Origin of the sequence: Pseudomonas sp. IPO3749 (genome assembly GCF_013386605.1) — a bacterium.
GTDB lineage: Bacteria > Pseudomonadota > Gammaproteobacteria > Pseudomonadales > Pseudomonadaceae > Aquipseudomonas > Aquipseudomonas azotoformans_A.
Map to the genome: position 1 here is coordinate 1 of NZ_JACARN010000020.1, position 112,051 is coordinate 112,051.

Below are 112,051 nucleotides of genomic sequence, written 5' to 3' on the forward strand. Positions count from 1 at the left end.
ACCTTGAAAAACGCCGGTTGGATGGGCTAGTAATACGCACCATGACATCCCTGTATCGCGAGAAATTTCCAGAAATGGGCGCCCGTTTGATCAGCCTAGGTGACAAATACGGAGCCTGCTAATAGCGTAAAGCTACCACTAATAGCAAATAGCCCGCTATTGGCAATATTAAGCAATCCGACGATCGTCCACACCGATTCAGCGGGTACCCACCACGCTAGCAAAGTCCGCCAGGTGGAGCGGGGCGGGAGGCAAATTCGGTGAGTGCCGGCACCCAATTTTGGACGCGAATCGAGTCTGATGAGCTTGACCTGTAAACCCAGAAAATGACTTGTTAAGCTAGATGGTTTACACGTCATTTTTTTGGTTTACACCCTCCTCAGGCTGGTGTGTGCACGCCCTGAATCAAGCCGTCGTGATCAGCGAGTAACGCGCGAAAAGTGTGCGATAGAATCCGATGAGCACCTCCTCGACATTGGGCTGCTGAAGCTCATGAACACCAAAGCGGTACACCTCATAACCTACCAGTCTCAGAGCCCTGTCAGCGGCCATCATTTCGGCGTAGAGGCGGGGGCTTGAGCGTCCATCAGGGTCAGAATAATGGTGTTTGCCATCAACCTCGACGACAACCCGCACCCCGCCCGGAAGCAGCAGAAGGAAGTCCATGCGTGACCTCAGCAAGGCCTCCTTGCCGCGCCGTGAGACCGTCTGCGGATCCCAGTGAAACCAGACCTCGGGCAGCAAGACCGGAAGCTCAGGAGTAGCTGTAGTGAAGGCTTTGAAGAAGCATTCAAAAGCGAGCCGCTGAGGGGGAGATGATTTCGGCAGGCAAGCTTTCAGGCGGTGATACAGGCGATTTTTGGCCTGGCCTTCATCGATGCCATAGGTCTGGGAATACCAAGTCTGCAGATCGCGCCATAGGAGCCCGGAGCTCCCGATAGGGCGGTCATAAATCAGGACATCCTCGATGCCGGTGACGACTTCGATATCATTGTCCAGCGCATTGCCCAGGCGCAGGTCGGGCTTCGTGGTAGAAGCGAAGATGAGGTTCTTGGGAGATGACTGCTTGCCCGATCCCACGTAGGCCAAGGAGGCCGTCAGGAACGCATCCTCTCCCATTCCTACGACAAAGTGGACTCCACATGCTTTGAGGATATCGTTGACGATCCCGATAAATTTTCGCTGAGCGGGTTCGCTGGGCAGCACTCGTGACGAAGCCAGGGCTTCGACGAATCGGCCTAACCGGGCGTGCGATGATTGAAATGCACCGAGCTTGTCGAAGAGCATCACCGCATCCCAATCGGGATTTTCGATGTAGTGACGCACAATTTCCTGACGGAGGGTTGGGGCTGGTCGGAGCAAGTCTGCGAACGAAATTGTGTCGATTCGCCAGAACTCGCTGAGTACCTGTTCGAACGCAGCCCTGTCCATGTACAGGTCGATGGTATTGAGCTTTTCTGCCAGCTCTCGACGGTAGCGACCAGGGATCAAAGGTGCTGTCCCATCGTCCCATACCAGCTCTTGCAGTTGATCCCGTTCATGAACATCAAAGCCAATCAGCTCCAAGGCTTTCTGAGCAGCAGCCACCCGTTGAGCATCACTGGAAGCGTCAACTGCTTTCTGAAGATGCTCTCTTTTGGAGCTGTAGTCAGTGCAATCTTCGAGCCCCAAAGAAGATAGCAACTCAGGGATCCGCGCATCCGTATAGTGCGGCTTCTGATTCCCTAGGATCTCCCTGAAGGTTTCTCGCAGACTATCGAGGTTTTGTTGGGTGCGAGGCATGCGTTAAGCTTCGTAATGTTGGCGTCCTGGTAATGCTAACACTCGCAGACGACGCGTTGAGCCAGGCTTGCTTGCCATGTACCCCTCTACATCGGTAGCAGGCACGGAGTGTTCGGACGAATTTATTTGCAACCCCTGGAATGGTTTTTTTCCGCATGGTTGTGCTGCTGGTCGTCAGACTTTGGCGATCTGGGATTTCAAGGCCAGCGTCAGGGTGAGGCGCCGATTAGTGAATGTCTTAAAAAAACCCTCCTTGGTGGCCTTTGTCTGGGTCGGGGTAGGGGCTTTCCACAGACCGAAGATAATGACCTCGTCGTTCTCGCTTAGCCCATCAAACCAGCTTGCCTTGGCCGCCCACACACCCACTTCGAGGCTTATACCGTTTGTGGGTTCGTTGGGATCCTGGGTGACCTTTAGTCGTTCGAGGTTCATGACATTGAGCGTTGGATCGTCCTTGACGCCCCGCTTGATTTTACCGACGCGCCCTTGGATGGCGATTGGGTACTGTGTCGAACTCTTGGAGACGGCGTAGTGGGCCTCCATTTGCCGGGCGTGGTCGAAGTAGAACTGGTTCCAGCCAACGGTATTGCCTGCAAACACTAGTTCCAGGTGCTCCTCGATGTCAGCGTCTTCGTCGCACATCGCGCGCAATCTGAGGACGCGCTGTGCGGTATTGATATAGGAAGACAGCCGGTTGGATGATGGTGTGTAGGTTCTGGAGGCAGTAGGGGGTCTCTCGCCACCGTCATCTTCCTTGAGCCGCCTAGCAGTTGCTTTCAATTCTTCTGTCACCGCGACCAGGCGCATGCGGAAGCGGTTTTTCTGGACGCTTTCGACCAGGCCGTCGGAGATGCTGGCGAGCTCAACAATTTGCTTATCAACGCCGAAGCGACAGTTAGGGCCATGCACTCCATTCGCTTGCAGGCGGAAGAAGGCACGAACCTTAGAGGGGTTGTCGTAGCAGTCCCGAGTGAAGGAATTGACATGAATTACTGTGGCGTCGCACCGTTCACAGTTCAGAGGAGCTGTACCCATGCCCTTGGCATAGGTGTCTGCAGCCCATTTGACGCCTTTTTTGTCAAAGGCATGGGTCATCTTGATACCGGCCATACAAATCCTTATGCGCATACCGCTGCCTGGCTGCGGCAGCGTAGTGAGTCGGTTATAGCAATAAGTCGAGATTCATCTCTACATTTTCGAGGCTAACTGTCCGTGCTTTTTACTGATCGGCACCGCTGAGTGTACGAGTTTCGTCACTCAAAGCCTTTTGGATCCCTCAGGAACTCTTCGGCGATGTGCAGTGCGCTGATGTGCTGTGCATGGACGATGGTATTGCCGCATGAGCAATCTGTGGACTTCTCTTCCCGTGTCCATACTCCGTTTGCCTGCCTCCGATATGTCCAGCCCGTGATGAAGCCAGCGCCGGTTAGACGGAGTCCTGGGTGTTTGACGGTGAGTTCACAAACCTCGAATAGGTCGGGCCCGCGAGGTATGACACCGACGCCCTTCTGGTAGAGCGTCAGGTGATCGAGGGTTGGGTGCTTGATCAGCGTGTCTGCTTCGAAAGCTACCGTGCCATTTTCGTTGATTAGCTTCTCGATCTTAGGGAAGCGAAGGGGCTTATTCGGGTCGGCTGAGCCATATAGCACCATGTCCGGAGTTTCGACGAAAATTCCGCTGTGAGGATTACCATCAATTGAGTCTTGGGTATCCAGAATCTTCGCACCACGATAGAACGCCGTTTGGGCTCCTGCGATTTTTACAACGCTTGGATGGTATTCCGGGAGCTCTAGTGTTCGCTTGAACGCAGGCAGATTTTTGAGGCTTGCTTCAGATTTGATCTCCTCCCACGGCAAGCCTAGCAGTGATCTCAAGATCGGATCTTCGGCGGGGGAGGGAAAGAGCGTGTTTGTGTCGGTTAAACCACGGGCAGTGGCATATGCCTGCAAAACATCGCTCGGGACAGTGATTTGTGCGAGAAAGCAATTCTGTGGGATCGGATTGTGCAGAGGGCCGAGAAGCCAAGCTGACTGAGCCACAGTTCGGGGCCTATAGCCCTCAACGGTCAACATAGCCAAGTTGACCAGGCCTACATTATTAGCGGCGTGCTTATCGAGTACATACAGATGGCCAGTGCCGATCATAGGTGCATACCGGGCCATGCGCTTTCTGACCATCACCGCCCGCTCGTCACAGTCCTCGCAGAGCTCCAGAGTAATCGCTTCAGTGTATTTGTGGCTGGCAAACCAGGCAGCTACAGCTGGGCTAGAGGTGCAGTCCACGTAAAACGAACGCCATCCGTAGTGCTGAAGGAGGGCCTGTTGAAAGCCAAAGTCTGCTCGATGTTGAGCGATATATGCATCCAACACGCTTTGGGAGTAGCGGCACCATTTGAGCATTTCGCTCGGTATACAACCCTTTCTATCGAAGGACGTCCCGATTGAGGGGGCTCCTGCCTCACCGTAATGAGAGGTCTGGCCACGAAACAAAACATCCTCACCGAAGCTCACGATGATCTGGTTTAACTCGTCGACGTTATTTGCTTCATATTGCCTCATGCTGCCTCCCCGCGATCGCATACGCTTTCGTGACTTCCTGTGTTCCACAGATTCGCTGCAACGAGCAGCGCAAGCTGAGACGCATTCTTGCATAGCCATGGTGTTGCTGAGGAGCTACTCCAGGCCGTGCGGATTGAGGCCGGTAATATCAGGTTATGCCTTGGGATGCTCTCTCAGTTGCCGGTTTGATATCGTGCCGAGGTTCGATCCCAGGTAGCCTGTCCAGAAGGAATCAGTCATGTTGATGTTTAGGAAATATAGCCCGAGGTTCGCCAGTGAGGGAGAAATTGCTGCGCAGCGCTATGCCGACAAGCTGGTGTGGCCGGGTCGTGTGATTTCCTTGCTACTCGCGTTTCCTCTAACGCAGTGGCTTGCAGCGATCCTCGGAATCGTTATGGGGCTGATCGTGTACGCGGTAGGGGGAGACTTTCGGAAGCATGAGAAAACCCTTGCCGGGCAAACCGCTTTCTGGCGTCGGCTCTGGCTGATGAAAGGTGGTGCAACGTTCTTGGGTTGTACCGTCGTTGCTGCCGGCGTGGCGCTGGGACAGACAGATTGGCTGGGCAAGGCCCATGCGTTTCATGAGGTCGCCCAATCAGCAATAACATTCGTGACCCTTACCGAAGCGTTGTTTAAGTAAGCAACCAGCGAGAGGTCAGTCACTACGACCTCTCATGCCAGCTCCAGGGAAGCGCTTTTTTCCTGACGATCATATTCAGATTGGCACGATGATTCGGCTACGGGCAACGCACACGTTGTCTTTCACCGCATAGCATTCCACGTAATGGTCGCCTTGGAAGGTTGAGTGCTCGGTGATTTGATGGTGGCCGCTGTCAATCCGAATTTCCCCGCGAATCATGTCCCGCTCAATGGCCTGTGGGCCGAGATTCTTCACCTTCCAGTAGATCTTATAAGGTGGCGGCACATCGATCTCGGCGACCCAGAATGTCAGCTCACGCTGCTTCGGAATCCGGTAGGTCATGACGCGAGACATGAGGTTGCGAAGCCGGTCGCCCTCGTTCTTGACCGAGCAATCGATACGAAGGGTGTACTGGATGTCCAGGCTGAATTTCCGGCCAATGAACTCTTCGCCATTTTTGACGCGGTTTTCCGCTAATGCCTGCTGCTTTTCCTGCTCTACGTACTCTGGGAAATGCTCGCCAAAGACCGTACTCCATCGCTCATGGGCTACCCCAGCATCGTCCAGAGCCTCCTGCAAGCGTCTCAGCGCCTTCTTGGCTTTAGGGTGGAAGCTACCAGACTTCACGACGATCGAGCCGCTTCCGGGAGCACGCCATTGCTCCTTGTCCTCGTCGATATCCACCAGGTATGCGAAGAAGTCCCGAGTCATTTCGCCGTAGGCAGAATAGGACTTGGCGTCGTAGTCCGTGGTGCTCTTGAGGAATTGGTAGCACAGGGTGTCGATCATCATCCCTTTTAGGGGCACGCCATGGTCATTCTTCCAGGCCCGCAACATTTTGCAGAGGCGCTTCAGGTTATGGTTTTTGGCCTGGTTTAGCTCATTGATCTCATCAATTTCAGCGACCGGGTTGCAGCTTTTCCAGCTACTTCCATCATTCGCATCCGGATAGGTGTAACTGCCATCTTCATGCTCGAACGCAGGTAGCACTTCAACTACGTAGTCCGTGAAGTTTATCGACACCACCTGCTGCTGAGCCCTGACCTCATGGTTCGGGAAGCGCTCCTTCAGGGCTAGACGTATCTCACCGAGCAGTGACGATTGCTTGTTGTTCTCGTAGCGCTGGAAGCGATCGTACACCGACCACGGCAGCACGAACGCCATGTCCAGATCACTCACTCCATGAACTGCGGTATGTCGACCATACGATCCGACCTGGCGGCAGTGCAGGGTCTCTGAGGTGCTGTCGTAGTATTTTCCGTTGAGCTTCTCAGTGATCTGCCGGTAGCTTTTGGAGATCTCGTCAGCATTTTTAACTGCCAGGTTTCTGCGTAACTGCTCGAAAAGCTCTTTACTCATGGGCGCAGACTTCCTTCAGCGAGAGGAGAAGCTCCGGATGCGTGACAAGCCATGACCAGCCGGCAAGAGCGATCAGCATCACTACAATGAGGGCATATACGGAAAACGGGATCTTGTCCCTGAAGAGCCTAAATTCACGGTGCTCAGCGATCCAGTCGATCTGGTGATCCCAGAAGAACTTTTTGTGAGCTAGCCAGCCCGAAAACAGAATGTGCTTCCTCTGACAGGCCGACCGGAACTCAGTGGTGATTTGATCTAGTTCGGCTTGATCGACGGCAGTGAACTGCAGGTTGGCTTTGCAGCGAGCCGACATGCCCTTCAGCTGATCAAGCAATTGAGTCAGCTTGTTTCCAGTCTGAAAATATTGCTCTTTGGTATCGGCGTAATAGGTGACGTAGAGGCTACAGATGCCGATAACCGTGATTAGGGCAGAGACATGCTTTGCTGCCAAGAGATCGATGTAGAGCGCTAGCACGCCGATCACCAAGGAGATCAGACCAATCCACCCTGGAGCTTTTTCAACGATGTCGTAGGTGGAGAAGTGAAGTTTGGCAGAGTAGCCGACATCATAGGCCTTCTCGGCGATCATTTTTAGCGCAACCTGCTGATCCATGTAGCTTACCTGCAGTAAGTATCCTGTGAACGACTGCCTACCGCAGATGAACGATAGGCCGACGGCCCTGACGCCCTCAGATTGAGCTGGGCAGCATGGAGACACACTCCAGCGCCAGGCGATCCACCAGGTAGCGGGGTAGATTTTAGCCACTTTATGCCACGTAATAGCCACCACTATAAACATCGACTTTGAGAACGGGCTTGCTTCGGGAGACGCTACGGTATTCAGCGCATTGTAGATTGATGCCTTTTGCCTGTTGGGCTTGACCCGCGCTCCGCATCCACCTCAGTCAAAAGCATTTCGTCCGACATTCCTACTCGTAAAGCCCGAGCCGTTAAGGTCTACAAAAATCCTAATACGGGCGAATTAATCGAAACAAAGGGTGGAAACCACAAAGGTCTGAAGGCTTGGAAAGAGCAGTATGGTGCGGAGACCGTTGACTCCTGGCTGCGCTGAATCTGCTTTCAAATACTGGTGAAGTGAACACCATGGCGAGATGATCAGACAAAGGGAGGGTTAGCCTTCCCTTTGAATTTATCTATATGCAGGAAGCTCCATAAACGCCGAGCAGCCTCCTGCTTTAACTATGCTGGCACTGTTTTAACGATTACCCGTCAATGGAATACCAAACGACCGAGACGCTGAGCAAGCTCACCTCAGGAGTCTGAGTGCCAGTATTGACTCACCGTCGATCGCGAGAGCCCCAGCAGTCGTCGGATCTCGGCTTGAGTCTTGCCCTCCGCCTTCATTCGCAATACTGCCGCTTTGTTTTCCGTATTCGCCGGCTTGCCCTTTGATCTAGAAACCAGCTCACCGTCCTTTATCTGCTGATGAAGAAGCGCCACACCGCCAGCGGCTTTGAACCGATCCAGTTCGCCTTGGGCGACAGCAATGGCATCATCGGGTGACTGGCCGCGCTCAAGCGAAATACACAAGGCCAAGAAAGCGATGAGGTCGAAATCCAGCGCTTCGGCGAGGGAGGAAAGCTTTTCTACCGTGAGCTTGGATTTACCACGCTCGATCGAGCTGAGCGTAGTTCGAAAGGTCGACTCGTTGAGCTCTTCGTAGCTCAGCCCGCGCTGCTGTCGCACTGCCCTAAGCGCAGCACCTATCTCGTTTTTCAGCGTCATGGTCGTCCGAAAAGTCAGGATAGAGCCACACGCTGTTGGTTCTGATAAATAGCGCAGGTTGTGCTTATACGAACTGCTCGGCTATGATGCCTTCGTTCAAGGCATGCTCCGGTGAAATTTTTTGGACGTGCGAGAGACATCGCCGCGTCTCCGGTTGAGAGGAGTGGGGAGATCAATTTACGCTTAAATCGACTTAAGAGAGGCCTATGCGGTTGTACATCCTGTCCGACCTGCACTTGGAGTTTACTGGCTTCCAACCCCCTACATTCGCCCCAGGCAGCCTGGATCTGGTGGTGCTTGCCGGTGACATACATAAGTTGGACAAGGGCGTCCGTTGGGCCAATGAGACATTCAGCTGCGATGTCCTCTATGTGCTAGGCAATCACGAGTTTTACTCAGGCCACTTCGACCGGACAATTGTGAAAGCGCGCGCCGCCGCGCAGAGCCATGTGCATGTGCTCGAAAACGAGACATTCGTAGCGGGTGGGATTCGATTCTTGGGAACAACGGGCTGGACGGATTTCAGTTCCACCGGCGACGTGATTGCTGCGATGTCAGTAGCGCGATCGACGATGACCGACTATCGCACCATACGCACTGGTCAAAACTATCGTCGGCTGCGCCCGGACGATGTGGCCCACAGAAATCACGAGGCGAAGCAATGGCTATCTGCCGAGTTGGACAAGCCGTTCACCGGCAAGACTGTCGTGATCAGCCATCATGCGCCCATTCCTGAAGTCTGCGACAGCGAGCATGAGGGTCATCTGAACGCCTCGTACTGCAACGCATGGCATGCCATGGTCGACCGAGTTGACGCATGGATTTTCGGCCATACGCACCATTCGGTTGATGTTGAGCTCTCCGGGTGCAGGTTGATCAGCAATCAGAGAGGTTATCCGAAGGAAGAGTGCGGTTTCGATCCTCGGAAAATAGTGGATTTTTAATGATGATGGAGCGTGCTGTGGTAACAGCCCAATGAACACAACACTTATATCCGATGTTCCTCTGGAGGTTGAGGCTGCGAAGTCCTACGACTGGGGGGTGATCATCGACGCGTTTCTGATGCACGCTGCCCCCGTGGGCTCTCAGTACACAGGCTCAGTGTACTGTGATCGCTCAGGGGCATCATTAGACGGCATGACCGTGGTAACCCCACGGGTCATTCAAGTCGTGCAGAAACATGGCATGACCCTTCTTCGCAGCATTTCAGGTGCTGACCATTATGTCGTAGTTACGCCGTTCTCAGTGACAGCAATGGAATTCCTGGACGCCTGAAGGATAGGACTGGGTTGAGGGGTAAGGTTGAGCGCAATCTAGAGAGTGACGTTATGAACGAGCCAGTGCCTATGACGGTGCAGTGCCATGGTACTGAAGATGAAACGGGTGATCTTATCGTCGAGCTACCTACAACGGTTCTGAATGCGATGGGGGTCACCCTGGACGACCTACTCAGAATAGAACTCATCGATGGTGAAACTGTGAATCGGTATGCGAGGTTGACCCGTGCTAGAGCCCAGAGCTAGATAAGGCGTAATCATGAATGCCCCAAGAATTGTTGCGACATGCACGTGCTCGCAAACAGGCTGCTGGAGTGCCAGGCATCGTTGCTTCCTGGGCCGATGTGAGCAAATTCTTTCGGTCGCGCAGGGCGTATTTAAGGATCGGAACAAATCGCAACGTTGGCTTAGAAGGCCGGTGTCTGGACTTGGCCATCAGGCACCTTGCACACTGCTCCACACGCCCGCTGGTTACTCAGATGCTCACAATATGCTCATGCGAATTGATCACGGGATCTGCATTTAACGCCGCAGACTTCTCGGAGGGGGGCCATCGGCCTGCGTTGATCCAAGTCGATCACTGTGTTGATCCATAGCGGGCTTCGGCCTTTTTGATGCCCATTTCAGCAAGGCACTCGCTGTATTCAATCAGCGATTGCTGCTTGACCTTGTGATTGAAGTAGTCGACTAGAAAAAACACGGGAAACGGCAGGTCAGGCTCTGGGACATCTCGCGCTAAGCAAATAATGTGAGCCACGCCGTACAGCTTTGCCACCAAGATAATCGCTGCTCGCCCTCCGGGTTGACTAACTATGCTGAGAAAGATCACGTGGTGATGGTCAGGAGCTGCGTCGAGCATCGCTTTCACCGCAACATCCTCGAAGATTTGGCCGTCTACAGGCGGTGTCCCGGTCAGTATTCCGTCCTTAATCTTCCGAAATCCGAAATCGGCTACGTAATCCCGCCCTAGATAATAGGCCAGCAAGTTGATGCCTATTTTCGCAATCACTCGTTCTATCACGCCGACAGTCACTGTCATCCTGACTGATACGATGGGGCCCTCTATGTCCTTCGTAACCTGGGTATCGAATGAAAACTGGTCGACGGCACGGGTAAAAAAATTGAGGGCGCCCTCGACTGTGGCGCTTGAGGTCTTGAGCACGATGCTCCCGTTCAGGTTACGAAAGATCGTAGCAGCAGGGATCAGACTTTTCGTGCGGGTGTCGTCGTAACGTTCCAACCATAAGCATTCCCGAGGAGGCTTACCCTCAAACCTTGACCCACCCTCTTGAGTGTATGTCTCACCTGAGCGAAGCAAGGTGATCGCTTCGTACCGCAGCTCGTGCTCAGGCCCCCGCTTGCGAATGCAGGTAACTTGATCGTTTTGAAGCAGGGTGGAGAGTGACGTGACGAAGCTGCGCAGTTCGCCCGGGCCTGCGGCGGTGGAATCAAATGTCTTGTCACCGGTTATCTTCAGTTGCGGGAGGACTATCGGTTTCGCGTGCTGGCCGAAGTCAATTTCATCCGGATATCCTGATCCATTAGCCATCTGCTTATGTTGGGCCTGTATGCCTGGCGCCGTGGTGTGCTTGCCCCGGTCGCGGCCTTGCGGCTGCATGAAGGCGCGAGCGAAGCCAATGGGGGAGCTGCGCAGTACCTCCCGCTCCAAGTTGCCAAAGACGTCCGTGTTGCAACGCCGGCACACCATATCAACAAGCATGAAGCGACTGTCGTCAGCTCCAAGCCCCGCGCTGATGACATGCTCGTCAGAGAAGGGCCCAGGGCCATCGCAGTAGATGCACAGGGATGAAGAGTCTGTCGATTGAGTGATCAAGGCGGGGCTCCTGCAAGCTGCAAAGGTGAGGGGCTCGATACGTATAGAATCCCAGAACTGCCCAATTTACGTTTAGTCCCGGTGTGCCCCCGCCACCCCTGACGAGGGAGGTCGATCAGGGAGAAGTTATTGTGGCAGCGCTCTGAACTCCGGCGAGCTTTGCGAGGTACCACGTGGGCAGTGGGTGGCGGTGCAGCCTCGCCGAAATCGCTATGAGCACTTCCCAAGGCGTGTTGTGCCACGCGAAATCCTCTGGGACAGCGGCGTGGCTCGGCACTTTCAGCGAGGCTTCGACTTCTTCTGCCGGCGTCTGTCTGAAGTCAGTCACGCTGCGCGACACACCAATGGCGTTCACATAGGCCCCGGAGCTCGTCAGCGTCTGCAGTGCCTTTTGAGGGAACCACCGCTCCTTGGTCACTCGCTCCAGCTTCGGAACAATCATCGTAGATAGTTGATCAAGACCTTCTTGATCCCTCAACAGGGCGGCCATGGTTCCCAGCAGTGGCACCAAGGTCGAGGTTTTGAAGAATTCTTCTCTCCGGGGTTCCTTCCCATAGTGCAACGCCATGGCATCTTCGAGATCATCGGTATCCACCGGCATGACCCTGTTCTGCTCCAGTCCCGTTTCAAAACGATCAATGCACTCTCGTACGATGAGTTGGGTGCTGGTGACATCCCCTGCGGCCATGATTGCGGCCATGGCGAGCGAAAGGTCGATGGCCTGGCCGTCGTACACCGGCAAAAGGCAGCCGTTGTGAGCATTGATGAAAGACACGAGTTTTCCGTGCAGCGCTACGACAGCTGCCTGATCTGCTTTCATTGCCAGGAGCAGCAGAAGGGCGGTGCCCAATCGGCCAAGCTCGTCGCATACCAAGTCCATATAGAGCACATGATCTGGGCGGTACCGCAGGACATTCCGACGGTTGAGAAGCGACGGCATTACTCGTTCGTAGTACCGCTGCAGGGTATCGGCATGAAGTTTGGCAAGCGTTTCGAATCGCTTCAGGAAGTGAGCGTCGGTCTGTAGGCCCAGGGTGATCGATTCGCCCCACAGTCGCAGCAAGAGGTATTCACCCGCGAGGACGCCAGGCTTCTGGTTCCCCTCGCTTTCGCCCCACACGAGCAGCACGGCCCACCCCACCGCAGCCGCAGCCGCGCGTTTATGGAAGCGGTTCCGGCGCGAATTTTCGGACACGTCCGAGTCATCTGCCAGGGGGGGCATGCAGTCATCCACGAACCGCACGAACCGAGTGAATGACGCCTGCGTGTCTTCCAGGCCGGCCAGCGCAGCCCTCAGGTCAGACTTTCCATTGTCTAGTAACAGCGCATCGTCGAAAAGATACTGCTCAATGAACGGGCTCAATTGATCCATGCCCCAGAATTCCAGCGAGCACAGCGGTGAGAATTCCGTCACCTCTTTCGACAGCGCAGAAAAATCCGACTGCGCGTCTTGCTTCAGGATACCGTTGGAAACCAGGACGACGCGCTTTTTCAGCGCCTGCAAGGGTTCTGGCACTCGGTTCCGGACGTACTCGGTCGACGCCTGGCGGATGGAGGGCAGGATGGCCTGCTGAGAGCCGTAGAAGTCGTTCCGGCTTACATTTCCGAACTTGATCACGAACAGAAAGACCTCGGGCTCACCTTGGGCATTCTCTTTGGTCGACATCACGTCGACGCCCCCCTGATTCACACCCACCTGGGCACGGCTCAGCACCGAATGGCCCATGGCCCGGAGAAGATCCGGAAGGAGGGCATCCAGTTCGTCGCGTTCGCGAAGCCCAGACAGATAATGCGAAAGAACCAACTGGATACTCATTGGCTAGGTTCCTCCCATAATTGATGCACCAAATGGCTGTAGAAGAGCGGATCGGCAGTCCAAGTCTGAGGCAGTTCCACGCTCATTTCGTGTGTGAACATTGGGATCATCGTCTCTACGGTTCCCTGATCATTCTGGTACTCCACGGCCACTTGGTGGGAGTACTTGAAGTGTTCAGACAGCATGAACATATCGGCCAGGAAGGAATCACCTCGGGCCTGCTCGGTCACCGCTCGACTTTCGTTTCGGCGCATGTACCGGAAGCTTCGGCGCATCTCTGATGGCATTTGAAGTTCAGCGAGGTGTGGCAGGGCCTCCAGCTCACGGAGTTCGGAGGTCAGCCTTTCGGCGAAGTGCAGGGCGAGCGGCGAATCGACAAGCGGAGAGGACTCTACCTCCAGCAGGCGCTTACAGGTGGCCGGGTGCTCGACCGCTAGAAATCCTAAGACCGTGGCCGTGGTGCTCGAAATCAGAGGGCTATGGGCGAGGTCTTCGTTCATGCTCAAAACCCAACCCAGAGTGACGACTACCGGCGCATCCAGCGCGCACAATCGACGAGCTACTATGGCGGAGCATTTTTCTGAATAACCGGACAGCGTGAACCTCAGCAACTTGGGGTGCTGGAAGTATTGGACGGCGACCTCATGGGTCAATGCCTTGCTAAGCCTGTAATGCCCCTTGCTGCCGATCCAATCGCAGGCTGCCCGCACAAACCATTCGGGGGTGGCCATCTTGCGAAGGCATCCTTTTGCCTCCTCCAGAAGTGTCTCAGCGTCCACGCCCGACTGTTCCGCTTCTCGCCACAGCGCATAGAACTCATCCAGCAATGCCTGGCCATCCTGCTCAGGCTCGGCTCGATACAGGCGAAGGTAAAAATCGTTGAACCGCATCATGTCCATCTACATGGGCTCCTAAACGAGAGTAAGCGCTTGTTGCAAAGAACTGCGTTGTGGCTGAGGTTGGTCACGCGCTTTGAGGCGGGCAACATCCGCTATCCAACCATCACATTCCGCTACCGCACGACCTCTAGACGGCAGCGAAGGCTCGGGCGGCTCCCAGTCGGATGCCAGCCCGAGATTACCCGGAAAAGCGCAGATAATTCTGGATATCTGTGATGTGTGTCACAAGTCTGAAAAGGGGTACCCTTGAAATTTTTTTGCGCGACGGAGTTTTATTATTTGAGAGCAAAAATTTTTTAGGGTGCCTGCACCACCGCCGATGCAGGATCTAGGCGCGACGTGATGGCCTGGCTTACCGGATTTTGCTTTTCGGTTTGTCGCCTTTAGGTTGCCTTGCCGCCAGGCAGGGCTGGGGTGCTCAGGGGGATCGGTTCTTAGGGCCGTAGGCCCTGCTTACGCTTTGAAAACAAATGACCGAGATATCCACATTTTTTAAGTGAATCGCTCCGCCTGGAATTGCCCCGTCTCATCCAACGCCGGCTATGTTGGTAAGCTCACCCTGCCTTTTCAGCCAGTGGGGTTGGCAGCGTTAGCCCTGGTTATCGATAAATTGATCTGCTGTGTCAGCCCCGAGAATCATCGTGATGCGTTAGCCTCCCGCAGGGCTTCCTCCAGAGCCTCTAGCGCGTCTGCCAAGCGCTGATCCTCGCGAGGGTCGCCGCTTTCAGGCATGAACGCTTCACAGTGTCGTAGAAGGGCTTCTAGATCGTTTCGGTTGAGATCGAATTCCACATGCATGATTGATCGTCCAGGGACTGGGTAAATGGTTGGGCTCGGTTGAAAGCCGCGCGATGGGGGTGACGAAGTAGGCGTGAGGTTTTGAGTTGGATGGTGATGTAGAGAAACTGATGTGGGAGATGGCTTGGAAGGTCTACGGGGATTCTCTGGGCGAGATTCTGAGTCAGGCATTGGCGGGCTACAAGCGCAGTTCTGGCTTCGACGATTTGACCCGCTTGTATTACAGCACTGACGGGCATCAAGCCCTTCCGGTTTTGCGGGAGGCGTTGCTGGGATGCTGGCCTGATGGCGACTTCGGACTGTTAGAACTGTGCGTCGAAATGCGTTCTCGACTTCGTTGGCACCTGAGTCAGTGCTTGCTGCGCCGGCTCGTCACTGAACATGCAGCGCCGCCGACTCTGCGTGATGCCCTCTTAGGGGCAGATGTGGGAGCGTGAGCGGGGCAGTGAATTAGCTGACCCGATCTACCCAGGCCACCGGGGAGGTGCCATGAAGCAAGACCGCATATCCATGGTTCTGAGTGATGATGAGTTCGCTGCCATGATGAGAGAATTCGATTCTGCAGGTGAGTGGATGCGTAAGGCATTGGCGGCGAAACGTGCAGCTTCGAGCCAAGACGCTTTGACGCAGTCCAGCGCGGATGCGGCAGGGCGGAGGGCAGCTCAGAATTGAAACGCCATTGATGACTACGGCAGTCAAGTTCAAGCAGATGCTGTGCACGGTGATAACGTGAAGCGCTTCTGACTTCTAGCCGGCGTCCAAAGTCGTCAGAGGCATTTTCTGAACTGTTCGGTGACACGCCGAGCATGATCTTTTAGGGAAGCAGAAATGACATCAGACGTGCACGAAAGTAACGATGCACCGCTGCCAGTGGGACGTAGTGGGAACAGAGGCGAGCCTCTTCGGTTTGCTCAGGTAGAGGATCACATTGGGTTTGCAGCCGAAACTGCAGGCAAAGGCCAGCAGGCCAAGATCTTCACGCGCCTGGCCATTACCTCCGATGAACCTGGTTTCCACCGTATAGCTGAGTCGGTTGCCGGCATGATCCGGGCTTGCGGCGACAACTCGCTAGCAGCCATTGATATCGGTAGTTTCAAGGTTGTCCTGCTGATTCTCAAACCTGATCAAACTACCGAGCTTTGGCTGGATACCGCAGCGGTAGCCATGCAGTGCGTCGTAACGCGCAACGTGATCGAGGGGGCAGCCGTCTTTCAGCATGAAATCGCGGACATGCTCACCATGGAGTTCCCATGCGTTGAGTTTGGCAGACAGGACAAGGTGATTTGTCTAATGCGGGAGGGTTGGGGGTTCGGGCTGGCCTTCGATATGAACCTCTCGGGTGAGTTAGATGTGGACGCCTTTAGCCGAGAATTGGCGCGGCTCTACAGGCAGCTCAGTTTCCGGCACCTCTACGAAGCTGTTGGCAATCCTGAGAGCTTGGATCGGCTGATGGCCCAAGGGTGGTTTCCATTTACTGAGATTCTCCACCGAGAATTCACCGACATCCTTGCTCATCACGCGGGCGGTCTTGCCATGGACGAAGTCGAGTCATCGATTGTCGCCCAGTTTGACCGCGCGCGGCTTGATCACATGCTCTCCCGTTGGTTGGCCAAACCGCATTTCGCAGTCAAAGAAGCGTTGCTGAAGGAAGGCGTCGAGGCATTTCTTCAGGGCAGACCGATCGCGGCCATCAAAGTCCTGGTGACTGAGATCGAAGGCATTTTGAACCTGGCGTATCGTGCTCACACCGGCAAGGCCGGCAAGACCAAGGCGCTTCTTGCTTTTGCAATTGAGAGCGCAGAAAAACGCACCGGAGGCCCCGGAACCCTGTTCCTCACCACAGAATTTAACCGTTATCTGCTCAACTACATGTTCGCCAGCTACGACCCGGACAACCTCACTGAAGGTACTGTCTCCAGGCACCTAGTGGGCCATGGTGATGCAGGCAGTGAGAGCTACACGCTCGTCAAGGCGCTCCAGGTCATCCTTACCTTGGATCAACTGGCGTTCTACACGTGATGCAGGAGGCCTGGATCTTCAGTGCCAGTGCCGCTGAACCGTAGTTTTTGGAATTCCCAATTCTTCAGCGACATCGACTTGCCTCAGACCCTGACTCTTCAGTGCCTGGACTTGAGCGCGAGTCGCCGCAGCTCGAACGCTGGTCGGATGTTGAGTGTCCATCGCCTGTGCGGCAGACGGGATCTGATCAGCCAGCCCAAGGATTTCGAGTTCGCTGATTGCCCTAAGCAACACGTCCTTGGGGGTGGCCTTCGAGTCAGCGGCCACGGCAACAGCCAATAAGGCAGAGGATGAGAGGTCGAGCGCCTGGGCCAGCTCTCCCGCTGCTTTGACTGTCGGACTGGTTTTGCCACTTTCCAGCTGACTGACGTGCGACCCAGTCACCGGGCCCGCCAGATCTTTTTGGGTCAGCCCCTTAGTGGCACGAATCAGACGCAGCGCTGTGGCGAAGCCATCTTGAATCGACATTGCAGCATCTCAAAATGAGACGGTATGCCGTGTTTGCTTGAGTCCGAGCAAATCTATATATTGAATCGTATGGGTTTTTTGCCGTTATTGGTGCAGGAGAGCTCACCCCTCCTCGGAAGGTTTTGCCTAGATTGCCAGTGAAGCCTGACGTCGGCGAAGCCTCATGGACGCCCCCTGCGGACGACCAGGTCGAGAAACATTGTGGCTGTAGAGGATAGGTACTAAGGGAAGTCAGGATGTCAGAGATGAAGAAAGTCACTGTCACTGTTAAGAATTTTGAGTCCAGCTCAGGTGATGAATATGCACGCCTCTACAAAAAAGTTCGTATGGTAGATGAGGCTGGTAAGATTATTTATTATAAGAACCTGATCATTCCCAAATACCTTGAGCGTCACGGTGCGTTTGCCCGAGACATTCCAAGAACTTGGTTTGTAAAAAGCGTTCATAGGTCGGCAGTGTTAGTTGTAGCGTTTGAAACCCCGAACGGTACAGTTGAGTATGATTTTGATGAAATTCGCAATGTATCGCGAGGGGGCTTTTGGGGTGGGGTTCTCATCGGTATTGCCGCAATTCCTGCCGGAGTCATTGTGGCAATTGCAACGTATGGGATCGGACTGGCCTTGATTCCCTTTATGTTGTATCAAGCGTATTCGCAAGTATTCAGGATTCCGGCTCGGTTGAGCCGGAAGCAACTGCTGCACGACTTTTCCTACCACGGGATCAGCGTTGGAGAGGGCTGGTCACGATAGCTGTGAGGCTCCATTATCTGCATCGGCATACATTGCCTGGGCAGGGCTACCCTAGCGATCTTGACGCGGCCTGTCTGCTCGAAGAAAAGGGTTCAAACAGGAGTTTCGTCGCATGCCGATCGTAGCCACGATTTTCGATGCTTTTGGAACGGTCGTTCAAATTGGACGGAAGCGCCATCCGTATAGGCAGCTCCTTCGTCTCGGCGCTCTTCAAGGCCGTAGGCCAAGTGCTGCTGACCTTCATCGTTTGATGACTGCCAACCTCAGCCTGGACGCTGCTGCCGAAACGTTTGGTATTGGCTTGAGCCCCGAGCAGATGAATTCCTTGCAGCATGACCTTGAGGAGGAGCTGGACTCCATCACTGTGTATCCCGATGCAATCGATGCGCTTCGGTTGCTCAAGGCCGAGGGGATGGCCACGGGTATCTGCTCAAACTTGGCCGCTCCCTACGGCCCGGTTCTGCGCCAACGTCTCAGCCATGTCGATGGGTTTGCCTTGAGTTATGACGTCGGAGTGATGAAGCCACATCCAGGTATTTATCGCGAGATCTGTCACCAGCTAGGAGTTACTCCACGCCTGGACATGCCACATTCAGGTGAGCGTGTCGCGATGATTGGGGATTCCGTGCAGTGCGATCAGGATGGCCCAAGAGCTGTCGGGATCTCCGGCTTCCATCTGGACAGGAAGGGGAGTGGTTCTATCTCCAGCTTGATGCAGTTCGCAGAGCTCGCATTGAAGACAGCCTGATGTTTCTCGGCTCGCAGCGCGAATCTATAGGACGCTGAAGCCTTGATTGGATGCGATCGTTCGCGTGCGTGGCCGTCAACTACCTGAGAGGCATTCTTGGTAAGTACGACTGAGGCTGAAAGGGGGGCGTACCATCAGGCTATCGGTTGACATCTGCCCGGTTGTTTGGCGTACCGTAGTGGCCATTAACCACCAATCGGTAACTGGGCACTGGGTTGACTGCTAAGCCTGCTGCCGAGCTTTGATCTAGGACGACCATCAGCCATGGATGATCTCGGTTTTGACTTTGCCAACGCGGTGCCGTGGTTTGCTCATGAGCAGGAGCTGCCCTATGTGCTGGTGAGGATGACTGCCCAGAACGTAGCACTCCTGGAGGCAGCCATGGCCGAACCGCTGCGCCGTTGCTACATCACTGACGGCGCTCTTGCGGCAGCGGTAGCACGCCATGGAGTAACGCCTGCTGATGTTCTAGCTGCCAAGCTTCCCGATGCCGGGGCAACCATGGCGGGGGATTTCGGAGAAGTGCTTGGCTACTTCTACCAGTCCACCAAGGAGCATCCTGATCCAGCCATTGGCCCCAAGAAATGGCGGCTCAAGCAGGACAGAACGAAGCCAGCGCCCAAGTCAGACGTCGTTCACTTCATCATGCCCAACCGACCTGCTGCGAGCGCGGATGATCAGGTTCTTTGCTCTGAGGTGAAGGTCAAATCTACCAGCGCTGCCTCAAATCCAATCGGCTCGGCTATCGCTGACTGCGCTAAAGATCGCACCAGTAGGCTTGCGAGCACATTGGTGTGGTTGCGCGAGCGTGCGCTGTTTGAGGATCTGGGAGATGTCGATATCCCGCTCCTTAACCGCTTCATCAATGCCGTTGATCATCCACCAACGACTCAGCGCTTCCGGGCAGTCGCTGTCATCTGTGAAAGCCTGCTCACTGCAGAGCTCCCCAATGCCCCGGTGACGGCCAGCAGTGAGTACACCCTTGTGGTGATCTCCGTGCCGAATCTTTATACCACTTACAACGCGGCCTTCGAGGCTGCGCGGGCGACGGTGCGTTGATATGAGAGCTTCCCTGCAGACCTGGATCAACGATGCAGACAAGGCCCGGCATTTGGGCCAGTTTTCCGTAGCTGCGTTGCCCATTGAACTGGCTCAAATCAGCAACCGATCTACGGATTATTACATTTCGCTTGTCGGAGAGCTGTTCGACGGCCTTCACTCCACGACGGTCTCAGGCGATGACTGGGCGCAGTTGGGAAACGCTTTCCTCCAGTTCTCGAAAGACATGCCGGCTGAGCAAATTGAAGCGATGGGTATCTCAAAGAATGAGGCGGCATTGTTTTCTGCTGCCGCGTTCTATTTTGGGGATTTCCCAGCGTCAGCCTGCTTGGCCATGAGGCAGTCGTCGCCGCCCGCCGATCCGTTGAGTCCATGGGCTGCATGCTATGACTTCCTGGCGCGGCCAGAAACGCTGGTATCTCAAACGGCACACCAGGTGCAGGAGCACCTGCGAACAGGTGATCTTCCTGGTCTGCGACGCATTGTGGAGGCGAGCGCTAGCGAGGCGGACAACGCCTTGCAGGTTGGGCCAGATCAGTGGGTGGCGGCGGCTTTACTCAGCCGCCTTCTGGCCCGCTTCGATGCATCGAATACCCGAGCTGTGCTGCCGGATGGCGCAGATGCATTCTGGACGCCGCTGATCAACGCCTTCATAGATCGCAAGCCATCAACGTGGGAGTTCTTCCCCTCTCAGATTCAGGCCATCGATGAAGGGCTGCTGAGCACCTCCGAAAGCTATGCGCTACAGATGCCAACTGGGGCTGGCAAAACCACGCTCTGCGAGACGCTGCTGTACTGGCACCTGAAGCGAAATCCTACGCACGTCGCGATCATGATCGTGCCGTACCGCTCGTTGGCTTCGGAGCTTCGACACTCACTGGTTCGTCAGCTGAATGCTCTCGGCATCGCGGCGCGGTGCGCGTATGGCGGCACGATTCCGTCGGGAGACGAGGTACATGGGCTTGATCATATCAACGCGCTGATCGCGACACCTGAGTCGCTGTCCGGAGTCCTCAGTGCCGATCCAGCCTTCGCTCAGCGAATATCGCTGGTCATTTGCGACGAAGGGCATTTGCTCGACAGCGCCGGCAGGGGAATTGGCCTTGAGCTGCTGTTGGCTCGGATGAAGGCCCGCCTGGTCAACCCGATCCGCTTCGTGTTCATGTCGGCGATCATCCCCAATATCGAGGAAATCAACGCCTGGCTCGGAGGGGACGATGACACGGTCATCAGAAGCACCTATCGGCCAGCCATCGCGGAGTTCTCCGTGCTGCGATCATCCGGCGCCGGGGTCAACAAGTCTGTACGTCTGGACATGCACCCGCACGCACAGCAGCGGCAGTACTCGATCCATGGTTTTCTGGATAGAACCAACTTCCAGTACCGGAATCCCCAAACCCGCCGAACCAACACCTATACCTTCACTTCTACCAAGACCCTGGCCGTCGGTGCAGCCCGCAAGGTGTTGTCGATGGGGACGACGGCAATTTTTGCCGCCAATAAACGAGGACATCAGGGTGCGATTGGCTTGGCAGAAGAGCTCATCAAACAGCTAGAGTGCCCACTGCCATTACCGAAGCCCGTGGATTTCGCCGATCTCGATGTAATTAGGTCGCGCATCGAGTATCTCGAAACCGAGTTCGGTGACAGCTGGATCGGCGCGAAGGCGCTGCGTAATGGCGCGGTGTTGCACCACGGAGACATCCCTCAGGAGACGCGGGAGGTCTTGGAAGAGTTATTGCGGGATCGGAAGATCCAATTGGTGATCTGTACCAGCACGCTCGCGGAGGGGGTCAACCTGCCGATCCGCTCACTTGTTCTGTATTCGGTGCAACGTCGCGTTGGCAGCGGGCAACCCGAGAACATGCTTGCCCGCGACATCAAGAACTTGGTGGGTCGAGCCGGTCGCGCCGGTGCCAATACCAAGGGCCTGGTGATGTGCGCTAATCCTGACCAATGGTGGATCGTTCAACCTGTAGCCACCGCAGGTGCAGGAGAGTTAGTCAGGGGGTCTCTGCGGAAGTTGATCGTTGCGCTTGAAGAGCATCTGAGAACCACCGGCATCGTGCTCAGCAATGAGTTCTTGGAAGCCCAGTCAGCCAGTCATTCGCTCATCGACGGGGTGGATGCGACGCTAATTGAGTTAATGGCAGAGGAGATTGGAGACGCCGATTTTGTGAGACTGGCTGCTGACCTGTCTGACCATACCTTTGCTGCCCAGCAATTACCTGCCGCTGCCGTCGTCACGCTCCGGACTGTTTTTGAGCTGAGAGCGCAGCGTCTGATCGGGCTGAGGGTGGATGGCAAGATCGCCTGGCTGCAAGATACGGGTGCCAAGGTGCGCCTGCTGGATTTCGTCGAACAAACCCTGCTACCCAGCAGAGTTAATTGGACTGCTGCAGTCGATCCCGTAGCTGACGAGCTGCTGACTGCCATCCTGGAGTGGGCATGGCAGGACAGGGAGCTGAAGTCGGACGTACGTGTGGCTTTCCGACTGGAAGATAGCCAAAACACTGAGCATGCGAAGTCCAGGTTCTTCGAGATCGTTCGCAAATGGGTACACGGCGCAACGTTCGCAGAAATTGCCGGATCCACCCGGATGGAGGTGGACGATGTCCTGGGAATTCACACTCGCGCCGTTACCTACTCGTTGCAAACATTGGTTGAGCAGGGCATCTCGCTGCTTGCCCGGCTGTTGCTCGAACGCGGTATCGAAGTGAACGAAGGAGTGACGGCTCTCGTCGAACATCTCAAATTCGGCACACCTTCGCGCATTGGGGTATTGCTGGCGAATGGCGGAGTGAGGCATCGCAAGGCGTTTGTCGAATTGGGGAACGCGATGCAGGCGCTCACCACTCCGATTACTGCAGCAAACGCCAGGACATTCGCACGACGTTCGCTTGAGGCCCATTCAGGAGCATGGCGTGACGCCCTGGGTGAGTTTGTGTTCTCTAACACGCTGACGGATGTGGGCAGAGTAGGGTAGGTCGTCTAACTTAAATTAGAGACTGATGTTGGTCTAAATTGCTTTAGGAAACTGAGGCCACAAAAAAGCCCCGTTGCACAGGCGGGGCTTGCTCATTGCTTAAACTTTACTCGGCTCAGTCAGAAGTAACCAACGCTGGCTTTCATCTCGGGGGACTCGCTGGCAAACTGGGCGCGGCCATTGGTGCATGCCGTACAGCGGTGGATTCCGAGTACGCCCCGAACGACCGGCAAGCCTCCTCGACCAGTGAGAAAGAATATCCATCACCTCTTATCTTGCGAATACGTCTACCCACGCTGGATACGCATCTAGCTGAGCCAGGTTTAGGGCGGAATTGGTATCTAGCGCAACAATAATCTGGGTGTCGACAATGATAAGGCGAGGCGGCGTCGATCGATGCATTTAATATCTGTCTAGTTAGCTAATTAACGAGGGTGCGTCTTGAAGTAGTGAGCGATCGAGTCGACCGGTTAGCGAGATCAGCGATCCTCTTCCTCTTGGGCACTAGGGTGCCAGAGCCATTCAATGCCCCAAAGCGGGCGGCCTGCTTGGATATCTTTTATTACACTGAGGTGCGCGTCATATGCTGGCTTTTTAAAGGTTGTCCAACTTTTTCCTAGTTTTAGGGCGGTTTTAAATTTCTTCTGAAGATCAGATCCTTTGTGCTTCGGGTGGGCAAGATAGCTGTCGATCGCATTTAGGAGTTGTCGGTCTAAAGGCGGGTGAAGTGCTGAGATCTTACTTTGGTCGGCGTCCGATGAGGCACACACCAGTTTTGACTTGAGATAAACATTCACAAGCTTTTGGGCTCGACCGTAACTGCATATGAGGTCATGCTGGCTTGAATATTCATCTTTAGTAATCTCATCTTTCCAGGTTCGTGTGTAGGTCAACTTACACGCTATTTTTATGACATTGCGGAATTGTAGGTCTAAAAAGGCGTCAATTTCTTTTGGTGGAGGCAGGTCGTCGGGCGTCGAAATTCGTCCCACCCCTGACTCATTAATCAACTGAGTGGCCACTGCCATCGTGTGGCCAGGGCCTTGCCTGGAGTACGCTCGGCCCGCTGCCCAAATCGCGAATCGATGGCGGTGTTCAGCAATACTGTAGCTATCCTGCATTCTGTGCCTCGCTTGGATCTGCTTTTGCATTTCGATATCAATAGCTCTTGGTGGCATTATAGTGCCAGCATTGCCAGGCCGCCACGTGTTACCGGCTGATCAGATGGATCATGGTGATAGACGATTTAACGAAGCTATCTTGTCGCTGAATTGAAATTCTACAAGGGTATTTATGAAGGTTACGCCAGCTAATACGAGTCTGTTTGGGGAAGATGCGGGGGTGGTAAAAGCCTATTTTGAATCTTTTTCCCAGTGTTTGGCGGAGAGGTTCGAGGTTCAGGCTGAATTTTTTGCCACCTATTTAGGTACTTTTGAGCTGTTTTTGATGACGAGGGAGGGGGATGGGGATTTATCTCCCCTAGAGGTAGCCGTCAATACATTGGTGGAATGGTTTGATAAGCTCGAAAAATCGGCTGCACAAGCTATTTTTACTAAGGCAGAAGAAGGCTGTAGAGAGGGTAATGACTCTTTCTGGTCGATGCTTAATTCTGATCCTAGAATTCACAAGGGTTACAGTTTCAAAGAGAGTGTTGATAAGCAGTTTGAGGTAATTGGTAAGGTTTTGGAATTTATGGTGGCGAGGGAGGGTTGGTTGATTGCCGCTTTCCAAAGAAACCATGTTGATGTGGATAAAGATATACCCTTGCATTTTCTGTGGGACGGCTGCAGGTCTTTCTTTGGGGAGGACGGTAACCTCGCTGTTGTTGGTGAGAGTTTATTCGGTGTTCCACTTAATCAATGGCGAAATATTGCGGTGCATAAGAGTTACAAGTGCTTGGGTGGAAAGATTGAAGTAAGCTATGGCAGGGATGTATTAAAAGTTGTAACGCTTTCTGGGGAAGAGCTTGGGCGTGTATGCATGGAGATATACAAGTTTAGGGTTGGGGTTAAACTTGTTACAGGGCTGGCGTTGATAATTTTGGCTGCAAGGGGGCAAGACCTTGTTGAGGCTGTTCAGCTTTCTCCTCGGTCGTTTTTACATGATCTAAATTATTTGCTCGGTCGGTACGGTACTCAGGTGGAAAGCTTTGAGCTTCTGGATGAGTTGGTGATGGATGGGGGGAAGTTTGAGGTGCCCGATGGTTTTTCGATCTTCGATGTAAAGATTGCCTGTGATGACGCTAAAGATAGTGATGATGCCCGTCTCCCAGATATGGCAGTGCGGATCGCAAAAGTGCTTTCATATGTGTTTGGTGATCACAATAGTCTTCCTGAAAAAGAAAAGATTTTACTGCATTTCTCGCGGTCGCCCGATAATGGGTTTCATATGATTTATACATATGATTAATATGATCGTGTAGCTTGATTTGGGCGTTGTGCCTGGGGCGGAGCGAGGGGCGAGCACTATTGTTTAGATGGGGAGCAAGCGTCGAGATGCAATTTTCTGCGAATTGGTAAGAAGACCCTGGTCTGGGGTACCTGAACAAGGGCACCCATGATGAGGCTGATCGGGAAGACATTGATGCGGATGTAGCCGAGCAGGCGGTTGAACTGTTGGAGGGCATCAAAGCTCTGCGCCTGCGTGGGCCATGATTGTCTTGGAGCAACGGGGCTTAACGGAAAAATCCGGATAACTGAGTGGAACTCGGGTTTCTCTTTTCTATTGTTCATCGGGGTTAACAGCGACCCACGCTTTCGCGCCGTTGTAGTCGTCGCCGCCTTGAGCCTGGAAGACAAGACCAGCCTTGTCCACGGCGTAGACGCCTGGGCGCTCGCTTTCTGGATCGCGCAGTTCGTTCTTCCAGCCGTACACCTCGCCTCCCCACACCAGCACAACGCCTCCAGCTTGTTCCTGGTTACCTGCCCGCCACTTGGTGGCGGTTGCGCGTAGCGCATCTATCAGCTGTGTCATGAGTGAGGTTTGCTCCTTCACTTCATCGAAGTATCACGGTACCAACTGGACGTCGACGATGATGGTGAGGGCAAGCTGCTGCGGCCTACCCTCACCATCAGCGCTCAATCGGGTCAGGGGCGGCTCGGCGGATGAAGGGGGACAACATTGTCAAGCTGGCGCAAACGGCGCTCCGACTTCTCCCAGGCTCGCAGTAGCATGAGCTCCCGGCCCAGCGCCGCTTTGTACTTGTCCTCAAAAGATCCTGCTTCAGCTTTGGCTTTTGCTGTCTTGGCCTTGGCCTCTTGTATCTTCAACGCACCAGGAAGACTCTGCTCCTCCTGCTCCTTTGCACGCTGCTTGATCTCGCGAATCAACGCTGCATAAACGGAGCGCTGTTTCTTGATGCTACCCGCGCTCTTACCTGCCTCCATGGCCACCGCGTTGAGTGTGATCTTCGTACCGGCTGGAACCACTTCGCTCTTGCCTGCCACGAGGCGATTGAGGGCAGCGTAATAGGGCTTCAGGGTACTCGACTCTTCAGGGCTGTCCGGCATCGGTGATTCCTTTGAAAATCAGTGATGGCTGTGGTGATGGGGGGGCATTGCCGCCCTTGCGAGCACAGCTTGGTTGAGGGCATCAGGGGATCCGCATGGGAGGCGGGTCGCACCTGTTGCCCGTCATATCGCAGATAACATGGCATGGGTCGATATGCAGCTCTACCCCTTCGCGATGATCCGGTCTCGTATCTCTATGAAGTCGGCAAGGTTTTGCTCCTCTGCTCGGTACTCTATGCTTTTGGGATCAAGCTGCTCAAGGTCGAACCTCATGATGTTGATGGTCTCATTCATAACTGACTCCTTGGCTACAAGCGCTGAGCACCCTGGACATGTCTCGTAATTGCCGTGAGCACGCTTGTCACAAGGTTCTGCAGATGTACAAATTCCGAGCGGGCTTTCCATGTATGACCTAAGCCCCAGCTTTGCCTGGCGCTGCATTTCCTCCTCAGTCTCACTCAGCCAGACAGAGTCATTACGTTCCTTCATGAGTTGCCGTCCCCGAGCGCCATATAGACGCTCCACAGATTTGTAGACATCCCGAATGAACATGGCCCCATCGGCTTCCTGCTTGGCCTTCCTGAGCTCTTGGGTGAGCTCCGGGTTAATGAGCGCAAAGTAGTAGTTTTTCGCCGAGCAACCTTTGGAGTAGTACTGGGACATGACTCTGGTGAGGTGGGTTAAGAGGCGCTTCAGCGAGGGCAGTGTGATCAACCCACTCTGAGCCGCAAATACCGCCATTGAACGTCGGAATTGATGGCTCGAAGCATGCCACGGTTTCCCAATCTGATATTTCTTGTCGCCCCGCCAGTTTCGTAGCGGGTCGATGGTCTCCAGCTCAAGGATGTCCTCGTTTGTTATGAGAACAGGATCAAGGCGGTATTCCAAGTTCCGCTTTTTGAAGTGCCCGGCTTTGGCATCTTTTCTGCCATTGCTTATGGGGTGTACGGAGGTGCTCAGAAAGAGTGAATCCTTGTGGCTGGAGAAGGGGGCAAGAATAGAGTTGATCTTGGTAAGTGCGTCGATAGGCTTTAAAATGGCATCAGTTGTGATCCACTTTGTTGGTTTGGCCTTGCTATGCTGCTTAGTACTGATTCCGATTACATAAAGCGCTTTTTTGTTCCATCCTTCCACCGGTTCCAAGCAATCTTTGCCAAGCCCCGTCACTTCATGATCACGCATCAGGGTGAAAAGGTGAATAAGGTTCTTTGCGCAATGTGCCGCTAGCGAAAGGAAGCTCAGAAGCGAAGGAGCGCTGACCAATTTGTAACGCTGGCATAAGTCAACCAAATTTAAATCTGTTATGGCCTCCTCGAATGTGATCGGGTTCCGCATGTGCGCGATTTTTTGAGCCTCTGTACCTGGGCGGCTAAGCTCTCTGTAATGGGTGTTTTCCTCTTTGGCAAAATAGGGATTTTCTAATGACCGCCGTAAGAAAATATCGATCTTGTAGTGGTTCTGAATATAGTCGTCCAGGCAGATAGAATATTGATTGTACTTTTTCAGCAGGATTCGACTAGGAATGATTGGGGTCTGCTGTCCCTCGTTCCGCGAAGAGCGTGCGATTTTCTGCATGTAGGGAAATATTTTGCCATCCAGCGTCAGGCCCCTCTGGCTGCTATCAAGCTGGTTTAGCGTTCGGACTAATGCTACAAGGTCTCGATTCAAGGTTTGGGGTATGGACTGCTGGAACGCCTTGAATGTTTCGAATGATGAAAAGACACTTTCAGCGGTAATGTTTGCACTTGCGCAATAACGGCACACTTTCTCCAGTAATTGTCTCAATTTGTGCATCGTGGAGATGCGAAGGGGAAGTCCTGTTTTGTTGTTCGGAGCAAACATCTTGATGATGAAGAGTTTTTTACACAGCAACGTATTGGCGAGGGAGTGCGTGTTAGGGGTATAGAACGGCAAGAAACTGAAATATGGATTGTCGCCCACGTGGAATGCAAAATCAGCCAATTTCCACTCATCGTCCCCGAGCAGGGTGATACCAGTCTCATCGCTAGAAATAACTGTTTGCTCGCTAAGTCGGCGAAAATCCATACCGTAGTAAATACGGGCGTGGAGGTCTTTCGCGTGGCGCATGCTATGGCGTTGGGTATCATTAGTGGATTTGCTCATTGGATCACCTTGGTTCGGATGAGTCGGCTGTAGAGTCGTTCCCAGTAATCGGTAAGATGAAAGTTTTCTGTGATCTCAAGTTTGATTCGTTCAACTAACGTTCTGGCCTCCGGCCGGAATTGGATAAGTTCGGCCATTAATGCATCGATGCGGAGAATCGCATTGCCATGAACGGTGTGGAACTGATGTGCGTCGGTGCAGGCATTCAAAAACTCTGAAGTGACCCAGCGCATACTCAATACCTTTCGGATAGAGTTCTCGTCAGCATGCATGCGGAATTTGCTGCAAAAAATACATCCCACGAAGTTTCGGCAATTTGGCTGGTAGGCTTCCGGGGGCTCTACGGTCTCCTCGGGTTCCCCGCCTCCGCATCCTGATGCAGGCGTAGGGAGGGTGTAGTGGCTTTCGAAGATCGTTCGCGCGAGTGTCATGACCTCGGTGATCTCGTCGATGGCGGTTTTTTCTTCTGCGCTAGCATAATGCTTTAGGACAGTTTTACCGCTTGTTTGCATGAGGGCCGAGACTACTTCTACAGGATGGCCGGTACTCAGTAAGTAAACAGACTTGTACTTACGCAGCTTCTGATATCCCAGGCCAGAAAATTTTGGTTCGAGAAAACTCCTGATTTTACCGTTAGCAAAATGTATGCAGGAGGATTTGATTGGGATTGGTTTGGCCACATCCAGGGTGATGTTTATGAAGAGGTAGGGGTGTGGCAGGCCATTGGTGAGGTACTCGCGAAGTTTCAAGAATTTCTTGAAGTCCTTGAGGAATGGCTTCTGGATCTCAAAATACTGCTCCATGCCGCCAGCGCGCTGCTTGATAACGACAAAGCCGGCATTTTCACTGTTTTCTACTGTGTAGTCATTCGACCACACGAGCTTGCGCATTGGGGCTTCATTCATCCCAGTATTGGCTACAAAATGAGAGATGAATGCATCTTGGGCCAAGGCGGCTAACCAAATCCGCTTTCGGTGGCGGAGGTTGAAGTTCGCATCATTCAGCTCGCGTAACGCTTCGTGCCTCTGCCTGATTAAGTGACGTTCTGTCTGTGATGACCTGGCCTTGCATTCTTCCAGGGAATTGACCTTTCCGTCGCGGTAATTCCAAAAGTTATGATTCCCGACTTTCGCCGTCTGATGTACTGCTGGAGTGGTAATCGCATACTCTGCTGGAAGCAAAGTGGCTTCGGTGTCCATGTAGGGAATGCGGCACGGAAATGCCAAGCCTTTAAGCACAAAGTCTGTTAGGCCGTCAAATAAATAGCGATAGCGAGTGAGGTGGGCAGTCATCTCCTCCATTGAGGGTGTTTCAGTTGTCTCCTTATTGAGGCTGCTGTGAGAGATGATAGGCAGGTCAGTGAGGAAATTAAGAGGAGAACCTGGGAAAATAATGTAGGCACTTTTGATCGCCTGACTCTGAAGGCGATTGGCAGTGAAGGTGCCGATACCTTCAGCACTCTGAACTTGCCATTGCAAGTGAATAGAGAACTCATCCAAGGCAGTTTTGTACGCTTCTGCGTTGGCTAGGAAGCCGCAGTGTTGATTGGCATCACACCAGTCGCTGAAACTTACGAACTCGGTCGCGTTGGTATAAAAGGTATACCCACTGCCGATATGTCGGTTTCCCGTTTCTGCGCACCATGCACGAATAGCGCGTGCACGCGCAGGGCAGAGAGATGACTCATCTACCGGCTTGGGGATCTTTCGGCTGTCGGCGTCACGGGCGCCATAGCAGAGTGAACCGATACTGATTTTTCGGTCACTGGTGCAGCGAATTACAAGACGCTCAATCGCGCAATTGGAGATGACAGTTTGGTATTGGTCATTCGTCAGTGTCTCCAGGTTGAGGAGGTGGACGGTTTGCTCGGCGCTTTTCATTCTTCACCATTTCCGTTCGGACGAGGCTTTCGAGATGAATTTCGAAGCCTGATTGTGCTTGGGCCAGGCGCGGGTGATCCTGGTAGTATTTGAGGTAGCGCATCGTCACGTTTATATCCTCTTGGTTTAATCTATTTTTCAAAGTGTCTAAAAGTTCGAGTTGGTTCATCTTTCCGTTCTCCATGTCGCCGTTGTTATCTTCGATAAGGTTCATGCCAAAAGTGGCCCTTAGATCATGAAGCTGGTAGTTGAATCTTTTGTTATCTCGCTTCACTACATCTATGACCTTCTTGCAGAAGTGGCGTAGGGCTGAGCCTTTTTCGGTGCTGAAGTCGAATAAGTGCTCGTCTGCCTTCGCCACGTAATACGGTTTTCCTGTGCGAGTCAGGAAAATGTACTGCTGAGAATCTTCCGTGATTGGGGACTTGGCCGCGCGTTGTTTGTGTCTGTCGGAATTTATATAAACGTGCAGCATGTGGTGAACCCATGCGGGCATCATGATCACTTGTTCCTTGCTGTTCTTTGCCTCCACCGGGCTATCTTCGAAGGCTACGTTAATTCCGTACAACGCATACTTATTGGGGTCGTCCTCGTCCCCCACCCCTTGCGTGATGGAGTCGTGACGTAGTGTAAGGTTGGTCTGCACCCGCATTCCGGTTGTCAGCCCAACAATGTGCACTAACAGCATTTCTGGGTTTCCCAATTCAAACAGTGCATGCATAACGCGATCTTGGTTTTCGCGAGATATTGGGCAGAGCTTTCCTCCGTCAATAATGTATTTGCCTACCGGTATGGACTTGCTTTTTTTGAAGGTCAAGTCAGTTGAGATAACTTCCTTTATGTGGGTATTTCCATGCCGGTCAGTGTATGGGATTTGCCGAGTCGTACTTACCCACATTGGCTGCTTCGGCTTGAAGTTTCGGGTGGTGGTAAGCCATCGATACAGTCCTTGAACACTGTAGATCTTACGGTTGCAATAACCTTTGCTACGAGCACCGCTCATGATTTCGCTTTTGAGTGTCGCCCTGTATCGGTATGTGGGGCGAAGGGATTGGGGGCCGTCAAAGTTCAGAAAGTCCAAGCCGCTGTCATCCATCTTGTTCATGAAGTCAGCAAGATCACCCGCAGCGTTCGCTGCAGAGGATTCGCTCATGCCCTGTTCCGTAATTGACTCGAATAGATAGAGACTCCCTTCCTGCCACAACGCGCCATCGGGGCGCAGGATTACGTATAGGTGAGGGGCGTACTCGTCGGAGAGATGGATTGGCCTGGTGGGATAGGGATCGGCCTGGCTTTCATCAGCATCGGAAGCAGCAATCCAGTCAAAAGCCTCTTCGGGCTTACAGGGCTCCCAAAGCCTCACGTTCTTGAGGGATACCTTGCGGTAGCGGGGGGGCGTTTGGGGTTTCTGAGGATTCTGGGCTGGCATGGCAGGCTCTTACAGAAGAGGTGTCTGTCCATTGAAGTCCAGCTCCGGGGTAACGTCAAATGACCGGAGTTCACGCGTAGTTCTGCACCTTGACCGTGTGCAAGGTGATGTCCACCACGTCGCCATCGGCGCCGACCTGGGGCATTTCGATCCAGTCGCCGACCCGCAGCATGTCGTTGCTGGTCAACTGCACGCTGGCGACGAACGACAGCAGCGTGTCCTTGTACACTAACATGATCACTGCCGACATGGCGCCAAGCCCTGACAGCAGCAACAGTGGCGAGCGGTCGATCAGGGTGGCGACAATGATGATTGCGCCAAACACGAACAGCACCATCTTCGCCAACTGCACGTAGCCCTTGATCGAGCGGGTGCGCGCGTGTTCGGTGCGGGCGTAGATGTCCAGCAGGGCGCTGAGCAGGGCGCTCATGGCCAGCACCAGGAACAGAATGGTCAGTGCCAGGGCCACGTTGCCGATGAACAGGATGGCGGTCTTGCTCAGGTCCGGCACCAGGTACAGGCCGAACTGGATCACCAAGGACGGCGTCATCTGTGCCAGGCGATGGAAGACCTTGTTGTGCCGCAGGTCGTTGAGCCAGTGCAGGGCCGGTTGCCGGCCGAGCAGCTTGACGGCGTGGAGGATGAGGTAACGTGCCACTCGTCCGAGCAACAGCGCCACCACCAGCAACACCAGCAAGCCGAGGCTGGCATGCAGCAGCGGGTGTTCGTCGAGGGCGCCCCAGAGGTCTTGGACGTTGAGCCAGAGCTGTTTGATATCCATGGGTGAAACCGATTCTTCTATAAGACAACACGGGGCGATTAGAGCATTTAAGTGCAACAAAGTTGATGTCATGGACAAATGCACTGACAAAAAAGCAGCCGATTAGCACCGTTCGCGTAAAGAAACTCGGTTTGGACGCGCGAAACCGGTAACCTATGCAGCTGATTTTTTGTATTTCTTCGAGGTAGCACCCGTGTTTTCCCAATTCGCCCTGCACGAACGCCTGCTCAAAGCCGTGGCCGAGCTTAAATTTGTCGAGCCTACGCCTGTGCAAGCAGCGGCCATCCCGCTCGCGCTCGAAGGGCGTGACCTGCGGGTGACAGCTCAAACCGGTAGCGGCAAGACCGCCGCTTTCGTCCTGCCTGTGCTGAACCGCCTGATCGGCCCGGCCAAGGTTCGCGTCAGCATCAAGACCCTGATCCTGCTGCCGACCCGCGAGCTGGCCCAGCAGACCTTGAAAGAAGTCGAACGCTTCTCGCAGTTCACCTTCATCAAGTCCGGCATCATCACCGGCGGTGAAGATTTCAAGGTCCAGGCCGCGATGCTGCGCAAGGTGCCGGACATCCTGATCGGCACCCCAGGCCGCATGATCGAGCAGCTCAACGCCGGCAACCTCGACCTCAAGGAAGTCGAAGTGCTGGTGCTGGACGAAGCCGACCGCATGCTCGACATGGGCTTTGCCGACGACGTGCAGCGTCTGGTAGCCGAGTGCGTCAACCGCCAGCAGACCATGCTGTTCTCCGCCACCACTGGCGGCTCGACCCTGCGCGACATGGTCGCCAAGGTGCTGAACAACCCAGAGCACCTGCAGGTCAACAACGTCAGCGACCTGAACGCGACCACGCGCCAGCAGATCGTCACCGCCGATCACAATGTGCACAAAGAGCAGATCCTCAACTGGCTGCTGGCCAACGAGACCTATCAGAAAGCCATCGTGTTCACCAACACCCGCGCCGCCGCCGACCGCATCTACGGCCGCCTGGTGGCCCAGGAATACAAGGCGTTCGTGCTGCACGGCGAGAAAGACCAGAAGGACCGCAAGCTGGCCATCGATCGCCTCAAGGCTGGCGGCGTGAAGATCCTGGTGGCCACCGACGTCGCCGCCCGTGGCCTGGACGTGGACGGCCTGGACCTGGTGATCAACTTCGACATGCCGCGCAGTGGCGACGAATACGTGCACCGCATCGGCCGTACCGGGCGTGCCGGCAATGATGGCCTGGCCATCTCGCTGATCTGCCACGGCGACTGGAACCTGATGTCGAGCATCGAGCGCTACCTCAAGCAGTCGTTCGAGCGCCGCACCATCAAGGAAGTCAAAGGCACCTACACCGGGCCGAAGAAGGTCAAGGCGTCGGGCAAGGCCGTTGGCGTGAAGAAGAAAAAGACCGACGCCAAGGGCGACAAGAAGAAAACCGGTGCCAAGTCGCCGACCAAGCGCAAGATCGCCAACCGGCCGAAGACCGACAACCTGTCGCTCGTCAGCAAGGACGGCATGGCGCCGCTCAAGCGCCGCAAGCCTGAAGCCCCGGCTGCCGAATAAGGCGCAGGTGATGTGAAAAAACCGGACGATTGTCCGGTTTTTTTATGCCGTCAGTTCTTGGCCTTGGCAGAAGCTTCCTTGAGTTCCTTAAGCCGGGCGTCGATCAGCTGGCACTTGTCAGGGAACTCCGCGCTTTCGGTGTCCAGGTCCATCTTCTGCAGCTCGTCGTTCATCTCCTTGGCCTTGGTCGGGTTCTGTTCGGTCAGCTTGGCCACTTCCTGGGCCAGTTGCTCGCGCTTGGCCGTGGCCTCGTCGGGGGTACAGGCCCAGGCGGGCAGGGCGGTCAACAAGGTGGCGGCAATGGCCAGGTTCATCAGGGTTTTCATGGGTGGACCTCCTTGGCAGGGATACTCAGTGGAGGTCGCGGGCATTGGGAAAGTTCACACTAATGACGCTCGTCTGCTGAGCTGAACGGCCAGTGACGTGGCCGGTCACACCTTTAACGGGCTACTTTCCACCCGCCCGCAGGAGGAATCAGGATGACGACTTACAACTGGGATCTGATCGAACGTCTGCTGCATGAAGTGCAGAACGGCGAGGGCAGCTTCGCCCCGCGCAAATACGCCGAGCAGGAAGCGGCCGAGAAGGCCACGGCGGGCGAGTCCACCGGCAACCTGGACCCGCTAAAGAAGACCGCTGCGGACTACGAAGCGCTGCTGTTCAAGCGCGGTTTTATCGAGTCGCGCCCCGAAGATGAGGGCGGCAATGGCGAGAATTTCATCCTGACCCCGTTGGGAGCACAGTTGTTGGCGTTGATCGACAGCTCGATCCCTGGCAATGATCACCCGCGTCAGGTGCTGGATGAACAGCCTGACGCGCTGGACCCGGCGACCTTCGCCGAGGTGGCCTCCAAGGCCCAGATCGCCTGACCCCCTCACGCCCCGGCGCTGCCGCAATGCCGGGGCGAAACTGTCAGATCGGTAATCTGCCGCTAAGCTGGCTGACAGCCGGCCCTGCCTACTCTGCTGCCATTCAACTCATGGATTTGAATCGGCATGCACTCCAACACTACCCGACGTACCTTCGTCAAAGGCCTGGCTGCCGGCAGCTTGCTGGGCGGGCTCGGCCTCTGGCGCAGTCCGGTGTGGGCCTTGACCAGTCCCGGCCAACCCACGGTGCTGGCCGGCACCGAATTTGATCTGTTCATCGACCAGAGCCCGGTCAACCTCACTGGCCGTAAACGCACGGCACTGACTATCAATGGCAGCCTGCCCGGCCCGCTGCTGCGCTGGCGTGAAGGCGACACCGTGACCTTGCGCGTGAACAACCGCCTGGCCGAACCGACGTCGATCCATTGGCACGGCATTCTCCTGCCGTCGAACATGGACGGCGTACCGGGATTGAGCTTCAAGGGCATCGAGCCGGGTGGCGTGTTTGTCTACCAATTCACGGTCAAGCAGCACGGCACGTACTGGTACCACAGCCATTCCGGGTTCCAGGAGCAGCAGGGCGTGTATGGCCCGCTGGTGATCGACCCGAGGGAGCCCGAGCCCTACACCTACCAGCGCGACTACGTGGTGATGCTGTCGGACTGGACCGACGAAGACCCGGTCGCCTTGATGAAAACCCTCAAGAAACAGTCCGACTACTACAACCTGCACAAGCCGACCGTGGGCGACTTCGTGCGGGATGTGGGCAAGCAAGGCGGGTCGGCCACGGTGGCTGACCGCCTGATGTGGGCGCAAATGAAGATGAACCCCACGGACTTGGCCGACGTCAGCGGCGAAACCTACACCTACCTGCTCAACGGCCAACCGCCGGAGCGCAACTGGACCGGCGTATTCAAGGCGGGCGAGACGATCCGGTTGCGCTTTATCAACGGCTCGGCAATGAGCTATTTCGATGTGCGCATTCCGGGGCTGAAGATGACCGTGATTGCCGCCGATGGCCAGCCAGTGCAGCCGGTGAGCGTCGACGAGTTCCGTATCGCCGTGGCGGAGACCTTCGATGTAATGGTCGAGCCGACGGCCGAGGCTTACACGCTGTTCGCCCAGTCAATGGACCGCAGTGGTTATGCCCGCGGCACGCTTGCCCGACAAACCGGGGCGATGGCCACCGTACCGGCACTGGACCCGCGCCCCTGGATCACCATGGAGGATATGGGCATGGGTGGGATGGACCACGGCGCCATGGCGGACATGCCGGATATGGCGGGCATGGATCACAGTGCCATGTCGATGCAGGCCCATCCGGCCAGCGAGCAAGACAACCCGCTGGTGGATATGCAAGCCATGAGCCCGGTGCCCAAGCTCGACGATCCCGGCATCGGCCTGCGCAACAACGGCCGGCGTGTCCTGACTTACGCCGACCTGCGCAGCGCCTTCGAAGACCCTGACGGACGAGATCCCGGTCGCACCATCGAACTGCACCTCACTGGGCATATGGAGAAATTCGCCTGGTCATTCAATGGCGTGAAGTTCTCCGATGCCGAACCCTTGCAGCTGACCTACGGCGAGCGCGTCCGACTGGTGCTGGTCAACGACACCATGATGAGTCACCCCATTCACCTGCACGGCCTGTGGAGTGACCTGGAGGACGAAAACGGCCAGTTCCAGGTGCGCAAGCACACCATCGACATGCCGCCGGGCTCACGGCGCAGCTACCGGGTGACCGCCGACGCCCTGGGGCGCTGGGCCTACCACTGCCACCTGCTGTACCACATGGAAATGGGCATGTTTCGCGAGGTGCGCGTGCATGAATAAGGAAACGAGCATGAGCCGTCGTGTCTTATCCGTCTTGATCGCACTGGCGTTTGCTCCAATGGCGGCGCAGGCCGACGAATTCCAGGGCATGAGCCCGGCGACACCGGCGCTCACTGAGAGCCGCACACCGATCCCCGTATTGACGGACGCCGATCGCGCTTCGGTCTATAACGCGCCTGGTGGGCACGTGGTTCACGACAGTGGCATCAATTCCCTGCTGCTGATCAACCAGTTGGAATGGCAAGGCGGCGAGGGTGATGGCGCGCTGAACTGGGATATCAAGGGCTGGATCGGTGGCGATATCGATCGCCTGTGGCTGCGCAGCGAAGGCGAGCGCAGCGCCGGTCGCACCGAAAGCGCTGAAGTCCAGGCGTTGTGGGGGCATGCCATCAGTCCTTGGTGGGACCTGGTCGGCGGTGTGCGGCAGGACTTCAAACCCGGTGACGGCCAGACCTGGGCGGCCTTCGGCGCGCAGGGCATGGCGCTGTACAACTTTGAAGCCGAAGCCACGTTGTTTGTCGGTGAAGCCGGGCGCACTGCTGCGCGGCTGGAGGGCGACTACGACATCCTGCTGACCAACCGGCTGATCCTGCAGCCCACCGCCGAACTCAACTTTTATGGGCGCAACGATCCGCAGCGCGGCGTCGGTTCGGGTCTGTCGGACAGTGAGTTGGGCCTGAGGCTGCGTTACGAAGTGCGCCGCGAATTTGCGCCCTATGTGGGCGTGACCTGGAATCGCAGCTACGGCCAGACCGCGCAATACGCCAGGGATGAAGGCGAAGACACGCGGCAACTGCGCTGGGCCGTGGGTGTGCGCTTGTGGTTCTGACGTTTTTACTCTTCCTATAACTCGCCGCCATGAGCGGCCTGGAGCCTTGCATGTCGATGTTGAAAACCGCCCTGGCGGGCCTTGTGTTGTGCACCAGCGTGGCGGCTTCAGCCCATCCCACGCTGCTGTCTTCCAGCCCGGCATCCGGTGCCCAGGGTGCTGCACCCGCAGTGATTGAACTGCGCTTCTCGGAAAACCTGCTGACGCAGTTTTCCGGCGCCAAGCTGACCATGACCGATATGCCCGGCATGCCCAATTCGCCAATGCCGGTAAAGGCCAGTGTCGCCGCCAGTGCTGATCCCAAAGTGATGCTGATCAAGCCGGCCTCCACGCTGACGGCGGGCACCTATCGGGTGGACTGGCGTGCGGTGTCGTCCGATACCCACCCGATCCTTGGCAATGTGGTGTTCAGCGTCCAGCCATGAGTGAACTGGTCCCGGTGTTACTGCGCTTCGCCCTGTATCTGGACTTGATGCTGCTGTTTGGACTGGGGCTGTTCGGCCTGTATGCAGACAGCCGGTTGCTGAGTCTGAGGCCGCGGCTACGGACATTGGCGGGGCTGGGTTTGCTGCTGTCGGTGGCGTCGTTGCTGTCCATGACCCAGGCCATGAGCGGCGCCGAGGATTGGCCAACACTGTGGACGCACCTGCAGATGATGCTCTGGCACACCGAATTGGGCTGGACGTGGTGGCTACGCATTGCAGCGCTGGTTCTGGTTGCACTCAATACCCGGTTGGCCACCGGGTTCGGCGGTATCGCGTTGGTGACGCTGGCCTGGACCGGGCATGGGGTGATGCATGAAGGCTCGTTGGGGCTGTGGCATCTTCTCAGCGACAGTGCGCATCTGCTGGCAGCGGCGGGCTGGGTCGGGGCATTGGCGGCGTTCGGGCTGATGTTGAGGCGTACATCTGAGCAGGCGGTGCCAGTGTTGGCACATGCCTTGGCAGGCTTCGAGCGTGTCGGCGCAGTCTTCGTCGTGGTGCTGATTGGCACGGGCGTGGCGAATTATCTGTTTGTGATTGGACCGAACCTGGATGGCATTACGGGCGGCGTCTACGCGATCCTGTTGTGCTTGAAGTTGGGCTTGTTTGGATTGATGTTGGGGCTGGCGGCGCTTAATCGCTCACACCTGACGCCGTTGTTGCAGCGCTCCCTGGCGGCGGGTGACCACCGAGCAGCGCGTGAGGCCTTGCGTCGTAGCATCACCCTGGAGTTTGCGGCGGTGGTGCTGATCCTGGGGCTGGTGGCCTGGTTGGGAACCTTGGCCCCCCGCTAGGACTGCGCACTTTTCAGGCATTTGAGCGCCTGGAAGTCGCTACGCACCTTGTCGATTTTCTGGGTGAGCTTCTGCCGTTGCTGCACGGTGCTTTCGGCCATCACGTCGACAATCAGGCTGCGGGCCGCGGCTTCCGTCTGTGCGTAGGCGCTGCGGTATTGCGGGGTCCACAGGCTTTCGCGGTCTACCAGCAACTGCTGCATTTTCTGTGGGAAGTCGGCGTTTTTGCGCTGTTGCACGGCGTCGATAAACTGCGCCTGCCAGCGGGCGCGGTTGCCGATCCATTCCTCGTTCTGCTCGCCCAGTGCAATGGACCAGGCGGTCACGCGGTTCTGCTGGCTGGCGCTGAGCGGGCCGATCCAGGCGTCCAGTCGCTTGTTCATGCGCTCGGCGCGTTCCTTGATCTGCTGGGCCAGGGGCGGCTTGAGGTATTCGTCCTGGCGTTTGCGCAGGTCCTTGGCCAGGGCATCGCTCATTTCCTTGACCTGCTGATCGTCCAGGCCTTGGAGCAGTTCGATGGCGGAGGGCGTGATCTCACGGGCGACGTCGTCGATGGCCTGTTTGGCCTCGGTGGTGCGGGCCTGGAGCGCGGCGTCGGTGACCTGGTTGTTGTCGGCCATCTGTTGCAGGCGGTCCAGCCAATCCAGGTAACCCGGCAGTTGGGTGGTGCAGTGCCAGGCCAGGTGTTCCTTGAGCGTGTCGTTGAACCAACTCTTCTGCCCGGCATTCATGTCCAGGTAGTCGTTGAGGGTCCAAGGGATGATCACGTCGAGGTTGCGATAGGCCAGGCCCACGCGATTGCAACCGGTGAGCACCAGGCTCAGGGTCAGCAGTACCACCAGTAGTTTGAGCCGACGCAGCATGGGCGGGTCCTTCGCAGAGTGGGTTATCACATGTGAACCCGCGCCGGGTGCGACAGTTCAGCCCCTCAATAAAACGGCCGTGCGGCCTTCAGCGTCAACAGGCCATCGCATTGCGAGTTGTGTCCGGAATAGGCCGAGCAATCCCCGCCGCTAAGGCTGGAGTCGCTGTAGATCAGGTTCAAGTCCACGCCCATCCACTGCCGGGAGAATTGCACCGACCAGTCGCTGAAGGTGCGGATGGAGCCGCCCTCCACTGAAACCGGCGTGCCCAACTGATGAGTGGTGTACTTCATGCTGACGCCAATGCCGAACGGCTGGGTGCCGCCAAGGTCGGCAAACAGGGTGCTGTCCTGGCGATCCGGGTCGTTGCTGAAAGAGGCGCCGAAGCGATTGCCCAATAGGTTCAGGCCACCGTAGAACTCCTGGCTGTCGAGGGGGCTGAGCTTGGGGTAGCTGTAGTGGATCAGGCCCACTTCGTAGCCCAGGGTCTGGTCGAAGGGGTGCTTGAAGCCCATGTAGGAATCGACTTCGAGGTTGCTGGACGAGGACAGGCCCATGTTCGGGGAAAACTGGCCGAAGTACAGGCCGCTGTCGTGGCTAAGGTCCAGCCCGCCATGGAACGAATCGCTGCCGGGAGACGTTGGCTTGACCAGGCCCTGGGCCATGCTGCGGCTGGGCGTCGTGCCCAATTTCAAGTCGAAGTCACCCAATTCACGCTGGAAGATCTGCGCTTCGGCGAGAGGGCTGGCAATCAGGGCACCGACCAGGAACATGCAGGGTTTGAACATGCTTCACTCCATGAAAAGCGAGGAGCAGTGACGGAGAAAATCGGGCAGATGCCCGTGCTAGACGTGTGCAAGCATACCGGCGAATGCCAGGCGGTGAGGCCCGTTCGTCGATTAGCGCGTGATTGAAGGTATTGCAGAGGGTCTTTCGGGCTCTAGTCCTAGCGCCTTGAAGGCAAGACGCTTAGGGACCAGTGTGTTGCGCGGTATTACTTCTTACCCAGGCTGATCTGCTTGGATGGGCCGAAAGTCTGGCCGCTCACGCCCTTGGCAATCTGCTGGATTTCGCCGCCGGACTTGAGGAAGGCAGCAATCTGGCTGTTGATCGATTCGCTGGTTTCAACGGCGGGAGCTGGCTTTGCTTTGCTGTTGGATGCTTTTACGCGCATGGCGGCCACTAACCTGTAGAAAATTAACTTGGCCAGGCATCGTACAGGAAATACTTGACAATTGCTTGGCAAATATCCCCCGGGAATAAGTGGGACGGTGGGAAATAGCCGAAGTTGATCGCTGAAATAATCCCCTAACTTACTGTTTTAACTCGAAACCGTGGAGCTGTCCGCGTCCGACTGCGTGGAAAATTTGGGCCGATTGATCAGACGAGCGGGGCAGCGCCATGGCAACCCGCGATTTTTCAGGCACGCGCGCGTGGCGAGCGCAACTCGGGTAGAATGCCGCCCACGTAATGAGGGTATTGAAAATGGCTTTGGTCGGGCGCTACAACAGCTTGCAAGTGGTTAAACACACTAACTTTGGTTTGTACCTGGACGGTGCGCAAGATGGCGAAATCCTCTTGCCTAATCGGTATATCCCCAAAGATATTCCCAGTGAAGATGAAGACTGGCTTAACGTTTTCATTTACCTGGACAGCGATGACAAACTTATCGCCACCACTGAAAAGCCCAAAGTTCAAGTGGGTGAGTTCGCCAGTTTGAAAGTGGTAGAAGTCAACAGCATTGGCGTGTTCCTCGATTGGGGCCTGCCCAAGGACCTGTTGCTGCCGTATTCGGAAGAAAAACGCCAGATGACCGCAGGCGAATATTGCGTGGTGCACGTCTACCTCGACAAGCACACCAAGCGCATCACCGCCACTGCGCGCCTGGATCGCTACCTGGACAAGACGCCGGCCAACTACCAGGTGGGCCAGGAAGTCGACCTGCTGGTGGCCGAAGCCACTGACATGGGCTTCAAGGCGATCATCAACAACAAGCATTGGGGCCTGATCCACAAGAACGAAGTGTTCAAGTTCCTGCGCCCAGGTAAAGAAGAAAAAGGCTTTATCAAAGAGATCCGCGCCGATGGCAACATCAGCCTGAGCTTGCAGCCGGTTGGCCAGGAAGCGGCCTCCAGCCTCAACTCGAAGATCCTCGCCAAGTTGCGTGAAAACAACGGCAGCTTGCCGGTCAGCGACAAGAGCGATCCGGCGGTGATCAGCAACTTGTTCGGTGTGAGCAAGGGCAACTTCAAGAAGGCCATTGGTGCGTTGTACAAGCAGGGCCAGATCGTGATTCATGCGGATCGCATTGAACTAAGCTGATCACGCTTTGCTCTTCTGTAGACGCCCGTCGGCGTCTACAGAGGTTGCATCAATGAGCAAGAAATCGCTGTTCGCCTACCTCGGCACGTTGCTTGCCTTCCTGGTGCTGGATGGTCTCTGGCTCGGTGTCCTCATGGGACCCACCTATAAATCCCTGCTGGGTCCACTGATGCTGGACCAACCCCGCCTGTTGCCCGCCACACTCTTCTATCTCCTGTACGTGCTTGGTTGCGTGGTGTTCGTGGTCTTGCCCAGCGCAAGCTGGCAACGCGCTGCACGCCTGGGTGCCTTGCTGGGCCTGGTCGCCTATGGCACCTATGACTTGAGCAACTGGGCCACGCTGCAAGGTTGGTCTGCGCAGTTGGCGGTCATGGACATGGCGTGGGGCACCTTCCTGACTGCAGCCTGCTGCACGGCAGGTTATCTGTGTGCACATCGAGTGCAGCGCTGATTGTGTACAGGATTTTTGTGCACCTTTGCTGAGCGTAGGCCCTGTGTCCAAGCCTGTTCCCCTCCCTTTGGAACGCCGTTCCAGAGGGATTGGGCTCAATTGGCACGCATTCTGCTGAATACCTCGTATACAAACCATGCCGCCTCCCGTATGCACACCCGTGACGGAAGCGCAGGCCGGTATTTCGAGGAGCCCCGCGATGACCGAACAATTGCCCAAAGGCTACAGCCCACGCCTGTATAACCAGGACCTGGGCCCGCTGCCGCAAAAGTGGAACTGGTACAACATTTTCGCCTTCTGGATGAGCGACGTGCACAGCGTCGGCGGTTATGTGTTCGCTGCCAGCCTCTTCGCCTTGGGCCTCGCCAGTTGGCAGGTGCTGATCGCCTTGCTCGCCGGGATCTGCATCGTGCAAGTGATCGCCAATCTGGTAGCCAAACCGAGCCAGCAAGCCGCTGTGCCTTATCCGGTGATCTGTCGCCTGGCATTTGGTGTGTTTGGCGCGAACATTCCTGCGGTGATTCGCGGCTTGATCGCGGTGGCCTGGTATGGGATTCAGACATACCTGGCGTCGAGCGCCTTGATCATCGTGGTGCTGCGCTTCTTCCCACAGATGGCGGTGTACGCAGAGCCGCATTTCGCAGGTTTGTCCTACCTTGGTTGGTTTGGTTTCCTCAGCCTGTGGCTGTTGCAAGCGGCGGTGTTCTGGGCCGGCATGGAATCCATCCGGCGTTTTATCGATTGGGCGGGGCCTGTGGTCTACGCGGTGATGTTCGCCCTGGCGGGCTGGATCGTGTGGAAGGCGGGCTGGTCGAACATCAGCTTCACCCTGGCGGAAAAATCGCTGTCGGGCTGGCAGGCCTTCGGCCAGGTGATCGTGGCGACGGCGTTGGTGGTGTCGTACTTCTCCGGGCCGACCCTGAACTTCGGTGACTTCAGCCGCTACTGCCGCAGCATGCAGGACGTACGGCGCGGCAACTTCTGGGGGCTGCCGGTGAATTTCCTGGCGTTTTCCCTGGTCACCGTGGTGATCGTCTCGGGCACTTTGCCGGTGTTCGGTGAAATGCTGCATGACCCGATCGCCACGGTTTCGCGCATCGATAACAGCATGGCGGTGTTGCTGGGGGCGTTTGCTTTTGTCACCGCGACCATCGGTATCAATATCGTCGCCAACTTCGTGTCCCCAGCCTTTGACTTCGCCAACGTTGCGCCGAGCAAGATCAGCTGGCGCGCGGGTGGGATGATCGCTGCGGTGGCGTCGATCTTCATCACACCGTGGAACCTGTTCAATAACCCGCTGATGATCCATTACACCCTGGATATTCTCGCGGCTTTTATCGGGCCACTGTTCGGCATCCTGCTGGTGGATTTCTACCTGATCAAAAAACAGCAGATCGACGTGGACGCGTTGTTCGATGACAGCCCGAGCGGACGTTACTACTTCGACGGTGGTGTGAACTGGACGGCGGTCAAGGCGCTGGTGCCTGCGACGCTGGTGGGCGTCGCGATCACCTTTACCCCGGCGTTGCAGGGCATGGCCAACTTTGCCTGGTTTACCGGCTGCTTCCTGGGTGGGCTGTTTTTCCTGGTGTTGGCGCGGCGTGAACAGGGGCGTGTGCCTGCACCGCTGGTTGCCGGCTGACCAGGATCGAGCCCGCCAACAGCAAGCCAGCGCCGGCCACCACCAGTGCCGGTTGCAGCCCACCACTCAGGTGGCTGCTGATCGAGGCCAGCAACGGCCCGCTCAATTGGCCGATGGCGAAGCTGGCGGTCAGCAGTCCGGTGCTGCGCTGGTAGCCGTGGGGCGCGACCTCGCGCAGGCGTGCCATCACCAACTGCATGCAGGCCAGGAACGGCCCGCCGCACAGCAGCACCCCCAATGCCAGGCCCCAGCCATTGCCCAGCAAGCAGGCAAACACTCCGGCCGCTTGCAGCCACAATGTGGTCATCAGCCAGCGGCGAGTGGTGTCTGGGTCCTTGCGGCGCAGGGTCGCCACCACCACGCCAATCGCGGCGGCCAGGCCGAAGCATGGCCAGAACAGGTCGGCTTGCCAGGCACCTTTGAATTGCGCGCTGGCCATCTGCGATAGGAACGTCGCCGGGATGATGTAGCCAAGACCATACAACACATAAATCCAGCACAAATGCGCGATGCTGCCGTTGCTTCCAGCATCGGTCTGGCCGACAACGGGCGTGCCGCTGGCGGAGGGCTTCGGCAGGAAAGGCAGGATGGCCAGCAACATCACCAGCGCCACCCCGCCATACACCAGCCACAATGTGCCCGAATTTTGCCCCATCAGATTCGAGCCCAACGCCAGTAAGCCAGTCAACAAAATCCCCAGCCCCGGCCCGGCGAAGACCAAGGCACCCAGGCGCGGACGTCCGGCGGCAATCGCCAGTGGCTGGCTCAGGCTAGTGATCATCACCAGCGCCCAGGCGCTCGCGACCCCGGTCCCAAAGCGCAGCAACAGGTGCGGCCAGAACCCGTGGGCCCAGTACGAGGCGAGCGTCAGCAGCACGCACAACCACAACCCGCCATATAAGCGCCCACGGACATGGTGGTGGCTGCGTGCGAAGATCGAATCCACCGCGCCGACGAAGTAGCCCAGGTAGTTGGCGGCGGCAATCAGGCCGGCGCCGGTCAGGTCGATCTGCCCTTCACTGAGCAGATGGGGCATTTGGGGAGTGAGGGCGAAGCGGCCAATGCCCATCGCCATCATCAGGGCGACAAAGCTGGCGAGTAAGCGGACTAAAGGAGACATGTTCAGTATTCCTGCGGGTAAACGAATACCCTCAGGCTAAAGTGGATTGACTTTCTGCAAAAATGAATAATAGTGAGTAACTTGTTCAGTTTTGGAGAAAGGTATGGAGTTCAGTCAATTGCGCATTTTCCAGGCGGTGGCGGAAGAGGGCTCCATCACGCGTGCGGCTGAGCGCTTGCATCGGGTGCCGTCGAACCTGTCGACGCGCCTCAAACAAATGGAGGAGCAGCTCGGCGTAGAGCTGTTCGTGCGTGAGCGCCAGCGCTTGCAGCTGTCACCGGCCGGCAAGGTGTTGCTGGACTACAGCACTCGACTGCTGGCCCTGCACGACGAAGCCCACGGCGCGGTGCAAGGCGGGCAACCGGCCGGCGATTTTGTGGTGGGTAGCATGTACAGCACAGCGGCGGTGCATCTGCCGAAGCTGCTGGCGGGCTATCACAAGGCTTATCCAATGGTGAATCTTCAGGTGCAATCGGCACCCAGCGGAGAACTGCTCGAAGGGTTGATCACCGGCCGGCTGGATGCGGCATTTGTGGATGGCCCCATCACCATCGCTTCCCTGGACGGTGTGCCTTTGTGCGAAGAACGCCTGGTGCTGATCTGCGAGGCCGACCATCCGCCAGTACAGGGTCCGCAGGATGTGGCGGGGCGTTCGGTGTTCACCTTCCGTCGCAGCTGTGCCTATCGCACCCGGCTGGAAACCTGGTTTTCCCATGAGCGGGTGGCCATGGGCCGGGCGATTGAGATCGAGTCTTATCAGGGCATGCTGGCGTGCGTGATCGCCGGATCCGGGGTGGCATTGATGTCCGAATCCATGCTGGAGAGCCTGCCCGGCAAGGACAGCGTGTCCGTTCATCCGCTGAAAGGGCCTTTTGCCACTGCGACCACTTGGCTGATGTGGCGAAAGGGTATGCTCGGCGCTAACCTCAACGCATGGATCGACCTGCAGCAAGCTGGCAAGGCTGAGGTCCTGCACGACACGCGCGCCATTGCTTGAGCGATCCGTCAGGATTTTGATGAATTCAGTAATAGTTCGTTGTGGTTTCGTTCAAGCATTACGTAGGACTTAGGGCTACTATCACTGTAGGAAAAGGCGACAGAACTTGCGCCTACCAGCATTACCCTCAAAGGGGGCAACCATGAAAGAGAAAATTCAAAACTGGCTCCATGATCTGGGTGTTGCACTGGGCTTGATCGAGCCTCCGCTGCAACCCGTGCCGATTCGCACCGATGACGAGCAACGTCGCCCACGTCGCAGGTAAGTCCTGGAAGCGCTCACGCGATCCAATCGCGCGGGCGCTGACACTTCGGGTCGTTCTTCAGGGCGTGTTCGGTTCCCTGTAATCAGGCTGTATTCGCTGTACATTTCGTAGTGTCCGCAACTGTCTGACGAGGCATGCCTCATTGTCAGAGCCTTCTTCTTATTTTGTCATCCGTGCCCTTTTCCCGGTTCGTCCTTCTATATTTTTGCCTTCACATGGATGAATGGGCATTGGAATGTCGAGCATTGATAGCGAAGGCATGTTGATTTCCGAAAGAGTCGAACTCCGTCGGTTTCCAACGATCGAGCATGGGGATTTGCGTAGCGTGAGCGCTTTGGTAGTCCACCAGACGGACGCTCCGACGGCGCAACACACCTTTAATGCTTACCTTGCCAAGGGCAATGGAGCGCACTTTCTCATCGAGAAAAATGGCGTGATCTATCAGACGGCGAGCCTCAAAAAACGCTGTTACCACGTTGGGCGCTATCTGCGCTCCAAGTGCCTGGCAAAGGATAAGGCGACGTGCGATACCGCTCAAATCCAACCTATCCAGGCACTCACCTGGGCCTTGCAGATTCGAGCGCTGGACCGCTATGAGCGCACCAAGGACTACCCTGAGCGATACCCGATGAACGCGGACTCTTTGGGAATTGAATTGGTCGGCAAGCATCTGGATGCTGCCCGTTACGAGGACGTGACCGCTATGCAGAATCAATCCCTGCGGTGGTTGGTGGCTGAGTTGTATGGCCATTTCCGCCTGACGCCGGAGGACGTCTACACGCATCCGCAAATCTCCTACAAACATCCGGGTGAAGCCAGTAGCGCGGTGTGGCAATGAACCTGCGGCGAGGGTTGTTGGGCGTATGGGTGATACTTGCCGGGCGCGCGGCCTGCGCTGCGGATATCGACGGCATTGCCATCTCGGGCTTCCACTCCGAAGAACCGGAGCGCTGTCGACCCAGCGACGTTATGTTGGATGAGCGACAAGTCGCGTCCTTCTTCAAGCGCGCTGAACTTATTAACGCACGCACGCTGCATGACGAATACGACTGGGCACCTTGTTACCTCGAAGGCACACTGAAGTATCGCGGCAAGGCGTGTACTTGGCGGGTGAGGGCGGGGGCCACAGGGGAGATCGAATGCCCTGCAACCGAGCAGTATTTTGGCTGTAAGTCTTGCGGTGATTTGTTCGAACAGGTCCGCCTGGATGCTGAGTAAAAAAACGGGCACGACATCCGACGTCGCACCCGCTGAAGAAACCGCTCTAAACCTCTTTGTATCTCAAACCGCGTTGGCCGCCATACCCTCTGGCCGGCGCGATAGCAAACTCACCACTACAAAACTCACCAGCCCAATCGCCAGACTGTAGTAGATCGGCGTGTTTGCATCCAATCCGTCCTTGATCATGAACACCAGCGCCGTCACGAAGCCCAGGGTCATGGAGGTGATGGCGCCTGAGGTGGTGGCGCGCTTCCAGAAGATCGCGCCGATCAGCGGGATCAACATGCCGCCCACCAACAGGTTGTAGGCCAGGGTCAAGGCGCTGATCACATCGCTCACCACCAGGGCGATACCCAGCACGGCAATGCCGGTCAGCATCGTGAACAGGCGGTTGATGGCCAGGCTCGACTGTTTGCCGCCCCGCAGGCGTGGCAGCAGGTCTTCGGTCAGGACGGTGGAGGCGGCGAGCAGGCCGGCACTGGCGGTGGACATCATTGCCGCCAGTGCTGCGGCAATCACCAGGCCACGGATGCCGTCCGGCAGCGAGGCTTTGACGATGGCGGCAAAGGCGTTGTTGACGTTATCCAGGTCCGGGATCAGTACATGGGCGGCCATGCCGATCAGCGCACAGGCCAGGCCGTAGAGGATGCAATAGAAACCGGCGAACGTGCCTGCGTACTTGGCGACCTTTTCGTCACGGGCGGTGAACACCCGCTGCCAGATGTCCTGGCCGATCAGGATGCCGAAGAAGTAGATCATGAAGTAGGTGATGATCGTGTCCCAACCGATCGCGGTGAAGCTGAAACTCGACGCGGGCAGCTTGGCCACCAGTTCGTCCCAGCCGCCGACGCGGTACAGGCAGATCGGCAAGAGGATGAACATCAGGCCGACGGTCTTGATCACGAATTGCACGATGTCAGTGAGCGTCAGCGACCACATGCCGCCGATGGTCGAGTACACCACCACCACGCCACCGCCGAGCAGCACCGAGATCCAGAACGGCAGGCCGAACAGCACTTGCAGCACGGTGCCGATGGCCAGGATCGAGGTCACGCCGATCATCAGCGCGTAGGCCAGCATGATCACCGCGCTGGCCTGGCGGGCCATGGGGTTGTAGCGTTTTTCCAGCACCTGGGTCACGGTGAAGATCTTCAGCTTCAGCAGCGGCTTGGCCAGGAACAGGTTCAGCGCAATGATGCCCATGCCCAGCGCGGCACACAGCCAGAAGCCGGAGATGCCATGCACGTAGCCCAGGCGCACGGTGCCGACGGTGGACGCCCCGCCCAACACCGTTGCGGCCATGGTGCCCATGTACAGCGACGGGCCCAGGTTGCGCCCGGCCACCAAGTAGTCTTCATGGGTCTTGGCGCGGCGCATGCCGTAGTAGCCGAGCACGAGCATGCCGGCGGCGTAGATGAGTACGACGAATAAATCCAAAGCCATGACGGCGGTTCTCCGATTATCTTTTTATTGTGATGAAGAGGCTTGCTGTGGTGAGGACGCTTGTTGTGGCGAGGGAGCTTGCTCCCGTTCGACAGCGAAGCTGGAGCCAGCTTTTTTGGGGCCGCTACGCAGCCCAGCGGGAGCAAGCTCCCTCGCCACAACGGCCGGCCCATAAACAGCCGCCGGTTCCGGGAACACACGAAGCAAGGTCAGGTACACCACCGAGGCCAGCCCCAGCGTCACCGGCAAACTGATATCAATGCCATCGGCCAGATTGCCCAGCGGCCCGACAAACTGCCCCGGCAGGTTGACGAAGCACAGGCCCACCAGCGCACTCGGGATCCAGGCCCCCAGCCCGCGCCAGTTCCAGCCATGGCTGAACCAGTAGCGGCCGCCGGTTTCACCGCGCGTGAACACCTGCAGGTCATCCGGGCAGTAGAAGCCGCGACGCACGATCAGGCCGATGATCATCATCACCATCCACGGCGTGGTGCAGGTGATGATCAACACGGCGAAGGTCGACACGCTCTGCACCAGGTTGGCGGCGAAACGTCCGATAAAGATGAAGGCAATCGACATCACCCCGATCAGCAATGTGGCCTTGACCCGCGACAGCAGGCGCGGGAATACGCTGGACATGTCCAACCCGGTGCCATACAGCGACGTGGTGCCGGTGGACATGCCGCCGATCACCGCGATCAGGCACACCGGCAGGAAGAACCAGCTCGGCGCCACGGCCAGCAAACCGCCGACATAGTTGTTGGCCGCAATATAGTCCGGTGCCTTGATCGCGACGATGGTCGCGGTGGCCAGGCCGAACAGGAAGGGGATCAAGGTGGCGATTTGCGCCAGGACCACTGCCAGCATGATGCGTATTTTCGGCGTCTCACGCGGGATGTAGCGCGACCAGTCACCCAGGAACGCGCCGAACGAAATCGGATTGCTCATGGCCACCAGTGCGGCGCCGATAAAGGCGGCCCAGAAGCCGGTCTGGCCCAGCGCTACGGTGCCGGCGAAGTGGCTGTCGAAGGCCGGCGCAAACGCGAAAATCCCCAGCAGGAACAGCAGGCTCGCCGCCCACACGGCAATGCGATTGACCCACAGCATGAAGCGAAAGCCGTAGATACACACGGTCAGCACCAGAATCGCGAACACGCCGTAGGCCAGGCCCAGGCTCAGGTCGGTTTCCGGCAAGCCAATCAGACGTTTCGCACCGCCCACCAGCGCATCACCTGAACTCCACACCGACAGTGAGAAGAAGGCAATCGCCGTCAGCAGCGAGAGAAATGAGCCGACAATCCGCCCGTGTACGCCAAAGTGCGCACCGGAAGACACCGCGTTGTTGGTGCCATTGATCGGCCCGAACAGGCCCATCGGCGCCAGGATCAGCGCGCCCACCAGCACGCCCAGCACAATCGCCCAGACACCGGCCTGGAACGACAGGCCGAACAGCACGGGAAAAGAACCCAGCACGGCGGTGGCAAAGGTGTTCGCACCGCCGAAGATCAGTCGGAACAGATCCTTGGGGCCGGCGGTACGCTCATGGTCCGGGATCTGCTCGACCCCGTTGGTTTCTATCTTGCGAATACTTTTATCGTTGTTTTTATTATTCATGATCTGCTCCGATCACATTGGCTAAGGGGGCGGCAGCCCTTCCGGCATAGCGGACAAATGTTCGTGACAGGCCAGCCACAGGCCTTGTTTTTGTTCTGTGCGAGACTCTTGCCGTTTGAAGACAATGGTCTCGCGTTCCTGGCTAAAAAATTGCTCCCCGTTCATGCGCAGCTCAGTGGCCACGTCATGCATGAAAATCGCCACGTCACCTTGCAGGCTGACAAAGGCGTTGCTCGAGGTGCAGGACAGCACCTCGAACCCCTCGTCCCGACGCCAGCGGTCCCACAACGCCTGGTAGGCGTCGCGACTGAGCAGCGGCTGGGGCAGGGTGTAGAACACGAAGCTGGCGTCCGCCGTGAACGCGCCGAAGTAGGCGGCGCGGTCATTGCGGGCGAAGGCCGCCACCAGGTCGGCGGCGGCTTGTAGTACTTCTTGGGCGCTCATCAGCGATGGGCCACGCCAGGCAGTACGCAGAGCATCTCGTACAGCAGGTTGGCGCCCAGCAGCGAAGTGTTGCCGGTGGTGTCGTAGGGCGGCGAAACTTCTACCAGGTCGCAACCAATCAGGTCGAGACCCTGGCAGCCACGGATGATCTCGATGGCCTGGATGGTGGTCAGCCCGCCGATTTCCGGGGTGCCGGTGCCCGGTGCCCAGGCCGGGTCGATGCCATCGATGTCAAAGCTCAGGTACACCGGACCGCCGCCGACTTTTTCACGCACTTCGGCCATCAAGGGCGCGAGGGAGTGGTGCCAGCATTCTTCGGCCTGGACCACACGGAAGCCCTGTTTGCGGCTCCAGTTGAAGTCTTCGGCGGTGTAGCCCTGGGCGCGCAGGCCGATTTGCACTACACGGTCGCAATCGAGCAAGCCTTCTTCTACCGCGCGGCGGAAGGTGGTGCCGTGGGCGATTTTCTCACCGAACATATGGTCGTTGACGTCAGCGTGGGCATCGATGTGCACCAGCCCGACCTTGCCGTGTTTCTTGTGGATCGCCCGCAGGATCGGCAGGGTGATGGTGTGGTCGCCGCCCAGGGTCATCGGGATCACGTCGTGTTCGAGGATCTCGTCGTAGGCTTCTTCGATGATGCGCACGGCGTCGAGCAGGTTGAAGGTGTTGATCGCCACGTCGCCGATGTCGGCCACCGACAGCGAGTCGAACGGTGCGGCGCCGGTGGCCATGTTGTACGGGCGGATCATCACGGATTCGGCGCGGATTTCACGCGGCCCGAAGCGGGTACCGGCGCGCAGCGAGGTGCCGATGTCCAGCGGCACGCCGACAAAGGCGGCATCCAGGCCCTTGGCCGTTTGCAGGTGGGGAAGACGCATCATGGTGGCGATGCCGGCAAAGCGCGGCATTTCGTTGCCGCCCAGTGGTTGGTGGAAAATCTTGTCCACGGGAGTGCCTCATCGTTGTTTTGTTTGTTAGGGGCCGATTCTGCGAAATACGTGGAAACGAAAGAATCGGCAGGGGCAAATACTTAGTTCAGATTTTTCTAAACTAATGCGCACAGGTAGACTGCAACGACCCACACCCGGAGCCGACCATGGCCAACGCCTTGCCCGACCTGAAACTCCTGCGCATCTTCGTCAGCGTCGTGCGGCACCAGGGGTTCGCCAATGCCCAGCACGAACTCAACCTGTCCACCTCGGCCATCAGCACCTACATGAGTCAGCTGGAAGCGGCGCTGGGCCTGGTGTTGTGCCATCGCGGGCGGGGTGGTTTCAGTCTCACCAGCAAGGGCGAGTTGTTCCATCAGGAAACCTTGCGCCTGTTGGGCGAGCTGGAAGGTTTCGAGCAGTACGCCGCCGCGTTGAAGGGCGAGTTGCGCGGCACGCTGAAGCTGGGTGTACTGGACTCCACGGTCAGCGACAAAGCGTTACCCTTCGCCGAAGTGATCGGCGCCTACAGCCTGGAACACCCGGCGGTGCACTTGCATCTGTCGGTGATGAGCCCTTACGAACTGCAACTGGGCGTGCAGGACAACCGTCTCGACCTGGCCATCGGCGCGTTTTCCAACCGCATGAGCGGACTGATCTACATGCCGCTGTACCGCGAGCAGCACTGGTTGTATTGCAGCACGCGGCATCCTTTGTTCAATGAACGGCGTATTCCCGAGCAGGTGATCACGCAGCAACGCATGGTCGGTCGCGGCTACTGGAGCCAGGCCGAATTGGCAAGGCACGGCTTCAAACACAGTGCCGCCACCGTGGAAAGTATGGAGGCGCAGTTGATCCTGGTGCTGTCCGGCGCCTACATCGGTTATTTGCCCGAACACTACGCCCAGGCCTGGGCCGACAAAGGCGATTTGCGCGTCTTGCTGCCGGCGACCTTCGGCTACCAGGCACCCTTCTCGATGATCATGCGTCGAGGTCGCAGCCGTGAACCGCTGATCCAGACGTTCCGCGACTTGCTCAAAGCCCAGCTCAACCAGGCCTGATAAACCATGTCCAGACCCCAATGTTCCCGTTGCCTCAGGCCTGTCGCCCACTGCCTGTGCGCGCTGATCCCCAGCCTCGATAGCCGCACCCGCGTGTTGCTGTTGCAGCACCCGAGCGAGGTCAACCATGCGCTGAATACCGCACGGCTGGCGGCGTTGGGGTTGAAAAATGCGCAGTTGGTAGTAGGGGAGGTGTTTGAAGACTTGCCGACGTTGTTGAACGTGCCCGGTTACCAGGCACGGCTGCTGTTTCCGGCTGACGACGCCCAGCCACTTAAAGCCTATGCGCCAGAAGATCAGCCGCTGCTGCTGGTGGTCCCCGACGGCACTTGGCGCAAGGCGCGCAAACTCTTGCACCTCAACCCGCTATTGGCGGCGTTGCCAAGGGTGGCGTTGGCCGACAGTGCAGTGTCCCGCTATCGGCTGCGCAAGGCGCCTGGCCCCGGCGCGCTGTCGACAGTGGAAGCGATTGTGCAGGCGCTGGAGGTCCTGGAGTCGCCAGCTTCGTTTGCACCCTTGCTCAAACCCTTCGATGCGTTGATCGACGGCCAGATTGCGGCGATGGGGCCTGATGTGTTCAAACGCAACCATGGCGAGCAGTGAACATTCGGTGCCTTATTCCTTTAAGCCATAAGCACCGCACTTTGCGTGATATGGCCCGCCGGCCTTTCCCGGTATGATGTTCGCCCCCGCAGTCTGGATTGCGAATACGCCATGACCTTGCAGTACCCTACAATCGCCGATTGCGTCGGCAACACGCCCCTGGTCCGCTTGCAACGCATGGCGGGTGAAACCAGCAATACCCTGTTGCTCAAGCTCGAAGGGAACAACCCGGCCGGCTCCGTCAAGGACCGCCCGGCGTTGTCGATGATCACCCGCGCCGAACTGCGCGGGCAGATCAAGCCCGGCGACACCCTGATCGAAGCCACTTCGGGTAACACCGGGATCGCCCTGGCCATGGCCGCCGCGATCAAGGGTTACAAGATGATCCTGATCATGCCCGACAACGGCAGCGCCGAACGCAAGGCGGCAATGACCGCCTACGGCGCCCAGCTGATCCTGGTCACCCAGGAAGAAGGCATGGAAGGCGCACGGGACCTGGCCGAGCGCATGGCCGCCGAAGGCCGTGGCCTGGTGCTTGACCAGTTCGCCAACGGCGACAACCCCGAGGCGCACTACACCACCACTGGCCCGGAAATCTGGCGCCAGACGGGGGGCACCATCACCCATTTCGTCAGCTCCATGGGCACCACTGGCACCATCATGGGCAACTCGCGCTACCTCAAGGAGCAGAACCCGGCGATCCAGATCGTCGGCCTGCAACCGATGGAAGGCTCGGCCATTCCCGGTATCCGCCGCTGGCCCGAGGAGTATCTGCCGAAGATCTACAACGCGACCCGCGTAGACCGCATCATCGACATGGCACAGCGCGAAGCCGAAGACACCACCCGCCGCCTGGCCCGTGAAGAGGGCATCTTCTGCGGTGTGTCCTCCGGTGGCGCGGTGGCCGGCATGTTGCGTTTGTCCAAGGAAGTGGAAAACGCGGTGATCGTCGCGATCATCTGTGACCGAGGCGACCGCTACCTGTCGACCGGCATCTTCGACGAACCCAACTGATGGCCAAGCACGAGAGAGGCCTGCGCTTCCAACCGACGGGCGGCAGCCGGGCCCCGCAGATTCCTGTAGGCAAGAAACAGCGCCTGACCATCGAGCGCCTGGCCAACGACGGCCGTGGCATCGTGTTCTTTGAAGGTCGTACCTGGTTTGTGAACGGCGCGCTGGCCGGCGAAGAAGTCGAAGCGCGGGTGTTGGGCGCCCACGGCAAGATTGTCGAGGCGCGCACCGAGCGGGTGTTCAAGGCCAGCGAATTGCGCCGCCCGGCGCCGTGCGCCCATGTCGGCCGCTGCGGCGGTTGCAGCGTGCAGCACTTGCCCCATACCGAACAGCTTGCCCTGAAACAGCGCATGCTCGCCGAGCAACTGTCCCGTGTGGCCGGTGTCGAACCGCAAGAGTGGGCCCAGCCTTTGAGCGGTCCGGAATTCGGTTACCGTCGCCGCGCCCGCGTGGCCGTGCGCTGGGATGCCAAGGCCAAACAGCTGGAAGTAGGGTTCCGCGCCGTGGCCAGCCAGGACATTGTTGCCATCGACGATTGCCCAGTGCTGGTACAGGCCTTGCAACCGATCATGCAGCGTCTGCCGAACATGCTGCGTCGCCTGAGCAAGCCGCAGGCCCTGGGGCATGTTGAATTGTTCAGCGGTACCTCCATCGCCGTTTTGCTGCGGCACATGGCGCCGCTGTCGGAAGCGGACCTGCAGGTGTTGAAAGAGTTTTGTGCCTTCCATGAAGCCCAATTGTGGCTGCATGGCGAGGGTCAACCTGAGCCGGTCGAAGTCGATTCGGTCTTGGGTTTTCGATTGGAACAATGGGATCTGGAGTTGGCCTACCGACCTGGCGACTTCGTGCAGGTCAACGCCGGGGTCAACGAAGCAATGGTGGCCCAAGCCCTTGAATGGCTGGCGCCAAAACCCGACGAACGGGTGCTAGACCTGTTTTGCGGCTTGGGCAACTTCGCTCTGCCACTGGCGCGCCAGGTGCGTGAAGTGGTGGCGGTGGAAGGCGTGCAGACCATGGTAGACCGCGCGGCCGTCAACGCCGTCAGCAACGATTTGCATAATGCGCAGTTTTTTCAGGCCGATTTGTCCCAGCCTTTGACTGACGCGGAATGGGCCAAACAGGGCTTTTCTGCGGTACTCTTGGACCCACCCCGTGATGGTGCCCTGGAGGTTGTGCGCAAGCTCGCGACCCTGGGAGCCAAGCGTCTGGTGTATGTGTCCTGCAACCCGGCCACGCTGGCGCGGGACACGGTTGAGTTGGTCAAGCAAGGCTACCGGCTAAAACGTGCCGGGATCCTCGACATGTTTCCGCAAACCGCGCATGTCGAGGCCATGGCGTTATTTGAAGCGGGCTAGGATGCCCGTTTAATCCGACCGGCCTGTCGTCTCCAGGGCCTGTGATCTGCCAGGGAGCAGTAGAAGGTCGGCGATGAATTCTGGCGCATCGAAGGTGCGTCGTAGGGAAGGTAAGCAAGATGGTACAGGTGAGAGCACACCAGCCGATCAACACCGACGGCAGTATCAATCTCGAGGCATGGCTGGATCATGCCATCAGTGTCGACCCGGCACTGGACCGTGAAGCCTTGAAAGCAGCCTGCGAGTTCGCTCGCGAGTCTGAGCAGCAAGACAATGCGGCCAAGAACCTTTGGGCCGAAGGCACTTCAAGCTTTCGCACCGGGTTGGAAATTGCCGAGATCCTCGCCGATCTCAAGTTGGACCAGGATTCGCTGATCGCCGCCGTGCTCTATCGCGGCGTGCGCGAAGGGCATATTGCGTTGCCGCTGGTCAGCCAGCGCTTCGGCGCCGTGGTCGCCAAGCTGATTGATGGCGTGCTGCGCATGGCCGCCATCAGCGCGAGCCTCAGCCCACGTCAGTCCATGGTGCTGGGCACCCAGGGCCAGGTCGAGAACCTGCGCAAGATGCTGGTGGCGATGGTCGACGATGTGCGTGTCGCCCTGATCAAGCTGGCCGAGCGCACCTGCGCGATCCGTGCGGTGAAGACCGCCGACGACGAGAAACGTAACCGCGTCGCCCGCGAAGTTTTCGATATCTACGCGCCGCTGGCGCACCGCCTGGGCATCGGCCATATCAAGTGGGAACTGGAGGACTTGTCCTTCCGCTACCTCGAACCCGATCAATACAAACAAATCGCCACCTTGCTGCACGAGCGGCGGCTCGACCGTGAGCGCTTCATCAGCGACGTCATGGGCCAGTTGCGTTCCGAGTTGCAGGCCACCGGCGTGGATGCCGACATCAGTGGCCGCGCCAAACACATCTATTCCATCTGGCGCAAAATGCAGCGCAAGGGCCTGGCCTTCAGCCAGATCTATGACGTGCGTGCGGTGCGCGTGCTGGTGCCGGAAATGCGCGACTGCTACACCGCGCTCGGCATCGTCCACACGCTGTGGCGGCACATTCCCAAGGAGTTTGACGACTACATCGCCAACCCCAAGGAGAACGGCTATCGCTCGCTGCACACCGCGGTAATCGGCCCCGAAGGCAAGGTGCTGGAAGTGCAGATCCGCACCCACGCCATGCACGAAGAGGCCGAGCTGGGCGTGTGCGCGCACTGGCGTTACAAGGGCACCGACGTCAAGGCCGGGTCCAACCAGTACGAAGAGAAAATCTCCTGGCTGCGCCAAGTGCTGGAATGGCACGAAGAACTCGGCGACATCGGCGGCCTGGCCGAACAGCTGCGCGTGGATATCGAGCCGGACCGGGTCTACATCTTCACCCCGGACGGTCACGCCATCGACTTGCCCAAGGGCGCGACGCCGCTGGACTTCGCCTACCGCGTGCACACCGAGATCGGCCACAACTGCCGGGGCGCCAAGATCAATGGGCGCATCGTGCCGCTCAATTACAGCCTGCAGACCGGTGAACAGGTCGAGATCATCACCAGCAAGCACGGCACGCCGAGCCGCGACTGGCTGAACCCGAACCTGGGCTACATCACCACGTCGCGGGCGCGGGCGAAGATCGTCCACTGGTTCAAATTGCAGGCGCGCGACCAGAACGTCGCCGCCGGTAAAACCTTGCTTGAGCGCGAACTGGGGCGCCTCGGTCTGCCTCAGGTGGACTTCGACAAGTTGGCCGAAAAAGCCAACATGAAGATCGCCGAAGACATGTTTGCCGCCCTCGGTGCCGGCGATTTGCGCCTGGCCCAACTGGTCAACCTGGCGCAACAACTGGTCGAGCCGGAACGCGGCAGCGAACAGCTGGAACTGATCCCACGCAAGGCCACCGGCTACAAGCCCGGCAAACGTGGCGATATCCAGATCCAGGGCGTGGGCAACCTGATGACCCAAATCGCCGGCTGCTGCCAGCCGTTGCCGGGTGACGCCATCGTCGGCTACATCACCCAGGGCCGTGGCGTGAGCATTCACCGCCAGGACTGCGCCTCGGTGCTGCAACTGGGCGGGCGTGAGCCGGAGCGGATCATCCAGGTCAGCTGGGGCCCGGTGCCGGTGCTCACCTATCCGGTGGACATCATTATTCGTGCTTACGACCGTTCCGGCTTGCTGCGGGATGTGTCGCAAGTATTGCTCAATGAGCGGATCAACGTGCTGGCGGTCAACACCCGCTCGAACAAAGAGGACAACACTGCGTTGATGTCCCTGACCATCGAGATTCCGGGGCTGGACGCACTGGGGCGGTTGCTGGGGCGGATTTCCCAGCTGCCGAATATCATCGAGACGCGGCGTAACCGAACCCCATGATGTATTCGCTTGAAGACCTGCTGCACTTGATGAGCCGCCTGCGGGACCCGCAATACGGGTGCCCGTGGGACATCAAGCAAACCTACGCCACCATCGTCCCGCACACCCTGGAAGAAGCCTACGAAGTGGCCGATGCCATTGAGCGCGGCGACTTCGATCACCTGCAAGGCGAGTTGGGCGACCTGTTGTTCCAGGTGGTGTATTACAGCCAGTTGGCACGGGAAGAAGGGCGCTTCGAATTCGCCGGGGTGATCGACAGCATCACGCGCAAGCTGATCCGTCGTCATCCCCACGTGTTCCCCACGGGCGATCTGTATGCACCGCTGGACATCCCGCAGCTGAGTGAAGAACAGGTCAAGGAGCGCTGGGAGCAGATCAAGGCTGAGGAGCGTGCGGAAAAGTCCGACGCGCCGGAGCAACTTTCCCTGCTGGATGACGTGCCCACGGCGCTGCCGTCCCTGTCCCGCGCCGCCAAATTGCAGAAGCGCGCCAGCCAGGTCGGCTTCGATTGGCCGTCGGCCCTGCCGGTGGTGGATAACGTGCGCGAAGAGCTCGATGAAGTGCTCGAAGCCATGGCCGACAACGATTCTGCGGCGATTGCCGATGAGGTCGGTGACCTGCTGTTCGCGGCGGTCAACCTGGCCCGTCACCTCAAGGTCGACCCGGAAACCGCGCTGCGTGGCGCCAATGCCAAGTTCGAACGACGCTTCCGATTTATCGAACAGGCATTGCGTGATACGCACCAATCCATAGAAGATTGCACCCTCGAAACGATGGACGCCCTGTGGGGCGAAGCCAAACGTCAGGAAAAGAATGTGTCCAGCTGCGGTTGAGCAGTTGCCTAAGTGAGTAAGCACCATGAGCCTTTCCCTTCGCGACCAGTTGCTCAAAGCAGGTCTGGTCAACCAAAAGCAGGCCAAGCAGGTCGGCAAAGAGAAACAGAAGCAGCAGCGCCTGGTCCATAAAGGCCAGATCGAGGCGGATGACACCCAGGCCCGCCTGGCGGCCGAAGCGCACGCCGAGAAGGTGAAGCGCGACCAGGAGCTGAACCGTCAGCAGCAGGAAAAAGCCGAAGCCAAGGCGCGCACCGCCCAGGTCAAGCAGCTGATCGAGACGTCGCGCCTGCCCAAGCTGACCACCGAGGACTACTACAACTTCGTGGATGACAAGAAGGTCAAGCGCCTGTCGGTCAACACTTTGATGCGCAACAAGCTGAGCAACGGCTCCCTGGCTATCGTGCATCACGGCGGCAGCTACGAGGTAATCCCGCGCGAAGCCGCGCTGAAGATCCAGGAGCGCGCACCGGAGCGTATCGTGCAGCTCAATATCCTGACGGAAAGCCAGGTGCCGGACGAGGATGACCCGTACGCGGCCTATCAGATTCCGGATGATCTGATGTGGTAAGGCTGTAGAAACAACATTGTGGCGAGCGAGCTTGCTCGCGTTGGGCTGCGAAGCGGCCCCATAAATGCAAAACCCGCTCAAGAGGCGGGTTTTGTGTTTTCAGGTATCCAGGCTGCGTGGGCCTTGTACCTGAGCCTTGCGAATACTCAGGAGCTTTCTGCCTGACGTTTCATCTCAAGCGACTCAAGCTCTTTTTTATAATTATGAGCGTCGCTCTCGTTGTGAAACATGCCGACCAACAGGTCTTGTTGGTGTACATCCCAGATGTGAATCCCATGGCCCAGTGCTTCGTGGGACATATGTTCGTCGTCGCGTTCAGTTACTTTTACAGTCATCTGCTTGCTCCAATCTCTGGTGGATCTGCGGCAAGTCGTCGCAGGCCTTCGTTATATGATTTGTTAGCTTGCTAAGTAAACCGACTTTTCGCGCAACAATTCATTGCAGCCAATGCAACAGTCCTGCAGGCCTTGTAAACCGCGGCATTGCGCCGCAGGGCGCTGAGTTTTATGACAAAAGTTTCATGTTCGCATCAGGGGCGGCTCAATCGACGGGCGAAAAAAAGCCCCGCATTCGCGAGGCTCTTTGTTCCAGCTACCGATCAGCTACCTTTAACAGCCTTACCGTCAACAGTACCGTCCTGCAGCATGATGTTGTATTCCTTGCCGTCGGTTTCCACCTGACGCAAGGCAACCAGGATGCCGCCCTGGTCCTTGGCAAACCACATCTGGGTGATGCGCTTGCTCTGAGTCGGGTCACGCACGCGCTCAACCTTGATCGCGTCGATGGAGCCGACCTTGGTCTGGACCTTTTCCGGGCCGATCACGCGGAAGTCGTAGGTGTCGACGTCAGTGCCTTCCACCACGTTGTAGCTCATGCTCTTCTTGCCGGCCGCCACATCGCGCTGCAGGGCCAACTGGTAGGTCGACTTGTCGAGCATGCCGCTTTGCAGGGGCACGTTGACCGCGTCCTTGTTTTCAAAGCCGGTGACTTTCTTGGCGGTCTGGTCGAAGTCCAAGTTGATCTTCTTCGCCTTGCCCAGGCCACCGCGCTCGAAGGTGTAGCTCTTCGGTTGCAGGGTGTCCTTGTCGAATTGGATCACGCTGGTTTCGGTGAGGCTGGCGATCATCATGGAGGCCTTGAAATTCAAGGTCCAAGTGCCGTCGCCATTCTTGGCCAGGCTGCGTTCAGCCGAACCACTCATGGGCAGCTGTTTCCAGTCGGCGGTGTAGCTTACGGAGAAAGGGTGAAGGTCTGCTGCTTGCACGGCTGGCAAGGCGAACAGCGCAAAAGCGAAGAGCAAGGCGCGACGCATAAAATCTCCTAGGTTCGAATCAAGTGGCCGCTGGCCGCAAGTAACTGACCGTCCAATAATGCACCCTGGTCACCAAGAATCAACCGCCCCTCGGCAAACCAGCGAACTGCCAGCGGGTAAATCCTGTGTTCCTGGGTGTGAACCCGTTGCGCAAGCGTCTGCGCCGAGTCGTCAGACTCTACCGGAACCACTGCCTGTACGACCAGAGGCCCGCCATCGAGTTCCTCGGTGACAAAGTGCACGCTGCAGCCGTGTTCGCTGTCGCCGGCATCGAGCGCGCGCTGGTGCGTGTGCATGCCTTTGTATTTGGGCAGCAGGGAAGGGTGGATATTGAGTAGGCGCCCTTCGTAATGCCGCACGAAATCAGCACTGAGGATGCGCATGAAGCCGGCGAGTACCACGAGTTTGGGGTTGAAGGCGTCGATCAGTTCGATCAAGGCGCTGTCGAAGGCCTCGCGACCTTCGAAAGCCTTGTGATCCAGCGAGCGGGTATCGATACCCGCGTCCCTGGCGCGTTGCAGGCCGTAGGCGTCGCTGCGGTTGGAGATCACCGCAGCGATGCGCACCGGGCTGTCGCCGGTGCGCATGCTGTCGATCAGGGCCTGCAAGTTACTGCCGGTGCCGGAAAGCAGCACCACGACATCACAGGTCTCAGGCATCAGTGAGCCTTGAGGTTCTTCAGTTCAACCTGGGCCGCGCCTTCGGCGGCAGTGGCGATCTGACCGATGACCCAAGGCTGCTCGCCGGCTTCACGCAGTACGTTCAGCGCGGTTTCAACGTGCTCTTGCGCCACGCAGATGACCATGCCCACGCCGCAGTTCAGCACGCGGTGCATTTCGGTTTCATCGACGTTGCCTTTCTCTTGCAGCCAGTCGAATACCGCAGGACGCTGCCAGCTGGCCACGTCGACGATCGCCTGGGCGCCTTTTGGCAGGACGCGCGGGATGTTGTCCAGCAGGCCGCCACCGGTGATGTGGGCCATGGCCTTGACGGCGCCAGTGTCCTTGATCAGCTTGAGCAGAGGCTTGACGTAGATGCGGGTCGGGGCCATCAGCAGGTCGGTCAGCGGCTTGCCATCGAGTTGGGTGTTCTCGATCTCGGCGCCGGACACTTCGATGATCTTGCGGATCAGCGAGTAACCGTTGGAGTGCGGGCCGGAAGATGGCAGGGCCAGCAGGGCGTCACCGGCGGCAACCTTGGAGCCGTCGATGATCTCGGCTTTTTCCACGACGCCGACGCAGAAGCCGGCCAGGTCGTAGTCTTCGCCTTCGTACATGCCTGGCATTTCAGCGGTTTCGCCGCCGACCAGGGAGCAACCCGACAGTTCGCAGCCAGCGCCGATACCGGTGACCACTTGTGCAGCGGTGTCCACGTTCAGCTTGCCGGTAGCGTAGTAGTCCAGGAAGAACAACGGCTCGGCGCCGCACACCACCAGGTCGTTGACGCACATGGCAACCAGGTCGATACCGATGGTGTCGTGCTTGTTCAGGTTCAGTGCCAGGCGCAGCTTGGTGCCCACACCGTCAGTGCCGGAAACCAGTACAGGCTGCTTGTAGCCGGCCGGGATTTCGCAGAGGGCGCCAAAACCGCCCAGGCCGCCCATGACTTCGGGGCGCGCAGTGCGCTTGGCGACGCTCTTGATGCGTTCGACCAATGCTTCACCGGCGTCGATGTCTACACCGGCGTCCTTGTAGCTCAGGGAGGGTTGCTTGCTCATGATCCAGGCCTTTAGGGGGGATTCAGGGGTAACGACCGAGCTGGCGGGGGCTTTTATAAAGGCCACGCCGTTGACGGTCTGCGAAGGCGCGCGATTTTATCAGGCTTGAGGGGCAGCGGCCATCCTCGGGCCGACGGGCAGGGGCATATGGTGTTAAAAAAATGCTAATCGGGTCTGCTTTGGCGCGTATTAAGGTATAGCCTTTACGGCGCTAGCGTTGTGACAGTACGAAAACTTACCAAGACCCTGTGAATGTTTTACCGGTCGCCGTGGTCACAGCCTTGGCAAACCGAGTTCACGCGGTCTGTTCCAGCCGCTAAATTTGTCGTTCGGGAATCTTCCATGCGTCTGTGTAAATTCTTCTTTGTAGGCTGCTTGTCGTTGGTCAGCCTGGCGAGTCATGCCGAAACCCTCAATGGCCTCTATCAAGTACTCGAACCCGTCAGCAGCCAGTCGCCCCAAGAGCGTGACCAGGCGACCCAGCGCGCCGTGCAGACCCTGGTGATCCGCCTGACCGGCGACGCCAAGGCCGCCGACGGCCCGGGCCTGGCGGCCGTTCGTAAAGATCCGCAACAAATCATCAGCCAATATGGCTACGACGCCGGCCCGCCGGAAAGCCTGCAAGTGGATTTCGACCCGGTGAGCACTGATCGCGTCTTGCGTGAAGCTGGCTTGTCGATCTGGGGCAGCAATCGGCCGTCGATCCTCGGCTGGTGGCTGAACGACTCCACCGAAGGCAGCAGCCTGGTGGGTGATGGTCAGTCTGTCGCCCAAGCGCTGCGCCGTGCCGCGCAACACCGGGGCTTGCCGTTGCGCTTGCCCCTGGGCGACCTGGATGAGCAAGTGGTCGCCACCGCACCGAACCTGGAAAGTGCTGACGCCACACCGCTGCGCGACGCCTCCGAGCGTTATGGCGCCGACGCCTTGCTGGCCGTGCATGCGCGCCAGGAAGGCAGCCAATGGCAAGCCAAATGGCGTCTGTGGCTGGGTGACAAGAGCGAGCAGGGCACCGCGCAAGGGGCCGACACCGGCGCTTTGGCCGACGCGGTGATGCTGGCGGTCAGCCAGAAATTGGCGCCGCGCTTTGCGGTCAAGCCTGGCGTGAGCACCGAACAATTACTGGAAGTGCAGGGCATGACCCTGGAGCGTTATGCCGCGCTGGGTCATCTGCTTGAGCCTTTTGGCGGTCAGCCACAGCTCGTGGACGGCAATCGCATCGTGTACCGCGTCAATGGCAGTGCCGATCAATTACGTACCCAGTTGAGCCTGGCCAAGTTGCAGGAAATTCCAGCAGGTGAAGTGCCGGTCCAGCAACCCGCAGTGGACGGGACTCAGCCGGCGGTCGCGCCCGAACCTCAGGCGCAACTGCGTTTTCGTTGGTAGCAGTTTTCTTCTTTATATAGATGGAGTGGTTTATGGCGGATACGCGTCGTTGGGTGTGGCTTGGCGGGATTGTCCTGCTGTGCGTTTTTGTGTTCCTGCTGCATTCGATCCTGACGCCGTTCCTGGTCGCGTTGCTGCTGGCCTATCTGTTCGATCCGGTGGTGGATCGCCTGGAGAAGGCCGGGTTGTCGCGGACTTGGGGCGTGGTGGCGGTATTCGCCCTGTTTACCCTGATCATCACGGCGTTGGTGCTGGTGCTGGTGCCGATGCTCGCCAAGCAACTGTTCCGCCTGTATGAGCTGGCGCCGCAGATGCTCGACTGGCTGCAACACACGGCGATGCCGTGGGCCCAGGCCAAATTGGGGTTGTCGGATGGTTTCTGGAAGTTCGACAAGGTCAAGGCGGCGATCAGCGAGCATATGGGCCAGACCACCGATATCGTCGGTGTGGTCCTCAGCCAGGCGACGGCCTCCAGCCTGGCGTTGATCGGCTGGTTGACCAACCTGGTGCTGATCCCGGTGGTGGCGTTCTACCTGCTGCGCGACTGGGACATCATGATGGCCAAGATTCGCAGCCTGCTGCCGCGCAATCGCGAAGAGCGCATTGTCTCTCTGGCCGAGGAGTGTCATGAAGTGCTTGGCGCCTTTGTGCGCGGCCAATTGCTGGTGATGTTGGCACTGGGGATTATCTACGCCGCTGGCTTGATGGCCATTGGCCTGGAGCTGGGCCTGTTGATTGGCCTGATCGCCGGCCTTGCCGCAATCGTGCCTTATATGGGCTTTGTGATTGGTATCGGTGCGGCGTTGGTGGCGGGGTTGTTCCAGTTTGGCGGTGACCTGTACCCGATGCTTGGGATCGTGGCGGTGTTTATGGTCGGCCAGGCCTTGGAAGGCATGGTGCTGACGCCGTTGCTGGTGGGTGATCGGATCGGCTTGCACCCGGTGGCGGTGATCTTTGCGATCCTGGCGGGCGGTGAGTTGTTCGGCTTCACTGGCATTCTGCTCGCGCTGCCGGTGGCGGCGGTGATCATGGTGCTGGTGCGCCATGTACACGATTTGTATAAGGATTCGGATGTTTATACGGGGGTTGAAGACCCCGATCTGTAATCCCTCTGCCACAAACCCGGCCCAGGCCGGGTTTGTTGTTTCTGGAGTCGGGGCGTCAATCAATCTGCGTAAATCCAACAAGTTAACGCAAACCTTTGATTTTGCTTGGGGTCTGTTGCATTGTGCGCCCGGCGTCACGGGTATAAACTTTGCAAACTTTACACAGAGGCCACTAACGGTTCGTTTGGAGCCGTTCAGTCAGCATGAAACCGATTCAGCTGCCCTTGGGTGTGCGTCTGCGTGACGACGCCACCTTTATCAACTACTACCCAGGCGCCAATGCCGCTGCACTCGGCTATGTCGAGCGGCTCTGCGAAGCCGACGCCGGGTGGACCGAAAGCCTGATCTATCTGTGGGGCAAGCACGGCGTAGGGCGTACCCACCTGTTGCAGGCCGCGTGCCTGCGTTTCGAGCAGATGGGTGAACCGGCGGTTTACCTGCCCCTGGCGGAGTTGATGGATCGCGGTATCGGCATCTTCGACCATCTTGAGCAGTACGAGTTGGTGTGCCTGGACGATCTGCAAGCCATCGCTGGCAAGGCAGAGTGGGAAGAGGCGCTTTTTCACTTATTCAACCGCTTGCGTGACAGTGGTCGGCGCCTGCTGATTGCCGCGTCCACCTCGCCGCGCGAGTTGCCGATCAAGCTGGCCGACCTCAAGTCGCGCATGACTCTGGCGCTGATCTTCCAGATGCGCCCGCTGTCCGACGAAGACAAATTGCGTGCCTTGCAACTGCGCGCATCCCGTCGCGGCCTGCACCTCACCGACGAAGTCGGGCATTTTATTCTCACCCGCGGTACGCGCAGCATGAGCGCGTTGTTCGACCTGCTCGAACAGCTCGATCAGGCTTCCTTGCAGGCCCAGCGCAAGCTGACGATTCCCTTCTTGAAAGAAACCTTGGGTTGGTAGCCAGCCAGCTGTTTTCACGGCTTTCGGCAAATTCCAGGCGCCAGAAAACCTGCGTTTGAGCCGGTTTGGCTACGCAAAAGGCAGATATAGGGTGTTAAGGGCTTAGATGTCATAGTCCAAACAAGAAGTCACATAGATCACGATTGAATTTGCAAATCGATGTGATAGAGGGCATAGTCTCGTCTTCTTTACATATCAGCCACGGTCGTGCCCATGCTAAATCGCTTCGCACCCCTCGTGCCCCTCGCACTCGTTACCCTGTTGTTTGGTTGCGCCTCCCACCCTCAACAGGTGGCAGAACAGCAAAAACCACAGGTTCAAAATCAGGCAAAATTCGTTGCTGCACAGTCTGCTTCTGTTTATGAAGAAGAGCTGGCAACGGAAAAAGAACTGGCCAATTTCTCCGGTAGCAAGCCTTACCAGCTTCCAGTTCTTGCCGACAGCATCCTCGAACGCGGCATGTCCCTGATCGGTACCCGTTACCGTTTCGGCGGCACCTCTGAAGCCGGTTTCGACTGCAGCGGTTTTATCGGCTACCTGTTTCGCGAAGAAGCGGGCATGAATCTGCCGCGCTCCACCCGCGAAATGATCAACGTGGATGCACCGTTGGTCGCGCGCAACAACCTCAAGCCGGGTGATCTGCTTTTCTTCAGTACAGCGGGTCGTGGTCGTGTAAGCCATGCCGGTATTTACCTGGGCGATAACCAGTTTATCCACTCCAGCAGCCGTCGCAGTGGCGGTGTCCGAGTCGACAACCTGGGTGACAGCTACTGGAGCAAAACCTTCATCGAAGCCAAGCGCGCACTCGCCATGGCCCCGACGACGGTTACCGCTAGCAAGTAAACTTAAAGTGATACTTGAAGTTTGACGTGTAAGCGCTAGAATCCCTGGACATTGTTGTAATCCGTTCGCGCGAGCTTTGCTTGCGCGTTCTGGTTTTCAGCGTTCGGCAGCGAAAGCCGCATCCAGACCAGGATTGTTCTGCCCATGTCGACCTCGGCCCGCCTGATCCTTATTCTTTGTGCCGCGCTGCTCAGCGCCTGCGCAAGCCGCCCGCCGCCCGCGCCTGTGGCCGTCAAGCCCAAGCCGGTATTCAACTACTCCACCCAGAATTTCTCGCCTGCAGCCGAAGATGTGCTCTTCCGCGCGCTGGGCCTGGTCGGCACGCCTTATCGTTGGGGCGGCAACACACCGGACTCCGGGTTTGATTGCAGTGGCCTGATCGGTTTTGTCTTCCGCGACGCTGCCGGCATCTCCCTGCCGCGTACCACCCGTGAACTGATCGTGATGCGCGCGCAGGATGTCAGTGAGCAAAATCTGCAGACTGGCGACTTGCTGTTCTTCGCCACAGGCGGCGGTTCACAGGTCAGTCACGCCGGCATCTACGTCGGTGAAGGCCGCTTTGTACACGCGCCGCAAACCGGCGGTACGGTGAAGCTCGACACCTTGTCCAAGGCGTATTGGCAGAATGCCTACCTGAGCGCCAAACGTGTATTGCCAGGAAATCTGGCGCGTAATCCCTGAATTGGCAGAGATCCAAGTGTGGGAGCGGGCTTGCTCGCGAATGCGGTCTGTCAGTTTGCTAATGTGCTGACTGACACACCGCATTCGCGAGCAAGCCCGCTCCCACATTGGTTTTGTGGTGGGTTTAATTGACGCTCCACCCCCAACCTACTACCCTTCGCCGCTTGTTCCAGGTGCTCTGTGACCCATGGGTCGACCGAGTGAAACAGGGAAGCCGGTGAGTGAGCGCACTTGTACACAGTGCCGCCGCGATTCCGGCGCTGCCCCCGCAACGGTAAATGAGTCAAGACGCTGCCTTTTGCCACTGTATCGCTCGCGATATGGGAAGGCGCAGCGTCGGTCTGCGCGTCTATAAGGCGCGCGCCACTCATGAGCCCGGAGACCGGCCTGCAACATCCAACAGCATCACGGTGGGCGATGCTTGGCTGTCTGTTTTTTCTTTTTCCTGCCCGCCGTTTTTGTCCAGCCCCAACGGAGAGCTGCCATGACCGATTCCCCCGACCGCGACGAACGCCACCTGGCGCGCATGCTGCGCAAAAAAGCCGTGATCGATGAACGCATCGCCAATTCCCCCAACGAGTGCGGCCTGCTGCTGGTGCTGACCGGCAACGGCAAAGGCAAGAGCAGCTCCGCGTTTGGCATGCTGGCCCGGGCCATGGGCCACGGCATGCAGTGCGGTGTGGTGCAGTTCATCAAGGGGCGTAACAGTACCGGTGAAGAATTGTTCTTCCGCCGTTTCCCCGAGCAAGTGCGTTTCCACGTCATGGGCGAAGGCTTCACCTGGGAAACCCAGGACCGCCAGCGCGACATCGCCGCCGCCGAAGCCGCCTGGGCGGTTTCCCGCGAGCTGCTGCAAGACCCGTCCATCGGCCTGGTCGTACTGGATGAGCTGAACATCGCCCTCAAGCACGGCTACCTCGACCTGGACCAGGTACTCAGCGACCTGCAAGCCCGCCCGCCGATGCAACACGTGGTGGTCACCGGCCGTGGCGCCAAGCCTGAACTGATCGAAATGGGCGATACCGTCACCGAAATGGGCATGCTCAAGCACGCGTTCCAGGCCGGTATCAAGGCACAGAAGGGCGTCGAACTTTGAATCAGCCCCGTCATTGCCCGGCCGTCTTGATCGCCGCACCGGCGTCCGGCCAGGGCAAAACCACCGTCACCGCCGCACTGGCCCGCTTGCACCGCAACCTGGGGCGCAAGGTGCGCGTGTTCAAATGCGGCCCGGACTTCCTCGACCCGATGATCCACGAGCGCGCCAGTGGTGCGCCGGTGTATCAATTGGACATGTGGATGGTGGGCGAGCAGGAAAGTCGCCGCTTGCTGTGGGAAGCGGCGGGGGAGGCGGACCTGATCCTGATCGAAGGCGTGATGGGTCTGTTCGACGGCACGCCGTCCAGCGCCGACCTGGCGCGACACTTTGGTGTGCCGGTACTTGGTGTGATCGACGGCACCGCCATGGCCCAGACCTTTGGCGCGTTGGCCCTGGGCCTGGCGCGTTATCAGCCGGACTTGCCGTTCGCTGGCGTGCTGGCTAACCGCGTCGGGACCCTGCGCCATGCGCAATTGCTTGAAGGCAGCCTCACCGAAGGCCTGCGTTGGTACGGCGCGCTGTCTCGCGAGACCGGTATCGAGCTGCCTAGCCGTCACTTGGGTTTGGTGCAGGCGAGCGAACTGAATGACCTCGATGTACGCCTGGATGCCGCCGCTCAAGCACTGGGCAGCAGTTGCGAAGTCGCCTTGCCGCCGCCGGTCACCTTTGCCGCGCCTGAAGTGATCGAAGCCAAGCCACTGCTTAACGGCGTGCGCATCGCCGTGGCCCGCGACGAAGCCTTCGCGTTCACCTATGGCGCCAGCCTTGACCTGTTGCGGGCAATGGGCGCCGAGCTGAAGTTCTTCTCGCCGATCCATGATCGCCAATTGCCGGCCGCCGACAGCCTCTACCTGCCCGGTGGTTACCCGGAGCTGCACCACCAGGCGCTGTCGCAAAATACCCCGATGCTCGACGCCATCCGCGCTCATCATGCCGCCGGCAAACCGCTGCTCGCCGAATGCGGCGGCATGCTCTACCTGCTGGACTCGCTGACCGATGTCGACGGCACTCGCGCCGAACTGGTCGGCCTGCTGCAAGGCGATGCGGTGATGCAGAAGAAGCTCGCGGCCTTGGCGCTGCAAAATGTCGAATTGCCCGAAGGCACACTGCGCGGCCATACCTATCACCACTCGCTGACCACCACCGAATGGCAGCCGATTGCCCGTGGCCTGAGCCCCAATGGCGGGCGCGGTGCCGAGGCGGTTTATCGGCAGGGGCGGATGACGGCGTCCTACGTACACTTCTATTTCCCCTCGAATCCCCAGGCGGTGGCTGCATTGTTCGCGCCCGATCCAGCACTATGAGCGACAACGCCTTCCCCCAGGCCGACCGCGACGCCGTCTACCGTGCCATCGCCGAACGCCGCGACATGCGCCATTTCAGCGGCGGCACCGTCGCCCCCGAATTGCTGCACCGCCTGCTCCAGGCCGCGCACCAGGCACCCAGCGTGGGCCTGATGCAGCCCTGGCGTTTTATCCGTATCAGCGACCGCCAACTGCGTAGTCAGATTCAACAGTTGGTGGAAGAAGAACGCGTACGCACCGCCGAAGCCCTGGGCGAGCGTTCCGACGAGTTCATGAAGCTCAAGGTCGAAGGCATTCACGACTGCGCCGAAGTACTGGTGGCGGCGTTGATGGATGATCGTGAGCGGCACATCTTTGGGCGGCGCACCTTGCCGGAAATGGACATGGCGTCATTGTCCTGTGCTATCCAGAATCTGTGGCTGGCGGCCCGTGTCGAAGGGCTGGGCATGGGCTGGGTCTCGCTGTTCGAGCCCCAGGCCCTGGCCGATCTGCTGGGCTTGCCGCCCGGCGCGAAACCGTTGGCCGTGCTGTGCCTGGGGCCGGTGGCCGAGTTCTACCCGGCACCGATGTTGCAACTCGAGGGCTGGACCGAGCCCCGGCCGCTGAGTGACATGTTGTATGAGAATGGGTGGGGAGTGAGTCAATGAGTGTGGCCTTGCTGTGTGTCGCTGCAGTCGCGCTGGATGCGCTGCTGGGCGAACCCAGGCGCTGGCATCCGCTGGTGGCGTTCGGCAATTTCGCCGGGCGCATCGAGCAACGTTTCAATACCGGTGGTCGCGGCTGGCGCAGCCATGGCGTGACCGCGTGGTTTATCGCCGTGGTGCCGCTGACCCTGCTGGCCACGGCGTTATCCTGGGCACCTTACATCGGCTGGGTATTGGAGATCCTGGCGCTGTATTGCGCCCTTGGCATGCGCAGTCTCGGTGAGCATGTGATCCCGGTGGCCCAGGCCTTGCGCAGTGATGACCTCGAGGAAGCACGCAAGCGCGTGAGCTACCTGGTGAGCCGTCAGACCAGTGAACTGGACCGCACCGAAGTCGCCCGCGCCGCTACCGAGTCGGTGCTGGAAAACGGCAGCGATGCGGTGTTTGCTGCGATTTTCTGGTTTGTCGTCGCGGGTGTGCCAGGCGTGGTGCTTTACCGCCTGAGCAACACCCTCGACGCCATGTGGGGCTATCGCAACGAACGTTTCGAGCGCTTCGGCTGGGCGGCGGCAAAGATCGACGATGTGCTGAACTATATTCCTGCACGCCTGGTGGCGTTGACCTACGCCGCACTGGGCAAGACGCGCCTGGCGTTTAAATGCTGGCGCAGCCAGGGCCCGACCTGGGACAGCCCCAACGCGGGCCCGGTCATGGCGGCCGGTGCCGGTGCGCTTGGCGTGGAGTTGGGCGGTGCCGCGATCTATCACGGCGAAGTGCATCAGCGTCCGCAACTGGGCGAAGGCCCTCCGGCGGATGCCGATTCCATCGACCGAGGCTGGCAACTGGTGCAGCGCGGCGTATGGTTGTGGCTGCTGATCCTATGCGCGGGGGCGCAATTCTATGCTTGAGCACGGTGGCCGGCTGCGTAAGGCGGCGATTCAGTACGGGATTGCCGAGGCCGATTGGCTCGACCTGTCCAGCGGCCTCGCGCCCTGGCCCTGGCCGATCCCCGAGATTCCATTGCGGGCCTGGGCGCGCCTGCCAGAAACCGACGATGGTCTGGAGCAGGCCGCCAGCGAATACTACGGCGCTGCGCACCTGTTGCCGGTGCCCGGTTCCCAGGCGGCCATCCAGTTGCTGCCACGCCTGCGCCGCGCGGGCAAAGTCGGCGTGCTGTCGCCGTGTTATGCCGAACACGCCGAAGCCTGGCGTCGTGCCGGCTACGTGGTGCGCGAAGTGCAGGAGCAGGAAGTCGACTTCTTTCTTGAGGGTCTCGACGTGCTGGTGGTGGTCAACCCCAACAATCCCACCGGCCTGAGCCTGACCCCGCAACGCTTGCTGGACTGGCACTCGCGGCTGGCCCAGCGCGGCGGCTGGCTGGTGGTGGACGAAGCGTTCATGGACGTCACCCCTCAACTGAGCCTGGCGGGTCAGGCCCACCAGGTCGGCCTGATCGTGTTGCGCTCGTTCGGCAAATTCTTCGGCCTGGCCGGGGTGCGGCTGGGCTTTGTGTTGGCCGAGCGCAAGCTGCTCAAGTTACTGGCCGAACAGGTCGGCCCCTGGGCGGTCAGCGGACCGACGCGGGTGTTGGGCCAGGTGTGCCTGCGCGACACGGCCGGGCATGTGCGGCAACGCACGCGGTGCATCGAGGCCGGCCAGCGGTTGTTCGCCTTGCTGGAGCGCCACGGCTTCCAGCCCCAGGGCGGCTGCGCGTTGTTTCAATGGCTGATCACGCCCCACGCCGAACGCATGCACGAATTCATGGCCCAGCGCGGCATCCTGCTGCGGCTGTTTGTCCACGACAGCAGCCTGCGCTTTGGCCTGCCCGATACCGAAGCCGACTGGCTGCGCCTGGACCAAGCCTTGGTCGCCTATAAGGACGCCACATGAGTACGCTGATGGTGCAAGGCACCACCTCCGACGCCGGCAAAAGTACCTTGGTGACCGCGCTGTGCCGCTGGTTGGTCCGCCAGGGCGTGGCGGTGGCGCCGTTCAAGCCGCAGAACATGGCGCTCAACAGCGCCGTGACCGCCGAAGGCGGCGAGATCGGCCGCGCCCAGGCCGTGCAGGCCCAGGCCGCCCACCTGGCGCCGCACACCGACATGAACCCGGTGTTGCTCAAGCCCAACAGTGACACCGGCTCCCAAGTCATCATCCACGGCCGCGCCGTCACCAGCATGAACGCGGTGGCCTATCACGACTACAAAGCCATCGCGATGCAGGCGGTGCTGGCCTCCCACGCCCGGTTGAGCCAGGCCTACCCAGTGGTGATGGTCGAAGGCGCGGGCTCTCCGGCGGAGATCAACCTGCGCGCCAATGACATCGCCAACATGGGCTTCGCCGAGGCAGTGGATTGCCCGGTGTTGCTGATCGCCGATATCAATCGTGGCGGCGTGTTTGCCCATCTGGTCGGCACCCTGGAATTGCTGTCGCCCACGGAACAGGCGCGGGTCAAAGGCTTTATCATCAATCGTTTTCGCGGTGATATTGCGCTGTTGCAGCCCGGCCTGGACTGGCTGGAAGCGCGTACCGGCAAACCGGTGGTCGGCGTGTTGCCCTATGTGATGGACCTGCACCTGGAAGCCGAAGACGGTATCGACAGGCGCCAGATCGACAAGGCGGCCCAGGTACTCAAGGTGGTGGTGCCGGTGTTGCCGCGCATCAGCAACCACACGGATTTCGACCCACTGCGCCTGCATCCCCAAGTGGATCTGCAATTCATCGGGCCTGGCCAGTCGATCCCTGGCGCCGACCTGATCATCCTCCCTGGCTCGAAAAGCGTGCGCAGTGACTTGGCGTACTTGCGCGCCAACGGCTGGGATACCGCCGTCGCGCGGCACTTGCGCTATGGCGGCAAGGTGCTGGGTATTTGCGGTGGCCTGCAGATGCTCGGTGAGCAGGTGCATGACCCGTTGGGCCTGGAAGGGGTTGCCGGTTCCAGCGATGGCCTTGGGCTGCTGGCGTTCAGCACTACGCTGGAAGAAGAGAAGCAGTTGCGTAATGTGCGTGGGCGTTTGGTGCTGGAGGATGCCGAAGTCAGCGGTTATGAGATTCATGCGGGCGTGACGACGGGGTATGCGTTGTCGAATGCTGCTGTGATCCTGGAAGACGGTCGCCTTGATGGCGCGCAAAGTGCTGATGGGCAAATTCTTGGGACCTATCTGCATGGTTTGTTTGAAAGCCCGGCGGCGTGTAGCGCTTTGCTGCGTTGGGCTGGCTTGCAGGACGTGCAGGCCGTGGATTACCACGGGTTGCGTGAGCGCGATATCGAGCGTTTGGCGGACCTGGTGGAGAACCACCTGGACACTGATTTATTACGCGAGCTGTGTGGGGTTTGACGGTGAGTACGCGGTCCCAATGTGGGAGCGGGCTTGCTCGCGAAGGCGGTGTGTCGGTGTACATATCCATTCCTGCGGTAACGGCCACCTATCGTTCCGCTCTTACAGCGGCTCACTTTTGGAAAGACCGGAAGCCTGCGTTCGGCCAGCGTGGTTTTACGGGGCGCATGAGATCAACATCAAAAGCCAGATCAACAGCAGATTGGCTTTTCTGTAGGAGCGGGCTTGCCCGCGATGGCGGCCTGATGGCCGATACATTTCAGCCAGATCAAGGTGCCATCCCATGCTCCAACTAATACTCGGCGGCGCCCGTTCCGGCAAAAGTCGCCTCGCCGAAAAGCTCGCCAGCGACAGTGGTTTGCCCGTCACTTACATCGCCACCAGCCAACCGTTGGATGGTGAGATGAATCAGCGCGTCGCGCTGCATCGCCAGCGTCGCCCTGACCATTGGGGCCTCATCGAAGAACCCGTCGAACTGGCTCGTGTACTACGCGAAAACGCGGCTGCCGGGCAATGCCTGCTAGTGGATTGCCTGACCCTTTGGCTGACCAATCTGCTGATGCTGGAGGACCCGGATCGCCTGGCGTCCGAACGCGATCAACTGTTGGAAACCCTGGCCACGCTGCCGGGTGAAATCATTTTTGTCAGCAACGAGACCGGTCTGGGTGTCGTGCCGCTGGGCGAATTGACTCGCCGCTATGTGGATGAAGCCGGTTGGCTGCATCAAGCTTTGGCCGAGCGTTGTCAGCGTGTTGTCCTGACGGTCGCCGGCCTGCCCCTGACTTTGAAAGGTACTGCGTTATGACTGACACCTGGTGGCTCAACCCTTGTAAGGCGATTGACGCTCAAGCGTACGAACACGCCCTGACTCGCCAGCAGCAATTGACCAAGCCGGCCGGCTCCCTCGGGCAGTTGGAGGCGCTGGCGGTGCAATTGGCGGGCTTGCAGGGGCAGGTCAAACCGTTGGTGGATCACGTGTGGATCGCCATTTTTGCCGGTGACCATGGCGTGGTTGCCGAGGGCGTGTCGGCGTTTCCCCAGGAAGTCACCGGGCAGATGCTGCACAACTTTGTCAGCGGTGGCGCGGCCATCAGTGTGTTGGCGCGGCAGTTGGACGCGCAGTTGGAAGTGGTCGACCTCGGCACGGTCACGCCGTCCCTGGACCTGCCCGGTGTGCGTCACTTGAGTATCGGCGCGGGCACCGCCAATTTCGTCAACGGCCCGGCGATGACTGAGGCCCAAGGGCAACTCGCCCTGCACGCCGGTCGCGACAGTGCGCGGCGTGCGTTGGCAGGTGGTGCGCAGCTGTTTATCGGCGGCGAGATGGGCATCGGCAACACCACCGCCGCCAGTGCGTTGGCGTGTGCCTTGCTCGATTGCGCGGTCAGTGACCTCACTGGGCCGGGGACGGGGTTGAATGCCCAGGGTGTCAGCCACAAAGTGGTCGTGATCGAGCGCGCCCTTGCGCTGCACGCCGGCCAGCGTGGTGATGCGTTGCAGACGCTGTTCAATCTGGGCGGCTTTGAAATTGCCGCGCTGGTGGGCGCGTACCTGGCCTGCGCCCAGGAAGGCATCGTGGTGCTGGTGGATGGCTTTATCTGCAGCGTCGCGGCGCTGGTCGCGACACGCTTGAACCCGGCCTGCCGTGAATGGCTGGTGTTTGGCCATCGCGGCGCCGAGCCGGGTCATCGCCATGTGTTGCAAAGCCTCGACGCGCAGCCGCTGCTGGAACTTGGCCTGCGCCTGGGCGAAGGCAGCGGCGCGGCGTTGGCGGTTCCGTTGTTGCGCCTGGCTTGTGCGTTGCACGGGCAGATGGCGACCTTCGCCGAAGCCGCCGTGGCAGACCGCCCGGCATGACCTTGCGCCTGGACTTGCTGCGTCACGGTGAAACCGAGCTGGGCGGCGGACTGCGTGGCAGCCTGGACGATGCTCTCACCGCCAACGGCTGGGCGCAGATGCGCACGGCCGTGGTGGCGCAGGGGCCGTGGGACCGTCTGGTCAGCTCGCCGCTGCAACGCTGCGCGCGGTTTGCCGAGGAACTGGGGGCTCAACTCAAGCTGCCGGTGAGCCTGGAAAAAGATCTGCAAGAGCTGCACTTCGGTGCCTGGGAAGGGCACAGTGCGGCGGACTTGATGGAGACCGACGCCGAAGGGCTGGGGTTGTTCTGGGCTGACCCCTACAGCTTTACGCCACCGGAAGGGGAGCCTGTCAGCGCCTTTTCCGACCGGGTCCTGGGCGCTGTCGCACGCTTGCATCAGGCCTATGCCGGTGAGCGTGTGCTGTTGATCAGTCATGGCGGTGTAATGCGTCTGTTACTGGCGCGAGCGCGTGGTCTGCCGAGGGAGCAACTGTTGAATGTCGAAGTGGGCCATGGCGGGTTGTTCAGCCTGCGCGTCGATGCTGACGGCACACTGACGGAAGGCGTGTAGACGTGCTGCCCTTTTGGATCGCCCTGCAATTTCTCAGCAGCCTGCCGATTCGCCTGCCGGGTATGCCGCAGCCTCAGGAGTTGGGACGGTCACTGCTGTTTTATCCGTTGGTGGGTTTGTTGTTCGGCGTGCTGTTGTGGGGCTTGAATTCGGTATTGATGGCCGCCCCGTTGCTGCTGCATGCCGCATTGTTGCTGACGGCCTGGGTGTTGCTCAGTGGTGGCCTGCACCTGGACGGCTTGGCGGACAGCGCCGATGCCTGGCTCGGCGGTTTTGGCGACCGCGAGCGCACGCTGACGATCATGAAGGACCCCCGCAGCGGTCCGATTGCCGTGGTCACGCTCGGGTTGGTGCTGCTGCTCAAATTCACTGCGTTGGTGGCCTTGATCGAGCAGCATAACGGCGCCGCATTGATCCTGGCGCCGCTGATCGGCCGCGCATCGATGCTGGCGCTGTTTCTTACCACGCGCTATGTGCGTGCTGGTGGATTGGGCCAGGCATTGTCGGATCATTTACCGAGAATCGTCGGCCAACAGGTACTGATCCTCAGCGGTTTGGCCTGTATTCTTATCGGCGGCTTCAGCGGTGGGATGGCTGTATTGCTCGCTGCGATCTGCTTTATCGGGCTGCGCCAATTGATGGTCAACCGCCTGGGCGGCACCACGGGTGATACCGCTGGCGCCTTGCTGGAGCTGCTGGAAGTCGCGGTTCTGGTTGGCCTGGCGCTGTAACACTTTCTTGCATTCCCTCAATCGCGGGTATATACACCTTCCATGCTTGCCTCCCAATGTTTGTGTACCAACCTGCGACGTGCCGCCCGTGGCGTCAGCAGGCATTACGACGGCGCTCTTGATGGCTTCGGGATCAACGTCGCCCAGTATTCTTTGCTGTGTAACTTGCAGCGCCTTGATCAGCCGAGCATTTCCAGCCTGGCGGAAGCCATGGGCCTGGATCGCAGCACGTTGGGGCGTAACTTGCGGGTGCTGGAAGGCGAGGGCCTGGTGCGGTTGGTGGAAGGCGATGACCTGCGCAACCGTCTGGTGATGTTGACCGAGGACGGTGAAGCACGACTGGCCGCGGCATTACCTGCCTGGGAAGCGGCGCAGCAGAAATTGATCGATCAACTCGGCGCGGAAAAACGCGAAACCTTGTTGGCCTTGCTGGACGAACTCGCCTGAGCGCGGGTTGGTTCGAATACAAGCGGGTATATACCCGCGAGCGGAGAATAAGAAATGACCTCGATGTGGCGCACCAGTGGATGGATTCTTGTAGGGAGTGCGCTGATCCTGGCGTTGTCGTTGGGCGTGCGGCACGGTTTTGGCCTGTTCCTGGCGCCGATGAGCAGCGAATTCGGCTGGGGCCGTGAGACCTTCGCCTTTGCCATTGCCTTGCAGAATCTGATTTGGGGTCTGGCGCAGCCGTTCACCGGCGCCCTGGCCGACCGTTTTGGCGCGACTAAAGCGGTGTTTGTCGGCGGCGTCCTGTACGCGGCGGGCCTGGTGTTGATGGGCATGTCCGACTCGGCGTGGTCGTTGTCCCTCAGTGCCGGCTTGCTGATTGGTATCGGTCTGTCCGGCACCTCGTTCTCGGTGATTCTTGGCGTGGTGGGCCGGGCCGTGGCGCCGGAAAAACGCAGCATGGCGATGGGTATCGCGAGCGCTGCGGGTTCGTTTGGTCAGTTCGCCATGGTGCCGGGCACTCTGGGTTTGATCAGTTGGTTGGGCTGGTCCGCGGCACTGCTGGCACTGGGCCTGATGGTGGCGCTGATTCTGCCGCTGGTCGCCATGCTCAAGGATCGGCCATTGCCGGTACTGGCGGGCCAGCAAACCTTGCGTGAAGCCTTGAAGGAAGCCTGTTCCCATTCCGGTTTCTGGCTGTTGGCCTTCGGCTTTTTTGTCTGCGGTTTCCAGGTGGTGTTTATCGGCGTGCATTTGCCGGCCTACCTGGTGGACCAGCACTTGCCGGCCACCGTCGGTACCACGGTGCTGGCGCTGATTGGCCTGTTCAATATCTTCGGCACCTACACCGCCGGCTGGCTCGGTGGGCGCATGTCCAAACCGCGCTTGCTGACTGGGCTGTACCTGTTGCGGGCGGTGGTGATCGTATTGTTCCTATGGGCGCCGGTCACCGAAGTCACGGCCTACCTGTTCGGTATGGCGATGGGCTTCCTGTGGCTGTCCACCGTGCCGCTGACCAACGGTACCGTCGCAACGTTGTTTGGTGTACGAAACCTCTCCATGCTCGGTGGGATCGTGTTCCTTTTCCACCAGCTCGGTTCGTTCCTGGGCGGCTGGTTGGGCGGGGTGGTCTATGATCGAACCGGCAACTACGATTTGATCTGGCAGGTGGCGATCCTGTTGAGCCTGCTCGCTGCGGCCCTGAATTGGCCGGTACGCGAGCGGCCAGTGGCGCGATTGCAGGCGCAGATGGAGGCGGCATGAGCATAGCGGTACGCGGGTTGATACTCGCCGCAGTCTTGGTTTTGATGTTGCTGGCCTGGTGGGGCTGGCAAAACGGCGGGCTGGCATTGATGCAACTGGGCATGTCGATCTGTTAAGTTCGTGGTCTGAATAATTTCAAGGACACACGACATGCAGATGCGCTGGCTCGCTGTACCCGTCCTGATGGCCATTGGCACTGCCGCCTTGGCCGCCAGTTGCCCGCCGCTGTTGGAAGGCCAATTGCCCAAGCTGCGCGCCAACGAATCCATCGACCTGTGCCAACGCTTCGCCGGCAAGCCACTGGTCATCGTCAACACCGCCAGCTTTTGCGGGTTCGCCCCACAGTTCAAAAGCCTCGAAGCCTTGTACCAGCGCTACAAGGGCGAAGGGCTGGAAGTGATCGGCGTGCCGTCAGATGACTTCAAGCAGGAAGCCAAGACCGGCGAAGAAACCGCCAAGGTCTGCTACGTGAATTACGGCGTGACCTTCACCATGACCGAGCCACAAAAGGTCAAGGGACCGGATGCGGTGAACCTGTTCAAGGTGTTGGCGCAGCAGACCGACGCGCCGCCGAAGTGGAATTTCTACAAGTACGTGGTGGATCGGCAGGGCAAGGTGATTGCCAATTTTTCCAGTCTCACCAAGCCGGACAGTCCGGACATGATCAAGGCGGTGGAGGAGGCGATAGCGTCCAAACCCTGATCGCCTGGCATTAAAAAGCCCCGCCTCCTTTGCAGGAGAGCGGGGCTTTTTTACACCCGTCTGGATCAGAAGGTGTAAGTCATGCCCAGGCCGAAACCGTTGGCGCTGTTTTCATACTTGGCGCGGTAGCTGGCAGTGGAAGGTGGGTTGGCCGTGTTGTTGACCTTCACATCTTCTTCTTTCAGGTACGAGTAGGCCAGGTCGATGGTCATGTTATCCATGACTTTGTAGCCCAGGCCCACGCTGAAGATCGTGCGATCGCCAGTAGGAATGCGCGGCGAACGATCGGTGTTGTTGGTAGGCGACTGGTCGAAGGTCAGGCCGGTACGCAGTACCACTTGTTTGGTCAGCTGATACGAGGTACCCACGGCGTAGGCCCAGGTGTCGTGCCAGTCTTGTTTCTCGGTGATGGCACTGAGTTGGCTAGGTGCCAAAATGCCGCCCGCGCCGGTTACGCCGTCGTTGTTGACGGTGATTTCCTTCAGGCGGCTCCAGCGTGTCCAGGTTGCACCGCCGTACAGTTTCCATGCGTCAGTCAGGTCTTGTGTCACCGACAGGTCATAGGATTCTGGAGTGTCGATTTTCAAGGAGGCGTCGTAACGGTTATTACGCAGGACCCCTTGAGTCTGGGCTGGGCCGCTGACGGTCGTGTGACCTTCCAGCTTGTACTTGACCTTCGAATGGTAGGTCAGGCCGACGCGGGTGGTATCAGTGGCCTGGACCAGCACGCCGATGTTGAAACCCAGCGCGGTGTCATCACCCTTGATCTTGACGTTGGTGTCGGAAAAACGAGGGTCGAGGGTTTTGTCCGATTCCAACACACCGGAAATCCGGTTGATGGTTGGGCCGAAACCGACCGATACGCGGTCGTTGAACGCATAGCTGACAGTTGGCTGGAAGGTCATGACCTTCACTTCGCTCTTGCTGCCGAAGCCACGGCCCTGGAAGCCGTTTTCATAGTCGGTCACCAGGCCAAACGGTGCGTAGACACCGAAGCCGATAGCCCACTGGTCATTGAGTTTGTTGGTGTAGAAACCAAATGGCACCGCGGTGAACGGAACCATGTCACCTTTGTTGGAGCCGCGAGAGTTGCCACCTGTGCTGCTGATGTCAGTCGAGGCGTCAATCGCTGCAACACCACCGGTGATTTGCTGGCCATTCAGGCGAGACATACCGGCAGGGTTACCGTAAACAGTGCTTGCATCATCGGCAGAAGAAGAGCGACCTGCGAAACCCGTACCCATCCCGCTGACGCTCTGTTCGTTCAGTGCAAAACCGCTTGCGAACAGGTGGGAGGATGCCATGGCAACGGCGAGGCTAAGTGTGGTCTTGAGCATTACTTTTTTCATTATTAGAACTCCGTGGTGATCACCGCTGCGGAAAGTAACAATAATTTTAAGATCGCGCTATAGGCTGTAATGTAGGAGATAGAGCGGTTTTGTAGGACAATCCGACCAGAATCCAGGGTTTTTGGCGAATCTTGCAAATTGCCCGGTTAGCAGGCCACGTGATTCATGGGTGAAACACAGGTTTGCCAGGCTTGAGTGAAATCGCGCAGCCGTCCTTGTGGATGAAAAATTTCTTTCCAGATACGCGCCATGGCCAGCACGTCACCGGGCGGAGGCAGAGCGGGGGTGTGTTGTTCCACCAACAACCAGGCAATGGCGGTGGCGTAGCGCAGGTTGACGGTGAGCTCCAATTGCGGGGCGCTGAGGAACGCGTGCTGGCTCGCGAGCCCGCGTACCAGGCTGGCGCGCTCTGGGTCCAGCGCCAGGTAGTTATCCCATAAGGCGCGGTGGCGCGGTTCGGTGATGCTATACAGGCCATGCCCACGGCGGTCGTGCAGCGCGGAACCGAGTTCCGACTGGCTGGCGGCAATGCCCAGCAGCAGGGACTCGGCCGTCGGGTTATGGCGGCCGAGGTACATCAAGGTCGGCCGGATCACATAACGACACAATTCGCTGGCAGCGATACCCATACACGCCTCAATCCGTGAAAGTGGTCGACGAAGCCTGAGAAGGTGGGGGCTTGGCAGCAGTGGATCGGATCTCAGGCTCGCCGGAAGCGGATCATGCCGCTTGAGTTGAAGTGTAGTGTCATATTTGTGATGTAAAGGACTGTTTTTAAAACATCTTCTTCATTTAGTTATAACGTTTATATCTATTCGAACTTAGTACAAAAGCTCAATAGGCAAATTCCGGGCAATAAAAAACCCTGCTTTTTAAACAGGGTTTTTGTGTTTCAGCGACTCGGGTCGATCAGGCAGTCAGTGCCTGACGGGTACGCTCGATCACGGCCTGCAGCGGTTCTGCGCTGGAGTATTGATCGGGGTACAGGCGTTCGCTGTGACGAGCGATGCCGTGTTCGTTGACCAGGGTGAAGCTGAAGCAGCCTTTGCGAGCGGCCATGATCAGGCAGTTCATTGGAGCAAAAGCGTTGGTGAGGGTGCGAATGGCATCCTGAGTATGGATTTGAGCGTTCATAATTATTGGTGTTCCTACAAATGACACGGATAAGAACCGTGCCGTATTAAAACGTTCCAGCGACGTTGACCACAATTGATCGAACGAAGAAACCGACTGGAACAAAGCAGCCAGTTTGAAGCGCTGATAAGTTAGGCGCGCTTGGGCTGGCAGGTAGGTACTTAGGAGGGCAGGCAACACAACAGGGGCAAAGGTTCTGGGCCCGGGGTGAAGATCCTGATCAATTTGCAGGTTGGTTCGGTCAGAGTATGGAAACTTCGCGACACCCTTTGCTTGTTCAAAGGCCGTGTCGTCGCAAGTGATACCTGGAAACCATCGAGGTGGTCGATCCCGTGTTGGACAGGGGAGTTGTTCGACCAGAATTGACTTTCAGCTTGGTACTAACGCCGCGGATAGTAACGGATTGAAACAGGTAAGGGAAGTGTGTTAGCCAAAAAACTTTCATCAGCCGCCCAACAGGCCGCGATAGACCAGTACGGTGCTCGCGGCCGCCAGGGAGCAGCCCAGCCCGTAGGCGGCAAGCGTCAGGCGTAAGGATTGACCGGTTTCTACCACCTTCATCACGTCGCCCATGTCGTTTATCCGGCCTTCACCCAGTTCGATGCACAGGCTCACGGCCGTGAACGCCGCCGACAGCAGGATCGCGATGGCGAACAGCGCCCCATCCGGTGACGGCAGTGCGGCATTGATCCCCAAGGAAACGGCGCAGATGGCCAGCAGCAACACGGCGAATAACAGAATCCCTTTCATCAACCCACCCACCGTTGCGATGTAGGTGGGGGAGTGTGGCGAGCCGGGGAAGATTTGAAAAGTCCCCGCTTTGCCCTCGCGGTAACATTTTTGCAGCGAGTCGCTTCAAAAAAAGCCGGGGATATAACCATCGAATGGGTACTTGTGCACATTAGTTGCGGTGTGTGTAACCGCGCTGTCAACTGCACTGCAGGGCTACCATTTGCCTGTAATGGAAATTTAAGTCAATGAAAAATCTGGCTTTTTTTTATTGGTGAAAAAATCGTCAGTTTGACTGCGGCCCCCATTCCATGGGGCTTTGCGCGAGTTAAAGGGGGGTTGTCCACTGAGTTATCCACAGCTTCTGTGGATTGTCCCGAGCGCTTGCTCTAGAACGGGCGTGCCGAGTTTTTTCAGCTTTACCTGTACGAAAAAAAGAGTAGAGTGGCGCGCCTTCCGTTCTGTCCCACAGTGCTTTATGAAGTTTCGCTCAGTATCACCTTCTGTTACCGACACCCCTCAAACTGTTACCGCCCCCAAGCGCTTCTCGTTGAAAGTTGCCTTGTGGTTGCTCGACAGTCCGCGCCTGGGTCACAACACCAATGTAAAGCACTTCGCCGGGCGTTTGCTCAAGCAGCCGGCCCGTGAAGGTGTGGTTGCCGCGCAAAGCCGCCTGGGCCAACTGATGTGCCGCGAATGCGGGAATGCCCGCGACCGCCGCATCGGCCACGACCTGCTACGCCTGGCCGCCCGCGCCGGTGACCGCCGCGCCCAGCGCGAACTGGGCCAGGTCGAAGACTGAGCTGTCCTCAGGCCTTGTGCTCCGCTAACCTTGGTTTTTTTCGGTGATGGCAGACATGTCTATGGTTTTTGACTGGACCAGTATTGCCTTGGGCCTGGCTGGCGCTGCCGTGCCGTTACTGGCCGTGTGCTGGCAGCTCCAGCGACGCCTGAGCGCACGCATGACCGGCTGGGAACTGCTCGAGGAGCGCCTGGCCACTGCACAGCTGGCCCAGGAAGGTCTGGCCGCTCAGCTGGATGCCAGCCGCGACGAGATCAGCGACTTGAGCCAGGCCAACGCCGCCAAGCAGGCTGACCTGGCCGCTGTGCGTCGCGAAGTCGAGTTGCTGCAGATCGACCGTGACAATGCCCGCGACGCCGCCCACGCCTGGAACCTCGACCGCAGCGCCAAGGAAGTCGAGCTACGCCGCCTCGATGCCTTGTCGGCCGCTCTGCGCGCCGAACTGCGTGAACAACAGGACAGTCATCAACAACGCCTCACCGACCTGCAAGGCTCGCGTGATGAGCTGCGTGCGCAGTTCGCCGAGTTGGCCGGCAAGATCTTCGACGAGCGTGAACAGCGCTTCGCCGAAACCAGCCAGGAGCGCCTGGGTCAATTGCTCGACCCGCTGAAGGAGCGCATCCAGTCCTTCGAAAAGCGCGTGGAAGAAAGCTACCAGAACGAGGCGCGTGAGCGTTTTTCTCTGGCCAAGGAGCTGGAGCGCCTACAGCAGTTGAACCTGCGTCTGTCGGACGAAGCCACCAATCTGACCCGCGCGCTCAAGGGCCAGAAAACCCAAGGCAACTGGGGTGAGCTGATCCTTGAGCGGGTGCTGGAGCACGCCGGGCTGGAGAAGGGCCGTGAGTATCAGACCCAAGTCAGTCTCAAGGGCCCGGACGGCGAGCGTTTCCAGCCCGACGTGCTGATCATGTTGCCCGGCGACAAGCAGGTGGTGGTGGACTCCAAGGTCAGCCTCACCGCTTATCAACAGTATGTGGCAGCAGACGATGAAGTGATCGGCCAGGCGGCCCTGAAGCAGCACGTACTGTCGCTGCGAAACCACGTCAAAGGCTTGGCTGGCAAGGATTACAAACGGCTGGAAGGCCTGCACAGCCTGGATTTCGTGTTGCTGTTCGTGCCGATCGAAGCGGCATTTTCCGCTGCGTTGCAGGCTGAGCCCAACCTGTTTCAGGAAGCGTTCGACCGTCATATCGTGATCGTCAGCCCAACCACCTTGCTCGCGACCCTGCGCGTGATCGACAGCCTGTGGAAACAAGAACGCCAGAGCCAGAACGCCCGGGAAATCGCCGAGCGCGCCGGTTGGCTGTACGACAAGTTCGTGCTGTTTATCCAGGACCTGGATGAAGTGGGTAACCGTTTGCAGCAGTTGGATAAGGCTTACAGCGCGGCGCGGAACAAGCTGACAGATGGACGCGGAAATCTGGTCAGCCGCACCGAGCAGTTGAGGTTGCTGGGGGCGCGGGCGAGTAAAAGCCTGCCGGCGGATTTGCTGGAGCGGGCGATGACTGATTCAGACGGTGTGGCCCATCTACCTGAATAAACACAGACCAAAAATGTGGGAGCGGGCTTGCTCGCGAATGCGGTGCGTCAGTCAATGCATGTGCTGACTGATCCACCGCATTCGCGAGCAAGCCCGCTCCCACATTAGACCGAGTACAAACCATTTACAGCGGTAAATGTCGACTCAGCAACGCCCGCAATGCCGCCGGCTTGACTGGCTTGGCCAGGTAATCCAACCCCGCCGCATGCACTTCGGCCACCATCTCCGGGCGGCCGTCGGCGCTGATCACCACGCCGGGAATCGGCTCGGCCAGTTGTGCGCGCAGCCACCCCATCAGCTCAGTCCCGGTTTCGCCATGGTCCAGATGGTAGTCCACCAGGGCCAGCTGCGGACGCACGCCGTCGGCAAGCAACGCCGCGCATTGCGCCTGGTCGGTGGCGGTCCACACTTCGCAGCCCCAGCGGGTCAACAGGCTGCGCATGCCGATCAGGATGCTCTCTTCGTTATCCACACACAGCACCTGTGCGCCGCTCAACGGCAGGCCGGTTTCCTGTGGCGTCTTGACCTGCGGGCTGGCCTGGTTGCGCGCCAACGGCACGCGCACGCTGAATACGCTGCCTTTGCCTGGCCACGAGCGTACGCTCAACCGATGACCGAGTACGCGGCACAAGCCATCGGCGATTGCCAGGCCCAGCCCCAGGCCTTTCTCCGCGCGGGTCTGGTGGCTGTCCAGGCGTTTGAATTCTTCGAAGATCACCTTCTGTTTATCCAATGGGATGCCGGGGCCACGGTCCCACACTTCCAGGCACAGCTCGCCCTTGCGTCGGCGTACGCCAAGCAGCACCGGGCCGTCGGCATAACGGAAAGCGTTGGTGAGAAAATTCTGCAGGATGCGCCGCAGCAACTTGATATCGCTGTCGACGCGCAAACGACTGCCGCGCAGGCGGAAACGCAAACCTTGCTCCTGGGCCAGCGCCTTGAACTCCGCGCCCAAGGTGTCGAACAGTTCGTTGAGTGCAAAGGGCTGGCGCTGCGGATTGATCTTGCCGTTTTCCAGGCGCGAGATATCCAGCAGGTCGCTGATCAGGTCTTCGGCGGAGCGCAACGAGCTGTCCAGGTGTTGCACCAGTTGCCGGGCTTCGGTGGAGAGGCCGTCGTTCTGGTGGGAGAGGGCGGCGGAAAACAGGCGCGCAGCATTCAAAGGTTGCATCAAGTCATGGCTGACGGCCGCCAGAAAACGGGTCTTCGACTGGCTGGCGGACTCGGCCACGCCCTTGGCGTCGGTGAGTGCCACATTAAGTTGGGACAGTTCATGGGTGCGCTCGGTCACCCGTTGTTCCAGGCCTTCGTTGGCCTCGGTGAGTGCCTGCTCGGCTTCGCGGAAAGCGGTAATGTCAGTGAAGCTCATGACAAAACCGCCGCCCGGCATCGGGTTACCGATCAACTCGATCACCCGCCCATTGGGGAATAAACGTTCGGACGTGTGCGCGCGGCCTTGGCGCATCCAGTGCAGGCGTCGCGCCACGTGCACTTCGGCCTCCCCCGGCCCGCACAGCCCGCGTTCGGCGTTGTAGCGGATGATGTCGGCAATCGGTCGGCCAACGCTGATCAGCCCGTCCGGGTAATTGAACAGCTCCAGATAACGCCGGTTCCAGGCCACCAGCTTGAGGGACTGGTCGACCACGCTGATGCCCTGGGTGATGTTCTCGATGGCGCCTTGCAGCAACGCGCGGTTGAATTGCAGCACCTCCGACGCTTCGTCAGCGATGCGGACTACGTCCTCCAGCTGCATTTCCCGACCTTCGATGGCGGCTTTTACCACCGCGCGTGTCGACGAGGCGCCCAGCACGCCGGCCAATAATCGCTCGGTGTGGGCAATCCAATCGTTGTCGGCATTCTGGTTGGGGTTGAAGCCTTTGCCCTGGCGATAGGCGAAACGGATAAAACTTTGCTGGGCGCGTTCTTCACCGACAAAGCGCGCCGCCAGGCTGAGCAAGTCGCTGATCTGCACCGACAACATCGAACGGGCGCTGGCACGTTGGCTGATTTCCTGGCCGATGAAACGCCCGGCTTGCCAGTGTTCGGACACGCGCGTGCGCGACAGCATCGACACCCACACAAACAGCGTGAAGTTACCGGCCAGGGAAAACACGGTACCCAAGGTCAATGAGGTGACGGACAACCCGAGCGGGTGGGAATGCATCCACGTCAGCCCTGGGAAGAGGCTGAGGGACCAGCCCAGGCTTTTCGCCGTCACCGGTAGGACCAAGGTGTAGAACCACAGGAAAGTACCGGCTGCCAGTCCGGCAAACACACCGCGTCGGTTGGCTTGTTTCCAATACAACGCACCGAGCATGGCGGGAGCCAGTTGGGTCACGGCGGCAAAGGCGATCTGGCCGATGGTCGCCAGGCTCGCGGTGGAGCCCAGCAGGCGATAGCTGACGTAGGCCAGCAACAGAATGATCACGATGCTTACGCGGCGTACCGAGAGCATCCAGTGGCGGAACACTTCGAACGGCCGCTCGGCGCTGGAGCGACGCAGCAGCCAGGGCAGCAGCATGTCGTTGGAGACCATGGTCGACAGGGCGATGCTCGCCACGATGACCATGCCGGTCGCAGCCGACGCGCCGCCGATAAAGGCCAGCACGGCCAGTGCCGGATGCGCTTCGGCCATGGGCAGGCTGATGACGTAGGAGTCCGGCAGTACCGAGCTGGGCAGCATCATCTTGCCGCCCAGGGCGATCGGTACTACAAACAGTGCGGCAAGAATCAGATAGGCGGGAAACACCCACTTGGCCAGGCGCAGGTCCTGGGGATCGATGTTTTCCACCACCGTGACATGGAACTGCCGGGGCAGGCAGATGATCGCCATCATGGCCACGCCGGTCTGCACCACCATGGAGGGCCAGTTGACGGTCTCTTTCCAGTATTCATCCAGGCGGGGGGCGAGCATGGCCTGGCTGAACAGATCACCGAAACCGTCGTACAGCCCGTAGGTCACAAACGCGCCGACCGCCAGAAACGCGAACAGTTTGACCAGAGATTCAAAGGCAATCGCCAGCACCATGCCCCGGTGGTGTTCCGTGGCATCGAGGTTGCGCGTACCAAACACAATGGTGAACAGCGCCAGCACCAGCGACACGATCAGCGCCGTGTCCTGAGCTCGGGTGCCGGTGGTGTCGGCGCCAGCGCCGATCAGCAGGTTGACGCCCAATACGATGCCTTTAAGTTGCAGGGCGATGTAAGGCAACACGCCGACCAGGCAGATCAGAGCGACCACCACGGCGAGGGATTGGGACTTGCCGTAGCGCGCCGCAATAAAGTCGGCGATGGAGGTGATGTTTTCCTGCTTGCTGATCAGGATCATCTTCTGCAGCACCCAAGGTGCCAACACCAGCAACAACACCGGTCCCAGGTAGATCGGTAAAAACGCCCACAACTGTTCGGCGGCCTGGCCTACGGCGCCGAAGAATGTCCAACTGGTGCAGTAAACGGCCAGCGACAGGCTGTACACCCAGGCACGCATACGCGGCGGCAGCGGCGCACGGCGGCGATCACCGTAGAAGGCGATGGCAAACATAATGGCCATATAGGCCAGGGCAACGGCGGCGATCAGCCCGCTGGACAACGTCATGGTAACTCCGCGCATAAGAACACCCGGGCATTCCAGGCCCGGTTGGACAGTCTCGCAGAATGCTTGGGGTTAGTCAGTGTCGACCAAGGTCTGAGCGCGACGTGATGTCGCGGCCTAACGGGGTGGCAGGGTTTTCTGGCGCAGGATGTAAATAGTCACCAGCACCGCACTGGTCAGCATGAAACCCCGCGCCCACGGCAGTGGCACCAGGTAACAGGACACGCCGATACTCAGCCACATCAAGCCGATGGCGTAGACCTTGGCTTTGAGAGGAATGCCATTGCCATCCAGGTAATCACGGATCCACGGTCCCAGGCGTGGGTGTTGCACCAGCCAATGGTAGAAACGTGGGGAGCTTCGGGCGAAGCAGGCGGCAGCGAGCAGCAGGAAGGGTGTCGTCGGCAATACCGGCAGGAAAATCCCGATCACCCCCAACGCCACACTGAGCCAGCCGATGGCCAGCAACAGGTAGCGCAGGAGCAGAGGACGATTGCCCATGGGTGTCACGGGCAAGCGACTCAGTGGTGACGTGGCTTGAGGATCGCCGGTTTTTCGTCAGGTGCGTTGCACAGCAGGTACAGCGCGGTCAGGGCTTCCGGGATCTGAACGATCATGTCGTCCATCAGGTTGGCGTCGGCGGCGATGTCGGCGAATTCAGGCTGGTCGTCGAACAGACCGGAACCGACCATGATTGGCAGCAGCATTTCGCTGACTTCTTCCTCGGCGGTTTCGAACCAGGCGGCTTCGCGCAGGAAAACGCCTTCCATGAAACCGATGCACCAGCCGCGCAGGTCGGAGTCATCCGGTTCTTCGCCCAGGTCCAGTTCGCATGGCAGCTCGAATTCCTCGTCGGAGGCCAGTTGGCGACCGATGTGGGCCTTGAGGGCCAGCAGGGTGGATTCGATTTCTTCGCGTTGGGCAGCATCGGCGTAGTGCGGCTCTTCGGCGAACAGTGCATCGATCCATTCACGGTCGGGGACGACGTCGGAGCAGATCGACAGGGCGGTCAGGTAGCCGTGGGCGGCCACGTAGTCCAGCGCCTCGTCATGCAGCTCATCGGCGTCGAGGAAGGCTTGCAGGCGGGTTAGTTGCTCAGCGAAGGACATTGAAGGACTACCTTGGGAATAAACGATGCTGAATTCTAGGCTTTCTTGAGCGCCCAGGCCAGCCGCACTGCATATTTGCCAGGTTTTAGATAGCGCTCGCTGTTCGTCAGTGGCGCCCTTTGGCGGGTAACGCTCGGGTATACTGCCGCGTTTTGTGATGCCCTTGCAGGCCAAGCGCCAGTGCGCGAAAACTTCGCTTACGGATTATTTCCCGTGAAAGCGGTTTTTTTCGGCCAGCCTGTACAGAGGGATTTCGGCACTATTTTGGAGTTTTACATGCTCGAGCAGGCACAACGCGTCCTCAAGGACATCTTCGGCTACGACAGTTTTCGTGGCCGCCAGGGTGCGATCATTGAGCGCGTGGCCAGTGGCGGTGACGCACTGGTCCTGATGCCTACCGGCGGCGGCAAGTCTTTGTGCTTCCAGGTGCCTGCGCTGTTGCGCAATGGCCTGGCCGTGGTGGTGTCGCCGCTGATCGCCCTGATGGACGACCAGGTGGCTACCCTTGAAGAACTCGGTGTCGCCGCCGCGTCGTTGAACTCCACCCTCAGTGCCGAGCAGCAGCGCGACCTGGCCGCGCGGATCAAGCGCGGTGAAGTGAAGATGCTGTACCTGGCCCCCGAGCGCCTGGTGCAGCCGCGCATGCTGGCTTTTTTGCAAAGCCTGGAAATCGCCCTGTTTGCCATCGACGAAGCTCACTGCGTCTCCCAATGGGGTCATGACTTCCGTCGCGAGTATTTGCAGCTCGGCCAATTGGCAGAGCTGTTTCCCGATGTGCCGCGCATTGCCCTGACCGCCACGGCCGACAAGCGTACCCGCGAAGAAATCGTCGAGCGCCTGCATCTGCAGAACGCCGAGCGCTTCCTGTCGAGCTTTGACCGACCGAATATTTTCTACCGTATCGTGCCCAAGGAGCAGCCGCGCAAACAGTTGCTGGCGTTCCTCTCCGAGCGGCGCAGCGATGCGGGCATCGTCTATTGCCTGTCGCGCAAGAAGGTCGATGAGGTGGCCGCGTTTCTCTGTGAACAAGGCTACCCGGCGCTGCCGTATCACGCCGGCCTGCCCAACGAAACACGGTCAGCTCACCAGAAGCGCTTCCTCAACGAGGAAGGCCTGATCATGGTGGCTACAATCGCGTTCGGCATGGGCATCGACAAATCCAACGTGCGCTTCGTTGCGCACATGGACCTGCCCAAATCCCTCGAGGCCTACTACCAGGAAACCGGGCGCGCCGGCCGTGACGGTTTGCCGGCGGATGCGTGGATGGTCTACGGCCTGCAAGACGTGGTGATGCTCAAGCAGATGCTGCAGAACTCCGAGGGCGACGAGCGCCACAAGCGGCTGGAACAGCACAAACTCGACGCCATGCTCTCGCTGTGTGAAGAGACCCGCTGCCGTCGCCAGACTTTGCTGGCGTATTTTGACGAAGACATGCCCGAGCCGTGCGGCCATTGCGACAACTGCGTCGACGGCGTGCAGACCTGGGACGCCACTGAACCGGCGCGCCAGGGTTTGTCCGCCATCTATCGCACAGGCCAGCGTTATGGCGTCGGTCACTTGGTGGATGTGTTGCTGGGCAAGGACAACGAGAAGGTGCGCAGCTTCGGCCACGAAAAACTCTCGGTCTATGGTGTCGGCAAGGCCCGCGCCGAAGGCGAGTGGCGCTCGCTGTTCCGGCAGATGGTGGCGCGCGGCCTGGTGGACATCGACATCGAAGGCTATGGCGGCCTGCGCCTGAATGACAGCTGCCGGCCGTTGCTCAAGGGCGAAGTCAGCCTGGAGCTGCGCCGCGACCTCAAGCCGCAGACCACTGCCAAGAGCAGCACCAGCCAGGCCAGCCAGCTTGTACGGGGCGAAGAACGCGAGCAGTGGGAAGCCTTGCGCACCCTGCGCCGCAAACTGGCGCAGGAACACAGCGTGCCGCCGTACGTTATTTTCCCCGACTCCACGCTGCTGGAGATGCTGCGGGAGCAACCCACCAGCATGGCCGAGATGGCGCGGGTCAGCGGTGTGGGCGCGCGCAAGCTGGAGCGTTACGGCCAGGCCTTCCTCGAAGTACTCGGCGGCCAGGCCGAAGCGCCGAAGGAAGTCGCCGATATCCGCCACGAACTGATCAGCCTGGCACGTGCTGGTATGACTCCGATCCAGATCGCCGGCCAGTTGCAATGCTCTGAAAAGAACGTCTACACCTTGCTCGCTGAATCCATCAGCAAGCAGCAGTTGTCGCTGGAGCAAGCCCTTGATTTACCCGAGGATCTGCTCGGCGAAATCCAGGATGCTTTCCTGGACGGAGAGGGCGAATTGCCACCTGTGGCGGAGATTGCCCCGCTGTTCGCCGGACGCGTTCCTGAAGGTGTTTTGTACTGCGTGCGGGCGGCTTTGCAGTCTGAATTCGAAATTTAGTGCGCCAATTACGACAATGTAACGAATCAGTACATAGCAACTCTTGCCTACGGGCAAAGCTCATGCTTAGCTGACTAATAATTAGCCACACTTTATTTTCAGTCTAAAACATGAGTTTTTTATGCCGTTAACCGATCAACACCGATTTGGCATGCAATTGGCGCAAATGTCCCGTGGTTGGCGCGCCGAGCTGGATCGCCGTCTGGCTGGGCTTGGCCTGTCACAGGCGCGCTGGCTGGTGCTGCTGCACCTGGCCCGTTTTGAAGAGGCCCCCACCCAGCGTGAGCTCGCGCAGAGTGTGGGCGTTGAAGGGCCGACATTGGCCCGCTTGCTGGACAGCCTGGAAGGCCAGGGCTTGGTGCAACGCCAGGCTGTGGTAGAAGACCGTCGTGCCAAGCGTATCTTGCTGTGTGATACCGCCCGCCCATTGATCGAACAGATCGAAACCATTGCCACCGCCCTGCGCCATGAGCTGTTTGTAGGCGTGGACGAAGCCGACTTGAGCGTGTGCATGCGCGTGCATGCGCACATCCTGTCGAATCTGGAAAAGTCCTGAAGCAAACACCGGGCGGGCTTTCTGTGGCAAGCCCGCTCACCACAAAAGGGTTCTGTACAGGTCGTCAGAACGTCTGCCCCAGGTTCAGATACACCGCCTTCTGATTATCATCATTGAACCCATAGCTGAAATTCAGCGGCCCCAACGGTGTATCGAACCCCAGGAAAATACTCGCCGCGTTGATATACCCACTGTCGAATTCATTGTCATTGTTCCACGCGCGGCCGCGCTCCAGTGACGCGCCCAGGTACAGCGGGAAATCCAGCGGCAGGTACGAACGCGGTGTGAGCCTGCGGTAGTACACCGCGCGCATCAGGCTGATGTTCTGCCCCGAGATAGCATCCTGGCGGAAGCCCGACAGCTGCCGCGCACCACCCAGCAGGAAGCTGGAAATCACCACGTCCGAATCATCCAGGGTGCGCCCGTAACGCCCGCCCAGCACCAGGGTGTCCGGGCCGTGGCTCATGGCCTTGTCGAGCTTGAACTCCCACTGGCGGTAGCGTTGGTCCGAGCCCAGCCCAGGTTCGAATTCGCGGTAGGCCAGGCCGATGTCTTCGCCGGTATGGGGGAAGTACACGTTGTCCAGGGAGTCGAAGGAGTACTTCAGTTCATAGAAGCCTTCGCTGAAACTCACGCTGGGCAGGTCCCGGTCGCCAATGCGCACATCTGCCTTGCCCCAGGCTTCGCCGACGCCGAAGCGGATTTCGCCGCTGTTGCCGATCTGCCGTCCGACGTTCAAGCCGAAACCGTAGCGTTCCAGGCGATATTCGGAGATGGGGTCGTTGTCCAGGATCAGCTCGACGTTCTGGGCCTGGGCGCTGATATACGGCGCGACAAAGTAACGTGAGCCCGTATCCATCGGCTGGTAGAACTCGCTGTAAAGCTCTTGTCGATCCCCAATCTGTACCCGTGTCAGCCATTCGGCGCCGAGGCGGTTGATGCCGTTCATGCGGTAGCTGGCGCCGAGGTTGAACGCGCTGTCGCCGCGCATGTCATCCGACAGGTTAAGGCCCAGGCGCAGGTAGTCGGTACCGCTGCGTTTGCCGCGCGCGCTGATCACCAGGGTGTTGTCCTGGCCCTTTTTCACCACGCGGTATTGCACCTGCTCGAAGTAATCCAGGCCGTACAAGGTGCCCATGTCGGTTTGCAGGCGCCCTAGGTTGAGCGGTTCGCCCAAGGGTTGGCGGATGTAGTAGCGGATCACGTCGTCGCTGACTTTCGAGTCGTTCTCCACGTTGATGGCAGTGATCACCGGCGTGCGTTCGCCGGGTGTACGGGCGGCCACCAGTTGTGGGTCGATCGGCTCGGCGGGGCGCAGGTGGGCCAGGCGCGCGTCGAGGGCGCGGGTGGCGCGATAGCCGGCATCGATCATGTCCTTGGCGCGGCCGAAGTCGGTCACGCCGTAGGCGGCGAGGGGTGGCTGGATCAGCACGTCCTTGGGGTGCAGGTCCTTGAGTTGTTCTTCGGAGTTGCGTCGGGTCATCAGGGTGATCGACTGGTTGAGCACGTCCACCACCGTCGCCAGTTGCTTGCGCGAGCGCAGTGGCGTGCCGATGTCCACGACAATGGCGATATCCACGCCCATGTCCCGCGCCACATCGAGCGGGATGTTATCGGTCATGCCGCCGTCCACCAGCAGCCGGCCGTCCAATTCCACGGGTGCGAACACCGCCGGGATCGACATGCTGGCGCGGATCACCTGGGGCAGGTGGCCCTTGCGGAATACCACTTTCTCGCCGGTGGTGATATCGGTCGCCACCGCGCGGAAGGGGATCGGCAGCTTGTCGAAGTTACGCGTGTTGCTGCTATGGGCGAACATGCTTTCCAGCAGCAGCGCCAGGTTCTGGCCTTGGATCACGCCCAGTGGCAGGCCCAGGCTGCCGTCATCGCGAAAGCTGAGTTTCTGCTTGACCAGGAAATCCCGGTCATCCTGCTTGCGCCGGAACGGCACGTCTTCCCGCGGCGGTGCGTCAGACAGTGCCTGTTGCCAGTCGATGCTCAGCGCCAGTTTTTCCAACTCGTCGATCTTGTAGCCCGACGCGTACAGCCCGCCGATCACCGCGCCCATGCTGGTGCCGGCAATCGCATCGATCTGGATGCCTTGCTCTTCCAGCGCCTTGAGCACACCGATATGTGCCAGCCCACGGGCGGCGCCGCCGGACAGCACAAGGCCGATCTTCGGGCGTGGCGGTTCAATGGCGTCGGCGATAAGGGGGAGCAGGCACAGAAACAGGCAGGACAGCAGGCGGCGCATCATGAATCTCGAGGCTGGGCGATAAAGGCCGGTATTATAGCCACTCGATCCGCCGAGCCCGTTATGCCTGGAGCTTCTCAAATTATGTCTTCGATCAAACCCGAGATCGTCATCACCTATTGCACCCAGTGCCAGTGGCTACTGCGCGCCGCGTGGTTGGCGCAGGAACTGCTGAGTACGTTTGCTGATGATTTGGGCAAGGTGTCGCTGGAACCGGCCACGGGCGGCGCGTTTCGCATCACTTGCGACGGTGTGCAGATTTGGGAGCGCAAGGCGGACGGCGGTTTTCCCGAGGCCAAGGTGCTCAAGCAGCGCGTACGTGACCAGATCGACCCGCAGCGCGACCTGGGGCATAACGACCGCACCCAGTGAAAGTCACCGCCCCGTGGGGCGGTGACACGGTGGTTATTTGGCCGCCATCTTTTGCTTGATAAAGCCAATCACCCACGTCAGTACCAGCCCGCCGACACCTCCGCCGACAATGTTGCTGCCCACTGCCGCCACGTCCAGGGCTTCGCCGCCCGAGGTGCCCGTGAGTGCCGCGACGACTTGGCCGAGCACCAGCCCGCCGACACCACCGATCAGTGTATTGAGCCCGGTCCCGAGGCTCTGTTTGGTCATGCCGGCGATGTTGCCGCCGACGGCGCCGCTGATGATCTGCACTAACAAATTGATGAGCATTTCCATGGTAAAGCTCCCGCATCGCGTTGAGGTTGTGACCACTCGCGTGCAGCAACTTCAGAACACACCCAGGCTGTCGTCGAGCTGTCGGTTATCCGTTGAACGACTGCAGACTGTTGCGGATATTCAAAGTATAGATCAGGCCGTCGCCGCGGGCTGCTTGGCCTGGCTGGCACCGCCCATCAACCCTGACAGCACGATCGCGACGATGATCAACACACCGCCCAAGAGCATGCGCAGCGTCGGGGTTTCGGCAAACAGCAGCCAGGCCGCGGTGATGCCGTAGACCGGCTCCATGGCGAACACCACCGAAGCGGTACGCGCCTTGATCACCGCGAGGCTGGCAACAAACAGGCTATGGGCCAGGCCGGTGCAGAACACCCCGAGCAAACCGATCCACAACCAGTCGATTGCGCGCACCTCTGTCAGGCCGGGCGCCGCCACGGGCAACAAGCACACGGCGACCACCACGTTCTGGCACAGCGCTGCCTGCACCGCCGGGATACGTCCGGAACTGGCGCGGTTATTCAGTGACAGCAGGGAAAACAGCAACCCCGAGGCGATGCCCCAGAGCAGCCCGCCGGTGGCTTCGCTGGCGAGGTTGAAGTCCGGGGTAACCAACACCAGGCCGACGCTGACCAGTACGACCAGGACCACTTCGTTGGCGCGGATGCGCTCGCGGAAAATCAGCCCCTCGAGGATCACGGTAAAAGCTGGAAATGCGGTGAAGCCCAAGGTCGCAACCGCTACGCCGGCGACTTTCACGGCAATAAAGAAGGTCACCCAGTGCGCCGCCAACAATACGCCGCTGACCAGCAGTCGGCGCCAGTCGCGCAGTTCCAGGGTTTTCCAGGCGGTGCTGCTGGCGAACCGTGCGAATACCGCCAGGGCTACCACGGCAAACACGGCGCGACCAAAAACGATGATGGCCGGGGAGGCGGCCGCCAGTTTGCCGAATACGCCGGTGAGGCCAAACATCAATGCGCCGATATGCAGGGCGCCGAGGGCTGAGCGGGGAGTCATTGCGATCCTTGAGTCTTGGTGTGACAGAACCGCAGTCTAGTGGGTGGCCCGCATCGGTGTCTGTCGTCCGGCTCGCGATGTTTATCGCGAGACTCTTCCTACGGCTTACGCCTTAAAGCACCCGGCGAGGCGCCAAATTCCCGCAGCATTGCAGCGGCGAAGGCACTTTGCGAGGCGTAACCGACGCGATCGGCAATTTCACCGATAGGCAGCGGTGTTTTGCGCAACAGGTCCAGGGCCATGTGCAGGCGACGGCTACGGATGTAGTCCATCGGTGTTTGCCCGCATTCGGCCATGAACCGTGCGTGCAGGCGCGCCACCGATAAGTCAGCGATACGCGCCAGGTCAGCCACCTGCAAGGGATGCGCAACGTGCCGCTCGATATGTTGATTGAAGGCTGCGTACGGCAGGCGCCGGCCCGGCTGCGGTGGGGCCAGCGGATGATTGAGGCTGGCCAGCAACAGCACCGCGCCTTGCTGCACGATCAATGGGTCATGCACCGGGCTGTGGGCCAGCCATTGCACCAGCTGGCTTTGCCGCGAGTCCAAGGTCAGCCGCGCGGGCTGGTCGAGCAGGCGGCGACTGGCATCGGCATGCTCGCCCAGCGATTGCAGCACCCAGTGCTCCGTCGGCACATCCAGCACCAGGCAACGACTGCCATCGCGACTGCCGCACGCATGGTGGGCCGAGAAGGGCAGCACCATCACGCTGCTTTCGCGCACCTGGCTGCCACGGCCGTCTACTTCCAGGTCCAGGTGCCCGGACAGGCCGAACACCAACTGCGCATGGTCATGGCTGTGGGCGAGGGGCGCTTCGACGTAGTGGCGTAGGGTGAGGGTGGGTCCCATTGCGGTCTCCTGGGCGGCAAGCTGGCAGTCTACAACGCTTTGCGGGCCGTGAGCGCTGTCATCAGACTGACGCACAGTTGTCATGGGCTATTAATCGCCAGGGCGCAAGCTCGCGAAAACACCGTCGAGGGATGCCCATGACCAGTGCCGAGTTCGCCAAGCCCAGCCGCAAGCAACGGGTTCGTACCCTGTGGATTTCCGATGTGCACCTGGGCACCCGGGATTGCCAGGCCGAACATTTGTCGCAGTTCCTCAAGGGCTATCACGCTGACAAGGTCTACCTGGTCGGTGACATCATCGACGGCTGGAAACTGCGAGGCGGCATGTATTGGCCCCAGGCCCACACCAACGTGATCCGTCGCCTGTTGACCATGGCCAAGCGTGGCACCGAGGTGATCTACGTCACCGGCAACCACGACGAATTCCTGCGTCGCTATTCCAAGCTGATCCTGGGCAATATCCAGCTGGTCGACGAAGCAATCCACGTGACTGCCGACGGCCGGCATCTGCTGGTGATCCACGGCGATCAGTTCGACGTGATCACCCGCTACCACCGCTGGCTGGCGTTCCTCGGTGACTCGGCCTACGAGTTCACCCTCACGCTGAATCGCTGGCTGAACCACTGGCGTGCGCGCTACGGTTATGGCTATTGGTCGCTGTCGGCGTACCTCAAGCACAAGGTCAAGACAGCGGTGAACTTCATCAGTGATTTTGAAGAAGCCATCGCCCACGAGGTGACCAAGCGCGAGTTGCATGGCGTGGTCTGCGGGCATATCCACCATGCGGAGATTCGCAAGGTGGGCGAGGTGGATTACCTCAACTGCGGGGATTGGGTGGAATCGTGCACGGCGTTGATCGAACACTGGGATGGGAGCATCGAGTTGTATCGGTTGGCGGATGCGCAGGCCAAAGAGGCGCAGCTCAAGGCAGAGATGGTAGCGGGCTAGAGTCTGACTCGGTCGAAATGTGGGAGCGGGCTTGCTCGCGAATGCGGTAGGTCAGTCACCTGATGTGTCGGATGACACACCGCTTTCGCGAGCAAGCCCGCTCCCACAGTTTTGATTCGGTTTCTTCAGTTGGAGACATCGGCAATGGCTTGAGCCAGCAACGTCAGGCGTGTCGCATCAATGCCCGCCACGTTGGCCCGCCCCGAACTCACCATATACACGCTGTGCTTTTCGCGCAGTTGCTTCACCTGCTCGGCACTCAAGCCGGTATAGGAAAACATCCCGCGCTGCGCCCCGATGTGCGCAAACCGCTCCGACAGACCGTGGGGCGCCAACGCCTCCACCAAGCCCGAACGCAGGTGTGCGATCCGTGAGCGCATGGCTTCGACCTCGTCGCTCCAGCGTTTTTTCAGCTCGGTATCCCCCAGGATGGTCGCCACTACCGCAGCACCATGGTCCGGCGGCGTCGACCACAGGTTACGCGCCGTGTTGGCCAACTGGCTGCGCACATCCGTGAGCTTTTCGGCATCCGCCGCACACACGATCAACGCGCCGACGCGGTCGCTGTACAGGCCGAAGTTCTTCGAGCAGGAACTGGTGATCAGCACTTCCGGCAGCTCGGCTGCAAACAACCGCACGGCCCAGGCGTCCTGCTCCAAACCATCGCCAAAGCCTTGGTAAGCGAAGTCGATCAGCGGCAGCAACTGGCGCTCGCGCACGATCTGCAGCACCTGGCGCCAGTCGTCCTGGGACAGGTCGAAACCGGTCGGGTTATGGCAGCAGGCGTGCAGCAGCACCACGTCGCCCTTGGGCACGCTGGACAGGGTGGCGAGCATCGCTGCCACATCCAGGCGGTTGTCAGCACCCACGTAAGGGTAATGACTCACCGGGATCCCGGCCTTGGCAAAAATCGTTTCGTGGATCGGCCAGGTCGGGTTGCTCAGCCAGACGCCACGACCGGGCAGGTTGTGCGCAATGAAGTCAGCACTCAGGCGCAAGGCGCCGGTGCCGCCCGGGGTCTGGGTGGCGCCGGCACGGCGTTCGCGGATCAGCGCGGAGTCCGCGCCGAGCACCAGCTCGCTGATCAGCTTGCCGAACGCCGCATTGCCGTGGCCGCCGATGTAGGTCTTGGTGGTTTGCGTGTCCACCAGGCGCTGCTCGGCCAGCTTCACCGAGTGCGGAATCGGGGTCAGGCCCTGGTCATCTTTATAGACGCCCACGCCCAGGTCGAATTTGTTCGGGTTGCTGTCCTGGGCGTACAGGTCCATCAGCCCGAGGATCGGGTCGCCGGGCACGCGGCCAATGGCATCGAAATGCATTACTTGCGGCCCTCGACGTCCTTGGCCACTTCGTCGGTGCGCGCGGCCATGATGAAGTCGTTGCGGTGCAGGCCTTTGATGGAATGGCTCCACCAGGTCACGGTGACCTTGCCCCACTCGGTGAGCAGGCCTGGGTGATGGCCTTCGGCTTCAGAGATGTCACCCATGGCGTTGGTGAAGGCCAGGGCGAACTTGAAGTTTTTGAACAGGAAAACCTTTTCCAGTTGCATCACGCCGTCGCGGACTTCGATGTTCCAGTCGGGGATCTGCTTGAGCAGCACCGGCAGTTCTTCGTCGCTGACTTGCGGGGCATCGGCACGGCAGGCTTCGCAGTGGGCTTGGTTCAAGGTGGTCATGAGGGTGTCCTGAATTCGAAGGTATGAAGATCAGTAGCGTTACCCTAAAGCAACGCGCGGCCAGGGAACAGACTCACCTGGCCTCAAGATGTAAGGTTCAAGCCGCCTTGGGCTTGGGTGGAAACTTCGGTGCGTGCAGACCCAGCTGCATGCCACGTTCCACCATGCCCATGATGTCCTCCTGCGCGACTTCGAACAGGCGCTTGAGGTCTGGCAGCACGAAGTACAAAGGTTGCAGGATGTCGATGCGATACGGCGTGCGCATCGCCTCCAATGGGTCGAACACTTGATGCTCGGGCTCGGACGACAGGCTGTACACCGTCTCCTTGGGCGACGACAGAATGCCGCCACCGTAGATGCGTCGACCTGCGGGCGTGTCCACCAGGCCGAATTCGATGGTCATCCAGTACAGGCGCGCCAGGTACACGCGTTGCTCCTTGGTGGCTGCCAGGCCGAGCTTGCCGTAGGTGTGGGTGAATTCGGCGAACCAAGGGTTGGTCAGCAACGGGCAGTGGCCGAAGATCTCGTGAAAAATATCCGGTTCTTGCAGATAGTCGAGTTCTTCGCGGGTGCGGATAAACGTCGCCACAGGAAACTGCTTGTTGGCGAGTAATTCGAAAAAAGTCTGGAAGGGGATCAGCGCCGGCACGCGGGCGACCTGCCAGCCGGTGGTCTCGGCCAGCACTGTGTTGATTTCGCCCAGTTGCGGAATGCGGTCATGGGGCAGGCCGAGCTTGTCGATGCCGTCCAGGTATTCCTGGCAGGCGCGTCCCTCGATCACTTTCAACTGGCGAGTGATCAGGGTGTTCCACACCGCATGTTCTTCCGGCGTGTAGTGGATAAAACCTTGCGCATCGGGCTCGCGGGCCACGTACTGCGTCTGCTTCATACGGCTCTCCTGCTAGGCATTCGTTCTTGTTATGTCCTGCGATGCGCTTATTGATAACCCGTGCGCGGCCAGATTCCATCTGTTTAAAACGCTTTTACGTAGGAAAACTTACCAGTTTCCGTAAAGTATTCGTTACGCTTGTGAGGCTGTCCGCTGGCTTGGGCTGGGAAAAGCCCGCAAGCTGTCACATAATCTTGACGACTATCTGCGCCCAGCGACAAAAAGACGCGGCGCCTCCCCACTTTTCGGGCCTCTTCATGCGTATCAAAGTGCATTGCCAGAACCGCATCGGCATCCTGCGGGACATTCTCAACCTGCTGGTGGAATACGGTGTCAACGTCGCCAAGGGCGAGGTGGGCGGTGAGCATGGCAATGCCATCTACCTGTTTTGCCCGAACCTGGTGAACATGCAGTTCCAGGCGTTGCGCCCGCAGTTCGAGGCGATTGCCGGGGTATTCGGCGTCAAAAGGGTAGGGCTGATGCCCAGCGAGCGTCGGCATATGGAGCTCAATGCGTTGCTTGGCGCCCTGGAATTTCCGGTGCTGTCGATCGACATGGGCGGCTCGATCGTCGCCGCCAACCGCGCGGCGGCACAGCTGCTCGGGGTACGGGTGGATGAGGTGCCAGGCATTCCGTTGTCGCGGTATGCCGAGGACTTCGACTTGCCGGAACTGGTGCGCGCCAGCAAATCGCGGATCAACGGCCTGCGGGTCAAGGTCAAGGGTGACGTGTTCCTGGCGGACATTGCGCCGCTGCAATCCTCCGAACATGACGATAGCGAGGCCATGGCCGGCGCCGTGCTGACCCTGCATCGGGCCGACCGTGTCGGTGAGCGCATCTACAACGTGCGCAAGCAGGAACTGCGTGGCTTTGACAGCATTTTCCAAAGTTCCAAGGTCATGGCCGCCGTGGTGCGCGAAGCCCGGCGCATGGCGCCGCTGGACGCGCCTCTATTAATAGAAGGCGAAACCGGTACGGGCAAGGAGCTGTTGGCACGCGCCTGCCACCTGGCCAGCCCGCGTGGGCAATCGCCGTTGATGGCGCTTAACTGCGCGGGCCTGCCCGAGTCGATGGCCGAGACCGAGCTGTTCGGCTACGGCCCTGGCGCGTTCGAAGGTGCGCGTGCCGAGGGCAAATTGGGGCTGCTGGAGCTGACGGCGGGCGGTACGTTGTTTCTCGATGGAGTTGGGGAGATGAGCGCGCGATTGCAGGTGAAATTGCTGCGCTTTTTGCAGGACGGTTGCTTCCGTCGCGTAGGCAGCGATGAAGAGGTTTACCTGGACGTGCGGGTGATCTGCGCCACCCAGGTGGACTTGTCCGAGCTGTGCGCCCGTGGCGAATTCCGCCAGGACCTCTATCACCGTCTCAACGTGCTGTCCCTGCATATTCCACCGCTGCGTGAATGTCTCGACGGGCTTGCGCCGCTGGTTGAGCACTTTCTCGATCAGGCCAGTCGCCAGATCGGCTGCCCGTTGCCCAAGCTGGCGCCGGCCGCGATGGACCGCCTGAGCCACTACCACTGGCCGGGCAACGTGCGGCAGTTGGAAAACGTGCTGTTCCAGGCGGTGTCGTTGTGTGACGGCGGGACGGTCAAGGCCGAACATATTCGTCTGCCCGATTATGGCGTGCGTCAGCCGCTTGGCGATTTTTCCCTGGAGGGCGGCTTGGAAGAGATCGTCGGTCGATTCGAGAAGGCGGTGTTGGAAGCCTTGTACGCCGAGCACCCCAGCAGCCGACAACTGGGCAAGCGCCTGGGGGTGTCTCACACGACGATCGCTAATAAGTTACGTGAGTACGAAGTTATAAAGTCAGGCGGTACTCATTGAATATAAGGTGAATGTTGTGATTGTCTGAAAGGTAAGGAGAGCAGTTTGTTAAAGTAACAACCTGCTCCCGTTAAGGTTGGGGCATTAGTATCTTTTTATGATGGACGATTTGCCGAGTAGGCTGATTTGTTGGGTGATATTTCGTTGTCAGGATTAAAGTCATGATCTTGAACACGGAAACCTATAGGGTTTTCGCGAAAGTCGAAACGACCGAACCAGGGTTCTTTAGATCCATTCAAGCTTGGATGCGCATGTTCACGATCCAGTTCCACTGGCCAATCATCCTGGTCAACGTCCCTGGAGTGGTCGGTTTGAGGGGCTGGGTCGGCGTAACGGCTCAGCGGCCTAGGGGCCGAATCAACGCGGCTGTACTCCTCCCGCTGCTGGCGAAACGGCGTGTTGTAAGGGCTTGGCCCTTGATAGCGATCTTGAGTGGGTGCGCGACCCTGCTTCGAGCTGGCCGTTGCGTCTCCTTGACTGCTTTGCTCGTAGGCCGAGCGCCGGTTGTTATGATTTGTTTGCATATCAAAAAATTGATAAAGCGATCGGGAGCTATGGATCGAAAACATAGGTAAGTCTCCTGCAGTGTTTGATGGCGTGGCTCACTGTCTGTGAGTGTTTGGAATCTATACGCTGGATGCCGAATTACCAATGCGGTTGTTTCAAGTAAATGTGAGTAAATCAACCTGGATGTTTCAGTGCAGGGTTGAGTTTTACGGTGGTTTAATACGCAAGGTGAACACTCAGGTAGTTGGCGGCGCAGTGGTCTCCCCTTACCGGCGTTAAATCTGCTGAACTTGAAATGTGTTGGTGCAGATGAATATTTGGCGCCGATGAACTCGCGTGCCTTGCGGTATGCCTTGATCACGGGAAGCAGGTACTGGGGCGGCAAGCCCTGAGCTTGCCGTAAGCGGCATAAGTCCGCCGTTTTTCCGACTCCGCCTAACGGCACGCTTCTCTATATCTGGCCGAAAACCCCCGCCCCGACTGGGTTTTACCTGGTTTTCAAAAGTTGGTTCGCAAATTGCTTAAGCCTCATCAGTACAGCGGTGGGCGGCAAGCGTCCGTCAGAAAGAGGAAAGAGCGTGGACAAGTACCTTTATGTGGCAATGACCGGCGCCAGCCAGAATGCTCTGGCGCAGAAGGCCCATGCCAACAACCTGGCGAACATTTCCACCAATGGTTTCCAACGTGACCTGGAGCAGGCGCGTTCGATGCCGGTGTTCGGTGACAGCTTTCCGGCGCGCGCGTTTGCCATGACCGAGCGTCCAGCCACCGACTTCACGCCTGGCGCGATGATCGAGACGGGCCGTGACCTGGACGTTGCCGTCAGCGGCAATGGCTGGATGGCCGTGCAGACCCCGGACGGCAGCGAAGCCTACGTGCGCAGCGCGAGCATGAACGTCGATGCATTGGGCGTGCTGCGTGCCGGCAACGGTATGCCGATCATGGGTAATGGTGGTCCGATTGCCGTGCCGCCCCAGCAGAAAATCGAAGTGGGGGCTGATGGCACCATCAGCATCCGCGCCATGGGTGAAGGCCCACGCGTGATGGCGGAAGTGGACCGCATCAAGCTGGTCCAGCCGGACCTGAAGAACATGAATAAAGGCCTCGACGGCACCATCCACACCAAGGATGGCCAACCTGCCCAGGCTGACGCGACAGTCACGCTGACCTCGGGCTTCCTGCAGGCGAGCAACGTCAATGCGGTGGAAGAAATGACCGCAGTGCTGGCGCTTTCCAAGCAGTTCGAGCTGCACATCAAGATGATGAACAGCGCCAAGGAAGACGACCAGGCCATGACCCGCGTCATGCAGATGAGCTGATTGCAGCCCACTAATTAATTTGTGATGTAGCGCCAACAAACAGGCGCGCAGAGGAGAACAGCATGCTTCCGGCTCTATGGGTTGCCAAAACAGGTTTGTCCGCCCAGGACACCAACCTGACCACCATTTCCAACAACTTGGCCAACGTGTCGACCACGGGTTTCAAACGTGACCGTGCCGAGTTCCAGGACTTGCTCTATCAGATCAAGAAGCAGCCAGGCGCCCAGTCGACCCAGGACAGCGAACTGCCGTCGGGCCTGCAATTGGGTACCGGTGTGCAGATCGTCGGCACCCAGAAGAACTTCAGCGCCGGTAACCTGCAACAGACCGGCCAGCCGCTGGACATGGCCATCAACGGCCGTGGTTTCTTCCAGATCCTGCAACCGGATGGCACCACTTCCTACACCCGTGACGGTACGTTCCACCTGGACTCCAACGGCCAGATCGTCACCGCCAACGGCTTTGCCCTCGAGCCGGCCGTGGTCGTTCCCGCCGACGCCAAGACTTTCACCGTCGGCAACGACGGCACCGTGTCCATCACCGTGGCCGGCAACCCCGCGTCGCAAGTGATCGGCAACCTGCAGACCGCCGACTTCATCAACCCGGCCGGCCTGCAAGCCATGGGTAACAACCTGTTCCTGGAAACCGCCTCCAGCGGCGCGCCGCAAATCGGCACCCCTGGCCTGAACGGTTTCGGCACCACGCTGCAAAGCACCCTGGAAACTTCCAACGTGAGCACGGTCGAGGAGATGGTCAACATGATCACCACCCAGCGCGCCTACGAGATGAACTCCAAGGTGATCTCCACCGCCGACCAGATGCTTTCGTTCGTAACGCAGAATCTGTAATCAAGTCTATGGGGCGCTCTTGAGGGCGCCTGCAACACCGTGAGGTAAGGGTCATGAATCGCTATGTTTCTGTTCTGGCATTGAGTGGGATTGCCGTGCTCGCGGGCTGTGTCGCCCCGACGCCAAAACCCAATGACCCGTACTACGCGCCGGTGTTGCCACGCACGCCGTTGCCGGCGGCTGCCAATAATGGCTCGATCTACCAGGCCGGTTTCGAACAGAACCTGTACAGCGACCGTAAGGCGTTCCGGGTCGGTGACATCATCACCATCACCCTGAACGAGAAGACCCAGGCCAGCAAGAATGCCAACTCGCAGATCGGCAAGACCAGCAAGGCCAGCATCGGCTTGACCTCGCTGTTCGGCGGCGTACCCAACACCAACAACCCGCTGGGCAGCGGTGACTTGAGCCTGGACGCCGGCTACAGCGGCGACCGCGCCACCAACGGCAAGAGCGCGGCAGGGCAGGGCAACAGCCTGACCGGTTCGATCACGGTGACCGTGGCCGATGTATTGCCCAACGGCATCATCGCCGTGCGCGGTGAAAAGTGGATGACCCTCAACACTGGCGACGAGCTGGTGCGCATTGCCGGCATGGTCCGCGCTGATGACATCTCCACCGACAACACCGTGCCGTCGACGCGAATCGCCGACGCACGCATTACCTACTCGGGTACGGGTTCGTTTGCTGACGCGAGCCAGCCGGGCTGGTTCGACCGTTTCTTCCTTAGCCCGCTGTTCCCTTTCTAGGTGGCCACTTTGAACTTCAAACAGCTGATGGCGGCCGCACTCCTGCTCTCCTTGAGCGCTGTCGCCCAGGCCGAACGCCTGAAGGACATCGCCAGCATCTCCGGCGTGCGTTCCAACCAGTTGATCGGCTACGGCCTGGTAGTGGGGCTCAACGGTACGGGTGACCAGACCACGCAGACCCCGTTCACCCTGCAGACCTTCAACAACATGCTCTCGCAGTTCGGTATCAAGGTGCCGGCGGGTTCGGGTAACGTGCAGCTGAAAAACGTCGCGGCGGTGTCGATCAGTGCCGACTTGCCGGCGTTCTCCAAGCCGGGCCAGGTGGTGGACATCACCGTGTCGTCGATCGGTAACTCCAAAAGCCTGCGCGGCGGCACCTTGCTCATGACGCCCCTCAAGGGTATCGACGGTAACGTCTACGCCATCGCCCAGGGCAACCTGGTGGTGGGCGGTTTTGACGCCGAAGGTCGTGACGGTTCGAAGATCACCGTCAACGTGCCGTCAGCCGGTCGAATTCCGGGTGGTGCCACCGTTGAGCGCACCGTGCCAAGCGGCTTCAACCAAGGCAACAGCCTGACCTTGAACCTCAACCGCTCCGACTTCACCACCGCCAAGCGCGTGGTCGACAAGATCAACGACATGCTCGGCCCTGGCGTGGCCCAGGCCATCGACGGCGGCTCGATCCGTGTGACCGCGCCGCTGGACCCAAGCCAACGCGTCGACTACCTGTCGATCCTGGAAAACCTTGAGGTCGACCCAGGCCAGGCCGTGGCCAAAGTCATCATCAACTCGCGGACCGGCACCATCGTGATCGGCCAGAACGTCAAGGTTTCGCCAGCGGCCGTGACCCACGGCAGCCTGACCGTGACCATCACCGAAGACCCGATCGTCAGCCAGCCTGGGCCTTTGTCCAACGGCCAGACGGCGGTGGTGCCGCGTTCGCGTGTGAATGCCCAGCAAGAAGCCAAGCCGATGTTCAAGTTCGGCCCCGGCACCACCCTGGATGAGATTGTCCGCGCGGTGAACCAGGTGGGCGCAGCGCCCGGCGACTTGATGGCGATCCTCGAAGCATTGAAACAGGCCGGCGCCTTGCAAGCCGACCTGATTGTGATCTGAGGCCATGGCCATGGATATGCGCAAGAGCGGCATCAGCAGCACGGCGGACTCGGGGTCCTACTCTGACCTGAACCGGCTTAACCAGCTCAAGGTCGGTGCCGACAAGAACAGCGAAGGCAACATGCGCAAAGTGGCGCAGGAGTTCGAGTCGTTGTTCCTGAGCGAGATGCTCAAGTCCATGCGTTCTGCCACCGAGGCGTTGGGCAAGGACAACCCGATGAACACGCCGGCCGCCAAGCAGTACCAGGAAATGTATGACCAGCAACTGGCGGTCTCGATGTCCCGCGAAGGCGGTGGTATCGGCCTGGCTGATGTGCTGATGCGCCAGATGCAGAAGAACAAACCAGTGGAGGCCCAGGCCGCCACCCTGCAAGGCCCGGCGGCTGCGGAGCCTGCGAAGAAAGTTGATGTGCCGACAGAAATTGCCGCGGGCACCCAGGCTGACGGGCCTTTGGGTCGCTCCAATGGCCAGCGTCCGCTGTGGGCTTACCGCGTGGCTGAGCCACAGGCGGGTGCCCCGTCGGCCCATAGCAACGACATGGAATTGATGAATCAGCGGCGCATCGCCTTGCCGAGCAAGCTGACTGATCGCCTGCTTGCCGGCATTGTGCCAAACGCGCCGGTTGCTATCGATGCCAAAAGCGCGCCGCTGCGTAACAGCGTGGCCGACGACAACGTGATCAACAGCACCGCCCGCACCTTTGCTGTGCCGAGCGGGCGCATGCAGGTCTACGGCCGCGCCGTGGCCCAGCCACCGTTGGCACCGGCGAAGAAAGCCTTCAGTTCGCAGGATGAATTTGTCGCCACCATGTTGCCGATGGCCAAGGCGGCCGCCGCGCGGATTGGTGTCGATCCGAAGTACCTGGTGGCCCAGGCCGCCCTGGAAACCGGTTGGGGTAAATCGGTGATGCGCGCCGAAGACGGCAGCAGCAGCCACAACCTGTTCGGCATCAAGGCCGGCCAGAGTTGGCAGGGCGGCCAGGCTCGCGCGATCACCAGTGAGTTCCGCGATGGCGCGATGGTCAAGGAAACGGCGCAGTTCCGTTCCTACGACTCTTACCAGGACAGCTTCCACGACCTGGTGACGTTGCTGCAAAGCAATGATCGCTATAAAGAAGTTGTGAAGTCGGCCGACAACCCGGAACAGTTTGTTCGCGAGTTGCAAAAAGCCGGTTACGCAACCGACCCGGCCTATGCCAGCAAGATTTCGCAGATCGCCAAAACGATGGACAGTTACCAGAATTACGCTGCCGCTGGCGCAACCACACATTTATAAGGTCTGAACCATGAGTTTGCTCAGTATCGGGATGTCAGGGCTCAATTCCGCTCAAGGATCGTTGTCGGTCTTGAGTAATAACATTGCCAACGCCAACACCGCGGGTTACTCACGGCAGCAGACTACCCAGAATGCCAACGCGGCGAACCAATTCGGTGGCGTGTTCATCGGCAGCGGTACCACCCTGGCTGATGTGCGCCGGGTGTATAACGAGTTTCTCGACGCGGCGTACCAGAACAGCACCTCGCTCAACAGCGATGCCAAGGCTTATCTGGATCAGGTCAGTGCCGTCGACAAGACGCTGTCGGACAAGACCACCGGCATGTCGTCCGTGCTCAGCGCGTTCTTCGCAGCGGCTCAGACCGCCTCGGCCAACCCGAGCGATACGTCGGCCCGCCAGATTCTGCTCACCAGCGCCCAGACGTTAAGCAACCGGTTCAACTCGATCTCCAACCAGTTGAGCCAGCAGAAAGAAACCATCAACAGCCAGCTGACCTCCATGGCTGACCAGGTCAACCAACTGACCTCGTCGATTGCGTCCCTCAACAAGCAGATCAACCAGGTTCAGGGCGCGTCGAATACCACGCCGGCCAACCTGCTGGATGCGCGTGCCGAGGCGGTGCGCTCGCTCAATGAGCTGATCGGCGTGACCGCCAGCGAGAAAAACGGTGTGTTCAGTGTCAGCACCGGCACGGGTCAATCCCTGGTGCTGGGCGATCAGTCCAACTCGATTTCTGCCGTGCCTGGCAAGGACGATCCGAGCCAGTACACCATTCAGATGAACATGCCGGGTAACACGGCCGTCGACATCGGCAATGTGATCAGTGGTGGCAGCATCGGCGGCCTGATGCGCTATCGCAGTGACGTGTTGATGCCGGCCATCAACGACTTGGGTCGCATCGCCATCGTCACCGCCGATACGATCAACAGCCAATTGGGGCAGGGCATCGACCTCAACGGTGAGTTCGGCGCGTCGATGTTCAAGGACATCAACAGCGCGGCGGCGGTTGCTTTGCGCAGTGTGGCCGGTCAAGGCAACCAGGGCGCCGGCAGCCTGGGTGTGACGATCAAGGACACCAGCAAGCTGACCAACTATGACTACAAGGTCACCTTCAGCGATCCGGGCGACCCCAACAAAGTGACGGTGCAGCGCTCCGATGGCAAAGCCATGGGCACCTTTGATATTTCCGCCACACCGCCTTCGGTGATCGACGGCTTCACACTTGAGCTTAAAAACGGCCCGATGTCGGCCGGTGACAGCTTCAAGGTCAGCCCGACCGCCAGCGGCGCGAAGGATATCGGCACAGTCCTCACAGACCCGAGCAAGATTGCCTTTGCCGCACCGCTCAAAGGCGAGGCCAGCAAAACCAACCAGGGCACCGGCAGCTTCACGCCGCCAACCCTGACCGTGCCGCTGGATCTCCAGGGCGGCGCCAATACCGCGCAACTGCGCATCGGCATTGAAAACTCGATGCCGGTGAAGATGGTATTTGGCAAGCCCGCCGCCGACGGCACCCAGAGTTACACGATCAACGACGCCAAGGGCGATCCGATCGGCACCGGCACCATCATTCCGGGGCAGTCCAACAAAATCAGCATCAACGTGCCAATGCGCGATGCCAGCGGCGCCCTGGTGGTGCCGGCCAAGAGCTTCAGCTTTGACACCTCGGTGGCCGGCTCGCCGACCGATGGCGACAGCACCACCTTTTCGTTCAACGCCAGCGGCAAGTCCGATAACCGCAACGCCCAGGAACTGCTGAACCTGCAAACCAAGGCAACGGTAGGTGTTGCCGCCGATGGCAGTGGCGGCACCAGCCTGGTCGGCGCCAACAGCAAGTTGGTGTCCACGGTCGGCGCCAAGGCCGCAGCGGCTACCACCGATACCACGGCCACCAACGCGTTACTGACGGCCAACAAAAATGCGCGCAACTCCGTGTCCCAGGTCAACCTGGATGAGGAAGCGGGCGACATGATCAAGTTCCAGCAGTACTACACAGCGTCGTCGCAGATCATCAAGGCTGCGCAAGAAACTTTCAGCACGCTGATCAATAGTCTTTAAGGGAGTCTGGGACGATGCGCATTTCTACACAGCAGTATTTCGACACCAGTGCCGCCAAGTACCAGAACAACTATGCCGGCGTAGTGCAGGCTCAGCAGCAGGCGAGTTCCGGCGTGCGTGTGCAGACCGCAGGGGATGATCCGGTGGCGGCGCAACGTTTGCTGATGCTGCAGCAGCAGAAAGATATGCTGGCGCAGTTCAGCGGCAATATCTCAAACATCAACAGCTCGCTGACCAATGAAGAAAGCGTGCTGACGGCGATCAATGCAACGATCCAGGCCGCCAGCCAATTGGCGTTGAAGGCCGGTGGCGTGACCAGTGATGCCGACCGCAAATCCATCTCGGTCGAAGTGGGCGCCCTTGAAGACCAACTGCTGGGCTTGCTCAACAGCAAGGATGCGGCGGGCAACTACCTGTTCTCCGGCTCCAAGACCGATACGCCGCCGTACTCGCGCAACATCGACGGCACCTACAACTATCAGGGCGACGAAAATGAGTTGAGCCTGCAGGTGTCCGAAACGTTGACCGTACGCACGGGCGACACCGGCAAGACCATTCTGGAAGGTGCGGCCAACAACAGCCGCACTCAGACCAAGTACACCACGCCCGCGCCGGTGCCCCCGGCGACGACGCCGTCGCAGGTGGATGACCATAAAGTTGCCATTTCGGCCGGCCTGATAACCTCGAGTGTCGACTACAGCAAGTCGTTCGCCGACGGCCAGCCGTACAAGGTGACGTTCACCAGCAGTACCCAGTACGTGGTGACCGACAAGGACAACAACGACATTACCTCGCAACTCCCGGGTAATGGCACGTTCGACTCCACTAAGGAAGGCAGCGCCAGCATCAACGTGCGTGGGGTCAAGTTCGATATCAGCGTCGATCTCACGGACAAGGCCACTGGCCCTGATGCCGATGCCATGGTCAAGGGCCGCGAGTTCACCCTGGCCGCCAAGCCGGACACCTTTAACGTGTCCCGCACGGCAAGCAACACGTC

At 58.9% G+C, this 112,051-nt stretch carries 107 protein-coding genes, 2 pseudogenes and 1 riboswitch (1 of these 110 cut by a window edge); of the genes and pseudogenes, 64 read left to right on the top strand and 45 right to left on the bottom strand.

Translation table 11 applies throughout. The annotated features are described in order from the left end of the window. Positions 1–405: 405 nt before the first annotated feature. The 3 genes from HX812_RS10285 to HX812_RS10295 form a co-directional block, all read right to left on the bottom strand. Positions 406–1,782 carry a hypothetical protein gene (locus tag HX812_RS10285; protein ID WP_038847232.1) on the bottom strand — a complete coding sequence of 459 codons (1,377 nt, stop codon included), beginning with the start codon at positions 1,780–1,782 and terminating at the stop codon, positions 406–408. 174 nt (positions 1,783–1,956) lie between these two features. Continuing rightward, a complete protein-coding gene (locus HX812_RS10290; RefSeq protein WP_050572447.1) occupies positions 1,957–2,892 on the bottom strand; it encodes a hypothetical protein in 936 nt (311 codons plus the stop codon). Positions 2,893–3,035: 143 nt separating this feature from the next. Continuing rightward, positions 3,036–4,340 (bottom strand): FRG domain-containing protein, encoded by a 1,305-nt coding sequence (locus HX812_RS10295; protein ID WP_038847234.1) that lies wholly within the window; start codon positions 4,338–4,340, stop codon positions 3,036–3,038. Positions 4,341–4,578: 238 nt separating this feature from the next. On the opposite strand from HX812_RS10295, the gene HX812_RS10300 reads away from it, so the two are divergent. Next, on the top strand, positions 4,579–4,980 hold the full coding sequence (locus HX812_RS10300) for a hypothetical protein (RefSeq protein WP_038847236.1): 402 nt from the start codon (positions 4,579–4,581) through the stop codon (positions 4,978–4,980). Positions 4,981–5,055: 75 nt separating this feature from the next. On the opposite strand, the gene HX812_RS10305 is transcribed toward HX812_RS10300, so the two are convergent. Next, positions 5,056–6,339, bottom strand: a complete 1,284-nt coding sequence (locus tag HX812_RS10305) for a nucleotidyltransferase (RefSeq protein WP_038847238.1) — start codon at positions 6,337–6,339, stop codon at positions 5,056–5,058. Continuing rightward, positions 6,332–6,952 carry an SLATT domain-containing protein gene (locus tag HX812_RS10310; protein ID WP_038847240.1) on the bottom strand — a complete coding sequence of 207 codons (621 nt, stop codon included), beginning with the start codon at positions 6,950–6,952 and terminating at the stop codon, positions 6,332–6,334. Before HX812_RS10310 ends, HX812_RS10305 begins: the two co-directional genes overlap by 8 nt. 264 nt (positions 6,953–7,216) lie before the next feature. Here HX812_RS10310 and HX812_RS32255 point away from each other — a divergent pair. Next, a pseudogene (locus tag HX812_RS32255) lies at positions 7,217–7,411 on the top strand (histone-like nucleoid-structuring protein, MvaT/MvaU family); the annotation flags it as partial. A 200-nt stretch (positions 7,412–7,611) separates the two neighbouring features. Here HX812_RS32255 and HX812_RS10315 read toward each other — a convergent pair. Beyond that, positions 7,612–8,085: a helix-turn-helix domain-containing protein gene (locus tag HX812_RS10315; protein ID WP_038847243.1), complete on the bottom strand. Its 474-nt coding sequence runs from the start codon at positions 8,083–8,085 to the stop codon at positions 7,612–7,614. A 206-nt stretch (positions 8,086–8,291) separates the two neighbouring features. Here HX812_RS10315 and HX812_RS10320 point away from each other — a divergent pair, with 206 nt between their 5' ends. Together HX812_RS10320 and HX812_RS32370 are read left to right on the top strand one after the other, a co-directional pair. Then, positions 8,292–9,029, top strand: a complete 738-nt coding sequence (locus HX812_RS10320) for a metallophosphoesterase (protein WP_038847245.1) — start codon at positions 8,292–8,294, stop codon at positions 9,027–9,029. A 592-nt stretch (positions 9,030–9,621) separates the two neighbouring features. After that, positions 9,622–9,888 carry an MbcA/ParS/Xre antitoxin family protein gene (locus HX812_RS32370; RefSeq protein ID WP_080642398.1) on the top strand — a complete coding sequence of 89 codons (267 nt, stop codon included), beginning with the start codon at positions 9,622–9,624 and terminating at the stop codon, positions 9,886–9,888. Positions 9,889–9,939: 51 nt separating this feature from the next. Here HX812_RS32370 and HX812_RS10330 read toward each other — a convergent pair whose 3' ends face one another. From HX812_RS10330 to HX812_RS10340, 3 genes are all read right to left on the bottom strand, one after another. Then, positions 9,940–11,196 carry a hypothetical protein gene (locus tag HX812_RS10330; protein WP_038847249.1) on the bottom strand — a complete coding sequence of 419 codons (1,257 nt, stop codon included), beginning with the start codon at positions 11,194–11,196 and terminating at the stop codon, positions 9,940–9,942. A 115-nt stretch (positions 11,197–11,311) separates the two neighbouring features. After that, on the bottom strand, positions 11,312–13,012 hold the full coding sequence (locus HX812_RS10335; protein ID WP_038847251.1) for a hypothetical protein: 1,701 nt from the start codon (positions 13,010–13,012) through the stop codon (positions 11,312–11,314). After that, positions 13,009–13,911, bottom strand: coding sequence for a hypothetical protein (locus HX812_RS10340; protein ID WP_038847252.1), 903 nt, complete (start codon positions 13,909–13,911; stop codon positions 13,009–13,011). The genes HX812_RS10335 and HX812_RS10340 overlap by 4 nt, the downstream gene beginning before the upstream one ends. 884 nt (positions 13,912–14,795) lie before the next feature. On the opposite strand from HX812_RS10340, the gene HX812_RS10345 reads away from it, so the two are divergent. The 3 genes from HX812_RS10345 to HX812_RS32005 all read left to right on the top strand — a co-directional run bounded on the left by HX812_RS10345 (position 14,796) and on the right by HX812_RS32005 (position 16,728). Next, positions 14,796–15,146 carry a hypothetical protein gene (locus HX812_RS10345; protein WP_152514727.1) on the top strand — a complete coding sequence of 117 codons (351 nt, stop codon included), beginning with the start codon at positions 14,796–14,798 and terminating at the stop codon, positions 15,144–15,146. 52 nt (positions 15,147–15,198) lie between these two features. After that, the gene (locus tag HX812_RS10350; protein ID WP_038847254.1) at positions 15,199–15,381 is read left to right on the top strand and encodes a hypothetical protein; all 183 of its coding nucleotides are present in this window, start codon (positions 15,199–15,201) and stop codon (positions 15,379–15,381) included. A gap of 156 nt (positions 15,382–15,537) precedes the next feature. Continuing rightward, positions 15,538–16,728, top strand: a complete 1,191-nt coding sequence (locus HX812_RS32005) for a hypothetical protein (protein WP_050572449.1) — start codon at positions 15,538–15,540, stop codon at positions 16,726–16,728. 18 nt (positions 16,729–16,746) lie between these two features. Here the strand turns inward: HX812_RS32005 and HX812_RS10360 are convergent, their stop codons facing one another. Further along, on the bottom strand, positions 16,747–17,196 hold the full coding sequence (locus HX812_RS10360; protein WP_038847255.1) for a helix-turn-helix transcriptional regulator: 450 nt from the start codon (positions 17,194–17,196) through the stop codon (positions 16,747–16,749). Between the two features lie 245 nt (positions 17,197–17,441). Here HX812_RS10360 and HX812_RS10365 point away from each other — a divergent pair, with 245 nt between their 5' ends. From HX812_RS10365 to HX812_RS10380, 4 genes are all read left to right on the top strand, one after another. Beyond that, the gene (locus tag HX812_RS10365) at positions 17,442–17,945 is read left to right on the top strand and encodes a hypothetical protein (protein ID WP_235165459.1); all 504 of its coding nucleotides are present in this window, start codon (positions 17,442–17,444) and stop codon (positions 17,943–17,945) included. Between the two features lie 112 nt (positions 17,946–18,057). After that, positions 18,058–18,693 (top strand): HAD family hydrolase, encoded by a 636-nt coding sequence (locus tag HX812_RS10370; RefSeq protein WP_004416605.1) that lies wholly within the window; start codon positions 18,058–18,060, stop codon positions 18,691–18,693. A 264-nt stretch (positions 18,694–18,957) separates the two neighbouring features. After that, entirely contained in the window at positions 18,958–19,752 is a 795-nt protein-coding gene (locus HX812_RS10375) for a Hachiman antiphage defense system protein HamA (protein ID WP_004416608.1), read from the top strand. A gap of 1 nt (position 19,753) precedes the next feature. Then, entirely contained in the window at positions 19,754–22,738 is a 2,985-nt protein-coding gene (locus tag HX812_RS10380) for a DEAD/DEAH box helicase (RefSeq protein ID WP_038847261.1), read from the top strand. A gap of 479 nt (positions 22,739–23,217) precedes the next feature. Here HX812_RS10380 and HX812_RS10385 read toward each other — a convergent pair whose 3' ends face one another. Next, positions 23,218–23,889, bottom strand: coding sequence for a hypothetical protein (locus HX812_RS10385; RefSeq protein ID WP_025168154.1), 672 nt, complete (start codon positions 23,887–23,889; stop codon positions 23,218–23,220). A 142-nt stretch (positions 23,890–24,031) separates the two neighbouring features. On the opposite strand from HX812_RS10385, the gene HX812_RS10390 reads away from it, so the two are divergent. After that, a complete protein-coding gene (locus HX812_RS10390; protein WP_004416614.1) occupies positions 24,032–25,147 on the top strand; it encodes a hypothetical protein in 1,116 nt (371 codons plus the stop codon). Between the two features lie 312 nt (positions 25,148–25,459). On the opposite strand, the gene HX812_RS10395 is transcribed toward HX812_RS10390, so the two are convergent. The 6 genes and pseudogenes from HX812_RS10395 to HX812_RS10420 form a co-directional block, all read right to left on the bottom strand. After that, entirely contained in the window at positions 25,460–25,711 is a 252-nt protein-coding gene (locus tag HX812_RS10395; protein WP_038847264.1) for an antirestriction protein ArdR, read from the bottom strand. A 113-nt stretch (positions 25,712–25,824) separates the two neighbouring features. Then, positions 25,825–26,247, bottom strand: a complete 423-nt coding sequence (locus HX812_RS10400; RefSeq protein WP_038847266.1) for a hypothetical protein — start codon at positions 26,245–26,247, stop codon at positions 25,825–25,827. 162 nt (positions 26,248–26,409) lie between these two features. Continuing rightward, the gene (locus HX812_RS10405) at positions 26,410–28,371 is read right to left on the bottom strand and encodes a hypothetical protein (protein WP_038847268.1); all 1,962 of its coding nucleotides are present in this window, start codon (positions 28,369–28,371) and stop codon (positions 26,410–26,412) included. Beyond that, positions 28,368–30,251: a hypothetical protein gene (locus tag HX812_RS10410; RefSeq protein WP_038847270.1), complete on the bottom strand. Its 1,884-nt coding sequence runs from the start codon at positions 30,249–30,251 to the stop codon at positions 28,368–28,370. Before HX812_RS10410 ends, HX812_RS10405 begins: the two co-directional genes overlap by 4 nt. After that, positions 30,196–31,680: a site-specific integrase gene (locus HX812_RS10415; RefSeq protein ID WP_038847273.1), complete on the bottom strand. Its 1,485-nt coding sequence runs from the start codon at positions 31,678–31,680 to the stop codon at positions 30,196–30,198. The genes HX812_RS10410 and HX812_RS10415 overlap by 56 nt, the downstream gene beginning before the upstream one ends. Positions 31,681–31,756: 76 nt before the next feature. Next, positions 31,757–32,461, bottom strand: a pseudogene (locus HX812_RS10420) (mechanosensitive ion channel family protein); the annotation flags it as partial. A 193-nt stretch (positions 32,462–32,654) separates the two neighbouring features. Here HX812_RS10420 and HX812_RS10425 point away from each other — a divergent pair. Next, a complete protein-coding gene (locus HX812_RS10425) occupies positions 32,655–34,001 on the top strand; it encodes a DEAD/DEAH box helicase (protein WP_033900634.1) in 1,347 nt (448 codons plus the stop codon). Positions 34,002–34,051: 50 nt separating this feature from the next. Here HX812_RS10425 and HX812_RS10430 read toward each other — a convergent pair whose 3' ends face one another. Beyond that, positions 34,052–34,327 carry a hypothetical protein gene (locus HX812_RS10430; protein ID WP_038847276.1) on the bottom strand — a complete coding sequence of 92 codons (276 nt, stop codon included), beginning with the start codon at positions 34,325–34,327 and terminating at the stop codon, positions 34,052–34,054. A 153-nt stretch (positions 34,328–34,480) separates the two neighbouring features. On the opposite strand from HX812_RS10430, the gene HX812_RS10435 reads away from it, so the two are divergent. The 5 genes from HX812_RS10435 to copD all read left to right on the top strand — a co-directional run bounded on the left by HX812_RS10435 (position 34,481) and on the right by copD (position 38,808). Beyond that, positions 34,481–34,870 carry a hypothetical protein gene (locus tag HX812_RS10435; protein ID WP_038847278.1) on the top strand — a complete coding sequence of 130 codons (390 nt, stop codon included), beginning with the start codon at positions 34,481–34,483 and terminating at the stop codon, positions 34,868–34,870. Between the two features lie 126 nt (positions 34,871–34,996). Then, positions 34,997–36,703: a copper resistance system multicopper oxidase gene (locus HX812_RS10440; RefSeq protein ID WP_038847279.1), complete on the top strand. Its 1,707-nt coding sequence runs from the start codon at positions 34,997–34,999 to the stop codon at positions 36,701–36,703. A 10-nt stretch (positions 36,704–36,713) separates the two neighbouring features. Beyond that, positions 36,714–37,532: a copper resistance protein B gene (locus tag HX812_RS10445; protein WP_038847280.1), complete on the top strand. Its 819-nt coding sequence runs from the start codon at positions 36,714–36,716 to the stop codon at positions 37,530–37,532. 50 nt (positions 37,533–37,582) lie between these two features. Further along, a complete protein-coding gene (gene copC / locus HX812_RS10450; RefSeq protein ID WP_038847282.1) occupies positions 37,583–37,957 on the top strand; it encodes a copper homeostasis periplasmic binding protein CopC in 375 nt (124 codons plus the stop codon). Continuing rightward, positions 37,954–38,808, top strand: coding sequence for a copper homeostasis membrane protein CopD (gene copD, locus HX812_RS10455; RefSeq protein WP_038847284.1), 855 nt, complete (start codon positions 37,954–37,956; stop codon positions 38,806–38,808). The genes copC and copD overlap by 4 nt, the downstream gene beginning before the upstream one ends. On the opposite strand, the gene HX812_RS10460 is transcribed toward copD, so the two are convergent. From HX812_RS10460 to HX812_RS10470, 3 genes are all read right to left on the bottom strand, one after another. Further along, on the bottom strand, positions 38,805–39,671 hold the full coding sequence (locus HX812_RS10460) for a DUF6279 family lipoprotein (protein WP_038847285.1): 867 nt from the start codon (positions 39,669–39,671) through the stop codon (positions 38,805–38,807). The two genes, copD and HX812_RS10460, sit on opposite strands and share 4 nt — an antisense overlap. A gap of 65 nt (positions 39,672–39,736) precedes the next feature. Further along, positions 39,737–40,459: a TorF family putative porin gene (locus HX812_RS10465; protein WP_038847287.1), complete on the bottom strand. Its 723-nt coding sequence runs from the start codon at positions 40,457–40,459 to the stop codon at positions 39,737–39,739. 206 nt (positions 40,460–40,665) lie between these two features. After that, the gene (locus HX812_RS10470; RefSeq protein WP_003193095.1) at positions 40,666–40,845 is read right to left on the bottom strand and encodes a hypothetical protein; all 180 of its coding nucleotides are present in this window, start codon (positions 40,843–40,845) and stop codon (positions 40,666–40,668) included. Positions 40,846–41,156: 311 nt separating this feature from the next. On the opposite strand from HX812_RS10470, the gene HX812_RS10475 reads away from it, so the two are divergent. From HX812_RS10475 to HX812_RS10485, 3 genes are all read left to right on the top strand, one after another. Continuing rightward, positions 41,157–41,993, top strand: coding sequence for a S1 RNA-binding domain-containing protein (locus tag HX812_RS10475; RefSeq protein WP_017845295.1), 837 nt, complete (start codon positions 41,157–41,159; stop codon positions 41,991–41,993). Between the two features lie 52 nt (positions 41,994–42,045). Then, entirely contained in the window at positions 42,046–42,444 is a 399-nt protein-coding gene (locus HX812_RS10480; RefSeq protein WP_038847292.1) for a DUF2177 family protein, read from the top strand. 199 nt (positions 42,445–42,643) lie between these two features. Continuing rightward, complete coding sequence (locus HX812_RS10485) at positions 42,644–44,086, top strand: NCS1 family nucleobase:cation symporter-1 (protein ID WP_038847294.1); 1,443 nt, start codon at positions 42,644–42,646, stop codon at positions 44,084–44,086. Here HX812_RS10485 and HX812_RS10490 read toward each other — a convergent pair. Further along, a complete protein-coding gene (locus tag HX812_RS10490) occupies positions 43,998–45,206 on the bottom strand; it encodes an MFS transporter (RefSeq protein WP_038847295.1) in 1,209 nt (402 codons plus the stop codon). The two genes, HX812_RS10485 and HX812_RS10490, sit on opposite strands and share 89 nt — an antisense overlap. 103 nt (positions 45,207–45,309) lie before the next feature. On the opposite strand from HX812_RS10490, the gene HX812_RS10495 reads away from it, so the two are divergent. The 4 genes from HX812_RS10495 (at position 45,310) to HX812_RS10505 (ending at position 47,686) form a co-directional block, all read left to right on the top strand. Beyond that, positions 45,310–46,203 (top strand): LysR family transcriptional regulator, encoded by an 894-nt coding sequence (locus HX812_RS10495; protein ID WP_038847298.1) that lies wholly within the window; start codon positions 45,310–45,312, stop codon positions 46,201–46,203. Between the two features lie 142 nt (positions 46,204–46,345). Then, positions 46,346–46,468 carry a PA1414 family protein gene (locus HX812_RS32100; RefSeq protein WP_003193089.1) on the top strand — a complete coding sequence of 41 codons (123 nt, stop codon included), beginning with the start codon at positions 46,346–46,348 and terminating at the stop codon, positions 46,466–46,468. A gap of 235 nt (positions 46,469–46,703) precedes the next feature. Then, positions 46,704–47,306: a peptidoglycan recognition family protein gene (locus HX812_RS10500; RefSeq protein WP_038847313.1), complete on the top strand. Its 603-nt coding sequence runs from the start codon at positions 46,704–46,706 to the stop codon at positions 47,304–47,306. After that, the gene (locus tag HX812_RS10505) at positions 47,303–47,686 is read left to right on the top strand and encodes a hypothetical protein (protein ID WP_038847300.1); all 384 of its coding nucleotides are present in this window, start codon (positions 47,303–47,305) and stop codon (positions 47,684–47,686) included. Before HX812_RS10500 ends, HX812_RS10505 begins: the two co-directional genes overlap by 4 nt. Before the next feature lie 63 nt (positions 47,687–47,749). On the opposite strand, the gene HX812_RS10510 is transcribed toward HX812_RS10505, so the two are convergent. The 4 genes from HX812_RS10510 to speB are packed head-to-tail and all read right to left on the bottom strand — an operon-like array spanning position 47,750 to position 52,140. Beyond that, the gene (locus HX812_RS10510) at positions 47,750–49,132 is read right to left on the bottom strand and encodes a sodium:solute symporter (RefSeq protein ID WP_038847302.1); all 1,383 of its coding nucleotides are present in this window, start codon (positions 49,130–49,132) and stop codon (positions 47,750–47,752) included. Positions 49,133–49,156: 24 nt separating this feature from the next. Beyond that, a complete protein-coding gene (locus HX812_RS10515; RefSeq protein WP_177128264.1) occupies positions 49,157–50,746 on the bottom strand; it encodes a cytosine permease in 1,590 nt (529 codons plus the stop codon). Between the two features lie 21 nt (positions 50,747–50,767). Then, a complete protein-coding gene (locus HX812_RS10520) occupies positions 50,768–51,190 on the bottom strand; it encodes a nuclear transport factor 2 family protein (RefSeq protein ID WP_038847685.1) in 423 nt (140 codons plus the stop codon). After that, positions 51,190–52,140, bottom strand: coding sequence for an agmatinase (gene speB / locus HX812_RS10525; protein ID WP_016976505.1), 951 nt, complete (start codon positions 52,138–52,140; stop codon positions 51,190–51,192). The genes HX812_RS10520 and speB overlap by 1 nt, the downstream gene beginning before the upstream one ends. A 149-nt stretch (positions 52,141–52,289) precedes the next feature. Here speB and HX812_RS10530 point away from each other — a divergent pair, with 149 nt between their 5' ends. The 7 genes from HX812_RS10530 (at position 52,290) to HX812_RS10560 (ending at position 59,919) form a co-directional block, all read left to right on the top strand. Then, positions 52,290–53,183 (top strand): LysR family transcriptional regulator, encoded by an 894-nt coding sequence (locus HX812_RS10530; RefSeq protein WP_028617381.1) that lies wholly within the window; start codon positions 52,290–52,292, stop codon positions 53,181–53,183. 6 nt (positions 53,184–53,189) lie between these two features. Continuing rightward, complete coding sequence (locus tag HX812_RS10535) at positions 53,190–53,786, top strand: tRNA-uridine aminocarboxypropyltransferase (RefSeq protein WP_038847686.1); 597 nt, start codon at positions 53,190–53,192, stop codon at positions 53,784–53,786. 111 nt (positions 53,787–53,897) lie between these two features. Next, the gene (gene cysM / locus HX812_RS10540) at positions 53,898–54,800 is read left to right on the top strand and encodes a cysteine synthase CysM (RefSeq protein ID WP_038847688.1); all 903 of its coding nucleotides are present in this window, start codon (positions 53,898–53,900) and stop codon (positions 54,798–54,800) included. Continuing rightward, positions 54,800–56,152, top strand: a complete 1,353-nt coding sequence (rlmD, locus tag HX812_RS10545; protein ID WP_038847689.1) for a 23S rRNA (uracil(1939)-C(5))-methyltransferase RlmD — start codon at positions 54,800–54,802, stop codon at positions 56,150–56,152. The genes cysM and rlmD overlap by 1 nt, the downstream gene beginning before the upstream one ends. A gap of 119 nt (positions 56,153–56,271) precedes the next feature. Further along, a complete protein-coding gene (relA, locus tag HX812_RS10550; protein ID WP_038847691.1) occupies positions 56,272–58,515 on the top strand; it encodes a GTP diphosphokinase in 2,244 nt (747 codons plus the stop codon). Further along, the gene (mazG, locus tag HX812_RS10555) at positions 58,515–59,348 is read left to right on the top strand and encodes a nucleoside triphosphate pyrophosphohydrolase (protein WP_038847693.1); all 834 of its coding nucleotides are present in this window, start codon (positions 58,515–58,517) and stop codon (positions 59,346–59,348) included. The genes relA and mazG overlap by 1 nt, the downstream gene beginning before the upstream one ends. Before the next feature lie 25 nt (positions 59,349–59,373). Continuing rightward, positions 59,374–59,919, top strand: a complete 546-nt coding sequence (locus HX812_RS10560) for a DUF2058 domain-containing protein (RefSeq protein WP_016976511.1) — start codon at positions 59,374–59,376, stop codon at positions 59,917–59,919. A 146-nt stretch (positions 59,920–60,065) separates the two neighbouring features. Here the strand turns inward: HX812_RS10560 and HX812_RS10565 are convergent, their stop codons facing one another. From HX812_RS10565 to purM, 4 genes are all read right to left on the bottom strand, one after another. Beyond that, entirely contained in the window at positions 60,066–60,254 is a 189-nt protein-coding gene (locus tag HX812_RS10565) for a hypothetical protein (protein WP_038847694.1), read from the bottom strand. A 263-nt stretch (positions 60,255–60,517) separates the two neighbouring features. Then, complete coding sequence (locus tag HX812_RS10570; RefSeq protein WP_033900686.1) at positions 60,518–61,231, bottom strand: DUF3108 domain-containing protein; 714 nt, start codon at positions 61,229–61,231, stop codon at positions 60,518–60,520. Between the two features lie 8 nt (positions 61,232–61,239). After that, positions 61,240–61,890 (bottom strand): phosphoribosylglycinamide formyltransferase, encoded by a 651-nt coding sequence (gene purN / locus HX812_RS10575; RefSeq protein WP_038847697.1) that lies wholly within the window; start codon positions 61,888–61,890, stop codon positions 61,240–61,242. Continuing rightward, the gene (gene purM, locus HX812_RS10580) at positions 61,890–62,948 is read right to left on the bottom strand and encodes a phosphoribosylformylglycinamidine cyclo-ligase (protein WP_016976515.1); all 1,059 of its coding nucleotides are present in this window, start codon (positions 62,946–62,948) and stop codon (positions 61,890–61,892) included. Before purM ends, purN begins: the two co-directional genes overlap by 1 nt. Before the next feature lie 342 nt (positions 62,949–63,290). On the opposite strand from purM, the gene HX812_RS10585 reads away from it, so the two are divergent. From HX812_RS10585 to HX812_RS10670, 18 genes are all read left to right on the top strand, one after another. After that, a complete protein-coding gene (locus tag HX812_RS10585) occupies positions 63,291–64,331 on the top strand; it encodes a DUF2066 domain-containing protein (RefSeq protein WP_038847698.1) in 1,041 nt (346 codons plus the stop codon). A gap of 32 nt (positions 64,332–64,363) precedes the next feature. Continuing rightward, on the top strand, positions 64,364–65,437 hold the full coding sequence (locus HX812_RS10590) for an AI-2E family transporter (protein ID WP_038847700.1): 1,074 nt from the start codon (positions 64,364–64,366) through the stop codon (positions 65,435–65,437). Positions 65,438–65,640: 203 nt separating this feature from the next. Continuing rightward, a complete protein-coding gene (hda, locus tag HX812_RS10595) occupies positions 65,641–66,345 on the top strand; it encodes a DnaA regulatory inactivator Hda (protein ID WP_010208669.1) in 705 nt (234 codons plus the stop codon). Positions 66,346–66,558: 213 nt separating this feature from the next. Further along, positions 66,559–67,188 carry a C40 family peptidase gene (locus tag HX812_RS10600; RefSeq protein WP_016976518.1) on the top strand — a complete coding sequence of 210 codons (630 nt, stop codon included), beginning with the start codon at positions 66,559–66,561 and terminating at the stop codon, positions 67,186–67,188. A gap of 144 nt (positions 67,189–67,332) precedes the next feature. After that, on the top strand, positions 67,333–67,869 hold the full coding sequence (locus HX812_RS10605; RefSeq protein ID WP_028617370.1) for a C40 family peptidase: 537 nt from the start codon (positions 67,333–67,335) through the stop codon (positions 67,867–67,869). Positions 67,870–68,023: 154 nt separating this feature from the next. Further along, a riboswitch (cobalamin riboswitch) is annotated at positions 68,024–68,275 on the top strand. A gap of 78 nt (positions 68,276–68,353) precedes the next feature. Further along, entirely contained in the window at positions 68,354–68,965 is a 612-nt protein-coding gene (cobO, locus tag HX812_RS10610) for a cob(I)yrinic acid a,c-diamide adenosyltransferase (protein ID WP_010208674.1), read from the top strand. Beyond that, on the top strand, positions 68,962–70,269 hold the full coding sequence (locus HX812_RS10615; protein ID WP_038847924.1) for a cobyrinate a,c-diamide synthase: 1,308 nt from the start codon (positions 68,962–68,964) through the stop codon (positions 70,267–70,269). Before cobO ends, HX812_RS10615 begins: the two co-directional genes overlap by 4 nt. Next, the gene (gene bluB, locus HX812_RS10620; protein ID WP_033900696.1) at positions 70,266–70,916 is read left to right on the top strand and encodes a 5,6-dimethylbenzimidazole synthase; all 651 of its coding nucleotides are present in this window, start codon (positions 70,266–70,268) and stop codon (positions 70,914–70,916) included. Before HX812_RS10615 ends, bluB begins: the two co-directional genes overlap by 4 nt. Next, the gene (gene cbiB / locus HX812_RS10625; protein ID WP_038847927.1) at positions 70,913–71,821 is read left to right on the top strand and encodes an adenosylcobinamide-phosphate synthase CbiB; all 909 of its coding nucleotides are present in this window, start codon (positions 70,913–70,915) and stop codon (positions 71,819–71,821) included. The genes bluB and cbiB overlap by 4 nt, the downstream gene beginning before the upstream one ends. Next, entirely contained in the window at positions 71,814–72,803 is a 990-nt protein-coding gene (gene cobD / locus HX812_RS10630) for a threonine-phosphate decarboxylase CobD (RefSeq protein ID WP_038847929.1), read from the top strand. The genes cbiB and cobD overlap by 8 nt, the downstream gene beginning before the upstream one ends. Next, the gene (locus HX812_RS10635) at positions 72,800–74,251 is read left to right on the top strand and encodes a cobyric acid synthase (RefSeq protein ID WP_038847932.1); all 1,452 of its coding nucleotides are present in this window, start codon (positions 72,800–72,802) and stop codon (positions 74,249–74,251) included. The genes cobD and HX812_RS10635 overlap by 4 nt, the downstream gene beginning before the upstream one ends. Before the next feature lie 283 nt (positions 74,252–74,534). Next, positions 74,535–75,056, top strand: coding sequence for a bifunctional adenosylcobinamide kinase/adenosylcobinamide-phosphate guanylyltransferase (gene cobU, locus HX812_RS10640; RefSeq protein ID WP_016976526.1), 522 nt, complete (start codon positions 74,535–74,537; stop codon positions 75,054–75,056). Then, the gene (gene cobT, locus HX812_RS10645; protein WP_038847935.1) at positions 75,053–76,108 is read left to right on the top strand and encodes a nicotinate-nucleotide--dimethylbenzimidazole phosphoribosyltransferase; all 1,056 of its coding nucleotides are present in this window, start codon (positions 75,053–75,055) and stop codon (positions 76,106–76,108) included. Before cobU ends, cobT begins: the two co-directional genes overlap by 4 nt. Continuing rightward, positions 76,105–76,680 (top strand): alpha-ribazole phosphatase family protein, encoded by a 576-nt coding sequence (gene cobC, locus HX812_RS10650; RefSeq protein WP_038847938.1) that lies wholly within the window; start codon positions 76,105–76,107, stop codon positions 76,678–76,680. The genes cobT and cobC overlap by 4 nt, the downstream gene beginning before the upstream one ends. A gap of 2 nt (positions 76,681–76,682) precedes the next feature. After that, on the top strand, positions 76,683–77,411 hold the full coding sequence (locus HX812_RS10655) for an adenosylcobinamide-GDP ribazoletransferase (protein WP_038847942.1): 729 nt from the start codon (positions 76,683–76,685) through the stop codon (positions 77,409–77,411). 42 nt (positions 77,412–77,453) lie between these two features. Further along, complete coding sequence (locus HX812_RS10660) at positions 77,454–77,858, top strand: MarR family winged helix-turn-helix transcriptional regulator (protein ID WP_038847945.1); 405 nt, start codon at positions 77,454–77,456, stop codon at positions 77,856–77,858. Positions 77,859–77,921: 63 nt separating this feature from the next. Continuing rightward, positions 77,922–79,121 (top strand): MFS transporter, encoded by a 1,200-nt coding sequence (locus tag HX812_RS10665; RefSeq protein WP_161630248.1) that lies wholly within the window; start codon positions 77,922–77,924, stop codon positions 79,119–79,121. Between the two features lie 150 nt (positions 79,122–79,271). Next, positions 79,272–79,823, top strand: a complete 552-nt coding sequence (locus HX812_RS10670; RefSeq protein WP_038847947.1) for a glutathione peroxidase — start codon at positions 79,272–79,274, stop codon at positions 79,821–79,823. Positions 79,824–79,888: 65 nt separating this feature from the next. Here the strand turns inward: HX812_RS10670 and HX812_RS10675 are convergent, their stop codons facing one another. The 4 genes from HX812_RS10675 to HX812_RS10690 all read right to left on the bottom strand — a co-directional run bounded on the left by HX812_RS10675 (position 79,889) and on the right by HX812_RS10690 (position 83,056). After that, positions 79,889–81,172, bottom strand: a complete 1,284-nt coding sequence (locus HX812_RS10675; RefSeq protein WP_038847948.1) for an OmpP1/FadL family transporter — start codon at positions 81,170–81,172, stop codon at positions 79,889–79,891. A gap of 146 nt (positions 81,173–81,318) precedes the next feature. Beyond that, positions 81,319–81,801, bottom strand: coding sequence for a hypothetical protein (locus tag HX812_RS10680; protein ID WP_038847950.1), 483 nt, complete (start codon positions 81,799–81,801; stop codon positions 81,319–81,321). A 280-nt stretch (positions 81,802–82,081) separates the two neighbouring features. Next, positions 82,082–82,306 (bottom strand): hypothetical protein, encoded by a 225-nt coding sequence (locus tag HX812_RS10685; protein ID WP_005790139.1) that lies wholly within the window; start codon positions 82,304–82,306, stop codon positions 82,082–82,084. Positions 82,307–82,750: 444 nt separating this feature from the next. Then, positions 82,751–83,056: a hypothetical protein gene (locus HX812_RS10690; protein ID WP_038847951.1), complete on the bottom strand. Its 306-nt coding sequence runs from the start codon at positions 83,054–83,056 to the stop codon at positions 82,751–82,753. Between the two features lie 457 nt (positions 83,057–83,513). Between HX812_RS10690 and HX812_RS10695 the strand changes: the two genes are divergently transcribed. Together HX812_RS10695 and rmuC are read left to right on the top strand one after the other, a co-directional pair. Continuing rightward, positions 83,514–83,837, top strand: a complete 324-nt coding sequence (locus tag HX812_RS10695) for a hypothetical protein (protein ID WP_025855837.1) — start codon at positions 83,514–83,516, stop codon at positions 83,835–83,837. Positions 83,838–84,012: 175 nt separating this feature from the next. Further along, entirely contained in the window at positions 84,013–85,377 is a 1,365-nt protein-coding gene (rmuC, locus tag HX812_RS10700; protein WP_177112173.1) for a DNA recombination protein RmuC, read from the top strand. Positions 85,378–85,501: 124 nt separating this feature from the next. Here rmuC and HX812_RS10705 read toward each other — a convergent pair whose 3' ends face one another. The 3 genes from HX812_RS10705 to HX812_RS10715 form a co-directional block, all read right to left on the bottom strand. Further along, entirely contained in the window at positions 85,502–88,972 is a 3,471-nt protein-coding gene (locus tag HX812_RS10705; RefSeq protein ID WP_038849154.1) for a PAS domain-containing hybrid sensor histidine kinase/response regulator, read from the bottom strand. A 114-nt stretch (positions 88,973–89,086) separates the two neighbouring features. Then, positions 89,087–89,470, bottom strand: coding sequence for a YbaN family protein (locus tag HX812_RS10710; RefSeq protein ID WP_038849156.1), 384 nt, complete (start codon positions 89,468–89,470; stop codon positions 89,087–89,089). Positions 89,471–89,490: 20 nt separating this feature from the next. Further along, positions 89,491–90,078, bottom strand: coding sequence for a YecA family protein (locus HX812_RS10715; protein WP_028617351.1), 588 nt, complete (start codon positions 90,076–90,078; stop codon positions 89,491–89,493). 276 nt (positions 90,079–90,354) lie between these two features. Between HX812_RS10715 and recQ the strand changes: the two genes are divergently transcribed. Further along, positions 90,355–92,481, top strand: a complete 2,127-nt coding sequence (gene recQ / locus HX812_RS10720) for a DNA helicase RecQ (protein WP_038849157.1) — start codon at positions 90,355–90,357, stop codon at positions 92,479–92,481. A gap of 121 nt (positions 92,482–92,602) precedes the next feature. Next, the gene (locus HX812_RS10725) at positions 92,603–93,037 is read left to right on the top strand and encodes a MarR family transcriptional regulator (RefSeq protein ID WP_010208708.1); all 435 of its coding nucleotides are present in this window, start codon (positions 92,603–92,605) and stop codon (positions 93,035–93,037) included. Positions 93,038–93,101: 64 nt separating this feature from the next. Here HX812_RS10725 and HX812_RS10730 read toward each other — a convergent pair whose 3' ends face one another. Further along, entirely contained in the window at positions 93,102–95,291 is a 2,190-nt protein-coding gene (locus tag HX812_RS10730) for a patatin-like phospholipase family protein (RefSeq protein WP_038849159.1), read from the bottom strand. 84 nt (positions 95,292–95,375) lie between these two features. On the opposite strand from HX812_RS10730, the gene HX812_RS10735 reads away from it, so the two are divergent. After that, positions 95,376–95,663, top strand: a complete 288-nt coding sequence (locus HX812_RS10735) for a SelT/SelW/SelH family protein (protein ID WP_038849162.1) — start codon at positions 95,376–95,378, stop codon at positions 95,661–95,663. Positions 95,664–95,696: 33 nt separating this feature from the next. Here the strand turns inward: HX812_RS10735 and HX812_RS10740 are convergent, their stop codons facing one another. The 3 genes from HX812_RS10740 to HX812_RS10750 form a co-directional block, all read right to left on the bottom strand. Further along, positions 95,697–95,978, bottom strand: coding sequence for a hypothetical protein (locus HX812_RS10740; protein ID WP_016976544.1), 282 nt, complete (start codon positions 95,976–95,978; stop codon positions 95,697–95,699). Positions 95,979–96,110: 132 nt separating this feature from the next. Continuing rightward, positions 96,111–96,995 (bottom strand): DMT family transporter, encoded by an 885-nt coding sequence (locus tag HX812_RS10745; protein WP_038849164.1) that lies wholly within the window; start codon positions 96,993–96,995, stop codon positions 96,111–96,113. A 98-nt stretch (positions 96,996–97,093) separates the two neighbouring features. Further along, positions 97,094–97,843 (bottom strand): AraC family transcriptional regulator, encoded by a 750-nt coding sequence (locus HX812_RS10750; protein ID WP_038849166.1) that lies wholly within the window; start codon positions 97,841–97,843, stop codon positions 97,094–97,096. 137 nt (positions 97,844–97,980) lie between these two features. Here HX812_RS10750 and HX812_RS10755 point away from each other — a divergent pair, with 137 nt between their 5' ends. Then, positions 97,981–98,790: a UDP-2,3-diacylglucosamine diphosphatase gene (locus HX812_RS10755; RefSeq protein WP_033900731.1), complete on the top strand. Its 810-nt coding sequence runs from the start codon at positions 97,981–97,983 to the stop codon at positions 98,788–98,790. 125 nt (positions 98,791–98,915) lie between these two features. Here HX812_RS10755 and HX812_RS10760 read toward each other — a convergent pair whose 3' ends face one another. The 3 genes from HX812_RS10760 to phhA all read right to left on the bottom strand — a co-directional run bounded on the left by HX812_RS10760 (position 98,916) and on the right by phhA (position 101,354). Then, on the bottom strand, positions 98,916–100,109 hold the full coding sequence (locus HX812_RS10760; RefSeq protein WP_038847719.1) for an amino acid aminotransferase: 1,194 nt from the start codon (positions 100,107–100,109) through the stop codon (positions 98,916–98,918). Then, complete coding sequence (locus HX812_RS10765) at positions 100,109–100,465, bottom strand: 4a-hydroxytetrahydrobiopterin dehydratase (RefSeq protein WP_038847720.1); 357 nt, start codon at positions 100,463–100,465, stop codon at positions 100,109–100,111. Before HX812_RS10765 ends, HX812_RS10760 begins: the two co-directional genes overlap by 1 nt. Before the next feature lie 97 nt (positions 100,466–100,562). After that, complete coding sequence (phhA, locus tag HX812_RS10770; protein ID WP_038847721.1) at positions 100,563–101,354, bottom strand: phenylalanine 4-monooxygenase; 792 nt, start codon at positions 101,352–101,354, stop codon at positions 100,563–100,565. A gap of 257 nt (positions 101,355–101,611) precedes the next feature. Between phhA and HX812_RS10775 the strand changes: the two genes are divergently transcribed. Next, positions 101,612–103,180: a sigma-54-dependent phenylalanine hydroxylase transcriptional regulator PhhR gene (locus tag HX812_RS10775; protein WP_038847722.1), complete on the top strand. Its 1,569-nt coding sequence runs from the start codon at positions 101,612–101,614 to the stop codon at positions 103,178–103,180. A 95-nt stretch (positions 103,181–103,275) separates the two neighbouring features. Here the strand turns inward: HX812_RS10775 and HX812_RS10780 are convergent, their stop codons facing one another. Beyond that, positions 103,276–103,749: a hypothetical protein gene (locus tag HX812_RS10780; RefSeq protein ID WP_152514731.1), complete on the bottom strand. Its 474-nt coding sequence runs from the start codon at positions 103,747–103,749 to the stop codon at positions 103,276–103,278. Positions 103,750–104,265: 516 nt separating this feature from the next. On the opposite strand from HX812_RS10780, the gene HX812_RS10785 reads away from it, so the two are divergent. From HX812_RS10785 to HX812_RS10815, 7 genes are all read left to right on the top strand, one after another. Then, positions 104,266–105,006 (top strand): flagellar basal body rod protein FlgF, encoded by a 741-nt coding sequence (locus HX812_RS10785; protein WP_038847726.1) that lies wholly within the window; start codon positions 104,266–104,268, stop codon positions 105,004–105,006. A 62-nt stretch (positions 105,007–105,068) separates the two neighbouring features. Further along, positions 105,069–105,854 carry a flagellar basal-body rod protein FlgG gene (gene flgG / locus HX812_RS10790; protein WP_005790105.1) on the top strand — a complete coding sequence of 262 codons (786 nt, stop codon included), beginning with the start codon at positions 105,069–105,071 and terminating at the stop codon, positions 105,852–105,854. Positions 105,855–105,907: 53 nt separating this feature from the next. Then, positions 105,908–106,603 (top strand): flagellar basal body L-ring protein FlgH, encoded by a 696-nt coding sequence (gene flgH / locus HX812_RS10795; RefSeq protein WP_038847728.1) that lies wholly within the window; start codon positions 105,908–105,910, stop codon positions 106,601–106,603. A 27-nt stretch (positions 106,604–106,630) separates the two neighbouring features. Continuing rightward, positions 106,631–107,719 carry a flagellar basal body P-ring protein FlgI gene (locus tag HX812_RS10800; RefSeq protein WP_033901075.1) on the top strand — a complete coding sequence of 363 codons (1,089 nt, stop codon included), beginning with the start codon at positions 106,631–106,633 and terminating at the stop codon, positions 107,717–107,719. Between the two features lie 4 nt (positions 107,720–107,723). Continuing rightward, complete coding sequence (gene flgJ, locus HX812_RS10805; protein ID WP_038847729.1) at positions 107,724–108,995, top strand: flagellar assembly peptidoglycan hydrolase FlgJ; 1,272 nt, start codon at positions 107,724–107,726, stop codon at positions 108,993–108,995. A gap of 10 nt (positions 108,996–109,005) precedes the next feature. Further along, positions 109,006–111,054 carry a flagellar hook-associated protein FlgK gene (flgK, locus tag HX812_RS10810; RefSeq protein WP_038847731.1) on the top strand — a complete coding sequence of 683 codons (2,049 nt, stop codon included), beginning with the start codon at positions 109,006–109,008 and terminating at the stop codon, positions 111,052–111,054. Positions 111,055–111,068: 14 nt separating this feature from the next. Continuing rightward, positions 111,069–112,051: the 5' portion of a flagellar hook-associated protein 3 gene (locus tag HX812_RS10815; protein WP_177074162.1), read on the top strand. 640 nt of this gene lie beyond the right edge of the window; only the first 983 of its 1,623 coding nucleotides appear in the window; it begins with the start codon at positions 111,069–111,071; its stop codon lies beyond the right edge, outside the window.

What these genes read in the sequence shown, in the direction of transcription:
- cysM (WP_038847688.1), top strand. Translation starts at nt 53,898, where the DNA reads ATGACCTTGCAGTACCCTACAATCGCCGATTGCGTCGGCAACACGCCC.
- cobC (WP_038847938.1), top strand. Translation starts at nt 76,105, where the DNA reads ATGACCTTGCGCCTGGACTTGCTGCGTCACGGTGAAACCGAGCTGGGC.
- HX812_RS10465 (WP_038847287.1), bottom strand. Translation starts at nt 40,459, where the DNA reads ATGTTCAAACCCTGCATGTTCCTGGTCGGTGCCCTGATTGCCAGCCCT.
- HX812_RS10685 (WP_005790139.1), bottom strand. Translation starts at nt 82,306, where the DNA reads ATGAACGCTCAAATCCATACTCAGGATGCCATTCGCACCCTCACCAAC.
- HX812_RS10775 (WP_038847722.1), top strand. Translation starts at nt 101,612, where the DNA reads ATGCGTATCAAAGTGCATTGCCAGAACCGCATCGGCATCCTGCGGGAC.
- HX812_RS10305 (WP_038847238.1), bottom strand. Translation starts at nt 6,339, where the DNA reads ATGAGTAAAGAGCTTTTCGAGCAGTTACGCAGAAACCTGGCAGTTAAA.
- HX812_RS10400 (WP_038847266.1), bottom strand. Translation starts at nt 26,247, where the DNA reads ATGCCGGACAGCCCTGAAGAGTCGAGTACCCTGAAGCCCTATTACGCT.
- HX812_RS10440 (WP_038847279.1), top strand. Translation starts at nt 34,997, where the DNA reads ATGCACTCCAACACTACCCGACGTACCTTCGTCAAAGGCCTGGCTGCC.
- HX812_RS10725 (WP_010208708.1), top strand. Translation starts at nt 92,603, where the DNA reads ATGCCGTTAACCGATCAACACCGATTTGGCATGCAATTGGCGCAAATG.
- HX812_RS32005 (WP_050572449.1), top strand. Translation starts at nt 15,538, where the DNA reads ATGACATCAGACGTGCACGAAAGTAACGATGCACCGCTGCCAGTGGGA.
- HX812_RS10350 (WP_038847254.1), top strand. Translation starts at nt 15,199, where the DNA reads ATGAAGCAAGACCGCATATCCATGGTTCTGAGTGATGATGAGTTCGCT.
- HX812_RS10490 (WP_038847295.1), bottom strand. Translation starts at nt 45,206, where the DNA reads ATGTCTCCTTTAGTCCGCTTACTCGCCAGCTTTGTCGCCCTGATGATG.
- HX812_RS10390 (WP_004416614.1), top strand. Translation starts at nt 24,032, where the DNA reads ATGAAGGTTACGCCAGCTAATACGAGTCTGTTTGGGGAAGATGCGGGG.
- purM (WP_016976515.1), bottom strand. Translation starts at nt 62,948, where the DNA reads ATGAGCAAGCAACCCTCCCTGAGCTACAAGGACGCCGGTGTAGACATC.
- HX812_RS10520 (WP_038847685.1), bottom strand. Translation starts at nt 51,190, where the DNA reads ATGAGCGCCCAAGAAGTACTACAAGCCGCCGCCGACCTGGTGGCGGCC.
- HX812_RS10320 (WP_038847245.1), top strand. Translation starts at nt 8,292, where the DNA reads ATGCGGTTGTACATCCTGTCCGACCTGCACTTGGAGTTTACTGGCTTC.
- cobO (WP_010208674.1), top strand. Translation starts at nt 68,354, where the DNA reads ATGACCGATTCCCCCGACCGCGACGAACGCCACCTGGCGCGCATGCTG.
- HX812_RS10460 (WP_038847285.1), bottom strand. Translation starts at nt 39,671, where the DNA reads ATGCTGCGTCGGCTCAAACTACTGGTGGTACTGCTGACCCTGAGCCTG.
- HX812_RS32100 (WP_003193089.1), top strand. Translation starts at nt 46,346, where the DNA reads ATGAAAGAGAAAATTCAAAACTGGCTCCATGATCTGGGTGTTGCACTG.
- copD (WP_038847284.1), top strand. Translation starts at nt 37,954, where the DNA reads ATGAGTGAACTGGTCCCGGTGTTACTGCGCTTCGCCCTGTATCTGGAC.
- HX812_RS10405 (WP_038847268.1), bottom strand. Translation starts at nt 28,371, where the DNA reads ATGAGCAAATCCACTAATGATACCCAACGCCATAGCATGCGCCACGCG.
- HX812_RS10560 (WP_016976511.1), top strand. Translation starts at nt 59,374, where the DNA reads ATGAGCCTTTCCCTTCGCGACCAGTTGCTCAAAGCAGGTCTGGTCAAC.
- mazG (WP_038847693.1), top strand. Translation starts at nt 58,515, where the DNA reads ATGTATTCGCTTGAAGACCTGCTGCACTTGATGAGCCGCCTGCGGGAC.
- HX812_RS10310 (WP_038847240.1), bottom strand. Translation starts at nt 6,952, where the DNA reads ATGGATCAGCAGGTTGCGCTAAAAATGATCGCCGAGAAGGCCTATGAT.
- HX812_RS10385 (WP_025168154.1), bottom strand. Translation starts at nt 23,889, where the DNA reads ATGCAAAAGCAGATCCAAGCGAGGCACAGAATGCAGGATAGCTACAGT.
- HX812_RS10585 (WP_038847698.1), top strand. Translation starts at nt 63,291, where the DNA reads ATGCGTCTGTGTAAATTCTTCTTTGTAGGCTGCTTGTCGTTGGTCAGC.
- HX812_RS10435 (WP_038847278.1), top strand. Translation starts at nt 34,481, where the DNA reads ATGACGACTTACAACTGGGATCTGATCGAACGTCTGCTGCATGAAGTG.
- HX812_RS10760 (WP_038847719.1), bottom strand. Translation starts at nt 100,109, where the DNA reads ATGCATTTCGATGCCATTGGCCGCGTGCCCGGCGACCCGATCCTCGGG.
- HX812_RS10600 (WP_016976518.1), top strand. Translation starts at nt 66,559, where the DNA reads ATGCTAAATCGCTTCGCACCCCTCGTGCCCCTCGCACTCGTTACCCTG.
- HX812_RS10675 (WP_038847948.1), bottom strand. Translation starts at nt 81,172, where the DNA reads ATGAAAAAAGTAATGCTCAAGACCACACTTAGCCTCGCCGTTGCCATG.
- HX812_RS10730 (WP_038849159.1), bottom strand. Translation starts at nt 95,291, where the DNA reads ATGCGCCGCCTGCTGTCCTGCCTGTTTCTGTGCCTGCTCCCCCTTATC.
- HX812_RS10690 (WP_038847951.1), bottom strand. Translation starts at nt 83,056, where the DNA reads ATGAAAGGGATTCTGTTATTCGCCGTGTTGCTGCTGGCCATCTGCGCC.
- HX812_RS10755 (WP_033900731.1), top strand. Translation starts at nt 97,981, where the DNA reads ATGACCAGTGCCGAGTTCGCCAAGCCCAGCCGCAAGCAACGGGTTCGT.
- HX812_RS10430 (WP_038847276.1), bottom strand. Translation starts at nt 34,327, where the DNA reads ATGAAAACCCTGATGAACCTGGCCATTGCCGCCACCTTGTTGACCGCC.
- HX812_RS10315 (WP_038847243.1), bottom strand. Translation starts at nt 8,085, where the DNA reads ATGACGCTGAAAAACGAGATAGGTGCTGCGCTTAGGGCAGTGCGACAG.
- HX812_RS10360 (WP_038847255.1), bottom strand. Translation starts at nt 17,196, where the DNA reads ATGTCGATTCAAGATGGCTTCGCCACAGCGCTGCGTCTGATTCGTGCC.
- HX812_RS10605 (WP_028617370.1), top strand. Translation starts at nt 67,333, where the DNA reads ATGTCGACCTCGGCCCGCCTGATCCTTATTCTTTGTGCCGCGCTGCTC.
- HX812_RS10470 (WP_003193095.1), bottom strand. Translation starts at nt 40,845, where the DNA reads ATGCGCGTAAAAGCATCCAACAGCAAAGCAAAGCCAGCTCCCGCCGTT.
- HX812_RS10715 (WP_028617351.1), bottom strand. Translation starts at nt 90,078, where the DNA reads ATGTCCTTCGCTGAGCAACTAACCCGCCTGCAAGCCTTCCTCGACGCC.
- HX812_RS10750 (WP_038849166.1), bottom strand. Translation starts at nt 97,843, where the DNA reads ATGGGACCCACCCTCACCCTACGCCACTACGTCGAAGCGCCCCTCGCC.
- HX812_RS10475 (WP_017845295.1), top strand. Translation starts at nt 41,157, where the DNA reads ATGGCTTTGGTCGGGCGCTACAACAGCTTGCAAGTGGTTAAACACACT.
- flgH (WP_038847728.1), top strand. Translation starts at nt 105,908, where the DNA reads ATGAATCGCTATGTTTCTGTTCTGGCATTGAGTGGGATTGCCGTGCTC.
- cbiB (WP_038847927.1), top strand. Translation starts at nt 70,913, where the DNA reads ATGAGTGTGGCCTTGCTGTGTGTCGCTGCAGTCGCGCTGGATGCGCTG.
- cobT (WP_038847935.1), top strand. Translation starts at nt 75,053, where the DNA reads ATGACTGACACCTGGTGGCTCAACCCTTGTAAGGCGATTGACGCTCAA.
- purN (WP_038847697.1), bottom strand. Translation starts at nt 61,890, where the DNA reads ATGCCTGAGACCTGTGATGTCGTGGTGCTGCTTTCCGGCACCGGCAGT.
- HX812_RS10670 (WP_038847947.1), top strand. Translation starts at nt 79,272, where the DNA reads ATGCAGATGCGCTGGCTCGCTGTACCCGTCCTGATGGCCATTGGCACT.
- HX812_RS10705 (WP_038849154.1), bottom strand. Translation starts at nt 88,972, where the DNA reads ATGACGTTGTCCAGCGGGCTGATCGCCGCCGTTGCCCTGGCCTATATG.
- HX812_RS10590 (WP_038847700.1), top strand. Translation starts at nt 64,364, where the DNA reads ATGGCGGATACGCGTCGTTGGGTGTGGCTTGGCGGGATTGTCCTGCTG.
- HX812_RS10680 (WP_038847950.1), bottom strand. Translation starts at nt 81,801, where the DNA reads ATGGGTATCGCTGCCAGCGAATTGTGTCGTTATGTGATCCGGCCGACC.
- HX812_RS10335 (WP_038847251.1), bottom strand. Translation starts at nt 13,012, where the DNA reads ATGAGTATCCAGTTGGTTCTTTCGCATTATCTGTCTGGGCTTCGCGAA.
- HX812_RS10380 (WP_038847261.1), top strand. Translation starts at nt 19,754, where the DNA reads ATGAGAGCTTCCCTGCAGACCTGGATCAACGATGCAGACAAGGCCCGG.
- cobU (WP_016976526.1), top strand. Translation starts at nt 74,535, where the DNA reads ATGCTCCAACTAATACTCGGCGGCGCCCGTTCCGGCAAAAGTCGCCTC.
- HX812_RS10515 (WP_177128264.1), bottom strand. Translation starts at nt 50,746, where the DNA reads ATGAATAATAAAAACAACGATAAAAGTATTCGCAAGATAGAAACCAAC.
- HX812_RS10365 (WP_235165459.1), top strand. Translation starts at nt 17,442, where the DNA reads ATGAAGAAAGTCACTGTCACTGTTAAGAATTTTGAGTCCAGCTCAGGT.
- HX812_RS10445 (WP_038847280.1), top strand. Translation starts at nt 36,714, where the DNA reads ATGAGCCGTCGTGTCTTATCCGTCTTGATCGCACTGGCGTTTGCTCCA.
- phhA (WP_038847721.1), bottom strand. Translation starts at nt 101,354, where the DNA reads ATGAAGCAGACGCAGTACGTGGCCCGCGAGCCCGATGCGCAAGGTTTT.
- HX812_RS10480 (WP_038847292.1), top strand. Translation starts at nt 42,046, where the DNA reads ATGAGCAAGAAATCGCTGTTCGCCTACCTCGGCACGTTGCTTGCCTTC.
- HX812_RS10370 (WP_004416605.1), top strand. Translation starts at nt 18,058, where the DNA reads ATGCCGATCGTAGCCACGATTTTCGATGCTTTTGGAACGGTCGTTCAA.
- HX812_RS10395 (WP_038847264.1), bottom strand. Translation starts at nt 25,711, where the DNA reads ATGACACAGCTGATAGATGCGCTACGCGCAACCGCCACCAAGTGGCGG.
- relA (WP_038847691.1), top strand. Translation starts at nt 56,272, where the DNA reads ATGGTACAGGTGAGAGCACACCAGCCGATCAACACCGACGGCAGTATC.
- flgK (WP_038847731.1), top strand. Translation starts at nt 109,006, where the DNA reads ATGAGTTTGCTCAGTATCGGGATGTCAGGGCTCAATTCCGCTCAAGGA.
- HX812_RS10695 (WP_025855837.1), top strand. Translation starts at nt 83,514, where the DNA reads ATGAAGTTTCGCTCAGTATCACCTTCTGTTACCGACACCCCTCAAACT.
- HX812_RS10565 (WP_038847694.1), bottom strand. Translation starts at nt 60,254, where the DNA reads ATGACTGTAAAAGTAACTGAACGCGACGACGAACATATGTCCCACGAA.
- flgG (WP_005790105.1), top strand. Translation starts at nt 105,069, where the DNA reads ATGCTTCCGGCTCTATGGGTTGCCAAAACAGGTTTGTCCGCCCAGGAC.
- flgJ (WP_038847729.1), top strand. Translation starts at nt 107,724, where the DNA reads ATGGCCATGGATATGCGCAAGAGCGGCATCAGCAGCACGGCGGACTCG.
- HX812_RS10660 (WP_038847945.1), top strand. Translation starts at nt 77,454, where the DNA reads ATGCTTGCCTCCCAATGTTTGTGTACCAACCTGCGACGTGCCGCCCGT.
- HX812_RS10710 (WP_038849156.1), bottom strand. Translation starts at nt 89,470, where the DNA reads ATGGGCAATCGTCCTCTGCTCCTGCGCTACCTGTTGCTGGCCATCGGC.
- HX812_RS10570 (WP_033900686.1), bottom strand. Translation starts at nt 61,231, where the DNA reads ATGCGTCGCGCCTTGCTCTTCGCTTTTGCGCTGTTCGCCTTGCCAGCC.
- HX812_RS10485 (WP_038847294.1), top strand. Translation starts at nt 42,644, where the DNA reads ATGACCGAACAATTGCCCAAAGGCTACAGCCCACGCCTGTATAACCAG.
- rlmD (WP_038847689.1), top strand. Translation starts at nt 54,800, where the DNA reads ATGGCCAAGCACGAGAGAGGCCTGCGCTTCCAACCGACGGGCGGCAGC.
- cobD (WP_038847929.1), top strand. Translation starts at nt 71,814, where the DNA reads ATGCTTGAGCACGGTGGCCGGCTGCGTAAGGCGGCGATTCAGTACGGG.
- HX812_RS10500 (WP_038847313.1), top strand. Translation starts at nt 46,704, where the DNA reads ATGTCGAGCATTGATAGCGAAGGCATGTTGATTTCCGAAAGAGTCGAA.
- HX812_RS10300 (WP_038847236.1), top strand. Translation starts at nt 4,579, where the DNA reads ATGTTGATGTTTAGGAAATATAGCCCGAGGTTCGCCAGTGAGGGAGAA.
- HX812_RS10780 (WP_152514731.1), bottom strand. Translation starts at nt 103,749, where the DNA reads ATGTTTTCGATCCATAGCTCCCGATCGCTTTATCAATTTTTTGATATG.
- HX812_RS10495 (WP_038847298.1), top strand. Translation starts at nt 45,310, where the DNA reads ATGGAGTTCAGTCAATTGCGCATTTTCCAGGCGGTGGCGGAAGAGGGC.
- HX812_RS32370 (WP_080642398.1), top strand. Translation starts at nt 9,622, where the DNA reads ATGAATGCCCCAAGAATTGTTGCGACATGCACGTGCTCGCAAACAGGC.
- HX812_RS10800 (WP_033901075.1), top strand. Translation starts at nt 106,631, where the DNA reads ATGGCGGCCGCACTCCTGCTCTCCTTGAGCGCTGTCGCCCAGGCCGAA.
- HX812_RS10535 (WP_038847686.1), top strand. Translation starts at nt 53,190, where the DNA reads ATGTCCAGACCCCAATGTTCCCGTTGCCTCAGGCCTGTCGCCCACTGC.
- HX812_RS10745 (WP_038849164.1), bottom strand. Translation starts at nt 96,995, where the DNA reads ATGACTCCCCGCTCAGCCCTCGGCGCCCTGCATATCGGCGCATTGATG.
- HX812_RS10665 (WP_161630248.1), top strand. Translation starts at nt 77,922, where the DNA reads ATGTGGCGCACCAGTGGATGGATTCTTGTAGGGAGTGCGCTGATCCTG.
- bluB (WP_033900696.1), top strand. Translation starts at nt 70,266, where the DNA reads ATGAGCGACAACGCCTTCCCCCAGGCCGACCGCGACGCCGTCTACCGT.
- HX812_RS10740 (WP_016976544.1), bottom strand. Translation starts at nt 95,978, where the DNA reads ATGGAAATGCTCATCAATTTGTTAGTGCAGATCATCAGCGGCGCCGTC.
- recQ (WP_038849157.1), top strand. Translation starts at nt 90,355, where the DNA reads ATGCTCGAGCAGGCACAACGCGTCCTCAAGGACATCTTCGGCTACGAC.
- HX812_RS10340 (WP_038847252.1), bottom strand. Translation starts at nt 13,911, where the DNA reads ATGGACATGATGCGGTTCAACGATTTTTACCTTCGCCTGTATCGAGCC.
- HX812_RS10415 (WP_038847273.1), bottom strand. Translation starts at nt 31,680, where the DNA reads ATGCCAGCCCAGAATCCTCAGAAACCCCAAACGCCCCCCCGCTACCGC.
- hda (WP_010208669.1), top strand. Translation starts at nt 65,641, where the DNA reads ATGAAACCGATTCAGCTGCCCTTGGGTGTGCGTCTGCGTGACGACGCC.
- HX812_RS10635 (WP_038847932.1), top strand. Translation starts at nt 72,800, where the DNA reads ATGAGTACGCTGATGGTGCAAGGCACCACCTCCGACGCCGGCAAAAGT.
- copC (WP_038847282.1), top strand. Translation starts at nt 37,583, where the DNA reads ATGTCGATGTTGAAAACCGCCCTGGCGGGCCTTGTGTTGTGCACCAGC.
- HX812_RS10410 (WP_038847270.1), bottom strand. Translation starts at nt 30,251, where the DNA reads ATGAAAAGCGCCGAGCAAACCGTCCACCTCCTCAACCTGGAGACACTG.
- HX812_RS10510 (WP_038847302.1), bottom strand. Translation starts at nt 49,132, where the DNA reads ATGGCTTTGGATTTATTCGTCGTACTCATCTACGCCGCCGGCATGCTC.
- HX812_RS10765 (WP_038847720.1), bottom strand. Translation starts at nt 100,465, where the DNA reads ATGACCACCTTGAACCAAGCCCACTGCGAAGCCTGCCGTGCCGATGCC.
- HX812_RS10295 (WP_038847234.1), bottom strand. Translation starts at nt 4,340, where the DNA reads ATGAGGCAATATGAAGCAAATAACGTCGACGAGTTAAACCAGATCATC.
- HX812_RS10505 (WP_038847300.1), top strand. Translation starts at nt 47,303, where the DNA reads ATGAACCTGCGGCGAGGGTTGTTGGGCGTATGGGTGATACTTGCCGGG.
- HX812_RS10530 (WP_028617381.1), top strand. Translation starts at nt 52,290, where the DNA reads ATGGCCAACGCCTTGCCCGACCTGAAACTCCTGCGCATCTTCGTCAGC.
- HX812_RS10285 (WP_038847232.1), bottom strand. Translation starts at nt 1,782, where the DNA reads ATGCCTCGCACCCAACAAAACCTCGATAGTCTGCGAGAAACCTTCAGG.
- HX812_RS10375 (WP_004416608.1), top strand. Translation starts at nt 18,958, where the DNA reads ATGGATGATCTCGGTTTTGACTTTGCCAACGCGGTGCCGTGGTTTGCT.
- HX812_RS10290 (WP_050572447.1), bottom strand. Translation starts at nt 2,892, where the DNA reads ATGGCCGGTATCAAGATGACCCATGCCTTTGACAAAAAAGGCGTCAAA.
- HX812_RS10735 (WP_038849162.1), top strand. Translation starts at nt 95,376, where the DNA reads ATGTCTTCGATCAAACCCGAGATCGTCATCACCTATTGCACCCAGTGC.